The organism is Mucilaginibacter sp., from assembly GCF_041660805.1.
Lineage (GTDB): Bacteria > Bacteroidota > Bacteroidia > Sphingobacteriales > Sphingobacteriaceae > Mucilaginibacter.
Genome location: NZ_JBAZVP010000001.1, coordinates 576,714 through 678,828 on the forward strand (window position 1 = coordinate 576,714; position 102,115 = coordinate 678,828).

The 102,115-nt window shown below is 42.2% G+C and carries 67 protein-coding genes, 1 tRNA gene and 2 riboswitches (1 of these 70 running past the window's edge); of the genes, 46 read left to right on the forward strand and 22 right to left on the reverse strand.

The window, feature by feature from the left end; genetic code table 11:
* On the reverse strand, positions 1 to 9 hold the 5' end (the start) of the coding sequence (locus WC743_RS02610) for an SPFH domain-containing protein (protein ID WP_373010195.1). 849 nt of this gene lie to the left of the window's left edge; the window shows 9 of its 858 coding nt (coding positions 1-9); it begins with the start codon at positions 7 to 9; the stop codon falls past the left edge of the window.
* A 113-nt stretch (positions 10 to 122) separates the two neighbouring features.
* Between WC743_RS02610 and WC743_RS02615 the strand changes: the two genes are divergently transcribed.
* Positions 123 to 2,189, forward strand: coding sequence for an HD family phosphohydrolase (locus WC743_RS02615; RefSeq protein WP_373010197.1), 2,067 nt, complete (start codon positions 123 to 125; stop codon positions 2,187 to 2,189).
* Between the two features lie 83 nt (positions 2,190 to 2,272).
* Positions 2,273 to 2,359, forward strand: a tRNA-Ser gene (locus tag WC743_RS02620).
* A 284-nt stretch (positions 2,360 to 2,643) separates the two neighbouring features.
* Here WC743_RS02620 and WC743_RS02625 read toward each other — a convergent pair.
* Positions 2,644 to 3,525: a helix-turn-helix domain-containing protein gene (locus WC743_RS02625; protein ID WP_373010198.1), complete on the reverse strand. Its 882-nt coding sequence runs from the start codon at positions 3,523 to 3,525 to the stop codon at positions 2,644 to 2,646.
* Positions 3,526 to 3,839: 314 nt separating this feature from the next.
* Here WC743_RS02625 and WC743_RS02630 point away from each other — a divergent pair, with 314 nt between their 5' ends.
* The 6 genes from WC743_RS02630 (at position 3,840) to WC743_RS02655 (ending at position 11,325) form a co-directional block, all read left to right on the forward strand.
* Positions 3,840 to 5,486 (forward strand): alpha-L-fucosidase, encoded by a 1,647-nt coding sequence (locus tag WC743_RS02630; protein WP_373010199.1) that lies wholly within the window; start codon positions 3,840 to 3,842, stop codon positions 5,484 to 5,486.
* Positions 5,487 to 5,582: 96 nt separating this feature from the next.
* On the forward strand, positions 5,583 to 6,851 hold the full coding sequence (gene fucP / locus WC743_RS02635) for an L-fucose:H+ symporter permease (protein ID WP_373010201.1): 1,269 nt from the start codon (positions 5,583 to 5,585) through the stop codon (positions 6,849 to 6,851).
* Positions 6,852 to 6,869: 18 nt separating this feature from the next.
* Entirely contained in the window at positions 6,870 to 7,886 is a 1,017-nt protein-coding gene (locus WC743_RS02640) for an aldo/keto reductase (protein ID WP_373010202.1), read from the forward strand.
* A 14-nt stretch (positions 7,887 to 7,900) separates the two neighbouring features.
* A complete protein-coding gene (locus tag WC743_RS02645; RefSeq protein WP_373010203.1) occupies positions 7,901 to 8,236 on the forward strand; it encodes an L-rhamnose mutarotase in 336 nt (111 codons plus the stop codon).
* Positions 8,237 to 8,349: 113 nt separating this feature from the next.
* On the forward strand, positions 8,350 to 10,365 hold the full coding sequence (locus WC743_RS02650) for an alpha-L-fucosidase (protein WP_373010204.1): 2,016 nt from the start codon (positions 8,350 to 8,352) through the stop codon (positions 10,363 to 10,365).
* 147 nt (positions 10,366 to 10,512) lie between these two features.
* On the forward strand, positions 10,513 to 11,325 hold the full coding sequence (locus tag WC743_RS02655; RefSeq protein ID WP_373010205.1) for a DUF1080 domain-containing protein: 813 nt from the start codon (positions 10,513 to 10,515) through the stop codon (positions 11,323 to 11,325).
* A gap of 82 nt (positions 11,326 to 11,407) precedes the next feature.
* Here WC743_RS02655 and WC743_RS02660 read toward each other — a convergent pair whose 3' ends face one another.
* From WC743_RS02660 to WC743_RS02680, 5 genes are all read right to left on the reverse strand, one after another.
* Positions 11,408 to 13,846: an outer membrane beta-barrel protein gene (locus WC743_RS02660; protein ID WP_373010206.1), complete on the reverse strand. Its 2,439-nt coding sequence runs from the start codon at positions 13,844 to 13,846 to the stop codon at positions 11,408 to 11,410.
* 460 nt (positions 13,847 to 14,306) lie between these two features.
* On the reverse strand, positions 14,307 to 15,170 hold the full coding sequence (locus tag WC743_RS02665; RefSeq protein ID WP_373010208.1) for a DMT family transporter: 864 nt from the start codon (positions 15,168 to 15,170) through the stop codon (positions 14,307 to 14,309).
* 282 nt (positions 15,171 to 15,452) lie between these two features.
* Positions 15,453 to 16,892 carry a SusD/RagB family nutrient-binding outer membrane lipoprotein gene (locus WC743_RS02670; protein WP_373010209.1) on the reverse strand — a complete coding sequence of 480 codons (1,440 nt, stop codon included), beginning with the start codon at positions 16,890 to 16,892 and terminating at the stop codon, positions 15,453 to 15,455.
* A gap of 5 nt (positions 16,893 to 16,897) precedes the next feature.
* A complete protein-coding gene (locus WC743_RS02675) occupies positions 16,898 to 20,086 on the reverse strand; it encodes a SusC/RagA family TonB-linked outer membrane protein (RefSeq protein WP_373010210.1) in 3,189 nt (1,062 codons plus the stop codon).
* Between the two features lie 304 nt (positions 20,087 to 20,390).
* On the reverse strand, positions 20,391 to 20,960 hold the full coding sequence (locus tag WC743_RS02680) for a TlpA disulfide reductase family protein (RefSeq protein WP_373010211.1): 570 nt from the start codon (positions 20,958 to 20,960) through the stop codon (positions 20,391 to 20,393).
* 98 nt (positions 20,961 to 21,058) lie between these two features.
* Positions 21,059 to 21,167: riboswitch (SAM riboswitch) on the reverse strand.
* Between the two features lie 354 nt (positions 21,168 to 21,521).
* Here WC743_RS02680 and WC743_RS02685 point away from each other — a divergent pair.
* Entirely contained in the window at positions 21,522 to 21,758 is a 237-nt protein-coding gene (locus WC743_RS02685) for a hypothetical protein (RefSeq protein ID WP_373010212.1), read from the forward strand.
* 213 nt (positions 21,759 to 21,971) lie between these two features.
* Here WC743_RS02685 and WC743_RS02690 read toward each other — a convergent pair whose 3' ends face one another.
* A complete protein-coding gene (locus WC743_RS02690; RefSeq protein WP_373010213.1) occupies positions 21,972 to 23,003 on the reverse strand; it encodes a LacI family DNA-binding transcriptional regulator in 1,032 nt (343 codons plus the stop codon).
* A gap of 209 nt (positions 23,004 to 23,212) precedes the next feature.
* Between WC743_RS02690 and WC743_RS02695 the strand changes: the two genes are divergently transcribed.
* The 5 genes from WC743_RS02695 to WC743_RS02715 are packed head-to-tail and all read left to right on the forward strand — an operon-like array spanning position 23,213 to position 28,211.
* The gene (locus WC743_RS02695; RefSeq protein ID WP_373010214.1) at positions 23,213 to 23,656 is read left to right on the forward strand and encodes a hypothetical protein; all 444 of its coding nucleotides are present in this window, start codon (positions 23,213 to 23,215) and stop codon (positions 23,654 to 23,656) included.
* A gap of 34 nt (positions 23,657 to 23,690) precedes the next feature.
* Positions 23,691 to 25,193, forward strand: a complete 1,503-nt coding sequence (locus WC743_RS02700) for a tagaturonate reductase (RefSeq protein WP_373010215.1) — start codon at positions 23,691 to 23,693, stop codon at positions 25,191 to 25,193.
* Between the two features lie 38 nt (positions 25,194 to 25,231).
* Positions 25,232 to 26,842 (forward strand): UxaA family hydrolase, encoded by a 1,611-nt coding sequence (locus WC743_RS02705; protein WP_373010277.1) that lies wholly within the window; start codon positions 25,232 to 25,234, stop codon positions 26,840 to 26,842.
* Positions 26,843 to 26,883: 41 nt separating this feature from the next.
* Positions 26,884 to 27,897, forward strand: a complete 1,014-nt coding sequence (locus WC743_RS02710) for a zinc-binding alcohol dehydrogenase family protein (protein WP_373010216.1) — start codon at positions 26,884 to 26,886, stop codon at positions 27,895 to 27,897.
* 5 nt (positions 27,898 to 27,902) lie between these two features.
* Positions 27,903 to 28,211, forward strand: a complete 309-nt coding sequence (locus WC743_RS02715; protein ID WP_373010217.1) for a hypothetical protein — start codon at positions 27,903 to 27,905, stop codon at positions 28,209 to 28,211.
* A gap of 262 nt (positions 28,212 to 28,473) precedes the next feature.
* Here the strand turns inward: WC743_RS02715 and WC743_RS02720 are convergent, their stop codons facing one another.
* Complete coding sequence (locus WC743_RS02720) at positions 28,474 to 30,069, reverse strand: M81 family metallopeptidase (protein WP_373010218.1); 1,596 nt, start codon at positions 30,067 to 30,069, stop codon at positions 28,474 to 28,476.
* A gap of 233 nt (positions 30,070 to 30,302) precedes the next feature.
* On the opposite strand from WC743_RS02720, the gene WC743_RS02725 reads away from it, so the two are divergent.
* From WC743_RS02725 to metE, 27 genes are all read left to right on the forward strand, one after another.
* Complete coding sequence (locus tag WC743_RS02725; RefSeq protein WP_373010219.1) at positions 30,303 to 30,914, forward strand: RNA polymerase sigma factor; 612 nt, start codon at positions 30,303 to 30,305, stop codon at positions 30,912 to 30,914.
* A 62-nt stretch (positions 30,915 to 30,976) separates the two neighbouring features.
* Positions 30,977 to 32,182, forward strand: a complete 1,206-nt coding sequence (locus WC743_RS02730; RefSeq protein WP_373010220.1) for a FecR family protein — start codon at positions 30,977 to 30,979, stop codon at positions 32,180 to 32,182.
* Between the two features lie 210 nt (positions 32,183 to 32,392).
* Complete coding sequence (locus WC743_RS02735) at positions 32,393 to 35,644, forward strand: TonB-dependent receptor (RefSeq protein WP_373010221.1); 3,252 nt, start codon at positions 32,393 to 32,395, stop codon at positions 35,642 to 35,644.
* Positions 35,645 to 35,659: 15 nt separating this feature from the next.
* On the forward strand, positions 35,660 to 37,114 hold the full coding sequence (locus WC743_RS02740) for a RagB/SusD family nutrient uptake outer membrane protein (RefSeq protein WP_373010222.1): 1,455 nt from the start codon (positions 35,660 to 35,662) through the stop codon (positions 37,112 to 37,114).
* Between the two features lie 57 nt (positions 37,115 to 37,171).
* Complete coding sequence (locus WC743_RS02745) at positions 37,172 to 38,848, forward strand: FAD-dependent oxidoreductase (protein ID WP_373010224.1); 1,677 nt, start codon at positions 37,172 to 37,174, stop codon at positions 38,846 to 38,848.
* On the forward strand, positions 38,848 to 40,221 hold the full coding sequence (locus WC743_RS02750; RefSeq protein ID WP_373010226.1) for a glycoside hydrolase family 2 TIM barrel-domain containing protein: 1,374 nt from the start codon (positions 38,848 to 38,850) through the stop codon (positions 40,219 to 40,221). The genes WC743_RS02745 and WC743_RS02750 overlap by 1 nt, the downstream gene beginning before the upstream one ends.
* 323 nt (positions 40,222 to 40,544) lie before the next feature.
* A complete protein-coding gene (locus WC743_RS02755) occupies positions 40,545 to 41,138 on the forward strand; it encodes an RNA polymerase sigma factor (RefSeq protein ID WP_373010227.1) in 594 nt (197 codons plus the stop codon).
* Between the two features lie 99 nt (positions 41,139 to 41,237).
* On the forward strand, positions 41,238 to 42,410 hold the full coding sequence (locus WC743_RS02760) for a FecR family protein (RefSeq protein WP_373010228.1): 1,173 nt from the start codon (positions 41,238 to 41,240) through the stop codon (positions 42,408 to 42,410).
* Between the two features lie 418 nt (positions 42,411 to 42,828).
* A complete protein-coding gene (locus tag WC743_RS02765) occupies positions 42,829 to 46,065 on the forward strand; it encodes a SusC/RagA family TonB-linked outer membrane protein (RefSeq protein WP_373010229.1) in 3,237 nt (1,078 codons plus the stop codon).
* Between the two features lie 12 nt (positions 46,066 to 46,077).
* On the forward strand, positions 46,078 to 47,796 hold the full coding sequence (locus WC743_RS02770; protein ID WP_373010230.1) for a RagB/SusD family nutrient uptake outer membrane protein: 1,719 nt from the start codon (positions 46,078 to 46,080) through the stop codon (positions 47,794 to 47,796).
* A gap of 124 nt (positions 47,797 to 47,920) precedes the next feature.
* A complete protein-coding gene (locus WC743_RS02775; protein WP_373010231.1) occupies positions 47,921 to 48,649 on the forward strand; it encodes a GDSL-type esterase/lipase family protein in 729 nt (242 codons plus the stop codon).
* Between the two features lie 10 nt (positions 48,650 to 48,659).
* Positions 48,660 to 49,898: an MFS transporter gene (locus WC743_RS02780; protein WP_373010232.1), complete on the forward strand. Its 1,239-nt coding sequence runs from the start codon at positions 48,660 to 48,662 to the stop codon at positions 49,896 to 49,898.
* Between the two features lie 25 nt (positions 49,899 to 49,923).
* Complete coding sequence (locus tag WC743_RS02785) at positions 49,924 to 51,963, forward strand: FAD-dependent oxidoreductase (RefSeq protein WP_373010234.1); 2,040 nt, start codon at positions 49,924 to 49,926, stop codon at positions 51,961 to 51,963.
* Positions 51,960 to 54,272 carry a GH92 family glycosyl hydrolase gene (locus tag WC743_RS02790; protein WP_373010235.1) on the forward strand — a complete coding sequence of 771 codons (2,313 nt, stop codon included), beginning with the start codon at positions 51,960 to 51,962 and terminating at the stop codon, positions 54,270 to 54,272. Before WC743_RS02785 ends, WC743_RS02790 begins: the two co-directional genes overlap by 4 nt.
* Before the next feature lie 3 nt (positions 54,273 to 54,275).
* Positions 54,276 to 55,904 (forward strand): FAD-dependent oxidoreductase, encoded by a 1,629-nt coding sequence (locus WC743_RS02795; RefSeq protein WP_373010236.1) that lies wholly within the window; start codon positions 54,276 to 54,278, stop codon positions 55,902 to 55,904.
* A gap of 111 nt (positions 55,905 to 56,015) precedes the next feature.
* Positions 56,016 to 57,731: a hypothetical protein gene (locus tag WC743_RS02800; protein WP_373010237.1), complete on the forward strand. Its 1,716-nt coding sequence runs from the start codon at positions 56,016 to 56,018 to the stop codon at positions 57,729 to 57,731.
* A 331-nt stretch (positions 57,732 to 58,062) separates the two neighbouring features.
* Positions 58,063 to 60,726, forward strand: a complete 2,664-nt coding sequence (locus WC743_RS02805) for a cation-translocating P-type ATPase (RefSeq protein WP_373010238.1) — start codon at positions 58,063 to 58,065, stop codon at positions 60,724 to 60,726.
* Positions 60,727 to 60,887: 161 nt separating this feature from the next.
* On the forward strand, positions 60,888 to 62,333 hold the full coding sequence (locus tag WC743_RS02810) for a TlpA family protein disulfide reductase (protein ID WP_373010239.1): 1,446 nt from the start codon (positions 60,888 to 60,890) through the stop codon (positions 62,331 to 62,333).
* Positions 62,334 to 62,371: 38 nt separating this feature from the next.
* Positions 62,372 to 63,019 carry a hypothetical protein gene (locus tag WC743_RS02815; protein WP_373010240.1) on the forward strand — a complete coding sequence of 216 codons (648 nt, stop codon included), beginning with the start codon at positions 62,372 to 62,374 and terminating at the stop codon, positions 63,017 to 63,019.
* Positions 63,020 to 63,161: 142 nt separating this feature from the next.
* Positions 63,162 to 63,722, forward strand: a complete 561-nt coding sequence (locus tag WC743_RS02820; protein WP_373010241.1) for a carboxymuconolactone decarboxylase family protein — start codon at positions 63,162 to 63,164, stop codon at positions 63,720 to 63,722.
* Positions 63,723 to 63,749: 27 nt separating this feature from the next.
* Complete coding sequence (locus tag WC743_RS02825) at positions 63,750 to 66,515, forward strand: TonB-dependent receptor domain-containing protein (protein ID WP_373010242.1); 2,766 nt, start codon at positions 63,750 to 63,752, stop codon at positions 66,513 to 66,515.
* A gap of 7 nt (positions 66,516 to 66,522) precedes the next feature.
* Positions 66,523 to 67,803 (forward strand): MFS transporter, encoded by a 1,281-nt coding sequence (locus WC743_RS02830; RefSeq protein WP_373010243.1) that lies wholly within the window; start codon positions 66,523 to 66,525, stop codon positions 67,801 to 67,803.
* Positions 67,804 to 67,815: 12 nt separating this feature from the next.
* Positions 67,816 to 68,358: a carboxymuconolactone decarboxylase family protein gene (locus WC743_RS02835; protein WP_373010244.1), complete on the forward strand. Its 543-nt coding sequence runs from the start codon at positions 67,816 to 67,818 to the stop codon at positions 68,356 to 68,358.
* A 5-nt stretch (positions 68,359 to 68,363) separates the two neighbouring features.
* Positions 68,364 to 68,912 (forward strand): carboxymuconolactone decarboxylase family protein, encoded by a 549-nt coding sequence (locus tag WC743_RS02840; protein ID WP_373010245.1) that lies wholly within the window; start codon positions 68,364 to 68,366, stop codon positions 68,910 to 68,912.
* Between the two features lie 570 nt (positions 68,913 to 69,482).
* Positions 69,483 to 70,493 carry an FAD:protein FMN transferase gene (locus WC743_RS02845; protein WP_373010246.1) on the forward strand — a complete coding sequence of 337 codons (1,011 nt, stop codon included), beginning with the start codon at positions 69,483 to 69,485 and terminating at the stop codon, positions 70,491 to 70,493.
* Positions 70,494 to 70,496: 3 nt separating this feature from the next.
* Entirely contained in the window at positions 70,497 to 71,696 is a 1,200-nt protein-coding gene (locus WC743_RS02850; RefSeq protein ID WP_373010247.1) for a Gfo/Idh/MocA family protein, read from the forward strand.
* Between the two features lie 279 nt (positions 71,697 to 71,975).
* A riboswitch (cobalamin riboswitch) is annotated at positions 71,976 to 72,169 on the forward strand.
* A 159-nt stretch (positions 72,170 to 72,328) separates the two neighbouring features.
* Positions 72,329 to 74,626 (forward strand): 5-methyltetrahydropteroyltriglutamate--homocysteine S-methyltransferase, encoded by a 2,298-nt coding sequence (gene metE / locus WC743_RS02855; protein ID WP_373010249.1) that lies wholly within the window; start codon positions 72,329 to 72,331, stop codon positions 74,624 to 74,626.
* A gap of 185 nt (positions 74,627 to 74,811) precedes the next feature.
* Here metE and WC743_RS02860 read toward each other — a convergent pair whose 3' ends face one another.
* From WC743_RS02860 to WC743_RS02915, 12 genes are all read right to left on the reverse strand, one after another.
* Complete coding sequence (locus WC743_RS02860; RefSeq protein ID WP_373010250.1) at positions 74,812 to 75,795, reverse strand: glycoside hydrolase family 43 protein; 984 nt, start codon at positions 75,793 to 75,795, stop codon at positions 74,812 to 74,814.
* 114 nt (positions 75,796 to 75,909) lie between these two features.
* Complete coding sequence (locus WC743_RS02865; protein ID WP_373010251.1) at positions 75,910 to 77,322, reverse strand: glycoside hydrolase family 30 beta sandwich domain-containing protein; 1,413 nt, start codon at positions 77,320 to 77,322, stop codon at positions 75,910 to 75,912.
* Positions 77,323 to 77,393: 71 nt separating this feature from the next.
* Positions 77,394 to 78,869 carry a RagB/SusD family nutrient uptake outer membrane protein gene (locus WC743_RS02870; RefSeq protein ID WP_373010252.1) on the reverse strand — a complete coding sequence of 492 codons (1,476 nt, stop codon included), beginning with the start codon at positions 78,867 to 78,869 and terminating at the stop codon, positions 77,394 to 77,396.
* Positions 78,870 to 78,880: 11 nt separating this feature from the next.
* Complete coding sequence (locus WC743_RS02875) at positions 78,881 to 81,835, reverse strand: SusC/RagA family TonB-linked outer membrane protein (RefSeq protein WP_373010253.1); 2,955 nt, start codon at positions 81,833 to 81,835, stop codon at positions 78,881 to 78,883.
* A gap of 309 nt (positions 81,836 to 82,144) precedes the next feature.
* Positions 82,145 to 84,037, reverse strand: coding sequence for a 7TM diverse intracellular signaling domain-containing protein (locus WC743_RS02880; protein ID WP_373010254.1), 1,893 nt, complete (start codon positions 84,035 to 84,037; stop codon positions 82,145 to 82,147).
* A 191-nt stretch (positions 84,038 to 84,228) separates the two neighbouring features.
* Positions 84,229 to 84,450 (reverse strand): hypothetical protein, encoded by a 222-nt coding sequence (locus WC743_RS02885; protein WP_373010255.1) that lies wholly within the window; start codon positions 84,448 to 84,450, stop codon positions 84,229 to 84,231.
* A 77-nt stretch (positions 84,451 to 84,527) separates the two neighbouring features.
* The gene (locus tag WC743_RS02890; protein WP_373010256.1) at positions 84,528 to 85,607 is read right to left on the reverse strand and encodes a hypothetical protein; all 1,080 of its coding nucleotides are present in this window, start codon (positions 85,605 to 85,607) and stop codon (positions 84,528 to 84,530) included.
* 295 nt (positions 85,608 to 85,902) lie between these two features.
* On the reverse strand, positions 85,903 to 86,115 hold the full coding sequence (locus WC743_RS02895) for a hypothetical protein (protein WP_373010257.1): 213 nt from the start codon (positions 86,113 to 86,115) through the stop codon (positions 85,903 to 85,905).
* Positions 86,116 to 86,134: 19 nt separating this feature from the next.
* A complete protein-coding gene (locus WC743_RS02900; RefSeq protein WP_373010258.1) occupies positions 86,135 to 87,073 on the reverse strand; it encodes a DUF6268 family outer membrane beta-barrel protein in 939 nt (312 codons plus the stop codon).
* A gap of 391 nt (positions 87,074 to 87,464) precedes the next feature.
* Entirely contained in the window at positions 87,465 to 88,193 is a 729-nt protein-coding gene (locus tag WC743_RS02905; RefSeq protein WP_373010259.1) for an MIP/aquaporin family protein, read from the reverse strand.
* 23 nt (positions 88,194 to 88,216) lie between these two features.
* Entirely contained in the window at positions 88,217 to 89,728 is a 1,512-nt protein-coding gene (glpK, locus tag WC743_RS02910; RefSeq protein ID WP_373010260.1) for a glycerol kinase GlpK, read from the reverse strand.
* A 52-nt stretch (positions 89,729 to 89,780) separates the two neighbouring features.
* Positions 89,781 to 91,367 carry a glycerol-3-phosphate dehydrogenase/oxidase gene (locus tag WC743_RS02915; protein WP_373010261.1) on the reverse strand — a complete coding sequence of 529 codons (1,587 nt, stop codon included), beginning with the start codon at positions 91,365 to 91,367 and terminating at the stop codon, positions 89,781 to 89,783.
* 147 nt (positions 91,368 to 91,514) lie between these two features.
* Here WC743_RS02915 and WC743_RS02920 point away from each other — a divergent pair, with 147 nt between their 5' ends.
* Positions 91,515 to 92,279, forward strand: a complete 765-nt coding sequence (locus WC743_RS02920) for a DeoR/GlpR family DNA-binding transcription regulator (protein WP_373010262.1) — start codon at positions 91,515 to 91,517, stop codon at positions 92,277 to 92,279.
* 209 nt (positions 92,280 to 92,488) lie between these two features.
* The gene (locus WC743_RS02925) at positions 92,489 to 94,000 is read left to right on the forward strand and encodes an ATP-binding protein (protein ID WP_373010263.1); all 1,512 of its coding nucleotides are present in this window, start codon (positions 92,489 to 92,491) and stop codon (positions 93,998 to 94,000) included.
* On the opposite strand, the gene WC743_RS02930 is transcribed toward WC743_RS02925, so the two are convergent.
* The gene (locus WC743_RS02930; RefSeq protein ID WP_373010264.1) at positions 93,993 to 95,339 is read right to left on the reverse strand and encodes an FAD-binding protein; all 1,347 of its coding nucleotides are present in this window, start codon (positions 95,337 to 95,339) and stop codon (positions 93,993 to 93,995) included. The genes WC743_RS02925 and WC743_RS02930 overlap by 8 nt on opposite strands.
* A gap of 594 nt (positions 95,340 to 95,933) precedes the next feature.
* On the opposite strand from WC743_RS02930, the gene WC743_RS02935 reads away from it, so the two are divergent.
* The 3 genes from WC743_RS02935 to WC743_RS02945 all read left to right on the forward strand — a co-directional run bounded on the left by WC743_RS02935 (position 95,934) and on the right by WC743_RS02945 (position 101,723).
* Entirely contained in the window at positions 95,934 to 99,221 is a 3,288-nt protein-coding gene (locus WC743_RS02935) for a SusC/RagA family TonB-linked outer membrane protein (protein ID WP_373010266.1), read from the forward strand.
* Between the two features lie 18 nt (positions 99,222 to 99,239).
* Positions 99,240 to 100,778, forward strand: coding sequence for a RagB/SusD family nutrient uptake outer membrane protein (locus tag WC743_RS02940; RefSeq protein WP_373010267.1), 1,539 nt, complete (start codon positions 99,240 to 99,242; stop codon positions 100,776 to 100,778).
* Between the two features lie 78 nt (positions 100,779 to 100,856).
* Positions 100,857 to 101,723: a glycerophosphodiester phosphodiesterase family protein gene (locus tag WC743_RS02945; RefSeq protein WP_373010268.1), complete on the forward strand. Its 867-nt coding sequence runs from the start codon at positions 100,857 to 100,859 to the stop codon at positions 101,721 to 101,723.
* The last annotated feature ends 392 nt before the right edge of the window (positions 101,724 to 102,115 follow it).

Genomic DNA, 102,115 nt, shown 5'->3' on the forward strand with positions numbered 1-102,115 from the left:
AGTGTTCATGGCTTAAATGATTTTAAAATGATATCATAAAGATATCAAATTTGATTTGATAAAAGCAAGAAAAAATACAGATAACCGAAACTTATATTATTTTTACAAGGATATATACATCAATGGCAAAGCTTTCAACATCCAGACAAAAAGCATTATTGCGTAAATACGCGCTTAATGTTAAGTATTTTATGATGCTGATAAGTATAATAGTGATTGTTTATGCCTTACCCAAGCAGGCTAAATTTGGCTATGAGTACGAGAAAGGCCGTATCTGGAACCAAAAAGACCTGATATCACCTTATAACTTTGCTATACTAAAAACCAACCAGGAGATAGAGGCAGACCAAAAGACAGCCTTAGCAGGGGTAACCCCAATTTATCAGCGTAATGATGATGTAAGCACCCAGTTAATAGAAGGTTTTAAGAATGATCTTGAAGTAAGATGGCACACGGCGGGTATTAATGACCGGCTTAAAGCCAGGTACCTACAAACCGGGCAGGACCTTTTAAAATATGTTTACAACATTGGTGTATTAAAACTAAATGATAAGTATCAGCAAAAGGGAACTAATTATCCCATAACCGTGCTTAATAATAATATCGCTTCAGAGAAAAACACCTCCGACCTGTTTACCCGCGAAAAGGCGGTTGCATATTGTGATGAAGCCATAGGCAAAATACAAGGATTAGATAAAGCGTTTTTACTTAATCTTATACAGGACAGGTTACAAACTAATTTAACTTATGATGCCAAACTTACTGCCAGAATGGAGCAGGAAGTTATTGAAAACCTGTCTATTACTCGTGGTATGGTACAAAAGGGAGAGACCATCATAGGGAAAGGATCTGTTATAAATGATGAAGCTTATCAAAAGCTTGCATCATACAAAAAGGCATTTGAAGATAATGCCCGGATAAATGGCAACCACACTCTGGTGTTGCTGGGTCAGTTTTTGCTGGTAGGTATTGCTATCACCTTGTTAATGGTGTTTTTGTATTTATTTAGGCGGGATATTTTTGATGATAACCGGCTGGTAAGTTTAATATTATTGGTAATCACAGCTATGCTGGCAACTTTGTCGCTTGCCTTGAAAATGCAGCTGCCAAATTTGTATTACATCCCTTATTGTATAGTACCTATCATTATCCGCATATTATTTGATACCCGTTTGGCGCTCAACATTCACTTACTGGTAGTATTGATAGCAGGTTTTTTTGTGCCGAATAGCTTTGAATTTGCCTTTTTCGAGATCACGGCGGGTATGGTATCAATTTACAGTATTAAAAATTTGATCCGCAGGGAACAATTCCTGATATCGGCAGTGATCATTACATTTACTTATTTTGTGGCCTTCCTGGGTATCTCATTAATCCGTGAAGGCTCATTAACTACTATAGACTGGACCGATTTTGTGCCTTTTGCAGTAAGCGTTTTATTAACATTGCTGGCTTATCCGCTTATTTACGCGTTTGAAAAAGTATTTGCCATAACATCAGACATCACCCTTATAGAGCTTACCAATACCAACGCGCCTTTACTGCGCGAAATGGCATTTAGCGCACCAGGCACATTTCAGCATTCGTTACAAGTAGCTAACCTGGCCGAAAATGCCATATTTGCTATTGGCGGCAATGCATTGCTGGTTAGGGCAGGAGCTTTATACCATGATATAGGTAAGATGGAGAACCCGCTGTTTTTTATCGAGAATCAAATCTCGGGCTTTAACCCGCATGATAAGCTACCTTATGAAGAAAGTGCACAGATCATTATCCGTCATGTAAGCAAGGGTATTGAAATGGCACGTAAAGCCAATTTGCCAGAGATTGTTATCGACTTTATCCGCACCCACCACGGTAACACCCGGGTTGATTATTTTTACCAGTCGTTTTTGAAAAACTTTCCTGAAAAATTCATAAACGAGAACATTTTTAGGTACCCGGGGCCTATTCCTTTCTCAAAAGAGGGCGGTGTTTTGATGCTTGCCGACTCTGTTGAGGCTGCTTCACGCTCTTTGAAAGAACCGGATGAGGAATCAATAGGGATACTGGTTGACCGTATTGTGAAATACAAGCTTGATCAAAACCAATTGAAAGACAGTGATATAACCTTAAAGGATATAGAAACTATAAAAGAGATTTTTAAGCGAATGCTGATGAGTATTTACCATGTACGGATTGATTATTAAAAATCTGATTTATTTTTTTGTCAGCTTAAGCGAATTACTATATTTGCAATCCCTGAAAAACGGGAAATATAGCAATTAAAACCGGTGAGGTGCCTGAGAGGCCGAAAGGATCAGTTTGCTAAACTGACGTACGGGAAACTGTACCGAGGGTTCGAATCCCTCCCTCACCGCTGATAATCATATCAAACACATTAAAAGCCTGTAAATCATAAGATTACAGGCTTTTTTCGTTTCCGGAGTTGCTCAAAATATGTGCGGATTCGCAAAAACTAAACTGATCAACACGGGTATGACGACGATGGAAATCAATATCAGGCAATTGTTGAATGATGCTGATTTATTATAGATTAGAAAGTCTATCACATAACTAATACGACCTATAATTTAACTACGACCTGTAATTTAACTGGAAAAAGGCGAATTGATAATAGATACTTCTGAAACCGCAAGGGAACTAAAAGCGGACAAAATCAATTTGTTTTCTATAATTACCAGGAGACATGCCAGTAATTTTTTTAAATATTTTAGAAAAATAAAATACATTTTCAAAGCCGGCTTGCACCGCAATTTCCACATAAGTCATCTGAGTGGTAACCATCAGATATTGGGCGCGCTCAATCCTTTTTTCATGGATGTATTTTAAGGGTCTTTCACCTGTATACTGTTGAAACAAGCGTGAAAAATAATCGGCATGCTGGTTCGCTTTTTCCGCCAGGCTAGCCACCGACAGATCCTGGTGCAGGTTCAATTGGATATAGCTGATCGCATTAAGGATTTTAACCGGTATGTGGCTGGCTTCTTTATGTTTGAATATCTCCGGCGTTAAAAAACGAGAGACCAATTGAAAAAGAATGCCATGGGTCTCTGTAAAAGTTGCCATGTTTTGCTGATTATTAAGCTCCTGATACTCTTTATAAAAGATGTTTTTTTCATATATCCTGGGATTGTCAGAACGGTTGATGCCCCTCCCGGGGTTTATTTCCAGTAAGCGGGCAAAATTCAAGATGTCAACTTTTGTTGCTTTTACTTTAAAAACAGACCGGTTATGGGCAAACAAAGAGATACCATTGGATGATTCCTCAAAAAACTGGATAAAATATTGGCTCAGGTGATTTTGGCAGGTAAGGTTGCACAAAGTGAAACTGGGTATCATGTATAGAAATCCCGGCTCGAGGGTCAGCGTTGTTGAAATATCTGAAATTTCACCTTCACCCGCATCAATGTAATAAAGTCTGAAATACGGACTGATCACGTTTTTATAGTTCCATTTCGGGCCAAGATTCACATGATCTACATTCAATAGCGTAAATGTATTTTTTAGTGCTCTTTTAATCATAATGCAGCATGTAAGTATTATAAATTATTGTTTCATCTGCAAGATATTCTACTTGTGCAGTCCAGAAAAGGTTTCGTTCTTCCGGAGTAACAATAATAAATAAAATGTCGGATTTGTATAAAAAAAAGTCTCATTAGGTCAACTATTTAGCAATTATTTCAAAGTAAGTTTGACCTATCAGTTACCTACGGCAATGATAATAATTTGCTGATAACCAATTATGGATTGTGCTTAAAAGAATCTGACTTGTGACTACAGGCTACTACCTGTACAATGGGTCTTACCTAACTAATGTATACATCAAAATCTAATTCATGAAAAGAAGAACACTAATAAAAGGTTTGGCCACTGGATTGTCCTCCTTGTACCTGTCGAAACTTTATGCCGGCAGTCTGTTACACCCATATTCAAACCCGGGTATTGCTTCCGGCCCATTCCAGCCGACGTGGGATTCATTGAGTCAGTATCAGGTTCCGGAATGGTTTCGTGATGCCAAATTTGGTATGTGGGCACATTGGGGGCCACAATGCCAGCCAGAGCGCGGTGATTGGTACGCCCGCGGTATGTATCAGGAAGGCAGTGACCAATATAAATATCATATACAAAAATACGGTCATCCCTCTAAGTTTGGTTTTAAGGATGTGATAAACGAATGGAAAGCAGAGAACTGGAACCCGGAGGAATTGGTTGCCTTATACAAAAAAGCCGGTGCCAAATATTTTATGGCCCTGGCTAATCACCATGATAATTTTGACCTTTACGACAGCAAATACCAAAGCTGGAACTCTACTAAACTTGGCCCGAAAAAAGATCTGATTGGCGGCTGGGCTAAGGCTGCTAAGAAACAAGGCCTGCCTTTTGGCGTAACGGTGCATGCATCGCACCCCTGGACCTGGTATGAGGTCGCCCAGCGCGCGGATAAAACCGGACCTTATGCAGGTATTCCTTATGATGGTAAGCTTACCAAAGCGGATGGAACAGGTAAATGGTGGAATGGCTATGATCCGCAGGAATTATATGCACAAAACCATGCCTTAAGCCAGGATAGCCTTGATGACGGTAGCATGGGCCGCCACTGGGATTGGGGTAATGGTGCCAGTGTACCCAACAAAGCTTATTGTGATAAATTTTTAAACCGCACCTTAGAACTGATAGATAAGTACGGCCCCGAACTGATCTATTTTGACGATACTGCTTTACCCCTTTGGCCGGTAAGCGATGCCGGCTTAAAAATTGCCGCGCATATGTACAATACCAGTATTAAAAAACATGGTAAACTCCAAGCGGCACTGTTTGGTAAAGTACTGGATAAACAACAGCGTAAATGCATGATATGGGATATAGAACGCGGGCAAAGCAACCAGATAGAACCTTTACCGTGGCAAACAGACACCTGTATTGGCGGCTGGCACTATGACCGGCGCATATTTGATAATAAAGGCTACAAAAGTGCCAAAACAATAATACATACCCTGGCTGATATAGTAAGTAAAAATGGTAACCTGTTGTTGAACATCCCGGTACGTGGCGATGGCACCATTGACAGCGAAGAACGCGCCGTAGTTGAAAACATAGGAGCGTGGATGCAGGTTAACAGCGAAGCTATTTACGGCACCCGCCCCTGGAAAGTATTTGGCGAAGGCCCGGCAATAGAATCGGCAGCACCAATTAGTGCGCAGGGCTTTAACGAGGGCAAAGGGAAGCCATTCGGTGCCGAAGATATCCGGTTTACCCTAAAAGGCAAAACTCTTTACGCCATTATGCTGGGTTGGCCGGCAGGGAACGCAGCCCTCATTAAAAAGTTAGCGACAGGTAATGAGGCAGGTAAGGTAAGCAGGGTAAGTTTACTTGGAAACGATAATTTGAGTTTTGAGCAAACCACAGCGGGCCTTAAAGTGAAATTGCCGGAGCAGGCTCCTGGTAAAGACGCATTCGTTTTAAAAATTGAAGGGGCTATTTAATCGTATGAAACTGAAACTTTGTTATGTCCTGATTACTGCAAATGATTAAGCATGGCCCTCTCATCCGTAAAGAAATATAAAATATCATATCCGATCATGACAAAGAATAAAAGTCTTTTCCCATTTATATTGATTACCAGTTTGTTCTTTTTATGGGGTTTTGCACATAACCTTGACCCCATATTAATACCTCACTTAAAAAAATCATTTACGCTTACTACTGTTGAGGCTACGCTGGTTGATTCTGCTGTCTTTATAGCCTATTTTCTGATGGCTTTACCGGCGGGTTTTATTATGAAAAAATACGGCTATAAAACTGGTATTATTACCGGCCTGCTTGTTTTTGCCTGTGGTTCTTTTTTGTTTATACCGGCAGCCAATACCCAGCAGTATGCATTTTTTCTGGTGGCTTTATTTATCATCGCCTGTGGGTTAACCATTTTAGAAACAGCCGCCAATCCGTATGCTTCCTCATTGGGCGACCCCGCAACCTCTATACAAAGGCTTAATTTTGCGCAATCATTTAATGGGCTGGCTACAACCCTGGCGCCCGTAATAGGTGCACGCATTATACTTACCAAAGGTTATACCCCGGCGCAATTAAGCGTAATGACAGAGGAAGGCCGCAAACTGGCGCTTGCCGCCGAAGCCTCTTCCGTGAAAATGCCTTATTTTATACTCGGCAGCGTACTGGTGTTCATCGCCATACTTTTTGCATTTACGCGCCTGCCAAGGATTCAGAACCATGAAGGGCATGCAGCCAGTAAAAATATTTTCCATGCCCTAAAGCACCGCCATTTAGCCTGGGGTGTTGCCGCACAGTTTTTTTATGTAGGCGCGCAGGTTTGTGTATTCAGTTTGTTTATCCTGTATGCAACAAAATCTGCTGGTGTTACGGAAGTAAAGGCCGCCGACTATTTAGGTGTATGCGGCTTTGCATTTTTGATCGGCAGATTTATAGGTACGTTTTTAATGCGCTATTACAGTTCAGCAAGTTTACTGGCAGCTTATGCAGGTATCAATATTTTCCTTTGTATAGTTGCTATTTTAGGTCATGGCATGTTAACCGTTTACACGGTTGTTTGTATATGCTTTTTTATGTCCATCATGTTCCCAACTATTTTTGCGCTGGGTATAAAAGATTTAAAGGCTGATACAGAATTCGGCAGCAGCCTGATCATTATGTCAATTGTCGGCGGAGCCGTTCTGCCGCGGATATTTGGTTACATCAGTGATAGAACAGGTAATATTCAGTATGGCTATGTGGTTCCATTGCTCTGTTTTGCGGTGGTGGCATTTTTTGGATTTAAAGGCCATCGTGTAAAAGTGAAGCCGGAAGGTTTGCCGGTTTCAGCCATCCTTTAAAAAATAATTCATTCTTACATGAAAGAAATTAGTTTACCCAAAGTGATTTTTGGAACCAGTGGTTTAGGAAATTTGTATGTAGCGCTTCCTGATGAGGTTAAGTGCGCTATTGTTGCTGAAAGCGTCAGGTGTTCTCCTAAACCAGCTGTATTTGACTCAGCTGGTAAGTACGGCGCCGGGCTCGCACTGGAATCGCTGGGAAAGTCGTTAACACAATTGAATGTAAACCCTTCAGATGTGCTGATCAGTAATAAACTGGGGTGGCTGCGTACGGCATTAAAAACTCCCGAACCTACTTTTGAACCCGGCGTATGGCGGGACCTGAAATATGATGCCGTTCAGCGTATAAGTTATGAAGGCATCCTGGAATGCTATGAACAGGGGAATGAGTTGCTGGGCGGTTACCGGGCAGAACTGGTATCTGTACATGACCCTGATGAATACCTTACTGCAGCGAAGGATGAGCCGGAACAAACACAACGCTACCGGGATATCCTGGAGGCTTACCGCGCACTGAATGAGTTAAAGCGGGATGGTAAAGTGAAAAGCATCGGTGTAGGTTCAAAGGATTGGCGGATCATAAAAAAAATAGCTCATGATGTAAAGCTGGATTGGGTAATGATAGCCAACAGTATGACGGTTCATAGCCACCCTCATGAATTGGTGGAATTTATGCAGGAGCTTGAAAAACAGGGAACACTGATCATTAATTCCGCTGTTTTTAACGGCGGATTTTTAACCGGGTCGGATTATTATAATTACCGACTTACTGATCCTATAAAAGACAACGGCCTATATCATTGGCGGGAGCTGTTTTATCAGCTGTGTACAGATTATAAAATAAAACCGGCAGATGCATGTGTTGCGTTTGGATTAAACGCACCGGGTGTTAAAAGCATCGCCTTGAATACCACCAACGCAGAGAGAGTATCACAAAATGTTGCTTTGGCCTCTTTAAAAATACCGGATGAGTTTTGGAAACGAATGAAAAAATATGGTTTAATTGACGAATCATATGCCTCCGCCTATTTGTAAAATTTAAATATACTATGAAAAGATACTGTTTGGCCCTTGACCTAAAGGACGACCCGAAACTGATAGCAGAATATGAACATTGGCATAAGGCAGAAAATAGCTGGCCTGAAATACGCAAAAGCATACTGGATGCAGAAATCTGGGATATGCAAATCTACCGTACGGGCAACCGTTTGTTTATGATCATGGAAACAAGTGATCATTATGAGGCAGAAAAAAGAGAACAAATGGATGCGCTCAATTCAAAGGTACAGGAATGGGAACAATTAATGTGGAAATTTCAACGGCCCTTACCCTGGGCAAAAGAAGGGGAGAAGTGGGTAATGATGGAGCAGATTTTTCAGCTTTAAAATTGATAGTATGCAAATAATAGTTTATGAATTTGACTTTTATGAATAGGGATTTTTTTTGGGGAATTGTCTTTTCTTTATGTCCAACCGTGTTTTGCAGTGCTCAAACCACTATGCCTAAACCATTTGGTCCGTTACCAACCAGTAACCAGCTGCGTTGGCAGCAAATGGAATCCTATGCATTTGTACATTTTTCATTAAATACGTATACTGATCAATCCTGGGGATATGGCAATGAAGATGTGAATTTGTTTAATCCAAAAGATCTGAGCTGCCGCCAGTGGGCACGTATCTGCAAAGAATCGGGCATGAAAGGAATTATCATTACCGCAAAGCATCACTGCGGTTTTGCCCTTTGGCCATCAAAATATACCGAGTATTCTGTTAAAAATTCGCCGTGGAAAGATGGCAAAGGGGATGTGGTGAGAGAAATGGCCGATGCCTGTAAAGAATATGGTTTGAAATTGGGTATTTATTTATCGCCCTGGGACAGAAATCATCCGGATTATGGCAGGCCGGAATACATTACCTATTTCAGAAATCAACTCACCGAACTGTTGACCAATTACGGACCCATTTTCGAAGTGTGGTTTGATGGTGCTAACGGAGGGTCGGGTTATTACGGTGGCGCTAATGAAACACGTACCATAGACCGGACGACCTACTACGATTGGAAGAATACTTATGCGCTTATCCACAAACTGCAGCCAAACTGTCTGATATGGAATGACGGTGGCGACAGGGGTGATCTTCGCTGGGTGGGAACCGAGGCCGGTTATGTGGGTGAAACCAATTGGAGCTTACTCAACTCTACTGGCGAAGTGCCCTGGAACATGTTGCATTATGGTTTGGAAAGCGGTAACACATGGGTTGCCGCCGAAGTAAATACATCTATCAGGCCTGAATGGTTTTATCACCCCGGCGAAGACAGTAAGGTAAAAACCTTACCCCAGCTAATGGACACTTACTATAACTCCGTTGGCCGTAATGCTACTTTACTGCTTAACTTTCCTATCATGCCGAATGGTTTGATTAACAAAAGAGATGAAAAAGCAGCCCTTGAATTTGGCAAAGCGGTTAAAGAAGCGTTTGCCGTTGACCTGGCCAAACGGAAAAAAGTAACTGCTTCCAATGTTCGAGGCAACAGTAAGGAATTTAACCCGAACAAAGCGGTTGATAATATTAAAAGTACTTACTGGGCGACAGATGACAATGTAAAAACTGCTTCACTCACCATCGATCTGGGTAAGCCAACTGCATTTAACCGTTTTATGGCACAGGAATATATTGCGTTGGGGCAACGGGTAAGATCATTCACGGTTGAGGCCCTGGTGAACGGTAATTGGAGAGAATTGGCCAAAGCCACCACTATCGGGTATAAACGTATTCTTACTTTTCCTACTGTAAGCGCCACAAAGGTACGCTTGAATATTACCGGTTCGAAAAGCAGTCCTGTTATTTCCAATATCGGTGTTTATAACGCACGGCAGATCTTGACCGCTCCTTCCGTTATCAGGGATCAATCCGGTAAAGTAATTATTGTTCCGGCTGATAAAGAATCTGCAATTTATTACACAATGGACGGAAGTACGCCAACAAGGGGTTCAAAAAAATATACCGGTCCATTTCAAACAGAAGGAAAGTTAAATGTAAAGGCAATTGCCCTTGACGCTTCTACGGGTAAAGGCAGCCCTGAGGTGCACGAGATGTTTGACCTTCCTCGTACTAACTGGAAAATTGAGGTACCCGACGATAAAAAGGCCGCCGCAATCTTAGATGGCGACCCCTCAACAGCATGGCATCAAAGCAGTGATAAAAAAATGCCGGTTGATCTAATGATCGATCTGGGAAAAGAAGAAAGCCTGTCGGGGTTCAGATATTTGCCAGACGCGGGTTTATGGAATCCCGGCATTATTACGACCTATCAATTTTATATTTCACAAGATAAGGTTGAATGGAAATTGGTTGATGAAGGCGAATTCTCCAATATTAAAAATAACCCTTTGATGCAAACCAAAAAATTTGCAACTCAAAAAGCGCGCTATATCAAATTAAGAGCCTTGAAGAATACCGAGGGTAACGATAATACAGGATATGCCGAAGTAAATGTGATTACAAGCCAGCCATGATGTTACCGTTTGGTATTCAGCAGGTGGTTATGAACATCCGAACAGGGGCATTATCCCAAGTCAAGATCTTTTTAATTTAATCGATAGCCGGCTAACAACAAATATTCAATTTATATATAATAAGGCATACACAACACTTTATCAACAATGAAAAAAGCACGCTATTTTTTTACGTTTTCATGTATCCTGATACTTGGCTGTACCGGAGTAAAAAAGCTGGCCGACACCGGCAATGACGATAAAAACTGGAAGAAACTGTTTAACGGAAATGATATTAAGGATTGGTTTGTAAAGATCAATCACCATCTGGTTGGCGAAAACTATGGAAACACGTTTCGGGTGGAAGATGGCATAATCAAGATCAGATATGATCAATACGGAGAGTTCAACGACCAATTTGGCCACCTGTATTACAAAACGCCGTTTTCTTATTATCACCTGCGGTTTGAGTATCGCTTTGTTGGTAAACAGCAAAAGGGCGCACCGGATTACACGCTCCTTAACAGCGGCGTCATGTTTCATTCACAGGACCCCAGAACAATGTTGAAGGACCAGGATTGGCCGATATCGATAGAAATGCAGTTATTAGCCGGTCTTGGTGACGGGAAACCGAGGCCGACGGGTAATATGTGCTCACCCGGCACCGATGTTGTTTATAAAGGGAAGGTCTCACCTGACCATTGTATTAATTCTATTTCAAAAACCTATGACGGTGAGCAGTGGGTAAAGGGGGAACTGATAGTTCAGGGCAACAAATTAATTACGCATATCATCAACGGCGATACCGTGCTGCAATATTCCAGGCCCACCATTGGCGGCGGCGTGGCACACGGCTATGATCCGAAGTACAAACAGGACGGGAAATTGCTAAGCAGCGGCTTTATTGCCTTGCAAAGTGAGGGTCAGCCTGTCGATTTTAGGAATATAGAGATTAAACAACTGCCGGGTGCTGATCGTTAAATAGTAAACAAATCGGCCAGGAAGGGATGACCAACCACGGCCATCCCCAACCAAATTTGAATGAACAAATTCTTTATAAGAGTTAATTTCCTGTAGCAGAGCCCTGAACATCGTCATTACTAATGCTTCTTTTGTTTTTCTTCATAGCCTCTTTTAGTTTACCGAAACGGTAGTTCAGGCTGGTAGTAAATCCCCTGAAGTAGACTATGTTGGTATTTGTCTGCGTAAAATTGGGGCCGAATGAATCCCTGATATTATGCCTGTATTTTGTGAAAGGGTTATTAACTGTAGCAGAAAACGAAAGCTTATCCTTCACGATGTCTTTATTAAGGCTGAATGACGTACTGGCATATGGATTTGAAGTTCCCTGGATAGACAGGTTGGGGCCATTCAAAAATACATTGGTGCTAACGCGCCAGCCCTTTTCGAAATTATAGGCGCTATTTAAAGATGCGCCGTACATGAATCCTTCATTCTTTACCAGCACGCCGTTTACTGTCCCTTGCACCCGTCCGTGCGCTATTCTTCCGTTAAAAGATGAGGTCCATTTTTTAGTGATCGGGTAACTAATATTGGTGTTGAAGGTAAACAGCCGGGCTTTGCCGGTATTATCAAAACTGCTGCGTGTAATATTTGTGGCCGGGTTAAAAACCACAACAGGCATAATAAGGTCGTTAAAATAATTGTAACCAAGCATTATGTTCAGGGTGGCCTTTTTAGATCTGCTGTAGGCTAACTGGATGTTATTTGATACCGCAGGCCTCAGATTTGGATTGCCCGATGACTCGAAATTTGGGTTCGACCGGTCGACAAAGGGATTGAGCTGATAGATACCCGGGCGCTGGATCCGTTGCGAAAATCCGAAATTAACGGCGCTCATGTTCTTAAATTTCTTATTGATGCTGACAGAAGGAATTATATTGAAGAAGTTTTTGTTTAACTGTGATGCGGTTGAAATGAAATCGGCATCAATAATAGTCTCTTCAATTCGTGCGCCTGCCTTAAAGGCCCAGTTTTTTAAGGTGTAGGTATAGCTGTTATATGCGCCGAATACATTTTGATTATTATCAAATTTATTGCTCCGTGCCGCATCTGTTTCAAAATTACCGGTAGCTGAATTATACGACTGATATTGAAAATCGCTGTTATTATCCCTTATAATTGCTTTAATACCCCCTTCTATATTCAATTTCTTTATTGGATGTACGTAATCGATCTGAAAAGTGTGTTCCGAAGATTCCCCTTCGTTTTGCTGGCGATAATCCGGAGTGGTATAGTTCACGCGGTTTGATGCTGTCAAGTCTGCATTTTGCCTGTTGTTGAATGTAAAATACTGGTAGGAGAAAGTGAGCAGCCTCTGCTTGCTGCTTTTAAAACCACGCTGATAATTTAAAGAGGCATTTATTCCCATGCCATTAGCCTCATTGCTGTTAAACAGATCATACTGCTGGATAACACTGCCTCCTCCGTTCAGAATAGAATTCTGCATGTTTGTACCATCCTGGTTATTACCGTTAAGATTAAACTGGCCGGAGATAAGGTTAAGGCTATCTATTTCATAGCTGAGCCCTGTTTCTATATACCCGTTTCTGCCATCAAATTCAAGCGAGTTATTCTGGTTCAGGTTAGTCAGGCTGTTGCCGGTAGTTAGCCGCACGATTGAATTTCTTACTGCAGGCGAGTTTGCAATATTAGCGCCAAAAAATCCCGACACCTCCAACTTGCCCTGCCTGGAAGAAAATGATCCGCCTGCTCTGGGGCCTCCTACGGGAAATACGTGACTTACATTTATTGAACCATTGTACCCGTTACTCACTTTTTTATTGGTTACAATATTAATGATACCGCCTATCCCTTCCGCATCATATTTTGAGGAAGGATTGGTAATAACTTCGATGCTCTGGATAGTTGAGGCAGGCATGCTTTTCAGGATACTTTTAGGATCTCTCTCCATCATGCTGGAAGGCTTCCCGTTGATCAGTATCTTATAACCGCCCTGCCCCCTTAAAAGGAGATTGTCTTCTCCATCTACAGATAACAGGGGAACTTTTCTCATCATCTCCAGCACACTATTGCTTTTACTGTCGGGATCTGCCTTAAGGTCATAAACGAGCTTGTCAATTTCCTGTCTTACAATAGGCTTATCCATTGTAATGGACACCGTTTTAAGCTGAGTGGTCTTTTCGCTGATAGCGATACTTCCCAGGTCTAACGAAGGTTTTGTATTATCTGTAAGATCAACAGGTACCATTTTTGAGTTGTACCCAATACTTACTACGGAGACGAAGTATTTTCCCGGCATCAGCTTCTCAAAGTTGAATGTTCCGTCGGTTTTTGTTACTGCTGTGCGCACAAGCTGCTTCGTTGCATTGCGCAGATTAACTGTCACATAACCGACTGGTTTCTTTGACACCGAGTCAGTTGTAATTCCCTTTACTGAAAACAACACCGGCGCTGTCTGCCCGAAGGCCGGAATGATCGCGATCAGAAAGATTATGATGAGTATAAGTTTTAGTTTCATGACTTTTTTATTTAAAATTTAATTGAAGAAGAAATTTATTGGCCGATCTAGACCTTATTACAAAAGTATGCACTTTTATAATACCATGCAATACATAGTACTATACATGACAATATATTATATAAATTCCTTAATATCAATCAATTAAAATTTATTAAAAGTTTGAGAGAGCTTCGTAAGCTGACCTGATACATTTAGATTATGACAATTTCGACCCGTAATGGGTACAGCAATGGTATCGCCCCCATTGCTGCGCCCTCGCTTGTGGCCGCCTGCTATCAATAGTCAGTTCCGCTTTTGGCCGTTGTGGCTCTCAGCAAGCGGGGTGAAATAATCAAGCAGGGTGGCCTTGGGAGCCTGAAATATCATTGCTGCCCGCCAGTATAATTACAGCCTTTGGTTTTAGCGCTATACGTCCTGCTGAAAACGGAGGAGCAGTTGCGGAGAGATCTGCTTGTTCCTATTTTTTATAGGAAATGACCGTTTGTAAGAGGACAGAGGTCATTACAAACAGTAAACCAATGTAAAACGATAGATTTAATTCTTTACTCTCATTAAAGAAAATGAATGCCAGTATAATCGCATATACAGGTTCAAGATTAAAACTAAGATTTACTGTAAAGGCAGATATCCGCTTCAAAGATTCGGCAAACAAGATGTAAAGTCCAACGGTACAGATGGTAGCCAACAAGATCAGGTAACCAATATCTTTTAAGCTTGGAACGATGGTTTCAACCGGAAAAAAATAGAGGTATGCCGGAAGTAAAATCCCCAGACCGATGGTTCCACCTGTCATTTGATAATAATTGATGACCCGACTGTCATAAATTCTAACCAATCGTTCATTATATAGGGTATAAAGCGCCGCGAAGGCCGACGAAATTACCCCCAGGACAATACCTAATTGATAAGACGAATCGAAATGGAAAATTAAGCCGATACCGAACAATGTCAACGCACTTAACAATAATTCTGACAGGTCAAACCTGCATCGGTTAATCAGCGGCCCAAAGATGGCTGTAAAAAAACTGGTTAAACAATAGCAGACGACACCAACTGAAATATTCGAATACTTAATGCTGGCGTAAAAAAATACCCAGTGTATGGTAATGAACATTCCAATTTTGGCAATATCAAATTTCTCCCTGGATTTAACAGGTGTTGCAATTCGAAACAGTTTTAATACAATTAACAAAACAATGGAGGAGAAAAGTACCCTATACCAAACTAAGAGACCTTCATTGAGGGAAATAAGCTTACCGAATATACCGGTAAAGCCGGCGAGAATTACAGCAAAGTGTAAGACTAAATATGATTTTTTCATAAAGAATTATCTGTCCGCCCTTGAAAACAAGGATTAAAAAATTAATAAATAAACCGCGTTGCAACTATAGTCAGGTGCCGCTGAAGAATTGGCAAAGACACATAGTTAAAGAATGCTACTTATTAAGATATTGGAGGAGGAAGACAACTCTTTCTGTTCATTTTCTATGATTTGTTACAAACCTAACAAAAACCGATATCGATAACAAAGAAATTTTTGCTCATGAAATAGTTAGCTTTAAAAAAAGCAGTCATGGACAAAGTCCATAACTGCTTCTTAGCTTTAATTTGCATCAAACCAAAGTTTGGTAGTCAAAACATCAGCACCCTGACTGGCGACTGCGGCTTTATAACTGCTTCCGTTTAACGATTGCTCTGTGCCGGGATAGATAAATCTAACCGGAATTTTTCCACCAAGCGTACCGGCTACTGCAGGTTGCAGTTGCGGATAATCTAGCCTGCGCCACTCTGTAAATGCTTCCAATCCTTGTCCAAATAAGGCTATCCATTTCTGTTCGCCTATGGATTTTTTATAATTTGAAGCATCGTATTGTACCGATGGAAGCGCTATATAAGTGGCTGCGGCAGCAGCTGTGATACCATATTGTGTTAAAGAAGCTGTTATAGCTTGCTTATACAGATCAGCCGCATTTTCAGTTGTAAACCCACGTGCAGCAGCTTCGGCGCGGTCAAACAGCACTTCAGCGTAACTAATTATTACTGCGGGGGCGCTGGGGGCCAGGAAATACGTGCCTGGCTTGGATGTTTTAGTAAAGCCCAGGTTACTGGCATCACCCACCAGCAAACCATTAGGGATACCAACATATGTAGCTGGCGTAGCATCCTGTGTTTTGCTGGCGTAAACCGGCAGGCGTGGATCACTTAAAGCAAACAGTTTGTCAACAATGGTTTTACTTATACGATAATCATCCCGGGTATCAAATAAATTGCTGATCGGGTTTTGGTTTGGCGAAGCCAGGTAGATCAATTGAGCAGTCTCGTTGTTGGCGCTGATATAGCTTCCGCCTTCGGTTTGTATATCGGCCAGTACCTGTTTCGCTTTCTCGGGCTCACGGTCAGCGATCCGTAAAGCGATCCGTAAGCGCAGGGAATTAGCAAACTTCTTCCAAAGGGTAATATTATTATTGTAGATCACATCACCTGCTATGGCTGTTCCGGCCGGGTTTAAAGCGGCCTGGGCTGTTTTCAGATCATCCAGCAGCGCAAAATAAACGTCCTTTTGCTTGTCATAAGCAGGAGTAAGGTACTCACCTATATTAGCGGCCTGGGTGTAAGGTATGTCGCCGTAATTGTCAGTAAGTAAAGTAAAAACCCATGAACGTAAAACCAGGGCTACACCTTTATAATTTGGATTAGATTGCGCATCTGCCAGTTTAATGATCTGGTTAAGGTTGACAATGCTTTTGGTATAGGCAACACTCCACAATTCCTGGAACGAGGTATTGGTATAAATGTACCTGTCAGGGTCGGTGTATTGGATCTTTGCCCAGTGCTGCACAAAAAGCAGGCTGGCATCCATATTATTTGATGTTCCCCAGTATGTGTCAGCCGTTGTTTTCGTTGCTGCGGTAAGCAGGTAATCAGGCTGTGCATTTTGCGATGCATTAGGGTTTTGGTTGATCTCTTCAAGATCCTTTTTGCAGGAACTGACTGATAATAGCAATGCTCCTGATAACAGTATAGTTATATATTTAAGTTTCATGATCGTTAGAATTTAAGGTTAATGTTAAAACCAATATTACGTACGGTTGGCAGGGTCAGGTCTTCTAACCCTTGGCCGTTACCGGTGTTGAAAGCCGTCTCCGGATCGATATTAGGGACATTTTTATGAATGATCCACAGGTTACGGCCCACTAATGATACCGTGGCCGATTGCAGGCCTATGCCTTTAACCCATTGTGACGGGAAGGTGTAACCAACTTTTACTTCGCGAAGCTTTACATAAGATGCGCTGTAAACAAATGCCTCATCAACGTTGGTAAAGCCTTTATAATAAGACTGGGCAGGTAAAATGGCGGTGTTAGCAGTGCCGTCTGCTTTAACGCCCTTGAAGATCATTCCGTCGTCATATACAGTCTCCCCGGCAGGTGCGGCTGCACCGGCACTTACCTGTACCGCCGGAACGGAGGTATTATTACCCGGATAATAGTAATTTAAACCGCCATTAGCAGCACCACGACCAGGAAGGGTTGAGGCCAGGACACCGGTATAAGTGCCTGTACGGTTGGTGTTGGAGTAGATGGATCCGCCGATGCGCGCATCAACCAGGAAGCTCAGGTTGATCCCTTTATAGCTAAAACTGTTGTTGATGCTTCCCAGCCAGTCGGGTGTGTATTTACCCAGGTACTGTTTGGTAGGGTTGATAACAGGCGTGCCGTTGTTACCAATAACGATCTGACCGGATGCATCACGGGTATAAGCATTGCCGAACAAAGTGCCATAAGGCTGGCCAACCGCGGCCAATACTTGTACGGTACGGTTGGTGCCTAAAATGTAGCTCTGCAGCTGCCCCGCGTCATCAAGCGATACAACCTTACTTTTGTTACGGGAGTAATTTACGGTAACATCCCAGCTAAAATCGTTTGATTTAACAGGTGTTGCACTCAATTGAACTTCCAATCCTTTATTGTTGATACGACCACCGTTGATCAATTTTTGGCTGTAACCTGTTGACTGGCTGACATCCACATTCAGGATCTGGTTAACACTATTGGTGTTATAAACGCTCACATCCAGCCTGATACGGTCTTTCAGGAAGCCGGCTTCAAATCCTGCTTCACCGGAAGTTGTGGTCTCGGGTTTCAGATCAGGGTTTAAACTGATGCTTGCTGCACTCTGTTGTGGATTGGCACCAAATGGCGCAGTGAAGTTGTATGTATTGAGTAGCTGGTAAGGCGTGGTTGCTTTACCTACTTTTGACCAGCCGCCGCGTAGTTTCAGATAACTTAATGCATCGCCTTTCCAGTCCAGTGCTTCTGATAATACTAAGCTTCCGTTTACTGAAGGATAAAAGTAAGACAGGTTAGCTGCAGGTAGTGTAGACGACCAGTCGTTACGCCCGGTTAAGTTTAAGAAGGCATAATTCCTGAAACCGATCTGTGCCGAAGCAAAATAGCTGTATGTTTTTAGCTTGCCGTAATAATTAGAGGATACCAATGGATCGCGTGAGTTGCTTAGCGTATACAAACCCGCAACGGCTAGTTTTGGCGCTATCTGGTCATTTTGCTCGTTCAGTACGGTGCTGATGTTACCTCCCACAAACCCGTCGAATGAAAAATCTTTGTTCAGCTTTTTAGTGTATTGCAGGCGAGCTTCGGTATTGGTTTCGTTAACTGTATAGGCATCTTCTTCATAAGAACCAAAGGGCGTTCCATTGGTGCCGTAGGCAACTTTTATCTTACGCCTGTCATTGTAATAATCGGTACCTGTACGGAAGTTGGCAGATAACCCATCGATAATCTTATAATTTAGTTCCACACTCCCGATGATGCGGTTCTTGTGCTGGGCAACTGTGTTTTCATAGGCAACAAAGTAAGGGTTGCTATAATAGCTGTTGTTCCAGTTAAAAGTATTACCATTGGCATCACGATAATTTTTTAATCGGTTGATATCCACCTGCCTGCCAAACCATGTAAACTGGAGCATGGTACTGGTAGCCCGCCTGCCGTAAGCGCCGGGCAGGTTATCTGCATCGTCTTTAATATAGTTGGCAATTGTAGTGATGGTCAGTTTAGAATTAGGTCGGAAAGTGGAATTTAACAGGATTGAATTTCGCCCCTGTGACGAATTGGGCACTACGCCGGTTTGGTGCAGGTTATTATATGATAACCTGTAGTCGAACTTTTCTCCGCTTCCTGCTAAGGCCACACCATTATTGAACGTTACACCGGTATTGAAAAAATCGCGTACATTATTGGGATGTGCCTCAAAAGGCTCCGACTTTCCGTTAGAGAAAAATTGCGGTATAAGCCTTCCATCCAGCGCAGGTCCCCAGCTTTCATCCACGCCATCGTTTATGCCTCCGCCTTTACCATCTACGTAGCTGAATTTACCGTTAGAGCCTTGTCCAAACTGGTTTTGATAATCAGGAAATACCTTCAGCGTGGCAAATGAGGTATTGGAATTTATGGTGATCCCTAACCCTTTGGCGCCTTTTCCGGTTTTGGTTTTGATCAGAATAACCCCGGCAGCGGCACGGGAGCCATAAAGCGCAGCTGCGTTTGGGCCTTTTAATACAGTGACCGACTCGATATCTTCAGAATTTAAGTCGGATATGGCATTTTGAAAATCCCTGGAGCCATTGGTTCCCTGGAATTGCGAGTTATCTACGATCACCCCGTCCACAACAAACAAAGGCTGATTGTTGCCGGATACGGATGTTTCGCCACGAATAACAATCCGGGACGATCCCATATCGCCCTGGCTCCCCGTTACTTGCACACCGGCTATCTTACCAGATAAGGCATTCACGAGGTTGGTCTCTTTAGCCTCGGAGATGTCTTTTGATTTGAGGCCCTGTACGGCATAGCCGAGCGACTTTTTATCTTTTGATATATTAAGCGCGGTAACCACTACTTCGTTCAGGGAATTTGGCGCTTCCTGCAAAATAATCTGCAGGGTTGCACCGTCATTAGTCACCGGGATCTCCCGTGTTGTAAAACCAATGTAAGAGATCCGCAATATGTCGTTTGCTTTTGCATTAAGGGTGAATTTTCCCTGGATATCGGTTTGGGTGCCGGATGTTGAGCCTTTAATACCTACACTGACGCCGGGGATCGGTTGACCGTCTGATCTGGCGGTTACCACACCGCTTATTTTAACAGACTGGGCATCGGCCTGCTGTATGGTTAAGAATAGCAATATAATTGCCAGTACTGATTTGTAAAATTTAAACATGATTTTTTGGGTAATAATTCAAAAAATGCCGATACAGGTGTATATAGCCATTCGTGTGAGACAAGGATTGTCAAAACAGAAAGAGTTACAAACTGTAAAGAATGAATTGATAAGGTTATCCGGATGTTAGCAGAAAAGCTTATCCGGTAATTACTGTAAGATTAACAGCAACAACACATGGCAGGCATGCAGGCAGACATATAGAAACTGGCAGAAAATAACAAGATGTCGTTTTTGGTTTGCCTTCGATTAGCAGGGGTAGGATTTGTTTTCATATAAATTGATCTGATTTGATGTGTGATAATTAATTAATGGCAGCAATTGGTTTGTTCACGAGCGCATCAATAGCTTTAACCATAGATGAGAATTCCTGTGTGTCATATAAGCGGGTGAGATAAGCTATCCGGCCGTCACGATCGATAACCACGTTGCGGGTTACACCGCTCTTTTTGTGTGCAAATCGTCCAAAGATATCGGCACCGGGGTCAAGCGCTAATGGGTAGGAGATCTTCATGTCTTTATGGAAAGCCGCGACTTTTTGAATGGGTTCATCCCGGTCTACACCGATCAACACTACACCCTTATCTTTGTAGGTCTGCCATATTTCTTTTTCCAGGTGAGGCATTTCTTCGCGGCATACGCTGCACCAGCTGGCAGTAAACTGCAGGATAACGATCTTGCCTCTTAATTCATTTAGAGAAGTTTTGGTTCCGTCAGTAAGTTGTAATTCAAAATCGGCAGGAGCCAGGTCGCCCGTTTTCACAATGTAGCCACGATCTGCGTCAGCAGCAGGAGGTGATTGAACCGTTTGTGCACCGGCAAAAAGCGCTGAAAGTAGTAAGGCGCATGTAAATAGTAAATTTATATTTTTCATAGCAGTGTCGATTAAACGCCCGCATTTAATTAGCAAAAGTGAGAAAGTTGTACTAGATGATCTAATGACTGCCTTTACAGCATAGCAAAATTTTGCGAACATTATCTTCTCTGCATTACTGCAGACAGGAATTAGCACCTTTATACCTATGGCGTACAGGTTGCTAAGACATCATCGGGCCTTTCCCTCAGTCTTTCTTGATAATTAAATAAGAACTATTTCGATGCAAATATATATTAATATCTATTAATTCTATAGTTTTTATATTATTTATTTTCATGTTTGCAATGCACCTAAACCACAGCTATTTCCCTGGCAGCCATCCTTTAGCTATGAGGATATAAATTCCAAATAATTTTACCCAGGTAAGCTTTGAGTCGGAATTAAAGATTCATGGGAGGATATCGGGCCCCGCCGGCTGCCATGTGAAGCTGCGTGCCAGAACCAACATTTGGTGACCTGCCCTTTGAAAAATTATGGCGAGCGCCGATAAGGGTAAAATTTCTTTGCTTAACGAAAACTGAAACTAAGATTGGACTGTTATTCTCTAAAAGAACTGTTATGAAATCAATGGTGGCGGTGATCGGTGTGACTCTTTATTTGATGGTTTTCAGTTTGATATGCGCCGCGGGGGTGGCCATTAAAATGATTCCATATCTGTTTATCATTTCGCCTTTTTTAATGATCGCAATGGTATGGACAATACTAAAGGACGATACCAAAAGTTACCCGGAATTAGGAACTGACAAAGAATGGGGCTATCTGGATAAGCAAAATAATCAGCGGGAGCAAATTTAACAGTGCTATTTTAGCATGATAATCTGGATAGATTATAAAAACGTATTTGCCTGTATACAGGTTTAAAAGATCTTCCAGAGTTGATTTGCATTAACAGGAGCCAGACAGATGAGCACGGAAAGTGTCAGTATCATCAGGAAGAATGCATCGGGGCGCACCAGGTGAATGGAGAGATTAATGGTAAACAGCTCTCCCGATCGTATCCTTTTTATTTTAGTTTAATTTTTGAGATGATAGCCGGGCAATGAGTTCGGTATCAACCATATCTGTTGTATATTCTTCCACGGGCCATTTGCTTTCTATGGTCTTTATAAGCAACTCTGTGGCTCTTTGCCCTATTTGGAAAGCTGGCTGGCGTACAACTGTCAATGGAGGGTCAAACAAGTCAACCACATCAGAGTTGGTGAACCCTGCCAGGGCGATCTCCCCGGGTATTTTTACACCCAATTTTTTTATTATAGATACACAACTGATCGTAAGCCTGTCACTGCCAATAAAAATGGCTTCGGGGCTAGTATCCATAGCTAACAGATCTTTAACAGCCAGTTCAATTTCGTCATAGATCATGCCGCCATGCTGGCAATGTTTGAGATACTCAGGTTTAAACTCAATACCGTGTTTGTCCAGTGCTGCTTTAAAACCATTAAACCTTTCATGGGTTATCAGCAAATTACTTGAACTGGTAAGGTGCGCTATTTTTTTAAAGCCCGAGGCTATCAAAAGTTCAGTAGCATCAAAGGCTCCTTTAAAATTATTGGCAATTACTTTGTGTGTATCAATATCGGCGGCAACCCTGTCAAAAAATACAATAGGGAAGCCTTTTTCATGCAGGTATTTATACTGCGATGTATCAGTTGTTTGCGCAGATAAGGAAACCAGCAGGCCGTCAACATGCCTGGAGAGTAAATGCTGTACGTTAACCGTTTCCCTGTCGAACGATTCGTGGGTTTGCGTGATGATAACGTGATAGCCTAAGTTATAGGCAATGGATTCGATCCCGTTAATGGCCTGTGAAAAATAATCATTCGCCACCTCACAAACCACTACACCAATAGAATGGCTTTTTTGGTCTTTTAGGCTCAGGGCTATTGGGTTTGGCCTGTAATTTACTTTTTCGGCATATTCCTGTACAAGCCTTTTGGTTTCGGCGCCAATTTCATAACTACCTTTTAAAGCCCTTGATACAGTTGATGTGGATACACCCAAAGCCTTAGCTATGTCTTTAATGGTATAAGATTCAAACATAATTGTGGTTCCCCGGATGCTGCAAAGTACGGTTAACAACAAACAGTTTCAAATATCTTTAATTATTTTTGTTGTTATCTAAGCTATTCTAAAGATCAGCAACTATCCTGTTTGGCAGATATTCGCAAGAATCACGCAAACGTTCCCGGAAACGATTGCGCGGTTTTAGTTTGCAATATCTTTTTTTTTGTAACCAATAGCTGGTAATCTTGTTTGGGAATTATGCCGGTCTGGTAAAAACATTTGCCGGGCCATATCATACCAATTATAAACATTATAAGATTTTCTTATTTGAAAAGTATGGCGTTAAAAGCACCAATTGTTATTATTGGCTTATTTGCGGCAGGTTTATTAACCGCATCGGCACAAATGCCCAAATACTCATGGCAGCAGGAGTAGAAAAAGCTGACGGCTTCCGACGGCATCGTAAGCGAGAACGGCAATCGTGGTATCCTTCGGAAAGTTATATTAATAAAAATGATGTAATAGTTGCCACTGCTAAACATGGTAAGGGGGCAGTATTTGCCGTGGGCGATCCCTGGTTTTATAATGAATACGTAGATGGCCGCAAACTGCCGCCCCGGTTTGAAAATTTTAATGCAGCAAATGACCTGGTACGCTGGGTAGTACAACAGATATCATTAAAAAAATAAACGGTGGTTAGTAAATATCCCAACTAATAAGTATATGATTTTATCGAAATATAACCTCAAAAGAATAAACGTCCCTTCGCTTGAATTGCCGGGAGCACACCTGTTTGACCTGCCGAAAAAAGTGCTGCAATTTGGTACCGGAGTACTATTACGCGGGCTTCCGGATTATTATATAGACAAAGCTAATCGTAATGGAATTTTCAACGGACGGATTGTTGTCATTAAATCGACAGATACCGGCACGGTTGATGATTTTGATAAACAGGATAATTTGTACACTATTTATTCAAAAGGCTTTATAAATGGCAAGGAAGTTAGTGAACAGGTAATTTCTTCGGCGATAAGTAGGGTATATTCAGCCGCTAAGGAATGGGATGAGATTTTAGAAGTGGCTAAAAGCCCGGATTTGCAGGTGGTAATATCCAATACAACTGAGGTGGGTATAAAATTGGTAAAAGAGGATGTTCGCAAACGGCCACCTGCATCGTTCCCCGGTAAATTATTAGCTGTTTTGTATGAGCGATATAAAACTTTTAATGGCAGTGCAGATAGCGGGTTGATCATCATTCCAACGGAGCTTATTGTGGATAATGGCAAAAAGCTGGAAGCCATTGTACTGGAACTGGCCCATTTGAATAAGCTGGAACCCGCTTTTATGGATTGGCTGGAAAATAACAACAGTTTCTGTAATTCGCTTGTTGACAGGATTGTACCGGGCCGGCCCGATAAAGCATTGCGCGAAGAACTGGAAGCTGGGGACGGTTATGAGGATAATCTTTCAATAATGGCCGAAACCTATAGTTTATGGGCAATTGAGGGTGATGATAAAATAAAGAAATTGCTATCATTTGCACAGGCAGATAAAGGCATAGTGATAACTCCTGATATTGATCAGTTTAGGGAGTTAAAGCTGCGATTGCTTAATGGTACCCATACACTTTGCTGTGCTTATGCATACATATCGGGCTTTAAAACAGTTAAAGAGGCGTTGGATGACGTGCATTTTACCCGGTTTATAACCCAAATGATGTTTCATGAGATTAAGCCTGCCATTCCATACAAAATAGATGAAACCGTAGCTACGGATTTTGCGAACAAAGTACTCGACAGGTTCCGCAATCCTTATATAAGGCATGAGTGGTTAAGTATTTCGGTACAATACACTACCAAAATAAAAATGCGTGTTATTCCGCTATTGCTTAATTATTATAAAATATGCAATACTGTACCGGTATGTATAGCTCTTGGCTTTGCTGCTTTTATCCGTTTTATGCAGATTAAAGCTGTGGGAAGCGAGCAATACACAGGTACTGTTAACAATGAGGAATACAAGGTCACAGATAGCCAGGCCGGGTACTTCGCCAGTGTTTGGGGAAATCCGGATAGTGATGCGGTCATTAAAAAAATATTAAAAAATAAGGATCTTTGGGACGCCGATCTGGATGCTTTGCCGGGTTTTACGGCAGCAGTTGCAGGGCAGTTTAACCAGATCGACAGAGGAGAGATATATTCCTTTACATCAAAATTAAAACAGTGAAACAAATAGCGATAAAACTTCATACTGCCGATAATGTAATGGTTGCCCTTGTTGATCTGCAGGCGGGCCACGTGGTTGAATATAAGGGCAGCAGTTATACATTAGCTGATGCTATCCCGGCCAAACATAAATTTGCCATTACCGATATTCTTCCACTGGAGGAAATTATTATGTATGGCGTATTGGTGGGCAGGGCACAAAGCCATCTCCCTGTTGGCGGTTTGCTATCTACCGGCAACGTATCACACGCTGCCAGCGGCTTTTTAACAGGCAACAGCCATGCCGATTGGCACAAACCGGATGTAAGCAAATGGCAAAACCAAACTTTTAACGGCTATCATCGCGCAGACGGGAGCGTAGGCACGGCTAACTATTGGCTGGTGATTCCTATGGTGTTTTGCGAAAACCGCAATATTGAAGTATTGCAGGAAGCGTTAGTAAAGCCTTTGGGCTATGGCCGCAAAAAAACATATGAAATAAAAGCGCAGCAATTGATGGAGGTTATCAAAAACGGCGGAAGGATGGAAGAGGTGCTTTATACCGAAATTGATGGCGACACCACTCAAAGCGCAGGCAATAAACTTTTCCCTAATGTGGACGGAATTAAATTCTTATCTCACACAGGCGGCTGTGGAGGAACGCGCCAGGATTCTACAACTTTATGCGGCCTGCTTGCGGGGTATATTACACATCCTAATGTGGCCGGTGCAACGGTGTTAAGCCTCGGCTGCCAAAATGCCGAAGTGAGAACATTACAGGAAGAGATCAATAAACGCTCACCTGCTTTTAACAAACCTTTGTATATATTAGATCAGCAAAAGACAGGTAAAGAGGCCGACTTATTAGAACAGGCCATACGCCAAACATTGGCCGGTTTAATGCAGGCCAATTCATGCACCCGCAAGCCGGCGCCCTTAAACAAGCTGATTATAGGGCTGGAATGCGGTGGATCCGACGGGTTTTCGGGTATTTCGGCCAATCCTGCTATCGGTTATACCTCCGATCTGTTGGTTGCCCTTGGTGGGTCGGTTATCCTGGCGGAGTTTCCTGAGCTTTGCGGTGTTGAGCAAAACCTGGTTGATCGCTGTCTGGACAAAAACAACGCAGAACGCTTTGCCAGTTTGGTAAGCACTTACAGCCAACGGGCAGAAGAAGCGGGTTCTGGTTTTTATATGAACCCATCGCCTGGCAATATAAAAGACGGGCTGATAACCGATGCCATAAAATCGGCGGGAGCTGCAAAAAAAGGCGGTACGTCACCGGTAACGGATGTGCTCGATTATCCTGAAAAAGTTACCCAACCGGGCCTTAACTTATTATGTACACCTGGTAATGATGTAGAATCTACTACAGCCGAAGTCGGCTCGGGCGCTAACGTGGTTTTGTTCACTACAGGTTTAGGTACACCAACCGGTAATCCTATAGCCCCTGTTATTAAAATTGCTACCAACACGGCCCTGTTTAACCGGATGAGCGATATCATCGATATAAATACAGGCACCATAATAGAGGGCAGCGAAACCATTGAGCAGGCAGGTGAAAGAATTCTGGATTACGTTATAAAAGTGGCCGGCGGCGAAATTGAAGTGAGCGCGGTAAGGCATGGTCAGGATGATTTTATCCCCTGGAAAAGAGGGGTGTCCTTATAGTAATATTGCCATTATAAAAGCATCAAACTAAAATAAAAATAATGAAGGTACTTACTTGTATCACTCCCGGTGAGTTAAAATATGGCATTGCCGATCTTCCTGATTTGAAACCCGGCAATGCCTTACTCAGGATAAAGCGCATCGGCATTTGCGGTACTGATCTGCATGCTTTTGAAGGCACTCAGCCGTTCTTTAGCTATCCCCGTATATTAGGTCATGAGATTGCCGCCGAACTGGTTGATCCTGGTGATGCGCAAGGCTTTGAGGCAGGCGAAGCCGTTACATTTATACCCTATTTTAATTGCGGGCATTGTATTGCCTGCCGCTCGGGTAAGCCAAATTGTTGCGTTAATATCCAGGTTTGCGGGGTGCATACTGATGGTGGTATGGCCGAATATCTGCAGGTGCCATCGCATTTGCTGGTACATGGCGAAGGGCTTAGTTTTGATGAACTGGCCCTGGTTGAACCATTAGCTATTGGTGCGCACGGTGTGCGCCGTGCAAACGTACAACCCGGCGAGTTTGTGCTGATTATTGGCGCCGGGCCAATTGGTTTGGGTATTATGGAATTTGCACGCATAGCCGGTGGGAATGTTATAGCCGCAGATGTGAACATGCAACGTTTGGCCTTTTGCAAAAAGAACCTGAAAATTGAATATACAATCAACGTAAAAGACGAAGACACCCTGGAGCGCCTGAAAGAAATTACCAATGGCGATATGCCAACGGTGGTAATTGACGCCACCGGTAACCAAAATGCTATCAACGGCGCATTTCAGTACATGTCCCACGGGGCGAGGTATGTGCTGGTTGGCTTGCAGCGGGGTGATATTGTGGTTAGTCACCCGGAGTTTCATAAACGCGAAGCTACGCTGATGAGTAGCCGCAATGCAACCCGCCATGATTTTGAGCATGTGATCCGGTCAATGAAAAACGGACAGGTTGATCCTAAAACCTACATCACCCACCGGGTGATGTTTGATGAAGTAAAAGACCAGTTTGAAAGCTGGCTTAATCCTGCTAATGGCGTAATTAAAGCCATGGTTACAATATAAACGAGATGAAGAGAGTTATCATATCCGGTTTTATAGCAGGTTTGTTGGTATTTATGGCAACAATAAGCCACGCGCAGCAAAAACGTTTGTTAAGTTTGGATAAGCTTAAAGCCAGTGTAGATTATTTTAACTCGATAGATACCGAAACAGTAAAGAACTTTATACCGAACGAGCAGGCTTACAACTGGTTGGCTAAAAACATCCCGCTGTTTGAATGCCCCGATTCGGCCCTGCAAAAAATATACTACTACCGTTGGTGGATTTTTTGTGGGCCAGTTGGAAGACCTGCTCTGGGCAGAACGAAAATTGGTTAAAACCTTGCGTCATCTTTAGGTTGGAGATCCTGCTACATTTTTCTATATGTTCGACTTTTTTAAAAAGTTGGCAAACGACTTCGTGTAGTTTGTTGAAACAAATGGCTCCATAGTATATAGATTTTAAATTCACGCTTACCAAAGGAAATGGTATCGTCGATTTTAAATTTAAAAATGATGATTTTTAAATAATACTTGGGCTCGAATCCCTCCCCCCCGCCGATATTTATATCAAAACCTGTAAATCATATGAACCCTATCACTATTGAAACTTCCCGGATGCCGGAATGAACCTTGCCGACAGATCAGGATCGGGCATTGATTTATCAAAAGGGAACATTGGCCGAACAATTCGCTTATAAGGCAAATGTTCAATGTCCTGATCTACCCCACCAGGTGTTAAAGCCAGCAACCAATCGGCGCGCATAGCATACAGCTCCGGTTCCAGGTAGCCTATTTTAACAACAACTATATCAGCCTTGCGCGGGTTAAGGCCCAGGCGTGTAAAATCAATTTCTTTATGATAAGGCTTGCGCTTTTTAGTAACGATAATGTGCACACTACCTACTTTAATAACAACCTCAACTTCGGCATCCTTGTCGCCATATACTATTGATTCTACCGTGCCCGAAAGCAAAACCGGCGGCGCATAACGCGCATCCACAGCGGCACCTGCTTTGCCTGTTACGAGTTTGCCTACACCTGCGGCTATAGCTTTTTCTACCAGATCCGGCCCTGGGATAGACGCATATATTAGTGACGGGCCGTTGGCCGATTTCAGCTCAGTGCGTTTAAGTATCTCGGTCAATGTCCAGGTAGCATCCCCGGCACCCCCGGCAGTTGGATTATCGCCTGAGTCGCTGATATAAAAGGGGTGTTTTGGGCTCGTTAATGCTTTATCCAGGCAGTACTTCAGGTTGCCTGTTGGGGCAACAAAAGCAAATTCGTTCCTTTTGTTCCAAAAGTTGCGGGCCAATTGCTCGGCAGTGTTTTTTACCTTTTGCTCATTGTCGCCTGTAACCATTACTACAGCATGGTTACGTGGCTCATCGGCCCAGGCATAGCCTATCCATATGGCAGCATCAATAATACCATCCTGCGCCGCCGCCGGTGCAACCTGTTGGTAAATACTTTTTCCAGGCTCTATGCGGGTACTGGTTTTTTCGCCCGGTAATAGTATAGGAACCGGTATCCATACCTTATAAGCAGGTTTGCCTTTGCCGCTGTTGATCCGATCGATCAAGTTTTTAACAGCACGGGCTTTTGTTTGCATGGCATCCTCATGTGGGGCCATGCGGTAGCAAGTTATCAGATCTGTATTTTGAGCCAGGCGTTTTGAAACATTACCGTGCAAATCCATTGAGGTTGAAATGATGGTTTTATAGCCAACCACTTTTCTTATGCGCTCAATAAAGTCGCCTTCCGGATCGTCCAATCCTACCACACTCATAGCACCATGTATATCGTAATACAAGCCGTCATACGGCAAGTGTTTTTTAAGTGAGTCTAAGGTTTTATTAACCAGTGATTCATACGCCACACGGGTAACAGCACCGCCGGGCAGCGATTTGCCAACTACCGTGGTCACCCAATATGCTTGTTTGCGTAATGTAGAGTCTACTGCTAAGAAAGGATATCTCGAAAACACATCTATGCCGTAAGTAGCGTGGAAGGCAAGCTCATCCGTTAAGGCCGGCGAAAACGTGCTCGATTCGATGCCGAGCCCCGCTATGGCAATTTTCGGAAGCTTCTGATTCTGAGTGTGTTTCTGTAGTATACGATGTTTTGTATCTGACTTAGCAGCAAGCTCCCCCGCAACAAAGACGCTCAAAATCATGACAAGACAAAGTTTTTTCATAGACATTCCGTTTTGATACTGTTAAATATCCCACCCACATTTGTGAAATGGGTTGCAAGTAAGTGGCAATTTATCAAATATATAAAAACAGTCCATTTTATCCCAGCATAGGGTTCTTGACAAGGTTTTCAGCAATTACGAGTTAGGATGCAATTTAAACTTCTTTTGCTGTTTCCGAAGTATTTTGACAGTCAAACAATTATGTTCGTGTTTAATTATTAAATTTGGTAGTAATGAATAAAACAGCAGCATACCAGCTGGAAGCGGAGCCCTTACTGCTTCAGCGGGCCGCCGCGGGCGATCGCAGTGCTTATGCTGTGCTTTACCAGTTCTATTTGCCGAAGCTTTACCATTATTTATATGGTATTATCCGTTCCAAGGAAGATACCGAAGAAATATTGCAGGATATTTTCCTGAAGCTATGGGAAAACAAAGAAGACCTGACGGAGATCAAAACTTTAAATAGCTATTTGTTTAAGATAGCCCGTAACCGGCTGATGAACCTTTACGATCATCAGAAAGTTCGCCGTAAGGCGATGGATTATATCGGACGGGATGGAGAAGCTATAGGTAATAATTCTGAGGACAGCCTGATCTATAGCCAATATGGTGAAATTGTAGAACGTGCATTGAGCCAGCTGCCTCCTAAACGCCGCCAGGTGTTTGAAATGAGCTTGCGACAGGAAATGTCACATGACCAGATCGCAGAGGCCATGCAAATATCCAAATCTATGGTTAAAAAACAGTTAACAGCGGCTAACCGCCATGTTAAGGAATATCTCCATATACATGCAGGCATTTCAGCCACGATCACCATTGCAGCTGGCTTAATAATTTTTCAATAAATATTTCACATCAGGGGTATCCTTTTGTTAACTCTTGCTGTCCTTACTACAAATAGGGACCAATGGACCAATTAGCACTCCGTATATTTTTAGAAAAACTGTCATCAGACAATTATACTAACGAAGAGTATAAAGCCTTTGCAGACTGGGTGGAAAATACCAGCCGCGAAGAATATGAAATGCTGTTGCAGGTATGGGAGGAAGTTATAGAACAAAAAGGAAACTTCGATCCTGTACATTTCAGCCTTATCCAAAACATTGAAGCCGGCCTGGATCACCTGAATCAGGGCAGTGACAACATTAAACCGTTATATCCTGAAAAAGCCGGAACCACAAGCATTTGGAAGAGAATCGCAGTGGCAGCAAGTGTCTTATTTGTATTGGGCATTGGCGGTTATTTCTTTATTCATCATAAACAACCTCAACAGGTTGCAGTTATTCAGCCACTCAAAAATGACATTGCTCCTGGTAAAAATGCCGCAACGCTTACTTTGGCGAATGGTAAGAAAATCATCTTATCTGACGCGATTAAAGGCGAGATCGCTAAACAAGCCGGCGTAAGTGTCTCAAAAACAGCCAACGGTCAGGTAGTTTATACCATTGCCGGGGGCAATACTCCTGCAGATAATCAATTTAATACCCTTTCGACCGCCAGGGGAGAAACCTATAAAGTTAATTTACCTGACGGTACCCAAGTTTGGCTGAATGCCGCATCATCACTTACCTATCCAACCGTCTTTACCAACAAAATCCGAAAGGTTGAATTAAAAGGAGAGGGATACTTTGAGGTTGCTAAGAATAAGGAGAAGCCATTTGTAGTTGACGCTAATGGTGTAGAGATAAAGGTTCTCGGTACTCATTTCAATGTATCGGCCTACTTTGATGATCAGACAATCACAACAACTTTAATCGAAGGCTCAATACAAATGAGACATGATCACAATGTAGTACTAATTAAACCCGGCCAACAAGGGGTTACCGCAATCGACAGGGGTGATATTTCAGTGCAGAGCGCAGATACAGAGCAGGCTATGGCCTGGACAAATGGAGATTTCTCATTCAAAGACGCAAGCATAAAGGATGTTATGAAAATAGCTTCGAGATGGTATGATGTAGATGTAGAATATGTAGGCAACAATATAAAACAAAAAAGGTTAAGGGGCACTGTGTCAAGGTATAAAAACATTACCGAACTCCTTAATAATATATCATTTACATCTGGAATTCACTATAAAATAGAAGGGAGGAAGATAATATTGATAAAATAATTTACTAATAAGAATTATCTAAAGGAATATAACCAGGGACGTTCGAACCGCCCCTGGAAATATACAGCATTTGGGAGCTGCATTTAGGTAATCATGATGATCGCTGTTTACAACCAATTATTAATTAACCTATAGATTCAAATGTATAAAATTTATACTGCAATTGGATGCGGAATGCCTTTCCGTGTCAAACCTAAATTATGGAGACTTATGAAATTGTCTTTTTTTATTTGCCTGATAGGGTGCTTACAGGTAAGTGCATCCTCTCTGGCACAAAAAATCAGCTTAACTAAAAGCAACGCTTCATTGTGGGAAACAGTGAATGAAATTCGTAAACAAAGTGGGTATAGTATCCTTTGCGATCCTGAAATTTTAAGCGAAGCAAAACAGGTTAATGTTAATGTTAAAGACGTTTCTTTGGAAGAAGCACTAAAGCAATGCTTTGTTAATCAACCATTTATTTATACTATAAAACAAAAAACCATCTTAATAACAAGGGCTGCTGATAAAAATAGTGAACAAGTTGACCCTGTGGTTATTACCGGTAAGGTCATAGATAATAAAAATTTACCCATACCAGGGGTAACTGTCAAAATAAAAAACACTCAAGTCGGGGTGATCACCAATAATGCCGGCATCTATAAAATTTCAGTCTCTGATGAAAATGCCGTACTTGTTTTTTCATTTGTGGGATACACGACCCAGGAAATTCCGATTCAAAAAAAGAACAACATTGACGTTGTACTCCAGGAAGAAAGTAGCAAGCTGAACGAGGTAGTAGTAGTAGGATATGGCACTCAAAAGCGTGCAGACCTTACTGGGGCTATTTCATCAGTAGATGTCAAAACACTCGATGGAACACCCCTCAGATCGGTAGATCAAGCTTTGCAGGGCCGTACATCTGGCGTGCAATTCACCCAAAATTCAGGCATGCCCGGGTCTGGATCTGCAATGCGGATACGGGGTGGTAATTCTGTATATGGCAGTAATGAACCGCTCTATGTAATTGATGGCATTCCGGTATTTGCCGATCAGGGAGATAATGGTGCCAGTGGTTTAAACCCGCTTAACTCTATAAACCCTGCTGACATAGCCTCAATAGATGTGTTAAAGGATGCGTCTGCTACGGCTATTTACGGTTCAAGAGGTGGAAATGGAGTGGTTCTAATTACAACAAAAAGAGGTAAAAAAGGAGCAGGAAAAGTGAACTTTGATTCTTTCTACGGCATTCAATCAATACTTAAAAAATACTCCCTTTTAAATGCCGCTGAATTTGAGGCTTTTGCCAATGAAGCCACGGTAAACGAAGGTGGTTTACCTGTTTATGATCTTACACATGTACCATCTACAACCGATTGGCAATCATTAATATTTCGCAAAGCACCCATTCAAAATCACCAAATATCGATATCGGGCGGTGAGGATAAAACACGCTTTTTTTTATCTGCCAATTATTTCGGTCAGGACGGGATAGCTAAATCATCTGATTTTAGACGTTATAGCCTGCGTGCTAATCTTGACCGCGATTTGGGAGATAAATTCAAGATAGGCAATAGTTTAACTATTAGTAATGTAAGAACAAATCAGGTAAGTGCGGGCTCGTTATTTACAATGGCTACATTACAGCCCGATTTGCCTGTTTATCAGCCTGATGGCTCTTATACCAGTTCAAATAAGCAGGGGACTAACTTTGATAACCCCATCGCTTTGTTAAACGAATATCAAAATTACACCAATATATACCGCACACTGGGAAACGTATATGCAAGTGCTGAAATTATAAAAGGACTTACGCTGAAAATGCTCTGGGGAGTTGATGCCATTTTCAACAGAAATGATGTCTACCTGCCGCAATCTGTCTATTCAGGGTCCCAGGTTGGGGGGCAGGCATCTATATCCAGTAATCAAACATTTACATGGTTAAACGAAAATACTGTAAATTATAAACTGAAAATTAAACAACATAGTTTTGACTTACTTGGTGGTTTTACACAGCAAAATTCTGCGTTCCAATCGGTAGATGCCGGCGCTCAATCGTTCTTAAATGATAATTTGGGGACTAATGCATTAAATACAGGAGCATTGGTAACGGCACCAGCTTCCAGTAAAACACAGTGGTCGCTGTTAAGCTTTTTAGGACGGATAAATTACAGTTTTAAAGGTAAATATTTAGTAACATTTACTTCCCGATCTGACGGTTCCTCGAGGTTTGGTAAAAATAACAGGTATGGGTTTTTCCCTTCGGCAGCACTTGCATGGCGCATGGAAGATGAATCTTTTATTAAAAATCTAAATCTTTTTAGTACCCTTAAATTGCGGGTTAGCCACGGAATCACGGGAAACCAGGATGGTATCGGGAATTTCCCGGGTCTTGATCTGCTTGGCACGGCAAATTATACTATCGGCGGCGTAAAAGTAATTGGTTTAACACCATCACAAGTGGGCAATCCTGATCTCAAGTGGGAATCAACAGCACAAACCGACGGAGGTTTAGAATTGGGTTTTTTAAATAACAGGTTGCTCATTAATATAGATGCTTATTACAAAAAAACAAGCGACTTGCTACTATATGTAAAAATCCCGGTTACATCTGGTTTTGGTAATGCATTACAAAACAGGGGGCAAACGGAAAACAAAGGTTTAGAATTTACAGTTACCGCGATCCCGGCTAATAATAAATTAAAATGGGAAACAAGTTTGAATATATCCTTTAACCGAAATAAGGTTTTAGACTTAGCAGGGGTCAGTCGTTTATTTACAGGTACAACAGATAATGCAATATTGGAAGTTGGCAGGCCTTTAGGTTTATATTTCGGTTACAAAACCAATGGCATTTTTCAGAATGCGGCGGAAGTAGCGGCATCTGCTACCCCCACAGCTAAACCCGGTGACATTCGTTATATAGATAATAATAATGATGGGAAAATAAATGACGATGACCGGGTGGTTTTAGGAAGTGCGCAACCTCGTTTTTTTGGTGGTTTTACAAACACTTTGTCCTATAAAAATATTGGATTACTGGTTTTTCTGCAAGGGTCTTATGGCAATCAGCTATATAACAGCAACAAAATTACCTTAGAGAATTTATATGGCCTCCAAAATCAAACCAGGAATGTTTTAAATAGATGGACGCCTACCAACACCAATACAGATATACCACGTGCATCAAGTATTAAACCTAATAACAGGTCGCTGGACCGATATGTTGAAGATGGTTCTTACTTACGGGTAAAAAACGTACAAATTTCGTATAATTTACCCGGTAAACTTTTGGATCATATCTCTAAAGGTATGTCTGCAAAGCTTTACATCAATGCCCAGAACCTGCTTACCATTACAAACTATTCGGGTCTTGATCCGGAAGTTAGCAGATATGGATCCAGCAATATTGCACCAGGGTTTGATTCCGGCCCATATCCAAATTCAAGGACATACACATTTGGCTTTAATGTAGGCTTTTAAACTTATTATCAAATTATGAAAAAATTATCACTTATACTTTCTATAGCAATTATTGTTACCTCCTGTACTAAATTGGACCTTGTACCGGAGGGGGTAAATTCAACGGCAAACTTTTTCAAAACTCCCGCCGATGCTAACGCTGCTGTGAATGCTACCTACGCAAGCCTTACAAATGATTATTTGTATAATCAATTTATAGAGGTTATACAATCACAAGGTACCGATGATTGTGAATGGGGAAACGGGCGCAACACACAAAATGCCGATAAGAATCAGCTAGATAAGTTTACCTATGATTCTGGAACAAATCTCTTCTATCAGTTTTGGAGCACTTCTTATGTGATTATTAATCGTGCAAATACGGCGATTGATAATATATCAAAAATGACCAATCTTTCGCCCGCATTACAAAATCAATACCTTGGTGAAGCACGGTTTGTAAGAGGTTTAATATACTTTAATTTGGTTAGGTTATGGGGCGCAGTACCTTTAAAAACTACTGCTACAACATCACTAACCAATTTAGAGATTGCACGAAGTGCCCCCGGGGATGTTTACAAGCAAATCATTGAAGACTTTCAATACGGGGAAGCAAATCTTCCGCAAACATACAGCGCAAAAGATGTTGGACGAGCTACAAAAGGGGCTGCAATGACTATGCTTGTTAAAGTCTATTTAACACAAAAACAATATGACGCAGCTGTTAGTGAAGCAAGAAAAGTAATGGCTTTGGGTATATATTCATTATGGCCTAATTACTCAGATGTGTTTTTGATAGCTAATAAAAACATCAAAGAGTCGATTTTTGAAATACAATACCAAAGTGGGTCAGGAAATATAGGCAGCAATTACGCGGGTTTTTTTCGGCCATCGTTTGATAAATCTCCTTTTGCTGGTTTTGGAGATAATCCCGTAACTAAAAATCACTTTGATGCCTATCCGGCAAACGACCTTCGTAAAGCGGTTAATGTAAGGCAATATTCATATACCGCAGACCCCAAGGCCCCTACAACCATTAAATTTCCTTATTATGTATCAAAGTACAAAGACCCGACAGCTCTTACTACAACTGGCGGAGCCAATAATTATTACATAACCCGCTACGCTGACCTGCTGTTGATGTTTGCGGAAGCTTTAAATCAGGTTAATTCTGGTAGTGCTGAAGCATATGAAGCTTTTAACCAGGTACATCGCAGGGCATATGGATTACCTATTGGTACAAAATCAATTTATGACCTTGCCCCGGGGCTAACACAGGCACAGTTTCAAAATGCAGTAATTAACGAACGGAGATTAGAGTTTGCATTTGAAGGACAGCGAAGATTTGATTTGTTGCGAACGGAAAAACTAATACCTGCAATAAATGCGCAGGATGCCACCATAAGCGTAAAAGACTATCAGCTTCTTTTTCCAATTCCGTCACTTGAATTAAATACTAACCCATTACTTAAACAAAACCCGGGATATTAACCAGCAGCCCATGTTTTATTGTATGCACAAAAACTGCGCATATAGGGAACCTATTGCTTGAAAAATAAAAAAAATAACACAATGAAAAATATAAATAAGATTTTAGTTAGTGCGTTTATCGTTTTGTTTTGCCATTCATTAGGCTATGCGCAAAATAATAATTATGACGTATGCGTATATGGGGAAACACCTTCTGGTATTACAGCTGCTATACAAGCAGCAAGAATGGGTAAGCAGGTTTTATTGTTGTCTACAGGTAATCATGTTGGCGGGGTAATGACCGCCGGCTTAACGGCCACTGATATAAACAATTATAGGTTGATTGGTGGAATTGCGAGAGAGGCATTTCAAAAGCTATATACCTATTACCAAAATCCGGCGGTGTGGAGAAACCAAACCCGGGATGAGTTTTTTGAGCTTTCAAAGAAAAGAACATTCACTGGTAAAAACGATTCTCTTAAAATGCAGTGGGTTTACGAATCCAATGTGCTTGAAAATATCTTTAAGCTAATGCTTAAAGATGCAAAAGTCACCGTTATCTATAATCAAAAGATTAAACGGAACAGAGGAGTAGTAAAAGAAGGCACTGCAATCAAACGCCTTATCACTACCAGCAACAAGGTTTATTCTGCAAAAGTATTTATAGATGCCACCTACGAGGGGGATCTTATGGCTACCTCTGGAGTTTCTTATATTGTCGGCAGGGAATCCAATACCCAATATGGCGAAACTTTTAATGGGGTAAGACTTGGTAGCGTAGTAGTTAGTGAGACTAATCCGGTAGATCCGTATATAAAACCAGGTGATTCACGGTCAGGAATATTGCCATTTATAGAACCAAGGGTTGCCGGTGCAGATGGCAGTGCGGATAAACGTACGCAAGCCTATTGTTACCGGCTTACGCTTACTGACGATTCAACCAATTTAATACCCATTGAGAAGCCCAAAAATTATAACCCGTTGTGGTTTGAACTTATGGCAAGAATTATCACAGCTAACCCTGAGGTAAATTTAAGTTCCCTTATCACATTTACACCAATGCCAAATAAAAAAACAGATACTAATCATTTAGATTTTGTTGGGGCAAGCTATGATTATCCTGAGGCTGGTTACAAACAACGAAATAAGCTTGATGTTATGCATGCCAATTATGCTATTGGCATGCTATGGTTTTTGGGGAATGATACCAGGGTACCGGAGCGAATAAGAGGTGAGATGAAGCGCTGGGGGTTACCTAAAGATGAATATCGGGACAATCATAACTTTCCAAACCAACTGTATGTGCGGGAAGCCAGGCGGATGGTGAGCGATTTTGTGATGCGCGAGCAAAATTGTACTGGAGCAGAGCCCGCAGAAGAGTCCGTTGGCTTGGGAACATATATGTTAGATTGTCATTTTGTTTCCAGAATGTTAGATTCTGCTGGGAGGGTTCGATTAGAAGGCACTTATTTCAGAAAAAACCAGCCTTACACTATTTCTTATCGGGCGCTCACCCCTAAAAAAACAGAATGTTCAAATCTTTTGGTACCCGTATGCCTTTCTTCATCGCACGTAGCCTACGGTACTATCCGAATGGAGCCGGTTTATATGGTACTTGGTCAATCTGCAGGTGCTGCCGCCGCATTATCGATTGAAACTAAGCAAAGTGTACAAGATGTATCATATCCTGAATTAAAAGAAGAGTTACTTAAAGCAGATCAGATAATTTCTTTAACCAATAAAAAACAACAATAATGAAAATATTAAATGTAATGATTGGAATATTTTTCCTATCAATCGGCTTATTCAGCTGTAAAAAGCCAGATTTTTTTCAAAAAACAGATATTAATGGCTCAAATAAAGTTATGGATAATGATAGTTTGCCGGCCGTTGCATCACAAGTACAAATTGTAGTGGAAAATGGGGTGTTTAAGATTTTGCGAAATGGACAACCATATATCATAAAAGGCGCTGCGATTAACACCAATCTCGGTTTTGATTACTGGACTAATCTTACCTCATACGGTGGTAATTCCATAAGGAATTACAATGTTACTGATTCCACGCAGCGTATACTGGATTCTGCCTATGCCCGCGGGATATCGGTTACCTTGTGCCTTTATGCAGCGCATGAAGAGTTTGGTTTTAATTATAATGATACGGCCGCAGTGCATCAGCAATTAACCAATTTTACTTATTGGGTAAAAAAGTATCGCAACCATCCGGCAGTCCTGATGTGGGCAATAGGTAATGAAGTAAACTCAAAGTATACTAATCTGAAAGTTTGGAATGCCGTAAATGATATAGCACAAATGATTCATCAGGAAGATCCGAATCATCCCGCTACAACTATCGTTGCAGGTTCGGATACTTCAATGTTAAGCCAGATTAAGCTGCGGGCGCCAAATCTGGATTGTTTAGGTATAAATTCATACTCTCCCATAGCCACGGTTTATGGAAAGTTGCAGTCAGTTAATTTCCCCAAACCTTATTTTATTGGAGAATATGGGCCAACCGGCACCTGGGAAACATCTGCTAAGACAAGCTGGGGAGCTCTGCAGGAGTTTAACAGTTCCAGAAAAGCCAACGTCTATCAAATAAGATATTCAAGTATATCATCTAATTTCAACAACGGCTGCTTAGGGTCATATGTGTTTATTTGGGGACATCAAACACATGGGGCTGTAGCTATGTGGTATGGGATATTTTCGAGAGAGAGGCGTCAGTTTGGATCGGTTGAAATGATGCAAAATCTTTGGACAGGAAGTTTTCCGTCAAATCGGGCACCGCAAATTCCTACTAATAATGAGATAATTATAAACGGACAAATAGCGACTGATAATGTAACCCTGGTTGCAGGTCAAAATTACAATGGGAGTATGACAGCAACCGATCCCGATAACGACCCCATAACATTTGAATGGACGGTTGTTAAAGAATCAGCGCAGATTTCCATTAATCCGGCAATTGCCGGCACTTTTCCTGGTGTCGCTAACACTATTGTCCAGGTTACCGGAAATCAGGTCGTAATAAAAGCTCCTGTAGCGGGTAAATACAGGCTTTATGGTTTTGCAAAAGATAACCATAATCATATAGCAAGTGCAGTTGTGCCATTTCAGGTTTTATAAATAATGGGCAATGTTTAGCAAAAGTATTAGTTGGCATATATTTTACGCGCGCAAACGCATTATGATATTTGTATTAAAGAGGCGCATCAGCAGGTGTTGAGCCATCAATTGCAGGCCGGGATTTAGCTAATGAGATGATCCCGGCCAGGCAATTTATTGTTAGCAGTTACGAGGGTGACCTTATGGCTAAATCCCATTAACAAGCATATGATATCATTATAACAAATTATAATCTTAAAATTTATTAGATGAATCGTATGTTTGTTAATGGGATTTATTTGTAAATTCATTCTACTATAAACTAATTATTAAGCCGGGCTCCCTTGCCGATCAAAAGTATTTATAATGAAGCTGAACTCCTTAATGGAATAGCTAAAGATGATGAAAAATCTTTTGCAGAGCTTTTTTATGGCTATCATCAGGGTTTAGGCGAATATATTTTTTTAATCACAGACTCCCGTGAAATGGTTAAAGAAGTTATTCAGAATGTATTTATTAAGGTATGGGAGGTACGGGAAACGCTGCCCGAAATTCAAAATTTTAAATCCTGGCTCTTTATAACAACCCGCAATTATACATTGAATGCCATCCGCGCAAATGTTCGTGAACAGCGCCGTAATAATGAGTTTCATTTACAGATAGTTCAAGATGAAACTGAGCACCTGCCAGGTTATAATTATGACAATCTGAGGCCTATTATTGAACAAGCAGTAGCTAAACTACCACCTCAACAAAAGCGTATTTTTGTACTTAAGCAGCAGGGGCATAAAAATACAGACATTGCCAATGAAATGGGAATTTCCACGCAATCTGTAATCAAGTATCAGCAAATAGCAATTAAGGCTATCTCTCGTTTCGTTAGAGCCAACATAGAATTAACCGCACTAATTGCGATGATCTCCATTATAAAAAAATAAATTTTTTAATATCCACTTTTCCAATCCGCGGTGTCTTTAGGGTATATTGCTTAAAAGTAGCACAGACTGAAATGTGATTGCTGTTTAATTTTACCCAGAATGACAAATAAGAGACTGGATTTTTTGTTTCAACGATTTCTCCGACGCGAAGTGACCGCGGCGGAAAAAAAAGAATTAATGGATCTGGTAGCCGAGGATGGCAACGAGCAACAGTTAAACGCATTGTTTGAAGAATCATGGAACAAATATGACTTTTCGGGAAATTTGTTAACCGCCGAAGAAAGTGACCAGCTTTTAAAGGATATTCATTCTGCCAGGGAACCATCAGTGCGGGTTCCTTTTATAAAAATCTGGTATCGCTATGCTGCTGCCGCATCAATTATCCTTTTCCTCACTGTTGGAGGGTATTTTTTAACACGCAGGGATACAACGGAGCAAACCACAAAACAGTCCGCCGTTAAAGAGGTACAAAGGGGCAATAAAGCAATACTGACACTGGCGAATGGGAAAAAAATAGATCTCAGTAATGCAAAATCAGGTGATTTGATTAAAGAAAACGGTTTGAAAATTTATAAAGACAAACAAGGTAGATTAACGTACGTGGTGCAACCCGGGGATAACAACGCCACACAACCTATAAGTTACAATACTACAGAAACGCCAAAAGGAGGACAATGGCATTTAATATTAGCTGATGGAACCAACGTTTGGTTGAATGCCGCTTCTTCTATACACTATCCCACCCGTTTTACCGGAAAAGAAAGAAATGTGGAACTTTCTGGCGAGGCCTATTTTGAAGTTGCTAAAAATAAAGATATGCCCTTTATTGTAAAAACCAATTCTACTACAATAAGAGTTTTGGGTACACATTTCAACGTTAACGCTTATGAAAATGCAGATACAAGGACAACCCTGCTGGAAGGCGGGATACAAACGTCAAACAGCAGCTCAACTGTACTTTTAAAACCCGGGCAACAAGCAATTACCAAAAGCAGTGCAAGTAAAATTCAACTAATGAATGTAAATGCTACCGAGTCGGTGGCATGGAAGAACGGTTATTTTGTTTTTCGTAATGATAATATTGTAAGTATCATGGACCAATTGATAAGATGGTATGATATTGATGTCAGTTATAAAGGTGACGTTACGCAAAAAAGGTTTGACGGTACCTACTCAAACTCAAAAGATATTTTAGAGCTATTAAATGCACTCGAACAAACCGGTACTATTCATTTTAAGATTGAAGGAAGGAGGGTAACTGTTATGCCGTAACTATTTGCAATAACAATTACCTAAAAACCAGGAGCGATGGTGCGCTCCCGGTTAATGAAGCTTTTAAGCCTATATTAGGTAGTATTAATATCGTTTTTACCCAATTATAATTTAACCTAACATTCAAATGTATAAAATTTTTACTGCAATAAAATGCAGGTGGCTTCCTATTACCCAATTTTACTCCAGAGCCTTTGCTTTCTGTCTTTCTTTAACATTAAGTATACTGATTGTTTCCGGTGTTCACGCACAAGTGGTAGCCCCCAAGATAACTCTAAATGTTACAAATGCATCATTGGAAAATGTAGTTGCAAGCATTCAACAACAAAGCGGGTATGATTTTGTGTACACGGCAAATTTATTAAAAACTGCAAAACCCGTTACATTAACAATCAGTAGCAGCTCAATTAACGATGTTATGGATAAGTGTTTATCGGGGCAACCCTTCGCTTATACTGTTACCCGTAAAACCGTTACTATTCGGGCAAAGGCTGAGCCATCTGCCCCCTCCACAACTGAAAAAAAAGGACCTCCGGTTTCCGGATCGGTTACCGATGAGAAGAATCAGCCATTACCGGGAGTGACTATTAAAGACAAGCAAAGCGGGAAAGCTGGCGTGTCTGATAAAGACGGTCACTATCAACTTTCTGTTGAAAGTGATGCAGTGCTCGTTTTCTCCTTTATAGGGTATGAAAAACTTGAAATGCCGCGCCAGGGCAAAGCGGAGATCAACATTACCATGAAACCGCAAAATTCCGGCCTTAATGAGGTAGTGGTAATTGGTTATGGTACAACAAGGAAATCGGATTTGACGGCATCTGTTTCAACCGTATCTAAAGAAGCTCTTTCGCAACGTACGCTTTTTTCTTTGGCTGATGCTATTAAAGGAAAAGCCGCCGGCGTACAGATCACGCAAAATGATGGTACCCCGGGGTCTGAAAATACTATCCGGATTCGTGGTGCAAGTTCGGTTAGCGCCAGTAGCACACCATTATATGTAATTGATGGTGTTATGCAGGATGATGCCAATAATATTAGCCCTGGCGATATTGAAAATATTGAAATTTTAAAAGATGCCTCCGGTACCGCTATCTACGGGTCACGCGGCGCAAACGGTGTAATATTAATCACAACTAAAAGCGGCAAATCGGGAAAGACGCAGGTTGAATTTTATAATAATACAGGGTATCAAACACCTTCGCATTTATACAATTTAATGAACTCGTCACAATATGTTCACAGGCAATTTTTAGCCAGCTACGTTTATTCTCCGGCAAGCGCTACTAATCCAAATGCTCCGGCATCAACCTTAACCGGGTATAATTACTACCGGGACACGCCCACGGGAACACCGGGTGGTTTTTGGGGTGTGCCTGCCAATTCACCATACAGTACCTGGCAAAATTACAATAGCCCCGATTCCGCCAATACCAATTGGCAGAAAGCGATGTTTCAACGCAGTCTGGTACAGGAATACAGGTTAAGCGTACAAGGAGGAACGAAGGATACCAAGTATGCATTTATGGGTGGATACCTCGACCAGGGTGGTTTAATTGTTTTTAGTAATTATAAACGTTATAACGGCCGCTTTAATTTTCAACAAAATCTGGCAAAAAATGTGGCTGTAACCAGCAACGTTTCGTTTACCAGAAATAATATTGATGGGTTTACCTCAAGTGCCAGCGCGCTCAATGGCGGAATCGTATCGAACCCCATTATTACTGCCATGTTGCAGCAACCCCCAACCAACCCACTCACTTTTACTGATGTTGAAGATAACGCTCAGCAAGCGGGCTATATAACTACCAATCCTTACTCGCTGGCTAAAAATGTAACAAATAATCGTGAAGTAAGTGAACTCATCACCAGAATGGCGTTAGACTGGACAATAAATGATCATTTCAACTTTAGATCGACAGGTACGCTTACTTATACCAATTCCAACACTGATTCTTATTATCCAAAAAATGTTTCTGCGGGATCCAGATTCAATGGAAGAGCTCTATTATCAAGAGGGGTAACCAATAGGTACCTGAATGAGAACCTCCTTTATTACAAAACAGAGATCAATAAAGATCATCGTATTAATGCTTTTGTAGGTGCCACTTTTGAGCAGAGTAAGTATAACCTTATCACTGCAGAAAATCAGAATTATAATATAGAAACATTAGGCGTTTTTGGGTTGTCAAACGGTACTACGCCAATCATTCCCACCTATAATATTACAAAATGGACCATGGCTTCATTTTTAGGCAGGGTGGAATATTCATTAAAAAACAAATACCTTTTTACGGGAACTATGCGTTCAGATGGATCATCCCGGTTTAGCTCCGTAAACAAATGGGGGTATTTTCCATCTGCTGCACTGGCTTGGCGCGCCTCAGAAGAGGATTTCGTAAAATCAATTACCCCGATAACTAACCTTAAGTTTAGGGCAAGTATTGGCCAAAGTGGTAACACAGCTATCCCATCATACCTGACCTTATCAACAATAGCTACGTATTTCTCACCAATTAATGGCAATACCCCATCTTATGGCGTTGTTGTTGACAGGCCCGAAAATCTTTCACTTAAATGGGAAACAACAACCCAAATAGACGCGGGCATGGACCTTGGATTATTTCATGACCGGCTTTCCTTAACTGTCGACTGGTATTTAAAGCGTACTAAAGACCTGCTTATACAGAAAGTGACACCAGGGTACAGTGGCTATAGAAATACATGGACAAATTTAGGATCAATTCAAAATAGTGGATTGGAAGTTGACATTAACAGCCTGATTGTTACCAAGCAGAATTTCTCCTGGAATGTAAGTGCCAATATCGGCTTTAACCGATCAAAAGCCATTCAAATTGGCGATGAATTGAATTTAGCTCCCGGAGTGGTATCAGGCATAGGAACGTCTGCCATTATTCAAAATGGCCAGCCAATCGGCCAATGGTATGGTTACAAAACCAACGGCATTTTTCAATCACAGGCAGAGATCAATGCTTCGGGCTTAACGGAGATCAATGGAATCGCAATTGGTTCGGTAAGGCCCGGCACAAGAAAATTTTTCGATACCAACGGCGATCATAAAATTGATGCAAATGATCGTACGATACTTGGGCAAGGCCAACCAACTTTTACCGGAGGGTTCACTAATTCAGTTACTTATAAAGGGTTTAATCTTAATGTAGTTTTACAATATAGCTATGGAAATAAAATTTACAACGCAAACCGGGTTGCTTTAGAATCAGGCAGAAATGTCAACAATTCAAATGCAGTTATTGCCAATTCCTGGCGGCCTAACCTCTACGATAATACGACAGGTGCACTGGCAGAAGCCGGGAACCCCAATAATAGCTATAGAATGCCCGGAAGCCCGGAAGAGAACTTAATGTTATCAGACTGGATCGAAGATGGATCTTATTTGCGTTTGAGCGATGTAACGCTGGCATATCAGTTTAAATCAAAACTTGTATCCAAAATAGGGTTACGCGGACTAACACTTTTCAGCAGCGGTAAAAATCTTTGGCTTTGGTCAAAATATACCGGCTATGACCCGGAAGTTAATACACGTCAGGGCGGTTTCGGAGACTTAATGCCATCACTCGATTACGCATCCTACCCACGGTCAAGAGTTTATTCATTAGGTATCAGGGCTCAATTTTAATCTTTAAAAGAAATGAGAAATTATAATAAAAGTTTAATAAAAGTTATAATGGCTTGCATCATGCTGGCCTTTAGCATCAGCTCCTGTAAAAAGTTTTTACTTGAAAAGCCTGAAACTCAATACACAACCAATAACTTCTTTGTAGATAAAGCGTCATTAGATGCCGGAGTAGTTGGAGTATATTCATCAGTTAAAGACCTGTTTGGTGTTTACACGAACACGCCTCTTTTTATGACAGAGATAGGAACCGATGAAGCAATGTTCAAAGGAACATCCGGAGTAAGATACAATTTTGACCGATCTACTTTTTCGCCCAGCGAAGGAGCAATTGGCGAATTTTGGATCCGTCATTTCGAAATTGCAACCAGAGCTAACAGCATTATTGCAGCTGCAAATACTGTCGCTAATGTTTCAACCGCAGACCGGGATGCCATTATTGGCGAAGCACGTTTTTTACGGGCATACGTCTATTTTCGACTGGTTCAAACGTATGGTGAGTTGCCAATAACAGATCAGCCGGTTAAAGGCGATTTTGATTATGGCCAGCCACGCCGGTCAATCAAAGAAGTTTATGATTTTATTGTAAGTGACTTAGCTTTTGCAACAAGCGGAGTGCTACCTAAAGCAAAAACCAGCAATGGCCATGCTAATCACTGGGCAGCACAAGCATTATTAGGCAAAGTTTACCTGACAATGGCTTCAGCAAAAGAAACCGCCATGAGCAAAACTGTTGGCAAAGTAGATGGATACAAAACGATCACCGAGAGTGTTAACGATCTGTATTCAAAAGCCTGGACTGTTTTAAAGGATGTAAAAGATAATAGTGGTGCAGCCTTGCTGCCGAATTACGGAGACGTGTTTAAAATTGAGAATAAAAACATCAATAAAGAATCGCTCTGGGAACTACAGTTCAGTACCGTAGTTCCTTATGGCACGCAATGGACAAAAGAATACGGCATGGTAGGTACCGGCACCATCAATGGTAATCCAGCCTATTATACAAATTCTTTGATTGGTCAGGGAAATTTAGTTTATGTTCCTAAATTTTATAAATACTATAAGCCAACTTTGGCAAGTCCTGATTATGACAAGCGACGCGTTTGGAATTTATCAGATTCCCTGGTAAATGTTGTAAACAGTGTTCCAACAAGCCTTACTTATATATGGGGTACTTCTACCCCTGATTCCTATAATACAATTGTATTGGGCCGTTGTGGTGTAACAAAATACCGCTGGGGGCCATCATGGCGTACGGCCTCACAGTACCTGTATTCAAACTGTCCAAATAATGTTATTGTTCTGCGGTTTGCCGATGTGCTGCTCATGTTCGCAGAAGCCGATTATAAAAAGAATGGAACCATCTCTACTGAAGGTTTAGCTGCAATAAACTTAGTAAGGCAACGGGCAAGGGGTTTAAATGCTGCCGGTAGTCCTATACAAGCAGCGGCAACACCGGGTTTTAAAGACTATGCTGCTTCAGATATTACCATTGATGAGATCTTAATGGAGCGGGCCCGCGAACTCTGTTTTGAATTTCAACGATGGTATGATCTTGCGCGTACAGGCAGGTTTGAAGCATTTCTGGAAAAAACCAGGTCTGTTACAGATACCAAAATAGTTAATACAAGTACAAGTTTTAACCCTGCAAAACACTACTTGTTTCCTATCCCGCAGGCAGAGTTAGATCTCTCAACCAACAAGGACAATTTCAAACAAAACCCAAATTACTAAAAATAAAGCATTAAGGTAATTAAAACCAGATCAACAACTACCGGGGCCAATTATTGCCCCGGTAGCTATGATCATGCCCTTTTTTACTTAAAAAGTATGAAACAAGCAGAAACATTATTATAAAATGGATCGTAAAAAATTTCTTTTCAGTACAATGAGCACCATTGCCGGATTCTCTTTTCCTGGCTTATTGCATGCATTTGGCCAACAGGCATTTATAGAGGATGTATCGGTTTTCAACTCAGGTGTATCAGGCAACAACACAAACAACCTGCTTGCAAGGCTGCAAACCGATTGCCTGAGCCATAACCCAACGCTCACCATTCTCATGATTGGTACCAATGATATGAATAATGGCAAACATGTTCCGCTTGAAAAATATCGTCAAAACCTCAATAAACTGGTTGAATCCATTTTGGCATCCGGCAGTAAAGTGCTTTTGTTAACCATTTTGCCCTTTTATGAGCCTTATTTACTAACCCGCCACCCGGCTTCATTTTTTGAACCCGAAGGGCCGTCAGGGCGGCGGGCACAACTAAACCAGGTGATTAAAGCTGTTGCTGAAAAGCATAAAACTTCATTTTTTGATGCCAGTATCCTCTTCGAAAAGGTAGGGAAAATTGGTACCGATAAGGATTCTTTAATCAGGAATGAAATAAACAGTGGGAAAACCGATGGGGTGCATCCAACACCAAACGGATACCGTTTTCTGGCATTGGCCATCAGCCAGTTCATCCAATATAATCAATTGCCTGTCAGCCGTATTGTTTGTTTCGGGGATAGTATTACCCGTGGCGATGGATCTGTGGACCAGGAAAGCTACCCGGCCTATTTAAAAAAGTTATTATCATAAAAAACACTAAATGAAGTATACGTCTGAGAATTCTTCTCTCAAAAAATTGTTTTCTATTCCGGTCATTGTTGCTGCCCTTGGCTATTTTGTTGACATCTATGACCTGCTGCTGTTCAGCATCGTCAGGGTCCCCAGTTTAAAGGCCTTGCATGTCCCGTCTTATCTGTTGTTAGAAAAAGGTATTTACCTGATCAATGTACAAATGGCCGGTATGCTCATTGGCGGTATACTTTGGGGCATCATAGGTGATAAAAAAGGGCGCCTTACAGTGCTGTTCGGTTCCATTCTATTGTATTCTGTAGCCAATATTGCCAATGGCTTTGTTACCACTGTTGATCAGTATGCCATGCTCAGGTTAATAGCCGGGATTGGCCTGGCCGGAGAGCTGGGAGCGGGGATCACTTTAGTAGCCGAGATCCTCCCTAAAGAGATCAGGGGGTATGGCACTTCCATCGTTGCTTCGGTCGGCGTGCTTGGTGCCGTGTTGGCTTACCTGGTCGCAGATACATTTGACTGGCAGGTAGCCTATATTATTGGTGGCGTTTTGGGCCTGGCTTTGCTGGTGCTCCGGTTCAATGTATTTGAATCAGGAATGTTCAGCCATGTAAAAGAAAAAAAGGTATCGAGAGGGAATTTCCTGTCCCTTTTTACTTCCCGTACCAAACTGGTAAAATATGTACGCTGTATCATGATCGGCCTGCCAATCTGGTTCGTTATCGGGATCTTGCTAACATTCTCGCCGGAGTTTGGAAAGGTATTGGGTATTTCAGTTCCTGTTCTGGCCGGCAAAGCGGTTATGTTTGGCTATATAGGCCTTTCCCTAGGTGATCTTAGCAGCGGTATATTAAGCCAGTATTTTAAAAGCCGCAAAAAGGTGGTACTGATCTTTCTCTTGCTCACCAGCCTTTTTATCGCCTTGTTCTTATTACAAAGCTCAAAAAATGCTGCGATATTTTATGGGCTGTGTCTTTTCCTGGGATTTTCTATTGGCTTTTGGGCCCTGTTTGTCACTATTTCAGCCGAGCAATTTGGCACTAATCTACGGGCTACTGTTGCTACTACTGTCCCCAATTTTGTAAGGGGGAGTGTTAACATTTTCACCCCATTGTTTTTGTTAGGAAAAAGTTATTGGGGGGTACTTCCGGCAGCTGGAGCGGTTGGGTGCTTAACAATTGCCGTAGCAATCATAGCACTCTGGGGTATGGAAGAAACATTCGATAAAGATCTGGACTATTTCGAAACAACCTAAAAAATTATAATTAAATAAAAATAACATGATGAAATTTTTTAAATATTACTTGTTTGCGCTATTACTTTTTCCGTTAAGCGGAATAGCGCAAACCACTTATGATATTTGCATCTATGGCGGTACATCCGGTGGCGTAATGGCTGCTTATACTGCAAAAATGATGGGGAAATCAGTATTACTGATTGAACCTGGAAAGCACCTTGGAGGATTGTCATCCGGAGGTTTGGGGTACACCGATATTGGCAACAAATATGCCGTTACCGGATTAGGGCTGGACTTTTATCGCCGCACGGGTAAATATTATGGTCAGTTTGAATCGTGGATCTTTGAACCGCATGTGGCAGAAGATATATTCCTGCAATATATCAATAAGGCAAATGTGCCGGTTTTATATCAGTACCGTATTATTTCGGCCAAAAAAGTGAATAGTGTAATAAAGGAGATCGTCCTTGAAAATTCATTCTCTAAATCAAACCCTGCCAAAACTATCCGGGCGAAAGTTTTCATTGATTGTTCTTACGAGGGTGACCTGATGGCAAAAGCTGGTGTCAGTTATTTTGTTGGAAGAGAAGCCAACAGTGTTTATAATGAAACATATAACGGCGTGCAGGTACAACCCGCAGCAACACCACAACACGGCAACCAGATACCAGATGGTGTGGATCCATATAAAATCCCGGGCGATCCTAAAAGTGGTTTGTTATGGGGGATAAGTGATGCCCCGTTGCCACCAATCGGGACGGGAGATAACCACGTGCAAGCCTATAATTTTCGTATCTGTTTAACTGATGATCCCGCAAACCGGATAACGATCACAAAGCCTCCGGGTTATGATCCATTGCGTTATGAACTGCTTCCCCGTTATATTGCTAAACTAACCGATACCAATGATATTAGAGAGATACTGAAGTTTGATTTGATGCCGAACCATAAAACGGATATCAATAATGGCGGTGGCTTTTCAACTGATATGATTGGTTATAACTGGGATTATCCAAATGCTGATTACAATAAAAGGGCAGCAATACAGAAAACGCACGAACTGTATAATAAGGGGTTGCTATATTTTATTCAACATGATCCACGTATCCCGGCAGCCATGAGAAACTTTTTGTTGAACTGGGGATATCCAAAAGACGAATACCGTGATAATAATTACTGGAGCCCGCAGATGTACATCCGCGAAGCGCGCCGGATGGTTGGCGAATATGTAATGACCCAGGCAAATTGTGAAGGCAAAGAAGTGATAGCTGACGGGATAGGGATGGCTGCCTACGGCATGGACTCTCATAATAATCAACGGTTGGTTATCAATGGTATGGCTAAAAATGAGGGTGATGTTGAAAAAGGCGGATCCGGGCCTTATCCTATTGCTTATAGATCACTTACCCCCAAACGGAGTGAGTGCACTAATTTACTTGTTCCGGTATGCTTATCAGCAAGCCACATCGGTTATGGTTCCATCCGGATGGAACCTGTGTTTATGGTTCTGGGGCAATCCTCAGCTGTTGCGGCTGTACAAGCGGTGAACCATCATGTTTCCGTGCAAAACGTGGATGTAAAAAAGATCCAGCAAATTCTAAAGGCAAATCCGTTGGTAGATGGCAGTCTTCCGGAAATGATAGTAGATAATAAGAACGAACAGCAAGTAAGCCTTACCGGAAAATGGTCATTAGTTAAAGGTGGTTTTTACGGGCCGGATGCATATATAGCTAATCCAACTAAAGATGCAGAACGAAAAGAAGTAAAGTTTAGCCAGGTAATACCCCAAACAGGCACTTACGAAATTTACACTTATGTGCTGCCACGCATTAAAAACCCGTCATCAAAGATTGTATGCGCCATTAATGATGGTCATAGCCAAAAGCAAGTAATTATTGAGCGGGAAAAAGTGATCGTTAATGGTCAAACCTCCGGCGAATGGGTCAGACTGGGTGACTATCAACTGGGCAAGGGTGTTACAGCTTCGGTAAGTATTACCAACGAGCAGGCAGACGGTGTTATAGCTGCAGATGCCGTACTATTTCACCTTGCGCCCTCTAAACATAAAACTTTAAAAAAATGAGAAGAGCAGGTAAATATCTAATCATTTTTTTCTTTGCCATGCAAAACGTAATGGCTCAGCAAAACCATGCGGACTTTGACCCGGTGGAATACGTAAACCCATTGGTGGGCAGCGCTTCCAAACATAGCTTATCAACGGGTAATACTTACCCGGCAATTTCATTGCCATGGGGTATGAACTTTTGGACTCCTCAAACCGGAAAAATGGGTGACGGCTGGGCGTATACCTACGATGCTGACAAAATAGTGGGGTTCAAGCAAACACACCAGCCCTCTCCGTGGATGAATGACTACGGCCAGTTTGCTGTAATGCCTATTACAGGTAAGGCTGTTTTTAAAGAAGATGAGCGTGCAAGTTGGTTCTCGCATAAATCTGAGATAGCCAAGCCTTACTATTACAGCGTTTACGAAGCAGACCATGATATTACAACAGAAATAGCACCTACCGAAAGAGCTGCATACTTCCGGGTAAGATACCCGGCGGGAAAGGAAGCTTCCTTAGTGATTGATGCGTTGGATTCCGGCTCTTATATAAAGGTTATGCCGGGCGCGCGGAAGATCATTGGTTATTCTACCCGTAATAAGGGTGGGGTACCCGCGGGCTTCAAAAACTATTTTGTTATTGTTGCCGATCAGCCAATCCGCTCTTTCAAGATATGGAAAGATAACCGGCTTGAAGATGGCCTGACGGAGGTAACGGCCCGTCATGCGGGAGCTGTCATCACATTTGGTGCTGTCGATACGAAATACGTGCACCTGCGAATTGCATCTTCATTTATCAGTATTGAACAAGCCGAACTCAATTTAAGCCGCGAATTAGGGAATGCCGATTTTGATCAGATTAAACAAAAAGCAAAAGATGCATGGAATAAAGAGCTAAGCAAAATTAAAGTGGAGGGTGGCACAACCGAGCAATTACGGACTTTTTATTCCTGCTTGTACCGATGCTTGCTTTTCCCACAAAAACATTACGAGATAGAACAGAACGGCAAAATTGTTCATTATAGTCCTTATAACGGGAAAGTACTGCCGGGCTACATGTATGCAGGTACAGGATTTTGGGATACTTTCAGGGCTCTTTATCCTTTTCTGAATTTGGTATATCCTGCTATTAATCGGGAAATGCAACAAGCGCTCATTAATGATTATAAAGAAGGCGGCTGGCTTCCGGAGTGGTCAAGTCCGGGTTATCGGAATATCATGATCGGAAATAACTCTGCCTCTGTAGTTGCTGATGCATGGCTAAAAGGAGTGCGTGGTTATGATATTGAGACCCTTTACCAGGCATTGGTGAAAGGCGCGAATCATGCGGGGCCGATGCCCGCCGTGGGGCGCTATGGTGTAGATTATTATAATTCTTTAGGCTACGTTCCGTATGATGCTGGCATTAACCAGAACGCAGCCCGTACGCTTGAATACGCTTATGATGACTTTTGTATATACCAGCTGGCAAAAGCGTTGAACAAGCCAGCGGCTGAAGTTGATCTTTACCGTAAACGGGCAATGAATTACCGGAATGTATTTGATACGCAAACCGGGCTCATGCGGGGGCGTAACAAAGATGGTAGTTTTCAGGCCCCGTTCAATCCTTTCAAATGGGGCGATGCTTTTACAGAAGGCAATAGCTGGCACTATACCTGGAGCGTGTTTCAAGACATTAGCGGGTTAATTAATCTTATGGGCGGGAAAAAAGAGTTTGTTACAAAGCTCGACTCCGTTTTTACTATCCCTCCCGTTTATGATCAAAGCTATTACCGGTCGGTTATTCATGAAATTAGAGAAATGCAGATCATGAATATGGGGCAGTATGCTCACGGCAATCAGCCCATACAGCATATGATTTACTTATACAACTATGCCGGCCAGCCCTGGAAAACGCAAAAATGGGTGCGTGAAGTTGAAAATAGATTTTACCTGGCTACGCCGGATGGTTACTGCGGCGACGAAGACAACGGGCAAACTTCAGCCTGGTATGTTTTCTCCGCGATGGGTTTCTACCCGGTATGTCCTGGTGCGGGCCAGTATGTGCTTGGTGCGCCACTTTTCAAAAAAATATCGATCAGGCTTGACAACGGGAAAACTATTCGGATAAACGCGAATAATAATTCGCCCCGGCACATCTACGTACAATCGTTAAAATTAAACGGTGCAGTTTATCAGCACAACTGGCTAAGCCATGATCTGTTAATGAAAGGTGCAAACCTGGAGTTTAACATGTCGGCCCGGCCCAACTTTTATAGGGGAATTAATCCCAAAGATTTCCCTTACTCTCTTTCTAATGATATTTCTATTAATCATCTTAAAAAATAAAAAATGAAAACAATTATCCGTTCATTGCTAATCTTACTGATAGCACTCTTTATAAATAAAACGTCCTTTGGCTTACCTCAAAAAAACAACGCCTACGATGTTGTTATCTACGGTGGTACGGCGTCTGGCATAATGGCGGCAATCGCAGCGGCAAAAGAAGGCGCTAAAGTTGTTGTACTTGAACCCAAATTACATATCGGGGGTATGGTAACAGGAGGTCTGGCTGCCACTGATATTGGTAGACGATCTGTTATCGGCGGCTATCCGCTGGCGTTTTATAAACGTTTGGGTAAGTATTATAATTACCAATCCATAACCAAAGATTCTATAGGTTGGTTTCCAGAGCCTCATGTTGCAGAATTGGTATTGAACCAAATGATTAAAGAAGCGGGAGTTACCGTGTACTTCCAGAAAAGACTAAAAGAAAAAGGAGGCGTGAAAATAAAAGACGGAAAAATTACCAGTATTGTTATGGAAAATGGTGACGAATTTGCCGGAAAAGTATTTATTGACGCAACTTATGAAGGTGATTTAATGGCTTTCGCCGGCGTATCCTATATTGTCGGCCGTGAAGCGCAAAGCCAGTACAATGAGTATTCGGCAGGGGTCAGGGATGCCTTTGGTTCACAAAGCGCTTATGACGATAATGGAAAGCTACTGCCGGGTGTTCAAACGCAAGCCCCCGGGCCTGTAGGTTCTGGTGATAAAAAAACACAAGCCTATAACTTCCGGCTGTCTTTGACCAATAACCCAAACAATATTACGCCATTCCCAAAACCACAGCATTACGATACCAGGAAATATGTTGAACTTTTAAGAACCACACTAACGTTGATCAATAAAGAAGGTGCTGTACAGGCCGCGGAACATATGTTTCCTGGCATGGGCAAGGTTCCGCATGATAAAGTAGACCTAAATACAGCTGACTATGTTGGCGGCAATTGGGATTATCCCGACGGTTCGTATGCGCGGAGGAAACAAATATGGGCGGATCACGTGGATTATGTTGCAGGATACATGTATTTTTTAGGTCATGATGAAAGACTGCCCACAGAATACCGTAATGTGATCAACAGCTGGGGCCTATCCAAAGATGAATTTACCGATAATCATAACTGGCCATATGAACTTTATGTAAGAGAAGCAAGACGGATGGTTGGGGAACACGTTATCACGCAACAAGATGTAGTATCAGACATGCAAAAACCCGATGCCGTTGGTTTGGGCTCTTATGGTTTGGATGTTCACCCTATGCAAGCGTGGGTTAATGAAAAAGGTTTATTAAAGTATGAAGGAAGACCACAACGGACCGAACCAGAAAGAATGAAACACATCCCTTATCAAATTCCTTACCGGGCTCTAACACCTAAAAAATCAGAAGTGAAGAATCTGCTGGTTCCGGTATGTATGTCAGCAAGCCATGTGGCTTATTCTACACTTCGGATGGAACCCCAATATATGATTCTTGGTCAGGCCGCTGGTACTGCCGCTTACCTTGCTTTTAAACAGCAAAAATCGGTACAAGATATTGATAGCAAAGAATTGGCCGCAATATTACTTGCCCGCGGTGCATATCTCGAATCCAGTATTAAAACCCTGAATGATTTAAAACCAGGTGCGGGTATTGATTAATAAAAGCAGAACTGACTTTCATGGGATAAGCACGCTTATTTCGTGAAAGTCAATTTTCAGCTGAAATATAACTGCAACAATTCATACGCATACAATTTTTATCTATACCCTATGCTTAAGAGAAGCTATTCCAGGATAACGTTTACGTTATTCCTCTTAATTATTTCACTCACCTCATACTTAGTAAATGCACAGGAACCGAAGCCTTTTTGGCCGGAACAAAAAGCACCTACCAGCATAGTTATATGCAAGATCAATAATTTCGATAACCTTGCTGAGATGAATTTAGCACAGTCAATATCGGGTTTGGCGGCTCAAAGCATCAACAGCAATAAAAATAGCGAAGGCGTTTGGATTGAGAACAGAAATATTGCTTATCAATCATATTATGCATCATTAGTTAAACGACTGAAATTAAAAGGAAACGGAAGTTTTGATGTATGGCAATTAGTGGACAGGTTTAAAGAAAAGGGTGTCATTCGTGGCTATATACTTTACGATGTACAGCGGGGAGATAATTCGATTAATCTGGCAACGGTATATTGCAGTATAAAAAATGGCGTATTAATAGATAGGACACAGGAAAATGATGCTATTCATCACGGGTTAATCAAACTTCAGGACCTTTCAAAAGATTCTTTAGACCCAAAATCGTTTAACCTGCTGGCGCCCCAACTATCCCCCAATTTGTTAGTTGTTGCCAATCCTAAATTTTCAAACAACCGGGATTTTGCCATTGCTCATCGCTGCATGATCTACTATGGTGTTGATAGCCTTTTTTTAACTATCCTAAATTGGGTTAAACCCCTTTCTCCGGTAATAGGCTGGAACAAAGGAGATGAATTTAAACAAATAGAACCTTGTACAAGCAGGGCGCTGATCAATGTTCCGGCAGATTGGTGCATGAACCTGGCATTACTTGCCATTACGCCCAAGGAAGCACCTCGTAAAGTCAATTCACTGGATCCCAAATCAATAGATTGGAGTAAAAGCGGAGACTTTAACTCTTTTGTAATGAGCGACGGCGATAACATACAATGGGCATTTAGCAGCTTTTTAGATAGCGGGGATTATTGGAAAAATCAATTTAATTCAGAAATACCAATGTCATTCACTTCTTGTGTCTTCAATCTTAGCGAGGCCGGAAGGGATGTTTATAATCAGTTAGTTCAATCACAAAGTAAACAGGTTAGCATTGTAGAGTATGGCGGCGGGTATTATTATCCCGATCTGTTTGGCCGTATGACCGGCGCCCCTGAACAGCTATTAAGGGAACATGCAAAAAGAATCAATAAGGAATTAAAACGCACCGGCACAAAAGTTTTTGGCTTCATCTGCCGAAACGTATCCTCGCCCGATGCCATTAAGGCATATCAAATATTTGCAGAAGAATTAGATGATATCACAGGAATGATTGCCGCTCAATATTCTCCTTACAATGGTGGTAATGGCGCCATTTATTGGCTTAAAAACAAAAAAGGAATTGAAGTTCCTGTCGTTGCTGCGAAATATCAGCTCTGGGCCAATCAAAACATTGTAAACAGCGGTAATCCGCAGAAATTATCAGAACAAATAAATAAGAACAATGAAAAAGCAGGTGACCAGCTAACATGGACTATTGTACATGCATGGTCTGAATATGCGAGCGATAGTGTTGATATACCTGATAATATGAGAAAAGCAGCAAAAGGGTTCAGGGGCGTGACTCCCGTCAAATGGACAAAAAACCTTCTTCACAATAACACAAAAGTAGTATCCATAGAAGAACTTTTATGGCGACTGAGAATGCAGCACAATAGTATGGATACCCGGCATATTATAGATTAACTTTAGCTAAGTCCTGCCTTTCAGGGACAATCCCTTTTCCTTTTTTATCAAGGAACAGGTACAAGCAGTTGAAAGGTGGTACGATTGTGTTTTACTTGTATCGAATTCACTGCAATTTTAAATCGCTAATAGACCTTTTAGCGATATTAGGCAGAAGGAAACAATTACAGCATTTAGCGGGTTCTATCAAATTATAATAACGAGTACTTACCTTGCAAATGATGTAAGCGAGCTTAATACCGATTCAAAAACTTTTTATACCTGAGTAACTTTCATTGGGCTAAAGGTAGTTTCGGAACGGTGGGTGTCGAAATAATTTATTCCTACAAATATGATGTGGTTTTCTAAATCAATTGATGATGTTCTTAGGGAGCTTGAAGTGGATAGTGCAAAAGGCCTTTCAAAAGAAGAAGTGAATATCAGGACGCAGCGGTTTGGGCCAAACAAACTCCAGGGCAAGAAGAAAAAAAGTATAATAAAATTATTCCTTGCACAATTACAGGATTGGCTTATATACATATTGCTGGCCGCAGTAATTATTACCATTTTTATGGGGGAATATGTTGACGCAGGCATCATCTTAATGGTAGTTATACTCAATGCGGTGTTGGGTGTGATCCAGGAAGTTAAAGCCGGGAACGCCATTGAGGCACTCCAAAAAATTTCTTCTCCTAAAGCCCTGATAAGGCGGGATGGTGCCACTAAAGAAATTGAATCGGAAAACCTCGTACCCGGCGACATCCTCATTTTAGATGCCGGGCGTTTTATAGCTGCTGATATTCGCCTGATAGAATCGGCTAATCTGCAGGTCGAAGAATCTTCACTGACAGGAGAATCGGTACCTTCCGTTAAAGATGCCTCACAGGTACATAACGAAGACATATCGTTGGGTGATCGTGCAAATTCGGCATTCATGTCAACCCTGGTAACTTATGGGCGTGGTGTTGGTGTAGTGGTTGAAACGGGTATGAATACCGAAGTTGGAAAAATTGCTACCATTATAGACAACGAAGCCGAATCAAAAACCCCACTCGAGCTTAGGCTGGACGAATTGGGAAAGACACTGGGCAAAATGGCCATTGGCATTTGCGCGCTGATATTTGTAGTTGCTCTTTTTCAAAAAAGGGATCTGGTTGATATGTTCCTTATTTCGGTATCGCTGGCCGTAGCATCAATACCCGAAGGACTGGCGGCCATCGTAGCTATTGTGCTCTCTATAGGTGTTACCAGCATGTCCAGGCGAAATGCCATTATCAGGCGTTTACCGGCTGTTGAAACGCTGGGATCTGTAAATATCGTATGCTCGGATAAAACCGGAACCCTTACGCAAAACAAAATGACCGTCACCCGCTATTTTAACCTGGGCGGTGAAAATTCAGTAACTACCGGCCAAGAAAATTCAGCAACCGGCGATGCTGAATTATTGGCTAAAGCCATGGTGTTATGTTCTGATGCAACGTATGAAGATGGGAAAGGCACGGGCGACCCAACAGAAATTGCCTTGCTGCAGTTTGCAGATGAACTGGGTATAGACCGAAAACAATTGGCTGTTCATGCCAGGCGCATAGGCGAATTTGCTTTCGACTCTGATCGTAAATTAATGTCGACCCTTAATGAAGAAAAGGGCAAGCTCACGGTTTATACCAAGGGGGCTATTGATAATTTGCTGCAAATAGCTACACATATTTTACATAATGGACAGGCAATACCGCTAACTGATGCCCATAAAGAAGAATATTATAAGGCCACGGAGGTAATGTCTGACAAGGCTTTGCGTACACTGGGAGCTGCCTATAAAACTGTAGATGCCCGTATTGATGCCGCTGAGATGGAAAAGGATCTGATTATCATAGGTCTTGTGGGCATGATAGATCCGCCGCGCGAAGAGGTAAAAGAGGCGGTACAGAAAGCGAAAGGTGCCGGTATAACATCCATCATGATAACCGGCGACCACAAGAATACCGCTTTTGCCATTGCACATGAGCTTGGCATTGCCAGCCATATAGATGAAGCCATAACGAGCCAGGAGATGAATAAGCTTAGTGACGAGGAGTTTGCGGCTACTATTAAAAAGTTCACTGTATTTTCACGGGTATCGCCCGAGGACAAGGTTAGAATAGTACGAGCTTTAAAAACCCAGGGGAACATTGTATCCATGACGGGCGACGGGGTTAACGATGCCCCTTCATTGAATGCAGCCGATATTGGTGTTGCCATGGGCATAACCGGCACCGATGTGGCCAAAGGCGCGGCAGATATGATCTTGACCGATGATAATTTTGCCACCATAGTTGAGGCTATTGAACAAGGCCGCAACATTTATAATAACATTAAAAAATCGGTTATCTTTTTGCTTACCTGTAACCTGGGCGAGGTGGTTACCATGTTTTTTACCCTGCTCATAGGATGGGAAGTTCCGCTTATTGCAACCCAGTTACTGTGGATTAACCTGATCACCGATTCGTTACCCGCTATTGCCCTGGGCATGGACCCGGGTGACCCCGATGTAATGAAAGAAAAGCCCCGTGATCCCAAAGAAAGCTTTTTTGCCGGTGGTGGCATTTTGCGTGCCGGCGGCGGTGGCCTGTTAATTGGCGCGTTAACCATATTTGCCTTTTGGTATGGCTATTATGAACATGGTGCCAGCCCGTTTGACCATTCAGTAAAACCCGCCGTGGTAGAATACGCCCGCACCATGGCGTTCATGGTACTAGTTTCATGCCAGTTGTTTTATTCACTTACAGTTAGGAACAGCAAAAAGTCTATTTTTCAAATTGGTATTTTCTCTAATAAATATTTGATCGCAGCCATCGTATTAGGGCTTTTGTTGCAGTTACTCATTGTTAGTATTAAACCCGTTCAGGAAGCTTTTAAATTGCAAATGCTGGATCTGAATGGCTGGCTTGTAGCTATCCTGCTCGGTTTAGTACCTTTAATTATTAATGAACTGATTAAACTTGTGGTAAGGCTTCGGACAAAAGCATCAGTATCCTAATACCTCACAATAATGTAGATAACTGATCACTTCCTCTCCTGGAATTTATTCCGCAATATTCTATCGCCTCTTCGGGTACCAGGCGTATTAAGGTTCGTTAAATGAACATTATTGCAATGTATGCACAGGTTTTATATTTTTGTTTAACCTACTATGAAAATATGAGAAGAATAATTTCATGCATATTTATGATGTGCTTTTTCACCCATGCTATTGCACAGCAAAAAAAAGCTGAACCCCTTATTATACAGGGCAAGATCACCAACACTACCGAAAAAATACTGAAGATATTCTTTGAGGATGAAAACGGTAAGATGATTATTGATACCATAAAAATTAATGATGCCGGGGAGTTTTATTTAAAAACCTATCATATAAAAAGGCCGCAGCGTACCAGCCTTCAGCAAAATAGCTTGCAAATCAACAGGATTTACGTTGCCCCCGGTTATAACCTAACAATAACAGGCGATGCCACAAATTATGTCAGCCTGCTTAAAACCCGGAAAATAACCGGTATTGGTGCCGAAACAAATCAGTATCTCCAAAAAATAGATTCGATAACGGTAGCCCGTAACGATCGCACTGAATGGTTCGAATTAAAGCTTGACGAATTACTGCCTTATATTAAAAAAACTAAAGCGCTTAATGATTCTGTTTTAAATATAGTATTTAACAAAAAGCCCAAACAGGATAAATATTTCAATACGTTTAAAAAAATGATTGATATAGATAACCAAAGCATGGCTTTTTATATGCTGCTTCAGCATGTTGAATTAGGTAAATACACTTACCAGCAAATGACTGACATAGCAAAACAGAATACGCCTGCCATATTTACTGGTGGCATTTCGCATGACAAGTACCTCACCTCTGATGATTATAAAACCTGGATAGTACCTGTGTATATGGCCTACACTAAAAAGCTCGATGGTCTAAAAGATTCATCGCTGGTAAAACAACCCGATTATATAATCAATACCGTTAATAAGCTTTATACAGGTAAGGTTAAGGATCATTATCTGTATCATTCTGTTACTTCCGGCATTAGTAGGGCCAGTTCTATCGAACAATTAAACATGGCCAAAAAAGAGCTGCAGCCGCGCTTTGATGCCATTAAGAACGAGGCCCTCAAAAAAGATATCACCAACGGTTTTAAGGAAAAAGAAAACCAATTAATGCTTGTACAAACAGGTCAGCCTGCGCCTGCTTTTACCTTGCCCAGCGATAAGGGGAAAATCTACAGTTTAGAAGATTTTAAAGGAAAGGTGGTCTACATCGACCTGTGGGCAAGTTGGTGCGCTCCCTGCCGCGCTGAGATACCCAATTATAAAACACTTTACGAAAAATACAAAGATAACAGCCAGGTAGCTTTTATGGCTATAGCGGTCTTTGATGGTGACCGTGAGTGGCGTAAAGCCCTCGATGTGGAAAAACCCACCTGGCTGCAGCTATACGATAGCAACGGTGTGGTTGCCCGATCCTACGTGGCCAATGCCATCCCCAAATATATTCTGATAGACAAAAATGGGAGGGTGGTAAACTTTAACGCTCCCGGTCCGGGCAGCGTTGAGATAGGCAAACTAATTGATGCTGAAATTGCCAGGTAGGCAGATCGTTTAAATGAGAGGCCTTTCGGCAGCTTATCATGGCTGAATATTCCGCTAAACAAATATTTATTTGGGTTTTGGAAGTTAAACTATTATTCTTTAGGTTTATACCACCCAATTATAATACCCCTTACTTGAAAAAGGTTTTTGCGATAATGATGCTTGCTGTGCTCGTGTTTAACATGGGTGGGTATATGTTATTGTTTCAATATTTTATAAATGAATCTGACCAGTTTGCCAACGAACAAATAAGCAAGGGTTTTTATAAGCCCGAAGAATTGGTAGAGATCAAAATACCTGTACGCATGCCTTATGTGCAAGAGCAGCGCCAATATGAAAACATTTCCGGCCAGATCCAGTTAAGAGGCAACTGCTACAACTATGTGGCCCTTAAAATGACCAGGGATACCATGTATGTGAAGTGTATACCAAATTACGCCAAAACCAAACTGGTAAATGATAATGTTATTACCGCAAAAGAGGTAAGCGACACTCCGCTTTCCAAAAAGAACCAGCTGCCGCTTGTTAAAAAAACAGGCCTCGATAACGATTATAATTACACTGTTACTTTATTTGACCTTTCGGTACCTGCAAAAGCAATCCGTTCACAGCTTGTTTATATAGCTCCAAAAACATTGCATACTTACCTGTCATTGCCGGCCCAACCACCTGAGGCCCGGGTATAATCCAATCTTATAATTCACGGGAATGTATTTTGGCGCGGCTATAAGCCTGTGCCTTAACTTACATGCTTTTTCCATTGCTTATTACCATAGGCGGCAAACTGCTGTAAGCATTCCCACATCCTTTATTATTTTATTGAATTTTATGCCTTACATCACACTTGAAGATCATCTGCCGGGTATTACCGGCCTTTTAGAATATAGCAAAGGTACCGCACAGCCTATCCGCGATCTGACACAATTTTTATTGCGCGGCCCCTCTACACTTACCGAGGCGGAGCGCGAGCTTATTGCCACCGTTGTATCCTATGGTAACGAATGTACTTTTTGTACTACTGCCCATACCGCCGCTGCCGACCTGTTAGCAGGCGAGACCCAAACGGCCGAAAAGGTTAAGCAAAACATTGATACCGCACCCGTTAGCGAAAAAATGAAAGCGCTTTTAACTATAGCCTCATTAACCAGGCAGAGTGGTAAAAGCGTTACAGCAGATGTAGTAGAGCGCGCAAAAGCAGCCGGCGCTACCGATGTAGAGATACACGATACAGTTTTAATTGCCGCCCTGTTTTGCCTGTACAACCGGTATGTGGATGGCCTTGGCACCGCTTTACCTGCCGACCCTGCTTATTACAATGTTTTGGCCGATAGGCTTGTTAACCATGGCTACACCCGCCTGCCGCAGGGGTATGGCCACCTTAAAAAATAACAACCACTTAATTTAAACTCAATCACAGTGAAAAAACTTATACTCATCATTATGTTACTAACATCCTTGCATGTATTTGCCCAGGATATTAAAATATCCGGTACGGTAAAAGATGCCGCCGGTAACCCGGTTAGCAATGCTGCCATTAATGTTAAAGGCAAAAGCGTTGGTACAAGCACAAACTTGGCCGGCTTGTTTACCCTGCATATAAAAAACATCCAATTACCTTTTACCATCGTAATATCCGGATTGGGTTACGAGGAGCAGGGTGTACAGATAACATCTGCCATGCAAACCGTTAGCGTATCATTGCCCGTAAAAACCACCATGCTTAACGAGGTGGTTACATCGGCAACACGTGTAAGTCAAAGCAGCTTGCAATCGCCGGTAAGCGTCGAAAAAATGGGCCAGCGGGCAATAAAAGAAAACCCTTCGTTCACGTTTTACGATGGCCTGCAAAGCCTTAAAGGCATGGAAGCCGTTACCAGCAGTTTAACCTACAAACAAGTGAATACCCGCGGCTTTAACAGTACCGGAAATTCCAGGTTTTTACAACTGGTAGATGGTGTAGATAACCAAACCCCTGGCCTAAACTTTTCGGTGGGTAATCTTTTCGGCGCGTCTGATCTGGATATCGAATCGGCAGAGGTGATCCCCGGCGCGGCATCAGCCCTTTACGGCCCGGTTGCTTTTAACGGTCTGTTATCTATAAAAACCAAAGATCCTTTTAAATACGAGGGGCTTGCCGTGCAGTTAAAAACAGGCATAAACCATCTTGGCGAAACCGGCAGCAGCGCCAAAAGCCTCAGTGACTTTGCCCTGCGTTATGCAAAAGCTTTTAATAACCGTTTTGCGTTTAAACTCAACGCATCATACCTAACCGGTACAGATTGGTATGCGAACAATTATACCGACGTCAGCGCTACCACACCTCTTGCCAGCCGCGGCGTTAATAACCCCAATCGCGATGCTTTAAATATTTACGGCGATGAAGTGTCTCAAAACGTACCCGGCGCGGGCGTTGTATCGCGCACCGGGTACGAAGAAAAAGACCTGATGAATTACAATGTTTACAGCCTGAAATTAAACGGCGCTTTGCATTATAAGATCAGTAACGATATCGAAGCCATTTACCAATATAATTATGGTCGTGGTACAGCCAGCTATACTGGCAGCAGCCGTTTTGATCTGAATAATTTTGTGTTGCAAACACATCGTTTAGAGGTTAAGGGAAGCAATTTCTTTATCCGCAGTTATGTAGTTGGCGAAAACTCGCACGATTCGTACAACACCCGCTCACTGGCGCAATTCATAAACCGCGATTGGGTACAAGACCTTAGCGGAAACACCGTATCGCCTGCAAATGCCGATGCAACCTGGTTCACCCGTTACGGTGCTGCATTTAACGGCAATGTTGGTAGCGTTACTGCCGGCAATCATGCTGCAGCCCGCGCCTTTGCAGATCAGGGCAGGTTTATACCCGGGAGCCCTGCTTTTGCCCAGTCTAAAGATGTATCTATCCATAATTATGGCTTAAGTGGTGCAGGCGTATTTAGTAACAGTAAATTTTACCATACCGATGGACAGTACGATTTTTCGAAAGCCATAAAGGTGTTTGAACTATTGGTTGGCGGCAGTTTCCGTAAATATAAAATGTTCACCAATGGCAGTTTGTTTGATGATAAAACCAACAAAATAAAAATTGATGAATATGGTTCGTTCCTGCAGGCAGGCAAAAAACTGTTTGATGATAACCTTAAATTAACAGCCTCTATCCGTTATGATAAGAACGAGAACTTTAAAGGTAGCTTTACCCCACGTTTTTCGGCTGTTTATACCGTTGCTAAAACACACAATTTTAGGGCATCGTACCAAACCGGTTTCCGTAACCCAACCCCTGTTGACCAATTCATCCACCTTAATGTTGGCCCTATTACCATTTTGGGTGGCGCGCCAAGTAATAGTGTAGGCTTAAACGCTTACGAAAATACTTTTACTTCGGCATCGGTAAATGCATTTGGCGCGGCAGTTGGTGCTGCTATTGGTGGCGGCGCTACCCCACAGCAAGCTGTTTTTCAAAACAAGGACCTGCTTGTAAAATCAAATGTTGCCTATATCAAACCAGAACAGCAAAAGGCATTTGAGATTGGTTATAAAAGCTTAATAAATGATAAGCTTTTGGTTGATGTAAATTATTATTACAGCAAATACACAAACTTTATTTTAAACACAGTTGTGTTAAGGCCAACCGCCCCGGTATTAGGTGCCGATGGCAAAGTTAATCCTGCCGCAGCCGGTGAGGTAGCTAACCGTACGGTTAGCGCGTTCCAGCTTTACACCAATGCATCTGATAAAGTATCTGCACAGGGTGTAAGCCTTGGTTTAACATATTTGTTAGATAGGGGATACATAGCAGGAGGTAATGCAACGCTTTCCTCATTTAACCTGGGCACCGCAAATATTAACAACATTGCCCAATACAACACGCCAAGGTACAGCACCAACGTAACTTTTGGCAACCCCAATATTGGCAGCGGCTATGGCTTTAACCTGGCATGGCATTATCAAACTGCGTTTGATTGGTATGGCACTTTTAATGGTGTAAGGCCGGGCCGTATAAACGCCTATTCGATGGTTGATGCGCAGATCAATAAAAAACTACCACGTGCCAACACTACTATTAAACTGGGCGGTAGTAACATATTTAACAAATACATTTCGCAATCGTATGGCTCGCCCGCAGTAGGTGCTATTTATTACGTAGCCATTGTGTTTGACAGCCCTTTAAAATAACAGAATCATGAGCACAATAACAATTGACCAGCCAATGGATATATCACAGTCAAAAACAAGTACAGCTTACCTTACGGTACTGTTTATAATTTGCTTTGTAAGCAGTGTATTAGGCGGCGCAGTTTCAACATTAATGTCTGTTTATCTCCCTGTAGTTGTTAAAGAATTACAGGGAACGCTAAACCCAAACGAATTAAACAGTGTTAGTGGTTTCATTAATGCCTTATTCATATTTGGGTGGGCCATTGGTGGCTTTACCTGGGGCGTTATAAGCGACAAAATAGGGCGTAAGAAGGCATTGCTTTATGCCATTGGCTGTTATGGCTTTTTTACCATTTTAACCGGCCTGGTACCACAGTGGACAGGCGTTTTAGTATGCCGTTTTATGAGCGGTTTTGGTGTGGGGGGTGAGCTTGTAATTGCTTTTACCCTCATCAGCGAGGTTTGGCCTAAAAAAAGCAAAGCGGTTATTACTGGTATTTTATCCATAGCGTTTCCCGTAGGTATTTTCTCTGCCGGTGCTATTAACTATGTGGTATCATCATGGCGCGAAGGTTTTTTTGTGGGTGCAATACCGGTAACCTTAGCTATATTGGGCGCGTTCATTATCAAAGAATCGGGCGTGTGGCTTAACCACAAACAACAACCACGGGCGGGTACCAACTCCTTATTTTCGCCGGCCAACCGACGCGAGATTGTAGTAGGGTCGTTAATGTTTGGCACTATGTTAATAGGTTTATGGGCCATATTCTCGTGGATGCCTACCTGGATCCAGAGCCTTATTGCAACCGATGCGCCAAAGCAACGTGGTTTAAGTATGATGTTTTTGGGCATGGGCGGGCTTACCGGCGGCTTTTTTTCTGGCTGGCTGGTTAATCTGTTGGGTTTAAGGCGCTCCATGATGCTTTGTTTTACCGTTTGCGCCATTTTATCGTTTGTACTGTTCAAGACAAACACTGTTTTTTCGCCGGTTATTTATATTGAGATAGCCGTTATGGCCTTGTTCTTTGGGGCAAGCCAGGGCGTGTTATCGGCCTATATCCCGCAATTGTTCCACACAGGTATAAGGGCGACAGCAACCGGTTTTTGCTTTAATATTGGCAGGTTATTTACCGCAACGGCAGTATTGTTTATTGGCGTATTGGTAACCACCTTGGGTGGGTACGGCAATGCGATCTTCATTTTTTCGCTCGTGTTTGTGGTGGGGTTAATCGTGATGTTTTTTGTAAAGGATAAAACTGGGACAGCAGCAATAAGCGAAGTGAATATTTTATCAGATAACAACTAAAAAAATAAAAATATGGCACATATAAATGTCCCCGAAGGCGTACCCGGCATACGGTCGCTGGTAATGTTCAGGCCCGAAACAGGCAAACACCTGTACGAACTGGCCGAGGTTTTATTACGTGGCGAATCGCCGCTGTCACAAGCCGACCGCGAGCTGATAGCCGCCTATGTATCATCCCGTAATAACTGTATGTTTTGCATGAACAGTCATGCTGCTGCTGCCCGCTGCCTTTATGGCGAAGATGATACGACGGTTGACGATGTTCTAAAAGATATGCAACAGTCTAATATCAGCCCCAAAATGAAAGCCTTATTAAATATTGCAGGAAAGGTGCAAATATTAGGTAAGGAAGTGAAAATCGAAGATATTGAGGCCGCCCGCGGTGAAGGGGCTACTGATAAGGAACTGCACGACACGGTACTAATAGCGGCATCATTCAGTATGTTTAACCGCTATGTAGATGGGTTAGCCAGCTTAACCCCGACAGACCCCGAGGCATACAAGGAAATGGGAAAACGCATGGTGCAGGGATACGCTTTACCAACAAAACAATAAATAACATGGCACACATCGAACTAAATAACGACTTGCCCGGCATCCGCGGTTTAATGGCCTATCGCCCCGAAACCGAGAAGGTGCTTAACGCCCTTGCTGAAACTTTGCTACGCGATGATGACAACACCCTTACCCGTGGCGAGCGCGAGCTGATAGGGGCATATGTATCCTACCTTAACGATTGTTTTTTTTGCCAGAACGTTCACGGCGCTTTGGCCGGTCACTATCTGGGCTGCGATATCGACCAGATAGACGCTATTAAAAAGGATTTTTACTCAGCTGATCTTTCGCCTAAAATAAAAAACCTGCTGGCTATAGCTGCCAGCGTACAAAAGAGCGGTAAAAATGTAACCACCGGGCAAATAGAAGCTGCCAGGAATGCAGGCGCCACTGATAAAGAGATACATGATGCTGTTTTGATCGCCGCAGCCTTTTGCATGTTTAACCGTTATGTGGACGGCCTGGCAACCTGGGCGCCACAAGACAGGCAATTTTATGTAAACCGCGCGCCGCAACGTGCCCGGGAGGGTTATCAGTCAAGCGTATATAAATAATCATCCACCTATCTGTAAATATCATGGTCACGTATTAATTGTATTTAAATAAAACGTTACGTATTTTAAAACACCCTGTAAATCAGTTTATTTACAGGGTGTTTTTATTTTCAGACATGTGCAGAATATTGTGGATTCGCAAAACTTTAGAGCTACATTCAGTGCGTCTTTTTAAAATTGGAATAACTATTTTTTGTGGATTTCACTTTAATTTTCCAATTTGCTTTCAGTTACCCCTAAACAATGCAAATAGCAGTTCAATTATAAACTTCCATGTATATATATAATAGTTTAGATAATAAGACTACAAATTGAATGAGATACTTTTGAACGAAACCAGAACCTGATCATCAATGCGATGTCACCACAATATGGTCTGACCGGGAAAGCGGCATCAGCCATGCACATGCATGCCAATCTATTACCCCAGATTAAGCAGGCTATCGCCTCATATCATCACTCTGTTTGCCAATAGCATAACCAATGCGGCGGGGCACGCTGGAGGGAAGACCACATTTGATGAGTAAAAGCAGAAGGTTATGTTAAATGGGAAGGTTTAGACATTGAATTATGAAAAAGAATTTATTGCCGGCCAGTTTTTTATTATTGTTTCTATGTGCTTTTGGCCGGCAACAACACTTGCGCCGCTTTGAGTTGAATGGTTATGCACAGGGCACTACTTATACTATTGTGTATTACGGGGCCGATAGCCTGATCAGCTTAAAGCAAACTGACAGCCTGCTACAGCGGTTTGACCAATCGGTATCACTTTACCAGCCTAATTCGCTGATCAGCCGTTTCAACTATTCGGCAAAAGGCATCCGCATAGATGAAACTTTTAGGGTGTTGATCAATCGCGCTCTTCAGATCAGCCGCATGACCGGGGGACTGGTAGATCCAACAGTAAAACCCCTTGTTGATGCATGGGGATTTGGTGTGATGAAGCCCACGCATGATCCGGGTAGGGAAGAGGTGAAAAACTTGCTGCAGAATGTAGGTGCAGATAAGATCAGCCTGAAGAAATATTTTTTGTATAAAAGCAGTCCCGGCGTACAATTGGATCTGAACGGTATTGCCCAGGGCTATTCGGTAGACCTGCTGGCATCGTTATTGGAGCAACATCACATCTACAACTACCTGATTGAACTTGGCGGTGAGTTGCGTGTTAAAGGACATAAGCCCGGTAACGAACCTTTTAAGATAGGCATAGAAGGTATCAGCGATGATGATCTTAACCCTGCACCCATGCGTAGAGTGATTGAGCCAGGCGATGGTGCTATTACCACATCGGGCAATTACCGTAAGCATCATGAAGCGGGCGGTAAACAGATTGCACACCTGATGAACCCGTTAACAGGTTATCCCGTGCAGAACGAGATGATCAGCGTTACGGTTTATGCCAGAGACGCCATCACTGCCGATGGGTATGATAATGGTTTTATGGCTATGGGTTTGAAACGTACGCTGACCTTTTTAAGCAAACAAAAAAAAATGAGTGCTTATATCGTATACCGAAGGGCTGACGGTGTTATTGCAGATACGGCAACTGCTTTTTTTAAAGGATATAAAAAACAAAACTGAAAGATGGAAAGAAGGACGTTCTTAAAAAATACCAGCCTGTTAACCGGCGGGTTGTTTATAGCTAATAATTTAAGTGCCCTGCCACCAGCAGCCGGGCCGGTAAAAATAGCAGTGGTTGGCTGCGGAGATCGCGGCACCGGCATTATCCATCTGCTCAACCAGATGCCCGATCTGTTCCGCGTGACCGCCATATGTGATGTACTCAGTTTCAGGCTTACCGCGGCACAAAAACTAAGCAAAACCGGCGCCTGGAAAGCTTACGATGACTACCGGAAATTATTGGATGATAAAGAAGTAGAAGCAGTAATAGTTGCCGTGCCGCTTAATATGCATTACCCAATAGCAACAGACGTCATCAAGTCAGGCAGGCATTTATACCTGGAAAAAACGATGACCTATAACATCGAGCAAGCGCTTAAATTGGTCAGCCTGATGCACGGGCGCAGTAATCAAGTGCTGCAGGTAGGCCACCAGTACCGGTATTCACCTTTATATTACCGGGTTAAAGAGATGATCAATAAAGGATATCTGGGCAAAGTGACACAGGTTGATTGCCGCTGGGACCGTAATGGCAACTGGCGCCGTTCAGTGCCTGACGCTGCTTTGGAACGGGCCATTAACTGGCGTATGTATAAGGAATATTCAGGTGGGTTGGCGGCCGAGCTGCTTTCTCATCAAATAGATTTTATTAACTGGGCCTTTGATACACATCCGCAGGAGTTTTTTGCGACCGGCGGAATAGACGTTTTTAAAGATGGCCGGGAAACTTATGATAACGTGCAGTTAATGCTGCACTACCCCGACCTGGGCCTGATTGGCAATTTTGGCGCTATGTGCGGTAATGCGCATGACGGGTATCTTTTTAAAATTAAAGGGACCCTGGGCATGGTATCGTTACTAACAGACCAGGGGATGTTTTATCCCGAAAAAAAGCTGCTGAGCGAAAAAGGAACCGTAGATGGTGTAACCGGTGCAACGCGCATTGTATGGAACAAGGAGGGTGGCACACCTATTTTGCCAGAACCTACTAAAGATGGCACATGGTATGCTTTTAACGATTTTTATAAAAAGATACAAAATAAAGAACTACCTGACAGTAATGTGTTTACCGGAGCGCGAACCGCTATTAGCGTGCACCTGGCCAATGAGGCATTATACAACAAAAAGATCAGTAACTGGGATAACAGCTACAAGCTCGATTAAGGATCAAAGGCTCCGGGCAACCAAACAGAGGTTGCCTGGAATCAATTGTCTATCTACTCGGTCTGGCACTGTGCATCCGTTTGAGCTCTATATTGTCCGCTGTATTCTTGTGAAGCCTATCGGGTCAGCTTAATTTATTTATAATACTTAATATAAAACGAGTGCCTCTCGCTACGAAAAATCATATAACGCTACGCTGATTGACCTATCTGGTGGATTGGTATATAGTATTCCTCACCCTTATTCATTACATTTGCCGGGAAATAAGTTCTTTACTTTCCTTCATCAACCGGTATAGGTTTTACTTAATTGTAGATTAATAGGGAACCGTGTGCAAATCACGGACTGTCGCGCAACTGTAAGTAACAATAAAAGGTTTTTGCCAATGATATCCACTGTCCCGATATAGCGGGATGGGAAGGATGGCAAAAATGTTACAAGTCAGGAGACCTGCCATACTGAATTGACAATGCTTTCGCGGTATGAAGCAGGGTCTGGTCTGATGCGTTTGTGTTATAAGCATCTGCTTAACAATTGCCTGCGCGCGCTCCTTTCCATTTTTCTTATCCACAGCATTGCGAAGTTTAGCTTAAGAGCTTTTAACGGAATTATTTATTTAATCATTAAAAGAAATGCTAACACAAAATCTCGGCTATCCGCGTATTGGCAGCCAGCGTGAGCTAAAAAAAGTCTGCGAGAATTACTGGGCAGGCAAAACAGGACTGAAAAATGTCCAAATTGTGGGTAAAACGATCCGCCATGAAAATTGGCTGCTGCAAAAAGAGGCCGGTATCGACCTGATTCCCTCTAATGACTTTTCATTTTATGATCAGGTCCTGGATCATTCCTTTATGTTCGGAGCCATCCCTAAACGTTATCATCACGTTATCCAGCAGGCTGGTAATGAGGAATTAGACCTGTATTTTGCAATGGCCAGGGGCTATCAGAAAAACGGCCTGGATATTACGGCCATGGAAATGACCAAATGGTTTGATACCAACTACCATTATATTGTACCAGAGTTCTACAAGGATCAGACGTTTAAGCTATTCTCCACTAAAGTTATTGATGAATTTTATGATGCCAAACAATTAGGTATCATCACTAAACCAGTATTGATCGGCCCGATATCTTATCTGTTATTAGGGAAAGAAAAAGAAGCCGGGTTCCAAAAACTGGACCTTATCAAAAACCTGCTGCCGGTTTATTTTGAGATCATCAATAAATTGAAAGCTTTGGGCGCGGAATGGATACAATTCGATGAGCCTTTCCTGACGCTCGATCTGTCTGAAAAAGAAAGGCAAACTTATAAAGATACTTATCAGCAGATCCGTAAAGAATTTCCTTTCCTAAAAATCCAAGTCGCTACCTATTTTGAAAGCTTGGATAATAATACCGTGCTGGCTGCTTCTTTGCCGGTGGATGCGCTTCATATTGACCTGGTACGTGCACCGCAACAACTCAATGAGGTAATCAATGCCTTATCCGGAAAAACTATTCTGTCATTAGGTATTGTAGATGGCCGTAATATTTGGAAGAATGATTTTGAAGCATCGCTGGCAGTTATTATGAAAGTGGTTGAAAAACTTGGCGCTGACCGGGTGTGGATAGCGCCGTCGTGTTCGTTGCTACATTCGCCCTGTAACCTTGACAACGAAACAGCAATGACCGTCGAGATCAAACAATGGCTGGCCTTTGCTAAGCAAAAAATAAAGGAAGTAGTGCTGCTGAAAAATATTGCCTTGGACAGCGACAGCAACCAGCGTCAATTGGCCGAAAATATACTAGCGAACACGAACCGCAAAAGTTCCGCACTAATTCATAATCCGGCAGTCAAACAGCGGGTTACGATGATCACCGATAATGACGCGCAGCGTCATTCAGCATTCCCGGCACGTAAAATACAGCAACAGAATTTATTGCATTTGCCTCTGTTTACGACTACCACTATCGGCTCTTTCCCGCAAACTACCGAAGTACGCAGCTGGCGCGCTAAATTCAAAAAAGGTGCTTTAACCGAAGCGGAATATAACCAGCTCATTGAAGACGAAACCGAAAAAGCGGTGAGATGGCAAGAGGAGATTGGCCTGGATGTATTGGTGCATGGTGAGTTTGAACGGAATGATATGGTTGAATACTTCGGCGAGCAGCTGGAGGGCTTTACCTTTACGCAAAACGGCTGGGTGCAAAGTTACGGCAGCCGCTGCGTAAAGCCGCCGGTCATCTATGGCGATGTTTCCCGCCCCGAACCGATGACGGTGAAATGGTCAGCCTATGCACAGTCTTTAACCAAAAAGTGGATGAAAGGGATGCTGACCGGGCCTGTTACCATCCTGCAATGGTCGTTCGTGCGCAATGATCAGCCACGCTCGCAAACTTGTACGCAGATCGCTTTAGCCATCCGCGATGAAGTTGTTGACCTGGAAAAAGCAGGCATCAAGATCATCCAGATCGATGAGCCTGCCATTCGTGAAGGTTTACCGCTACGTAAAGCCGATTGGCAAGCTTACCTGGATTGGGCGGTCAAGGCATTCCGTATTTCGGCCAGTGGCGTGCAGGATGACACGCAGATCCATACACACATGTGCTATTCAGAGTTTAATGATATTATTAAAAGCATTGCTGATATGGATGCCGATGTGATTACCATTGAGACTTCCCGCTCACAAATGGAATTGCTGGATGTGTTTGCTGATTTTAAATATCCAAATGAAATTGGGCCGGGCGTTTATGATATCCACTCGCCGCGAGTACCCAACCGGGAAGAAATGATAGGCCTGCTGAAAAAAGCGGAAGCGGTAATACCCGACAGTCAGCTTTGGGTAAACCCGGATTGCGGTTTAAAGACCCGCGGTTGGGATGAAACCAAAAAAGCTTTGATTGAAATGGTAGCCGCTGCGGCAGCAATGCGTGAAACAGTCAACGTTTAAAATTTAACAACTGCCGGGCAGCCAGAAACTGCCCGGCTTATTAAACAATCATAGCATACCGCGAACTAAACATTATCCCCGCTGTCAGGCACCATTTGAATGTAAGGTCAGTGCAGCGGCCTGGTCTTTAACGAAGAGGAGTGGAACTATATCCGACTGACCTATCCCGGTTGTCTTTGCCGCCACTATTGATATTCGCCTTTTAATTCTAAAAATTCAAGACTGTTTTTATCTATCACCAAAACAGCCGGATTACTCTTGGTAAATGTTGCTTTGATGATAGCCGTTTTTCTACTCCCAACGCGGTTATTGGTATGGTGCGTATGAAAAACATAATATAGCTTACCCGAATTGCTTGTGAAAAAATCGCCATGCCCGGTTCCATTTTGCCCTATAAGCGTCCTGCTCAATATAGGATTTTTCTCGTATTTTTTCCATGGCCCCATAGGCGACCTTGCCGTTGCATATCCTACCGCATAATCAATGTTCCTGAAATCATTTGCCGAATAAAACAGGTAATAAAGATTATTATGTTTCATTACTGTTGGCCCTTCGGCAACCGGCCATTTTACTTTTTCGGTGTTTTCCCAGGGAGCCTCAGCGCTGATACATTCTTTAGTGCTATTTTCTTCTATATCTGACAGGTCGCTTTTTAAACGGGCAACAAATATGCGGTTGCCATCTTGCAGGCGAACATGATACAGATATAAACTACCATCGGTATCCTTAAAAATATAAGGATCTATTTTTTTGCCGTCACCTGAAATGGGCTTCATCACCTTTTGGGTAAAAGGGCCTAACGGACTATCGCTTTCTGCAATAGCAATGTGCTCATCAGCAGTATATGCCATGTAATATTTACCATTATGCTTAAATATCTGCGGAGCCCAAAAACCCTTTGTGCCATAGCTGTCGCCTTTTAAAAGCGCGTGGCCGTTGCGTTTTCCAACCGGGCCACTCCAGTTCTTTAGATCAGCCGACTGATATACCCAAAAACCATCGCGGCTGCCTGTACCGTATAAATAATACATACCATTATCTTTAAAAATGGTAGGGTCTGCCAGGCATATGGTATCTGCCGGTAAGTCATGTCGTTCTGCGTTTGTAGTTATTGCTGAAGATGACAACGCTGATAAAGCGCAGCAAAAAATTATTAATAGTTTTTTCAACTGATTTTATTTTTAAGGTTATTCCAGGTTTCCAAAACGTATTTGTATGTTATTGCCTCCTTCGGTTCGCTGAACCCTAAAAACAAAATTGTTAGCACTTTTTTCATAGGTTCATTACCAAACAAAACTGCCCACGGCACCGGCGCTTAATTTGTAAGCAGCTGCTTTGCCTTTATAGCTAATATTAAATGAGCCGCTATTTTTGCCATTGTTTATCACTATCAATACCTTTTTGCCCTGAGGTGTCTTGAAAGCAACGTTCACAAAATCGCCGCTAATGTTTGATGCAATACGTACCGATCCCTGGGGCACAAATTTTGAAGCATGGCCAATAATATAATAAGCAACATTGCGGGTAATATTATTTTCGACCGTGATGGCGCCTAAACACTCTGTGCAGCCACCGGGCGTATGCGGCGAATAGGTTGAATCTGCAGCCAGGTTCCATTCCAGTACATTGCGCGACCAATTACGTGTAGCACCTATAATCAAGTGATTAATATGCCAGTTTAAATTGCTTGCAAAATCACCCGGGGCACCTACCCACTGTTCGGTAAAGTAAATATTCTTGTCGGGATAAGCATTATGCACTGTTGTAAGTGCCTCTATCTTTCCGCCATATAGGTGAAAAGCAGAACCGTCTACGTATTTCCGCGCTTCCGGGTCTTTTAAAATGTCTATAGGATAATCCGGTCGGTCGGCATTGTGATCATAAGTAATTATCTTGGTTTTTACACCTGCCGCTTTAAATGCAGGCCCCAGGTTATTTTTTATAAACTCTGTCTGCTGCGCCGCCTCCATTACCATGCTTGGGTTATTCTTAGGGTTAAGCGGTTCATTTTGCGGTGTGATAGCGTCTATATTAATATGTTCCGCTTTCATCAACTGGATATATTTTGTTAGGTATTGCGCGTAAACCTGGTAATATTCCGGTTTTAAACTCCCGCCTTTTGATGATTCATTGGTTTTCATCCATGACGGTGCTGTCCAGGGGCTACCTAATATTTTAATGTTAGGATTAATTTTCAGGATCTCTTTTAACAGTGAAATAACATCAGCATCTTTTGCTAAACTAAACTTACTCAGTTTAACGTCTGTTTGGCCTGCCGGCATATCATCATAGGTAAAAACCTCGCTGTTAAGGTCAGACGCACCAATACTGATACGTAGGTAACTTATACCAATACCATTCCCTTTGGTAGAAAAAAGCTCGTTTAACAGGTGTTTCCTGGCCTGTAGCGGCACTTTATTAATAAGCACAGCGCTACCCCCGGTAAGCGTAAAGCCAAAGCCATCTATCTGCTGGTATTTTTGGTTTTCATTTACAGTAATAGTAGGGTAACTGTTATTTAGCTTGCCAAAAGTTAACGGAGCGGCCTGTTTCTGCAATAAGGCAGACTGATCTGGACGGGTGATCCAAACATTTACCTTTGCAGGTTTTATGGGTTGCCCCTTGTTTTCCTGCGCCTTGATAGCTCCGCTGCTAAAAGCGGCTATTAGTAATGTAGTTACAAATATTGATTTCAAAATGAGTGGTTTAGTTGGTAATAAGCTTTAAAATTAAAAAAAGGGCGGGAATATATTCCCGCCCTTTTTAATTAATATCCCGGGTTTTGTGTTAAAGCCGGATTGCGGTTTAATTCTGTCTGCGGAATTGGCAACAACTCCTTCTGAACAGTCATATTATAATTTACTTTTTGGCCGGTAACCAGGTTGGTTTCATTCAAAGCATTCATTACTGTTTCTGCCCTGCCGTAACGAACCAGGTCATCCCATCGCTGGCCCTCTTGTGCCAACTCCAGGCGTCGTTCTTTCTCAATAGCAAGGGCCATAGCAGCTTGCGATGCCGCAGGTGTATTTCCTAAGCCCGCACGTGTACGGATCTTGTTCACTTCGGTAGCGGCCTCACCGGTACGGCCAAGTGCATTTAAAGCCTCGGCTTTTAGTAAAATAATATCAGCTAACCTTAACATATATTGTCTGCTGGTACTGTTACCGTTTACCAGGTTACGTTGTTTGTATGGGAACGGGACAACACCGTTAATAGTTGCAGACCAATATTCATCAACCCAGGGCGCTTGTTCAAAAAGCATGGTTTGATTTTTACGCACCACATCGCCCTCACTGTCAAACGCGTTGGCCAAATCTTTTGATGGGGTTATAAATTTCCTCCAGGTGGTACTTGTAATAGATGGCGGCAATAATAACGATGGCGACCAGTTGCCTATAGTTGTACCATTGAACTGTGCTTCCAGTATCGACTCAGAGTTGTTATAATGGTTGTCGTCGAATAAGTCGCTATATTTTACCAGTGCATAACCGGCAGGGCTGCTTATTACCGCATCGGCATAAGTAAGCACTTTATTATAATCGCGATCGGGTTTTTGAGCGTATACCTTTGCAAGTAATGCGTTGGCCGCGCCCTTGGTTGCACGGGCTTTGTTCACACTTGCATCACCATAACTATCTGGCAATACTCCCGCGGCATCTGTAAGGTCGGTGATGATCTGGGTGTATACATCGGCTACAGAAGCGCGTGGTATATTAATGTCAGCCGGATCGGTAGTAGTTACCGGTACGGTAACCAGCGGCACGCCACCCCAGTTTTTAACCAGTTGAAAATAGTGGTAAGCACGCAAAAATTTGGCCTCGCCAACTATCTCTGCCTTGCGGTCGGCAGCTAAACTTGGGTCGGTAATTAATGGCACACGCTGAATAACAGTATTTGCCTTTAATATTCCATTGTAAAGGTTGCTCCAGTCGCCGTATACCTTACTGTTGGTAGCGGTTAATGTAAGGTTGTCGTACTGAAAGAAATCAGGGTTATCGCCACCTGCATAATGGTTATCAGACCTTACATCACTTGTGTAAATATTATCCCAGATGTAGTAATCTGATCCTACAAAAGTATTGTAAGCACCTGCTAAGGCTGCTTCTGCCTGTGATGCGGTATTGTACGAGTTGTTTACTGTTGCATCGGATATAGGCTGCAGATCAAGCGATTTTTTACAGGATGCTGCACCGACAGCCAGTGAGGCAGCCAGGGCGTATCTAAAAATATATTTTGTTGTCATTTTTTTACGTGTTAAAAAGAAGCGTTTAAACCAAAAATCAAGTTCCTTGTTTGCGGATAGGTTCCGTAATCTATACCAAAACCACCGTTTGTATTTGCAGAATTACCTGATGTAAATGCATTTACTTCCGGGTCAAATCCCGAATATTTGGTAAAGGTGAACAGGTTTTCGCCGGTTGCATAAACCCTGATATTGGCCAGCCTTAATTTTGAAGCAATTGTTTTAGGCAAATTGTAGCTTAGTGTGGCTGTTTTTACCCTCAGGTATGATCCGTTTTCAACAAAGCGGGTTGATATCCTTGAGTTATCGGTATTATTTACAGATGCTTTAGGGATATTGGTGACCTGGCCTGGTGTGGTCCAGCGGCTTAATATCGCGGTAGACTGGTTTTGTGGGCCTGTCATACCTTCAGTTTCGATACGGGTAGCGTTAAATATGTCGTTACCCTGCGAACCTTGCAGGAACAAAGTAAAGCTAAAATCTTTATAGCTGAATGTGTTAGTTAAGCCGTATATAAAATCGGGGTTGGGGTTACCAATAATGGTACGGTCATCTGCAGACGGACTGCTACTCTTTTCACCACTTTTTGTAAGGTATAATGCATTACCGGTTTGCGGATCAACACCCTCATAAATATACCCGTAAAATACACCCATTGGCTGCCCTTCCGTTACTAATGAAGCCTCGCTACGCCCCGAGATAGTGTTTAAGAAATACTGCTGACCATACAGAGCGGTAACTTCATTACGGTTAAATGAAATATTGAAGTCTGTATTCCACTGGAAGTCTTTTTGTACGATGTTTTTCGAGCTCACCAAAAATTCTAAGCCCTTGTTACGCAGCGTACCTATATTTTTCAGTGCAAAATCAAACCCAGTTGATCTTGGTACAGGATAAGTTTGTAACAAGTCTTTTGTATCCTTTATATAAGCATCGGCAGAAAAGGTAAGTCGGTTGTTTAAAATGGTCAAATCAATACCAATATTGGTTTGTTTGGTCTCTTCCCATTTAAGGTTCCTGTTTTCAATTGAAGATGGATAATTACCCGGCTGAATATTACCGCCAATGATGTAATTTGAACCACTGCTTACGCCGCCTAAGTAAGAGTAATAGTTACTATTGCTTATTTGATCGTTACCTACAATACCGTAACCGGCCCTTAATTTCAGGTCATTGATCACAGTAACGTCTTTCAGGAAACTTTCTTCAGATAACCTCCAGCCTGCAGAGAATGACGGGAAATAACCCCAGCGTGTATTAGGCCCGAAAACTGACGAAGCATCTGCACGGAAGTTAGCGGTGAACAGGTATTTACCGGCATAATCATAATTAACACGGCCAATAATCGAGTTGTTAAATTTCTCTGACTTGTTATTGTAAGCCGAACCTATAACTGAACCGGCATTAGTTGTTGGAATAGTGTTACCAGAGAAACCGGTAGTTTGGATGTATGTATTCTCGTAACGATATTTCTGTGCAACAAACCCGCCCAAAATGTTAAAGTTGTTTTTGCCTATTTTTTTTGCATAGGTTAAAGTATTATCAGAGATCCAGTAGTTGGTTAAATTGGTCTCGTTACGTGCAATGCCATTGTTTTGGCGGCCGTAAGAAGTTAAATACGGATCAAGAAAATAATCACTTACCGCATTAATGTAATCAATACCCAGGCTGCTCCTGAACTTTAAATCGGGTGTGAATTTTATTTCTCCGTAAGCGTTACCCAATAAGCGTTGGTTTTTATATGGCCTTGTTGAACCATAAAGGCTGGCCAACGGGTTTTCCCATTGTTGGAAAGGGTTGCTGGCATAGGTGCCATCTGCATTAAATATGCCGATGTTGGGCGGCGTAGTTAATGCACCTAACAAAACACCTCCACCATTAACATTGGTATCATCAGTAATGCTTACATCATTGTAACGGGTATAAGCAACGTTAGTGCCTATGGTTAACCAATTATTTACTTTTTGATCAAGGTTTACCTTGAAGTTGGCACGTGCCATTTCCGAGCTCTCTATTACACCCAGTTGCTTTGCAAAGCCACCCGATATGTAATAGCTGGTACCCTCATTTTTGCCTGATACGGCTAACTGGTAATTTTGTGATGCGCCTGTTCTGAATATCTCATCCTGCCAATCGGTGTTTGCATTATATTTTGTCCAATCGGTGCTGTAACCTAAATCTGTGGCTAATTGGCGATACTGATCGGCGTTTAGCACATCAAGTTTTTTCCTTACAGATGCAACGCCGTAGTAAGCAGACAGTTCAACCTTAGGTTTTGCAGTGGTACCACGTTTGGTAGTGATCAAAACTACACCGTTTGCACCCTGTGCACCATATATAGCTGCAGACGAAGCATCTTTTAGTACAGATATGCTTTCGATATCAGCAGGGTTTAGGGAACGGGTATCTTGAGCAGGTACGCCATCAATAACGTATAACGGGCTGCTTCCCGCGTTAATAGAGTTTGTACCACGTATCTTGATACTTAGTGTTGCCGACGGGCTACCAGATGGTGATACAACCTGTACACCCGCTGTTTTACCTTCAATCAGGTTACCAATTTGGGTATTCGGTCGTTGATCGAGATCCTTTTTACCAATAACCGATACGGCGCCTGTAATATCACCTTTGCGTTGTGTACCATAACCTACAACAACAACCTCGTTCAGGGCTTTGTTGCCTTCGGCAAGTACAATGTTCATTACTGTCTGTCCCGATACCGCTTGCTCCTTAGTAGCGAAACCGATATAAGAAAAGATCAATGTGCTGTTAGGTGCGGTATTGATACTGAAAGCTCCGTTGACATCTGTGGCGACGCCGGCATCACTATCTTTTACCCTAACACTTACGCCTGGAAGGGTCTCGCCCTTCTGGTCTTTTACTGTACCCTTTACGATAATGTTTTGTCCGTAGGCAAAAACACTAGCCAATAAAAACGTACAGAATAAAGTAATTCGTTTTTGCATAACTTTTTGAATATGGTTTATGAAATTTGGTTTTCATTACAGCCCGAAGAGCATGTAATAATTAGACAAATTTGGATGCAATACTTCTTATTAACAAGTTAAATCTGATATAATTAACTGATAAATAACACGTTATAAAAAACGTGATACACATAAGCGCCGTTCTTTGAGACGGAAAGTATGCACTGATAATCAAGGGATAAAGTGATAACCAAAGACTTAAAGCTATAGAATAACGATACGTATAAACACCCTCATTAAGGTTTAAAATTGTTACAATACAATGGCGATATTGGTAGTTTATGCCTGCTATTCGAGCACTAATTTGCTCCAGCCTTCTTTATTTTCCTGCTTTAATTCTTTCTTTTTATCGACCATCAGCTTTTTTATCTTGGTGCTGTATGACCAACAGGTACCCTGCCGGATATTTAATATAGCCGATAGTTTGTGCGAGGATATTTTCCCTTTGCTGGAGTACATCAGGAATAACAGGTAAAAAGCCTTGGTAATAGGGATGCGTGAGTGTTGAAAAATAGTATGGGCAATTACAGATTCATCGTAATCGCATTTTGCGCAGCGCCGGCTGTGGGGCGTGTGCCCGGCAAAGCAATGATCATTACCGCATTTGCGGCAGGTGTAGCCGTAGGCCCATTTCAGGTTGGCTAAATAGGCAAAGCAACTTTCATTATCGGGATATATTTTGCTGAACTCCTCAAAATCCACCTCTTCAGACATAATGCGGGAACGGGTAACCTTAACAACGCTGGTTTGCAGTTCTTCGTTATCCTTTTCTAACAACACATTCATCCTCGAAATTTCTTCGGCCTGTTCTATTAACATCTCGTTATTTTGGGCAAGCGCGAAATTTTGCGCTTCCACAATCGCGCTTTTTTCCTCTAATTCCTTTGTTCGCAGATGCACCAGGTGTTCAAGTTCTTTATTCAGGATATGTTGCAAGTCCCGGCTTTTTTTCATCTCAACTATCATGAGCCTTTGTGCTTTTTCTTTGGTACGCTTAAGCCCGCTCACCTGTGCTGCAATGGCCAGCGAAAGGAAAACCATCTCAGCTATAAAACTGATAGTAAGACTATAATAAGTAATGGCACCGAAATTTAACCAGCCTATATGCAGCATGATCAGGATCTTGTAAACAAAACCGAAACACAAACAGCCATAACCTATCACAAAATAGAGGGCGGGCCGATACCCTTTTCGATATACTACCACACCAGTGCTAAAAGCCAGCAATAACGGTATAAACTCTATAAACTTGTAATTGAATAAACTTTTGTCGAATACAAAGCAGAACAAGAAAAAGGTTATCCTTGCTATTATAGTAGTAACTATAACCTTATCTAAAAGAGGGGCGTTTGTTCGGGTATGTAGCAGCGCACGGGTAAAAAGTAAACAAAACGTACTTATCAGGCACAGGGCTATGGCAAACGCATATTGGTTAAAAGCCGGTATCGAGGGCCAGATGTATTGAAAGGCCAGCCCATCTACACACATCTCATATAAACCTATGCTAAACAAGTAAAGCATATAATACAAGTATTGCTTTAGCTTTACTGCAACAAACATGAGCAGGTTATAAAACCCGAAGATCAGGATCATGCCGTAAAATATCCCAAACGAGAAATATTCATTATTTGCATACTGTACAAACCAGTTCACGGACCGGAGCACAATAATAATATCTGCTGTTTGATGCGACCTGGTCCTGAAGTAGTATACAACATCTCCGTTGAACTGCTTAAGGCCTATTTCAAAGTTTTTATGCTTAATCTCGCGATCTGCGAAAGGTTCGGCGTCACCCAGGTGTTTAACAGTATAACCTTCCTTGCCGTTAGGCAAATACGCGGTTATATGGTCAATTGTCTGATCAAAAAATTCGAGCAGCCATTCTTTACCCGTATCCGATCGATGTTTTATTTTTATTCGGTACCAATAAACCCCATTCAACCGGGTGTTTTGAGGGGTGCTGGTTAAACTGGCGCTGAAGCGCCTATCAAAGGCAGGGCTTTTTACCTGGTTGAAAGAAAAATTACCACCGGGATCTTCTAATCTTTCAATTTCTTTAAAAGTAAAAATGTGTTGGTACTGTTTATCATCAATAGCAACCCTCTGCTGTGCGTGAGTAATACCCGGTGCAAGCAGGTAAATAAAAAACAATACAGAAAAATAACGTAAAACAAAATTCATTTAACAATAGGCGATATAAAACAAACCGTCAAATATCCGTTTTATTGCCTTAAAAAACCATCCTTTTTACTGTCAGCTAACAGCAATCAGCACAGGATTATACAAATAAGGCCCTCGAAAGAGGGCCTATTTAAGATGCTAATGGCAGCATTGTTTCTGTCATTTAATTATTGAAATATTAATAAACTTATTTAAAAGCGCGGTATCTCAGGTCCGTCATAAGGTTTCTCCATCGCATCAGCTATTCTTTGTAAGCGGTGCCTGCAACGATGGTCTTTTGCGTCAGCCATCATCAAATCTAAGTTGCTTTTTACAGCTTGCTGCACATTAGTTTGTGTGGTTGCCCTGTCCAGGCGTAATGTTTCCGGTAATTTGGCATGTTCAAAATATGCGATCAACTCTTCGTCTGTCATCCGGCAAAAATAAAAAGACCATTGACATGCCGGTCATTAATCTTAAAAAATAAATGAAGTTGAAGTATTTCGCCTGTTTATAATTTCCTGGAAATCTTCCTGATGGCTGAATTGCCGTCTGCAAGAAAAATTCCAAATGTGGTTACGGCAATCCCATTGGGGCCTGATAATATAGCCTGGTCGGCTGGCCCGTCCTGGTATCCAGCCTCGTGAAAAGGCATGATGGTCGTTTCTATCCCTTCAGAACTTAAGTGGCTGATCTTGTATTGAAAAACACCCTGCAAAGTTACGTTATTCGTAATCAGGAAGAAGTTTTCTTTACTTGTCGGGTCGAAGTTTTTATCCCTTTTTGCGGGGGCAAAGTCTACAAAGCTTGTTTGTATCCCAAGCTTGGTAACTTTATAAAAAGTAGATACAGTGCCATCGAGTGTTATCTTCCGCAGTGATCTGCCAAAGATATGTGTTGCAGGGTCTGCGTCTAAAACCCAAAGTGTATTGTCTGCGGCATACCGGATATTGGATGCATATACAAAACGGGCGTTTGTTCCTTTGCCGTCAGCAGCCCCTTCAACACCTGTTTTGCCGGCTAAAATACTCGCAACTCCATTTTTGGTTACCTTAACGATCCTCCGGTTACCCTGGTCGGTGATATATAAAGTACTATCCGGGCCTATAGCCACATCTGAGGGTTTGTTTAGCCCTATACTTACCGGTATCGTTGTTACCAACCCGTTTTTATCAATTTTAACTACGCGGTTTTCAGCATATACGGCCACGTAAACTGTTCCTTTTGCTCCGGCTTTTACCCCGATAATATTGCTTGCAGAAGGGAATGTTGGAAGGTCAGAAACCATTGCGGTGTTTGTAATTTTGTATACTTTGCCTGCCACAGCCGATGTTGCGTAAAGGTTATTGTCAGCATCCCTGCAAATTCTGAACAGATTATCCAGTGCCGGATATCCCTGGAAAAATGTGCTTACCTCATACAAACTGCCAATGGATGAGCTACTGAAAGTGCTTGTTAATTGTTTGTTTTCATCAATCAATTTATTATCCTTCTGACAAGCTTGTAAAGCAATCAAGCTAAATAAAAGTGCAGATATAGCCTTTATCCTTACCTGAACTTTCTTTCCTGAAATGGTATATTTAGTATCCATATCACAATTTTTTAAGTAAACAATTGCTTATCTAAAAATGTGCATTTTTTCATTCGAGACCAATCTCAATAAACGATTGTCCTTAAAATGTGCGAGTTGTAAAAACGCCTGTGCTTCTGAAGCATAGGGTAGTGACATCCTTGTCACCTATCTTTAGATATGGTTGAAAAGTACCCAAGTAAAGAATGTTTAAAAGCAGTAGCCGCATAATAACCGTGAAAGTTTGCTATGGTATTAAGCGGCTCTGCTTGCTAACTCAAATAGATTTATAGGAAAACACAAAAGATCCAAGATGTCAGTTCTCAAGCGGCTCGCAGTAATGCCCCATGTTTTTAAGTAAGAGGATAACAGTCTCGACAGAAAAGCATTCACTCTGCACTCTTAAAATGTTGTCGCAATCCTCCAGATCAAAATTGATGCAACCGCCGGGAATATGCTTAGTAAGCATATTGATAATGGATCTTGACTGCGCGATATCTGTAACATCTGTTTTAAATACTTCAATCATGTTGCAGCTTATTTTGTGTTTAAAAATGATAATTGATACCCGTTTGTAACGCGATGCCCGTTTGTTTTAATTCTTTTAGAGGCACCCGTTTATTCAGGTTGTTAAAAGGCACCCAATTAACCTTTTGATCTTTCGAATACAGATCAAGTTGCTGGGTGAAATTATAACCGGCGCTAAGGGTTACCGAAAATTTTCTACTGATACTATAATCATAAAACAGGGTAGTTTTAAATTGCTGAACCTGCAAATAAGCATCATCCATTTTTTTTGATAACCTATATGTACCTCCTCCAATTCCAAAGTCATTATTTATCCCGATAGCACTTTTATTGTTTAACCGGTAAGTGAGTTTTTCTGCAACGGGCAGCGTTCCGGAAAAGTTTAATTTATCAGTAATGTTCCAGTCTATGCCCACAAGAGGTATCAGCACTGTTCCGAAGAACTGTTTGGAGAAAGCAACTCCTAATGAATAGGAAAACCTATCTGATGATCTGATCTTTAACAGTACAGCGGCGGAGTAGATCATATCGTTTGATGATATATTCTTAAAGTCTGAAGACAGCGTAGGAGTAAACGATGCGATTAATGCGTATTTTGTTGAAAAGGATTTTTGTAAAGTTAATGGAACCGATACGGATTGAAAAGTTGAACCACCGAACTGGTTATCAATGCCCGAAAATAGAACTGCGCTATATCCTAATCCAACTAAAAAAAAATCAAGCCGGCCATTATCTAACCTATTATACAGCGGTAGGGTCAATGTACTATTCACCTGGCTTATACTCATTCGCTTATTGTTGATTTTAAATGGAGAATAATTAAAACTACTCTCGAACGAGCCTAATGCCGGAGGAGGAAATGCCTGGGTTTTCTGAGTAGTGTCAGATTGTTGTGCGCTTAATTTAAATGTTAAGGCAATAAAGCAAAATGTAATTAAATACACGGGGTTTGTTTTCATAAGTGTCTTATATTTCATTAGGTAGTATTTTCCTTAAGACACGCCCGCCAGGTTTTACCCTTACCCAGTTTGCTATTTTGTTAAACGGCTTGATTTTTCTATGGATACCAACTATATGTGAGAACTTTTGCCCATGAGCTGCTGGAACGACATTTGTAATGATTAAAAACAATTATTTGCTATGGAAACGAAGTATTACATTGACCTGCACATCAAAACACCGGAGGGTTTTGAAACCAATGCAAAGTGTCCCGTATGCGCTATCCTTGTGGTTATCGCATAAACAATCCAATGCCGCCAATTATTAAGTCAACCAGTGCAATGTTATCAAAGATAAGAAGTGGAAATACTATACGTACATTACTGACCGTGACGCTCTTTTAACAGAGTTCTATGAAATATAGAGGTATAGGGCTGCTGCTACTGAAGCGCCAACTAAGGGAGCGATCACCGGGATCCAGGCATAGTCCCAATCGCTGGTACCTTTTCCTTTTATAGGCAGCAGCATATGTATGAACCGCGGCCCCAGATCGCGGGCCGGGTTAATTGCATAACCGGTGGTACCGCCAAGGCCCAAACCAATTACCCACACCAAAAAGGTTACAGGTATAGCACCTACCGAACCCAGGCCAACCGGTGTTTTGGCAGGTGTGATCTCGGCACCGGTAATATAAAATATAGTAAACAATAGCACAAAAGCGCCTATTACCTCGCTGGCTATGTTTGATATATAATTGCGTACTGCCGGGCCTGTGCAAAATACACTAAGTATGGCAGCCGGATCATTAGTACGTTTAAAATGATCATAATACATTATCCAAACCAAAAACGCACCAATGCAGGCGCCTGTAAACTGGGCTATGATATAAGGCATTACACTTGCCCAGGCAAATTTGCCGGCGATGGCCAATGCAATGGTTACAGCAGGGTTGAGGTGCGCCCCGCTGTACGGGCCTGCTACAACTACGCCAACAAAAACAGCCAGGCCCCAGGCGGTGGTGATCACCATCCAGCCGCTGTTATTGCCCTTGGTATCTTTCAAAACTACGTTGGCTACAACGCCATCGCCTAATAGTATCATTAGCATGGTGCCAATAAGTTCGGCTACAAATGGAGACATGTTTAAATATTTAATCGTGAATGTTAAATTGATACAGGTTGACCATTGTTAGACCAGCATTGGGCTGTGCTTACTGCCCGTTTCCAGCCATCTATTCCTTTTTTTACATCTTCCAGGTCATCCTGAGGTGTAAATATGGCTTCAACTGCCCATAGCTGCTGAATTTCTGCTATATTTTTCCAGTAACCAACAGCAAGGCCGGCCATATAAGCAACCCCAAGTGCGGTGGTTTCAACCACACCGGGCCGTATCACCCTACAGTTTAATACATCCGATTGAAATTGCATCAGCAGGTTATTAGCTGTGGCCCCGCCATCTACACGCAACTCTTTGATCTCCATTCCTGCATCAGCTTCCATCGCTTTAAGCACATCCATGGTTTGGTAGGCAATTGATGCCAGTGCCGCCCTGGAAATATGAGCAGCCGTAGCGCCACGGGTTAGCCCAACTATGGCCCCTCGTGCTTCAGCGTCCCAATATGGCGCCCCCAGGCCTGCAAATGCCGGTACAAAGTAAACGCCGGCGGTATCTTCTACCGATGTAGCCAGTCTTTCAACATCTGCCGATGTTTTTATAATACCCAGGCCGTCGCGTAGCCATTGAACAACAGCCCCGCCTATAAAAATGCTGCCCTCAAAGGCGTAAGTAATTTCGTCATTAATTTTCCAGGCTATGGTGGTTAACAGGTTGTTTTTCGACTGGATAAATTCATGTCCTATATTCATCAGCATAAAACAACCGGTACCATAGGTGTTTTTAACCATGGCTTTATCAATGCACATTTGCCCAAACAATGCCGCATGCTGGTCGCCTGCTATCCCCGCTATAGGGATTTTATGAGCAAATACACTACCTGATGTTTCCCCGTAAATTTCACTCGATTGTTTTACTTCCGGCAACATGCTTTTGGAAATGTTAAATAGCTGAAGTAACTCCTCATCCCATTGTTGATTGCGGATGTTAAACAGCATAGTACGGCTTGCATTGGTTATATCAGTGGCATGCACTTTGCCGTTAGTGAATTTCCAAACCAGCCAGCTGTCCACAGTGCCAAAGGCCAGTTCACCTGCTTCTGCCTGTTCCCGCGCACCATCAACATTATCCAGGATCCATTTTATTTTTGAGCCGGAAAAATAGGCATCAATAACCAGTCCCGTTTTTTCGCGAATAGCATCACTGCGGCCGTTTTGTTTAAGCTCCTCACAAAAGCCGGCAGTTCGCCTGTCTTGCCAAACAATAGCGTTGTGTATAGGCTCACCTGTTTTACGGTTCCATACAATAGTCGTTTCGCGCTGGTTAGTAATACCAATTGCTTTAATATTCGCGCCGCTTAAGCCGGCTTTTACTGTAACTTCAACGGCCACTGCTATCTGGCCCGCCCAAATTTCATTCGGGTCGTGCTCAACCCAGCCGGGTTTTGGGAAATATTGAGTAAATTCCTTTTGTGCCGACGCTATAACCTTACCGGCATGATCAAAAATTATGGCGCGAGAACTGGTAGTTCCCTGGTCAAGGGCTAAAATATATTCCTGCATAATTTGGTTTGGTTAACCTTGGTTTATTTATTGAATATCACGTTAATATTAGTTATTTTAAAGCGGATGTTAATACATAATTTTTTGCCGTTTGATTAAACGCCTTAATCTGTTCTGTCTCCCATACTGCATCTTTTTTAAGTTCGGTCGCCATCAGACGGGCTACTTCGGGGGCCATTTCTATGGCCAATCGGGCATTTAAGAATAGCACACGGGTACGACGGGCCAGTATATCTTCAACGGTGCGGGCCATTTCATTTCTTACCGACCAGATCACTTCGCCTTTGGTATAGCTGTCTTTTGCATTGACGAGGTTTTTCCAGTCGGGATCTTCATCGTATAAAGCCAAAACTTTTTTAATATCGGCACCATAAACAAACAAATGGTTGTTACGGTCAGGATTGGGGCAACTACCATGGATAGGTAACCCGGCAGTTTTGCAGGGCCTTTTTTTTAGCCCGCCTGTTTCAATGGCCTTGTCAATAAGGTCTTCGCCCATTTTACGGTAAGTGGTCCACTTTCCGCCAGTCATGGTGATCAGGCCGGATTCGGACACTATCAGCTTATGACTGCGCGATATTTCTTTTGTTTTTGCCGATCCGTTTTGCGGCGCGGCAAGCGGCCTTAGCCCTGCAAATACACTCAGTACATCCTGGCGGGTTGGTGTTTTGGTGAGGTATTTTCCAGCTGTATGTAAAATAAATTTCACCTCGGCATCTAAGGCTACCGGTTCAAGACTGGGAGAGTCGATAGGGGTATCGGTGGTTCCGACGAGTAGTTTGCCATGCCATGGTACAGCGAACAATACCCGCCCGTCTTCGGTTTTAGGTATCATAAGGGCGTCTTCTGCCGGTAAAAATGAACGGTCGAGTACAAGGTGTACACCCTGGCTGGGCCTAACTATCGGTTTTTTCTCCGGAGCATCCATTTTAAGTATATCATCTACAAATACACCAGTGGCGTTAATAATTACTGTGGCCTTTAATTGATAAATTTCCCCGGTTTCAATGTCACTGGCAATTACTCCGGAAAGATGTTCATTGCTGTTTTTAAGCAAGCCTGTTATCTTAAAATAGTTAAGTAGGGTAGCACCTTGTTCCATAGCGGTTTGTGCCAGGTTAATGGCCAGTCTTGAATCATCAAATTGACCGTCATAGTATACTACACCACCGCGCAGGCCTTTTTCTTTTAAGCCGGGCAGGCGATTTAAAGTTTCTTTTTTTGATAAATGCTTCGCGCGGCCAAAGCTCAGTTTGCCGGCGAGGATATCATAAACTGTTAAACCGATGATATAAAAGAGGCCTCCCCACCAATTATAGTTCGGGATTATAAAACTTTCTTTTTTTACAAGGTGAGGCGCATTTTTTAAAAGTAACCCTCTTTCACGCAATGCCTCACGAACCAGGCCGATATAACCCTGGGCCAGATAGCGCACCCCGCCATGAGCCAACTTGGTTGCCCTGCTGGAAGTTCCTTTTGCAAAATCGGCTTGCTCCAGTAGTAATGTCGAATACCCCCGCGAAGCAGCATCAACAGCGGCACCAAGTCCGGTAGCCCCACCACCTATAATGATCAAGTCCCAGGTTTTGTTGGTGTCGGCTATATTCAGCAGGTTACTTTCTCTTTTAAATAGGTTCAACTTATTTCAAAATGTTTTGATATATTTCAAATATATTAAAAGTGAAATAAAATGAAATTAAAAATAGAATAATTTTTTGTTATTTTATTGGGGATAAGAATAGCATGACATTACCTACAACGAATTTTTCTGTTTAATTTAGTCGCAATGAGTAAAAATACCGACCGGCATAAGTTTATCCTGCAAAAAGTTGAAGTTGATGGATTTGTTAATGTGCAGGACCTGAGTAACGAATTAAGCGTTTCGGGTGTCACAATACGAAAGGACCTGAAACTTTTAGAAGGTAAAAACCTGCTTTTCAGAACTCACGGCGGCGCCAGCAAAACAAACCCTTATACCAATGACCGCCCGGTAGCCGAAAAAGAAAGGCTGAATGCACCCGAAAAGAAAAAGATTGCAGCAGCTGCCGTTCCGTTAATAGGTGCTAACGATTCTATTATTATAGCATCAGGCACCACTATGCTCGCTTTGGCACGAGCTATTCAACCCAATAAACATTTAACAGTAGTTACCGCTGCATTGCCGGTAGCATTAGAACTTTTACAACATCCCGAAATTGACATTATTCAATTGGGCGGGCAGATGCGAAGCACATCATCATCGGTAACAGGCAATTATGCGGAACTCATGCTGGGCGATATGCTATGCGGTGTGTTGTTTTTAGGCGTTGATGGCATCGACCCTGAAATTGGCCTTACAACCACCAATTTGATGGAAGCTCGTCTTAATCAGAAAATGATCAGTGCCGCGCAAACCACTATTGTTTTGGCCGACAGTACTAAATTTGGTAAAATGGGACTGGCAAAGATATGTTCGTTAGACCAGGTACACGAGATCATTACCGATAGCGGCATTAGCCCGGTTATGCTAAAGATGTTACGCGAAAAAGGAGTAAAAGTTACTGTAGTTTAATATTTGGGAAAGGTTAAACTTTAATATCTTTTGATTGTCTTCTTTGATAAAGACAGCCTTTTGAGCACAAACGGGAAAATTATAGGACTGATCTGAAAATACTTCCGGCGAATTAGTTTCATCGGTTTTAAAGTGTATCATTGTATAACCTGTTCTTTTAAGCGTAACAAAAATTATCTTCATTAAACCCGGCTTGTCCGGCAACCCTCATGGATACCAGAAATTTAGCGGATCAATTATTTATTGCCCGTCAGGAAAAAGAAGAATTAGCTGCCGAATTAGAACTCGCTAACACCGAGCTTGATTTTCAGAATCAGGAAAAGGGCAAGCGTGCTGCTGAACTTATCATCGCCAATATTGAGCTCGATTTTCAAAATGAAGAGAAACAGAAGCGCGCAAGTGAATTAATTATTGCCAACAGGGAGCTTGACTTTCAAAATGCAGAGAAGGCAAAACGCGCCGCCGAACTCATCATCGCCAATAAAGAAGTTATATTTCAGAATTCCGAAAAAGAAAAACGGGAAGCAGAGCTGGTTATTGCCTATTCACAATTGGATGCGCAAAACCGTGAGCGGGAAAAACGTGCTGCCGAATTGATACTGGCCAATACCGAGCTGATCTTTCAAAACCAGGAAAAGGAAAAACGCGCCGCCGAACTCATCATCGCCAACAAAGAACTGGTCTTTCAAAATAAGTTAAAGGAAAAACTGGCAGCCGAGCTGATCATCGCTAATAAAGAACTGATTTTCCAAAATCTTGAAAAGGAAAGACGCGCTAATGAACTCATCATCGCCAACAAAGAACTGGTTTACCAGAACCAGGAAAAAGGAAAGCGCGCCGCGGAGCTCATTCTGGCCAATATTGAACTGGACTTCCAGGACGAAGAGAAAGAAAAGCGTGCTGCGGAGCTTATAATTGCGCTTAAAGAACTGGGTTTTCAGGATGAAGAAAAGGGAAAAAGAGCGGCGGAACTGATCATTGCCAATCGGGAATTATTGGTTCAGAAACTGGAAAAAGAAAGGCGAGCGGCAGCAGAAGCAAAGAAGGATGAGTTTTTTAATATGGTAAGTCATGAATTTAAAACACCTTTAACCAATATAAAAGCCATTAACCAACTCCTGGAAAAAACAACCAATAAGACTGATAAAAATTATCCCTTTATAATAAACGCAAATCATAGCGTAAAACGCCTGGAGAAATTAATAGAAAACCTGCTTGATGTTACTAAGATCAATTCAGGGCAAATAGATTTGAATATCGCGGCCTTCTATTTTCCGGACGCGCTGACAAACAGCATTGCAAATATCCAGCTGATCTCCAACCAACATGAGATACGGCTGGAAAACTCAGTTGATATCCTTTATACCGGTGACCAGTTCAGAATTGAACAAGTGCTGATTAATCTGTTGACCAACGCTATTAAATATTCCCCGGATGCGAATCAGGTAGTGGTAAATGCAAAAACAGATGCTAAACACATTATTGTAACTGTACGGGATTTTGGAATAGGCATAGCCAAAAAGGATATCGATCAATTGTTCCAGCGCTTTTACAGGGTCAGTGAAACAGCGATGCTTTTTCAGGGGGTGGGCCTCGGCCTGTTTATCGCCGCCGAAATTATAAAAAAGCATAACGGCGCGTTTAGTATTGAAAGTGAACAAGGTAAAGGAAGTAGTTTTTCCTTTACCTTGCCTTTGTTAAAGGTAGAAAAACCTAAATAATCCCGTAAAGATTCCTGTCTAAAAACGAATTACGGAACTTTCCCTTGGGATCGTATGTGGCAACAACCTTTTTAAAGTCCGCCAGTTTCTCGTACCGGGACGCCAATACTTTTGGCGCAATGGTAAATAACTTACCCCAGTGCGGGCGTACGTTAAACGGTGCCAGTTCTTTTTCGATAATAGGCAACAACTTCATTACTGCGGCGGTTTCTGGTTTCCATGTGAAGTGTATGGTGACCGAGGTTTGGTTATGGCAGGGGCTCATCCATAAATTGTCTGCCGCAATGGTGCGGATCTCGGTAATAAACAAATGCGGTCCTATTTGTTTCCCTAACCGGGATATGGCCGAAATGGCTTCTACTGCATGATGTAATGGCACAAAAAATTCGGATTGTAGTTCTTTGCCTGTGCTGGGTGTAAAGCCCATTTTGAAATGCGGCAAACGCTCATACCAAACGCCGGGAACACCCATCTGGTCGGTACATTTCTCGGCTGATTGTTCTATAACAGGGTGAAGGTTCTTAGTGGCTGCTTTAGCGCCATAAAATTCTGTCTCGGTATGGTCTTTTTCGGTATCTACGCGACTTTTTATCCAAACCTCGCTCACATTTTCATTCTGCCAGTTAGTAAACAGGCTAACGCTGTAGCCCGCAGATACGATCTTTTGAAAATTCTGCTTTACCTGAGCCAGCGGCATATTAATAAATACACGCTGCCTAACCATAAAAGTCGGGATGATATCCAGCGTAACTTTTGTGATCACACCAACGGCGCCTAAACCAACTACTACGGCATTGAGTTTTGCCGCATCTGTAGTTTTAGAGAAATGCAACACCGAACCATCAGCTATCACTACCTCTAAACCGCTAACCGAACTGGCCAGGTTCCCATTTTTTATACCTGAGCCGTGCGTAGCGGTTGTAATAGAACCAGCAACTGAAATATGTGGGAGCGAGGCCAGGTTATGTAAAGCAAAGCCCTGTGTGTGCAGGTAGGGGGCCAGCTCACCATACTTGATGCCTCCTTCTACGGTAACTGTTTTTGCTTTTCTGTCCAGAGAAACTACTTTATTAAGGTCGCGGGTTGATACCAGGTCGTATTTGCTATCGGCAATAGTATTAAAGCAATGCCTTGTGCCCAAAGTTTTGAGTTTAGGGTGCTTTTTAACCAGTTGCTGCACCTCGGTTACTGATTTTGGATATTGCACATTGCCCGTGCTGTAGGTGAGGTTGCCTGCCCAGTTTTTGAGCCTTGGTGCTTGTGCCCATGATTGAAGCGGTGCCAGCAATGGGCCGGTCGCCAAGGTAGTACCCAACCGGATAAAGGTTTTTCTTTTCATAAAAGTTCCAGCTTAAATTGGTTAATGCAATGTAGAGCTAATGTTTTAAAAAAGGAAGGGGAGAAGGGTTTTATAAAACGCTCATGCAATAAAAATGCTATTACCTTGCCCAGTTATGCTGCTACTTAAAATTAAACAGGTTAATCGAAACTGCTCAAAACATCTCCCGAGTAAATGGCTTCTGCAATTATTCTTCAAAAACATGCGATCTGCTTTGCATACTAATTATTCAGCTCATTTGAATTGATGTTGTGCTATGGTTATATAATGCCTGGCCTTTTATTTTATTAATACAAACTTAACCTTTAAGTATCCTTCGCTTAAGATGGCGGGCTTAGTTTTGTTGCCAAGGTTTCAAGGTTGATTGCACATAATTAATATTCCTTCAAGAAAATGTGCTTATCCTTTTTAAAATAATAATACTACTTAACACTTCTAATATTAATGCCTATGTAAAATTAACTTAATAGTCTATATGGCAATAAATTAAAACCGGTGAATGCACTAACATATCACACGATATAAACAATTGTCAAGTAACTCAAAAAGTGGTCGAATACTTTAGTGTCATCTTCTTACAATCATTTTTAAAATATGAATATAAAAATTACTCATGATCTTTTGGCTCGGTTTTATGTAAAACCATTTATAATTTTGCTGATCATGATACAAGCGTTTTCATCTAACGCTACAGCTTTCCATAAAATTCACAATCAGGCAATACAAATATCAGGGACCGTTACTGATGAAAATAACCAACCTTTACCCGGTGTAAATGTTCGCGTTAAAAATACCACACAGGGTACCACTACAGATATTAACGGTAAATACACCATATCTGCAGAGCCGGGTAATATTTTAGTTTACACTTTTATTGGATACATTCCTCAGGAGGTTCCGGTTGCTAATGCCGGCACCATCAATATTAAGTTAAAACCCCAGGCAAACATGCTTAATGAGGTAGTAGCTATTGGTTATCAAACTATGCGCAAAAGTGATATTACAGGTGCTATCTCAAGTGTAAAAGCTTCTGAGCTGAATTTGGCCGCGCCAACACTTGGCCAGGCCCTTGTAGGCAAAGTGGCAGGTGTACAGGTATCGCAAACAAGCGGTGCACCTTATCAAAGCACCAAGATCCGTGTACGAGGTGTGGGTTCGTTTAACGCCAGTTCAGATCCGTTATATGTTATTGACGGCTACCCGGCTAATAACGATGTTTATATCAATCCGGACGATGTAGAGTCTATAGATATTTTGAAAGATGCTGCATCTGCGGCCATTTATGGTTCAAGGGCTTCGGGAGGTGTGGTATTAATTACAACCAAACGTGGCAAAGAAGGTGCCGGTAAGTTTGAATATGATGTACAGTTAGGCAGCGACCAACTGGCCCATAAAGTTAAATTGCTTAATTCTGATGATTTTGCCCAGCTGGTTATAGACGGCCGTAATAACGCATACCACGATCTTTGGGTAAATACCGGCCACGTCTGGAACGATGCCATGTACTCAGACGTTAACGCAACCCGTGTTGCTAATGTGGGTAACGCAGGCAGCGTACAGGTCCCTGCTTACTTGTATGATTTTCCAACGCAAAGCCTTATCCACCAAACGGTAAACACCGATTGGCAGGATGAGCTTTATCAAAATGCTTTCTTTCAAAAGCATACGCTTTCTTTCTCAGGTGGCAGCAACGGAACACGTTACTACCTGAGCGGTGGCTACCAGAACCAAAAAGGTATCATCGTATCATCGGGTCAGGAGCGGTATAACTTTAGAGGCAACGTAGAGTCGGACGTTAATAAAAAACTGCACATAAGCGCTAATATGGCTTACACCTCTAACTTCAACCGCGAGATACAGGAGGGTAGGTTTGACCACGGGCCTATATTAGGCGCGCTGATTTATATGCCATTCTTCCCGGCCTATAATGCCGATGGTTCATTAGCAACCAACAGGGCCGCTGCCGAGTCGGCTGCTTATGGCTACCAAAGTATCGAAAACCCGGTTGCCCTGGCTACCCGTACAAAAATCAGCAGAAAGGGTTACCGTACCAACATTAATGCCGCTGTAAGTTATAAGATCATAGATGACTTAACCTTTAAAGCCAATCTGGGTACAAATACTTACAATGAAAAATACGATTACTATTTGCCTACCAACCTGAGTAATGGTGCTAACCCTCCGGGCTCGCCGCAATCAATCGCAGCAGCTACTGCCACGGCTCAAACCACCAATATAGTTGATCAACTTGCGGAGTTCACCCTTAATTATAACAAGCAATTTGGCAAACACCATATCGACGGACTTGGTGGTTACACCATCCAAAAAAACATGCGCGATGCCATTAGCGTTTCCGCAAAGGGTTTCCAGAACGATAATATCCCCGAGATAACCGGTAAGGGTGCCGATGCTACAAACTTTATATTAAACGGGGGGCCTACAGGTAAATCAAACTTCACTTTGCTATCATACTTTGGCCGTGTTGGTTATAACTATGCAAGCAAGTACTTTTTAACAGGTTCGTTCCGTGCAGATGGATCATCACGTTTTGGGCCACAGAACAAGTATGGTTACTTCCCGTCGGTAGCTGCCGGCTGGACAGTGTCTGAAGAGCCATTCTATCATGACCTGCTTGGCGAGCAATCTACCCTTAAGGTACGTGCAAGCTGGGGTTTAAGCGGTAACTATAATATTGGTAACTACGGGTATCTGCAAACACTGGCAAGCCCTACAGGTGTGGTATTTGGCGCCAACAGCGCTGTGTTATCAGCTACTTATGCTAACGGTATCACCGACGAAAAGCTAAGCTGGGAATCAACCTCGCAATACAACGTTGGTTTAGACGTAGGTTTGTTTAAAGGCCGTTTATCAATAATTGCCAACTACTATTTAAGTAACTCTTACAACCTGCTTTACAACCAGCCAATCTCTGCGATATCCGGCAGTACCACTATTTTAACCAACCTGCGCAACTCCGAGATCAGAAATAAAGGTTTTGACCTGCAATTGGATGGCCGCGCAGTTAATGCAAAAGATTTTACGCTAAACTTAAGCGGAAATATTTCTATCAACCGTAATAAAGTAACTAAACTGAGCGGTAACAATACCATTATCATTAACGGTGCCGAGCGTTCGTACTTAACCAATATTACCCAACAGGGACAGCCGGTAGGTATGTTTTACGGTTTTAAAGTAGCCGGTATAGTAACCGAAGAGAACATAGGCAAAGTAGCTCCATCTTCATCACAATCGAATCCGCTGCATGTGGGCGACCTGTATTTTGAAGATACCGACCATAACGGTATTGTAAACGATGCTGATAAAACCATCATCGGCAACCCGTACCCGGATTTTACCTACGGTTTTGCTGTAAGCGCTACTTACAAAAAAATAGATTTGAGCGCATCATTCAATGGTTCGCAGGGTAATGATGTGTTAGATGGGCAGGATTACTACCTGTACAACATGGAAGGTTCAGGTAACAACTATGCTGATGTTGCTAACCGGTACCGCAATGCCGCCAACCCGGGCGATGGTACTGTTTACCGTGCATCGCGCGCAGGTACGCAAAGTAACAGTACACGTTTATCTACCTTCTATCTGCAGGATGGTTCGTTCCTTCGTTGTAATAACATCACTATGGGTTACACCCTGCCAAAATTAGCAATAAGCAAATTAGGCCTGAGCAACGCGCGTATTTATGCCAGCGTGGTTAACGCCTTTACAATTACTAAATACAAAGGTTACAACCCCGAGGTAGATTATAACTTCAGCAGCGGTGCATCAAACAGCACCCAACCACCAAACCTGGCCCCGGGTATCGATTACGGTGTTTATCCATTGGTGCGTTCATTTAACTTAGGTATCAGGGCAGCCTTTTAATAATTTAACATTAAAGAGATGAAAAAGAAAATAATATTGATTGCAAGTGTTGCGCTTTTAGCTTCAGCAATGCCATCATGCAAAAAAGATTTTTTAGAACAAACAGACCCTAATGCTATTGAATTGGGTACCAGCTTCCGTTCGCCGGATGATGTGCTGGCCGCGGTGAACGGTATATATCAATCATTACGCAGCAGCAATAACATAGGCGAGAACAGCGGTTTGTGGACAGACGAACGCTCTGACGATACCGGCCGGAATGACAACCAGTCTAACGCTGGTGAGCCTTTCCAGTTTGGTGATTTTTCCCTATTGCCAAGTAATACTTACTTAAAAAGCCACTGGGTGTCATTATACAGTACTATATCAAGGGCAAATATTGTTCTGGCAAATATTGACCGTGTAACTTTTGCCGATGCCAACCTGAAACAACAATACACTGCCGAAGCGAAATTTTTACGCGCGGTGATGTATTTTGAACTGGTGAAGACCTGGGGCGATGTCCCGTTGGTAACCAAACAGTTTAAATCTGCAGATGAGGTAAGCGAGAATACCTTCCGCGAAAAACAGGCGCTGGTTTATGCACAAATAGTAACCGACCTGAAAGATGCTTTGGCCAGTAACTTGCCAAACCTGCAAAGCGGGGCTGGTCTTGGTCGTGCGTCAAAAGCTGCTATTAACGCAACCCTGGGCCAGGTTTATTTAACTATGGCTACCACACAGGATCCTGCTGCCCGCACAGCTAATTTAAATGATGCAAAAACCTACCTTACCACAGCGTATGGTATGCGTACCTTTGGGGCATTAACAACCATACCTTATACAGATGTGTTTGATGTTACCAAGAAAGCTACCTGCCCGGAGATTATCTGGCAGATAGTGAACAAACAGGGCGACCCAACCTATAGCTCATCTATTGCCGCTAATAACCAGGCAAAAGGAGAGACGATCAACTCACTTAAACCGGCATCCGGTTCGGGCGGTAATGTTACGCCAGATCTGATCAAGGAATACGAAGCGGGTGACCCGCGTATGGCTTTCTCGGTTAAATTCGCTAATGATCCTATTGTGAAGGATTATTTTATCACCAAATTCAGGGATGCAAGTGCAGGTGCTTCAAACCTGGGCTACGGCGGTAACGATTGGATCCTGATCCGCTTTGCTGATGTAATGCTGATGCTTGCCGAAGTGAATAATTATCTGGGAGACCGTACAGGCGCTATTGCCCTGGTTGACCAGGTACGCGCCCGTGCGGGCTTAGCTTCGTATGCTGCAACTTTGGCTGCAAACCCAACTTATGCCGCTAAATATACCGACCTTCGCCTTGCTATTTTGCATGAGCGCCGGATAGAGCTTGCCTTTGAGCATCACCGCTGGTTTGACTTGCTGCGTACGTTTAGTACCGATGAGTTGGTTGCATATTTCAGGGCTAAAAGCCAGGCTGATTTTGGTATCCCTAAGTTAGCTAACTTTGCAACTAAAGACCGGTACTTCCCAATTCCGTTTGATGAAGTGAAACTGAATCCCGAAAAGATGTACCAGAACCCCGGATATTAATCCGTAATTTATTAAACTTACAATAAGGAGGGATTTTTGTCCCTCCTTTATTATTTACAACCATTTATTAATATTTATATGAAAACTAACATTACCGTTCTGATATGGGTTATTGGTTTTGCAATTTGCGGCCCGGCGCTTGCACAAAATAAGATTTTAGTAACTGCTCACCGAGGCGACTGGCGCAATGCACCTGAAAACTCCTTAAAAGCATTTGAATATGCCACTGCTATGGGTGTGGATATTATTGAGCTGGATTTGAAGAAAACAAAAGATGGCGAAATTATCATTATGCACGATGCAACTATTGACCGTACCACCAATGGTAAAGGCAAGCCGGCAGATTATACCCTGGATGAGATCAGGAAATTTGGATTAAAAAATGGTTTGGGGCGTGTAACCAATAATCACATCCCAACACTAAAAGAAGTAATGATTGCTCTCAAAAATAGCAATGTTAAAATAAACCTGGATAAGAGCTACGATTATTATGTAGAAACTTATGCTATTTTGAAAGAAACCGGCACTATAAAGCAGGCTATTTTTAAAGCCGAGGTTACGTTCGATGAACTAAAACAAAGATATCCGCAGCTTATAGATAGCATAATATACATGCCTGTTGTTAACCTAAATAAGCCCGAAGCAAAAAAGATCATTATTGATTATCTTAAAAACATGAAGCCATACGCCTTTGAATTAAATTTCACAAAAGACACCTCCAGCGTTTTAAGTGATAATAAATTCATTACTCAAACCGGCGCTAAAGTGTGGATAAATTCATTGTGGGCGTCGCTTAACGCCGGCCATGATGATGATACAGCCATTGAAGATGGTAATTTAAAAGACAGTTGGGATTGGATAATTGCACATGGGGCTACCATAATTCAAACAGACAGGCCGGAACAAATGCTTAAATATCTCAGGAAAAAGCAATTGCATAAATAACCACAATAGTTAGCATAAAAGGTGGGCAAATGCCGCATTTTTTCATAATAGTGCTTTAGGGTCTTTGATGTAGTAGGCGAGACATGTGATGTATTTGTCATTAAAAGGTAAGTTTATCAGCAGCAAAACATGGCTTCCCAAACCTATTGCCCGGTCAGAACCACGCATTAGCGGATTAACACATTAAAACAAAGCAGGATAGGGTTTCTTTAATAAAACTACATTTAAGATTATAAAAAACGACCGGTCATTTTTTCATCTTTTAGGCAATTTTAGTGCACAATAACATACAATAACCCGTATCTTTTTACGTATTTAATATAAATTACAGCATATGGAATAAACAGATTTTTACTTTAACGTTTATCTTTTACCCAATGAATTACAAGATC

What these genes read in the sequence shown, in the direction of transcription:
- WC743_RS02640 (WP_373010202.1), top strand. Translation starts at nt 6,870, where the DNA reads ATGAAAGAAATTAGTTTACCCAAAGTGATTTTTGGAACCAGTGGTTTA.
- WC743_RS02920 (WP_373010262.1), top strand. Translation starts at nt 91,515, where the DNA reads ATGAGTAAAAATACCGACCGGCATAAGTTTATCCTGCAAAAAGTTGAA.
- WC743_RS02840 (WP_373010245.1), top strand. Translation starts at nt 68,364, where the DNA reads ATGGCACACATCGAACTAAATAACGACTTGCCCGGCATCCGCGGTTTA.
- WC743_RS02690 (WP_373010213.1), bottom strand. Translation starts at nt 23,003, where the DNA reads ATGTTTGAATCTTATACCATTAAAGACATAGCTAAGGCTTTGGGTGTA.
- WC743_RS02725 (WP_373010219.1), top strand. Translation starts at nt 30,303, where the DNA reads ATGAATAAAACAGCAGCATACCAGCTGGAAGCGGAGCCCTTACTGCTT.
- glpK (WP_373010260.1), bottom strand. Translation starts at nt 89,728, where the DNA reads ATGCAGGAATATATTTTAGCCCTTGACCAGGGAACTACCAGTTCTCGC.
- WC743_RS02815 (WP_373010240.1), top strand. Translation starts at nt 62,372, where the DNA reads ATGGCTGAATATTCCGCTAAACAAATATTTATTTGGGTTTTGGAAGTT.
- WC743_RS02835 (WP_373010244.1), top strand. Translation starts at nt 67,816, where the DNA reads ATGGCACATATAAATGTCCCCGAAGGCGTACCCGGCATACGGTCGCTG.
- WC743_RS02685 (WP_373010212.1), top strand. Translation starts at nt 21,522, where the DNA reads ATGAAATCAATGGTGGCGGTGATCGGTGTGACTCTTTATTTGATGGTT.
- WC743_RS02830 (WP_373010243.1), top strand. Translation starts at nt 66,523, where the DNA reads ATGAGCACAATAACAATTGACCAGCCAATGGATATATCACAGTCAAAA.
- WC743_RS02845 (WP_373010246.1), top strand. Translation starts at nt 69,483, where the DNA reads ATGAAAAAGAATTTATTGCCGGCCAGTTTTTTATTATTGTTTCTATGT.
- WC743_RS02930 (WP_373010264.1), bottom strand. Translation starts at nt 95,339, where the DNA reads ATGAAAAGAAAAACCTTTATCCGGTTGGGTACTACCTTGGCGACCGGC.
- WC743_RS02810 (WP_373010239.1), top strand. Translation starts at nt 60,888, where the DNA reads ATGAGAAGAATAATTTCATGCATATTTATGATGTGCTTTTTCACCCAT.
- WC743_RS02715 (WP_373010217.1), top strand. Translation starts at nt 27,903, where the DNA reads ATGAAGAGAGTTATCATATCCGGTTTTATAGCAGGTTTGTTGGTATTT.
- WC743_RS02700 (WP_373010215.1), top strand. Translation starts at nt 23,691, where the DNA reads ATGATTTTATCGAAATATAACCTCAAAAGAATAAACGTCCCTTCGCTT.
- WC743_RS02820 (WP_373010241.1), top strand. Translation starts at nt 63,162, where the DNA reads ATGCCTTACATCACACTTGAAGATCATCTGCCGGGTATTACCGGCCTT.
- WC743_RS02705 (WP_373010277.1), top strand. Translation starts at nt 25,232, where the DNA reads ATGGTTGCCCTTGTTGATCTGCAGGCGGGCCACGTGGTTGAATATAAG.
- WC743_RS02775 (WP_373010231.1), top strand. Translation starts at nt 47,921, where the DNA reads ATGGATCGTAAAAAATTTCTTTTCAGTACAATGAGCACCATTGCCGGA.
- WC743_RS02615 (WP_373010197.1), top strand. Translation starts at nt 123, where the DNA reads ATGGCAAAGCTTTCAACATCCAGACAAAAAGCATTATTGCGTAAATAC.
- WC743_RS02940 (WP_373010267.1), top strand. Translation starts at nt 99,240, where the DNA reads ATGAAAAAGAAAATAATATTGATTGCAAGTGTTGCGCTTTTAGCTTCA.
- WC743_RS02645 (WP_373010203.1), top strand. Translation starts at nt 7,901, where the DNA reads ATGAAAAGATACTGTTTGGCCCTTGACCTAAAGGACGACCCGAAACTG.
- WC743_RS02925 (WP_373010263.1), top strand. Translation starts at nt 92,489, where the DNA reads ATGGATACCAGAAATTTAGCGGATCAATTATTTATTGCCCGTCAGGAA.
- WC743_RS02780 (WP_373010232.1), top strand. Translation starts at nt 48,660, where the DNA reads ATGAAGTATACGTCTGAGAATTCTTCTCTCAAAAAATTGTTTTCTATT.
- WC743_RS02710 (WP_373010216.1), top strand. Translation starts at nt 26,884, where the DNA reads ATGAAGGTACTTACTTGTATCACTCCCGGTGAGTTAAAATATGGCATT.
- WC743_RS02795 (WP_373010236.1), top strand. Translation starts at nt 54,276, where the DNA reads ATGAAAACAATTATCCGTTCATTGCTAATCTTACTGATAGCACTCTTT.
- WC743_RS02720 (WP_373010218.1), bottom strand. Translation starts at nt 30,069, where the DNA reads ATGAAAAAACTTTGTCTTGTCATGATTTTGAGCGTCTTTGTTGCGGGG.
- fucP (WP_373010201.1), top strand. Translation starts at nt 5,583, where the DNA reads ATGACAAAGAATAAAAGTCTTTTCCCATTTATATTGATTACCAGTTTG.
- WC743_RS02765 (WP_373010229.1), top strand. Translation starts at nt 42,829, where the DNA reads ATGGATAAGTGTTTATCGGGGCAACCCTTCGCTTATACTGTTACCCGT.
- WC743_RS02870 (WP_373010252.1), bottom strand. Translation starts at nt 78,869, where the DNA reads ATGACAACAAAATATATTTTTAGATACGCCCTGGCTGCCTCACTGGCT.
- WC743_RS02890 (WP_373010256.1), bottom strand. Translation starts at nt 85,607, where the DNA reads ATGGATACTAAATATACCATTTCAGGAAAGAAAGTTCAGGTAAGGATA.
- WC743_RS02660 (WP_373010206.1), bottom strand. Translation starts at nt 13,846, where the DNA reads ATGAAACTAAAACTTATACTCATCATAATCTTTCTGATCGCGATCATT.
- WC743_RS02800 (WP_373010237.1), top strand. Translation starts at nt 56,016, where the DNA reads ATGCTTAAGAGAAGCTATTCCAGGATAACGTTTACGTTATTCCTCTTA.
- WC743_RS02895 (WP_373010257.1), bottom strand. Translation starts at nt 86,115, where the DNA reads ATGATTGAAGTATTTAAAACAGATGTTACAGATATCGCGCAGTCAAGA.
- WC743_RS02665 (WP_373010208.1), bottom strand. Translation starts at nt 15,170, where the DNA reads ATGAAAAAATCATATTTAGTCTTACACTTTGCTGTAATTCTCGCCGGC.
- WC743_RS02770 (WP_373010230.1), top strand. Translation starts at nt 46,078, where the DNA reads ATGAGAAATTATAATAAAAGTTTAATAAAAGTTATAATGGCTTGCATC.
- WC743_RS02650 (WP_373010204.1), top strand. Translation starts at nt 8,350, where the DNA reads ATGCCTAAACCATTTGGTCCGTTACCAACCAGTAACCAGCTGCGTTGG.
- WC743_RS02675 (WP_373010210.1), bottom strand. Translation starts at nt 20,086, where the DNA reads ATGTTTAAATTTTACAAATCAGTACTGGCAATTATATTGCTATTCTTA.
- WC743_RS02740 (WP_373010222.1), top strand. Translation starts at nt 35,660, where the DNA reads ATGAAAAAATTATCACTTATACTTTCTATAGCAATTATTGTTACCTCC.
- WC743_RS02885 (WP_373010255.1), bottom strand. Translation starts at nt 84,450, where the DNA reads ATGACAGACGAAGAGTTGATCGCATATTTTGAACATGCCAAATTACCG.
- WC743_RS02945 (WP_373010268.1), top strand. Translation starts at nt 100,857, where the DNA reads ATGAAAACTAACATTACCGTTCTGATATGGGTTATTGGTTTTGCAATT.
- WC743_RS02630 (WP_373010199.1), top strand. Translation starts at nt 3,840, where the DNA reads ATGAAAAGAAGAACACTAATAAAAGGTTTGGCCACTGGATTGTCCTCC.
- WC743_RS02680 (WP_373010211.1), bottom strand. Translation starts at nt 20,960, where the DNA reads ATGAAAAATATAAATTTACTATTTACATGCGCCTTACTACTTTCAGCG.
- WC743_RS02900 (WP_373010258.1), bottom strand. Translation starts at nt 87,073, where the DNA reads ATGAAAACAAACCCCGTGTATTTAATTACATTTTGCTTTATTGCCTTA.
- WC743_RS02875 (WP_373010253.1), bottom strand. Translation starts at nt 81,835, where the DNA reads ATGCAAAAACGAATTACTTTATTCTGTACGTTTTTATTGGCTAGTGTT.
- WC743_RS02785 (WP_373010234.1), top strand. Translation starts at nt 49,924, where the DNA reads ATGATGAAATTTTTTAAATATTACTTGTTTGCGCTATTACTTTTTCCG.
- WC743_RS02735 (WP_373010221.1), top strand. Translation starts at nt 32,393, where the DNA reads ATGAAATTGTCTTTTTTTATTTGCCTGATAGGGTGCTTACAGGTAAGT.
- WC743_RS02880 (WP_373010254.1), bottom strand. Translation starts at nt 84,037, where the DNA reads ATGAATTTTGTTTTACGTTATTTTTCTGTATTGTTTTTTATTTACCTG.
- WC743_RS02790 (WP_373010235.1), top strand. Translation starts at nt 51,960, where the DNA reads ATGAGAAGAGCAGGTAAATATCTAATCATTTTTTTCTTTGCCATGCAA.
- WC743_RS02905 (WP_373010259.1), bottom strand. Translation starts at nt 88,193, where the DNA reads ATGTCTCCATTTGTAGCCGAACTTATTGGCACCATGCTAATGATACTA.
- WC743_RS02670 (WP_373010209.1), bottom strand. Translation starts at nt 16,892, where the DNA reads ATGAAACTTAAATATATAACTATACTGTTATCAGGAGCATTGCTATTA.
- WC743_RS02760 (WP_373010228.1), top strand. Translation starts at nt 41,238, where the DNA reads ATGACAAATAAGAGACTGGATTTTTTGTTTCAACGATTTCTCCGACGC.
- WC743_RS02730 (WP_373010220.1), top strand. Translation starts at nt 30,977, where the DNA reads ATGGACCAATTAGCACTCCGTATATTTTTAGAAAAACTGTCATCAGAC.
- WC743_RS02655 (WP_373010205.1), top strand. Translation starts at nt 10,513, where the DNA reads ATGAAAAAAGCACGCTATTTTTTTACGTTTTCATGTATCCTGATACTT.
- WC743_RS02935 (WP_373010266.1), top strand. Translation starts at nt 95,934, where the DNA reads ATGAATATAAAAATTACTCATGATCTTTTGGCTCGGTTTTATGTAAAA.
- WC743_RS02850 (WP_373010247.1), top strand. Translation starts at nt 70,497, where the DNA reads ATGGAAAGAAGGACGTTCTTAAAAAATACCAGCCTGTTAACCGGCGGG.
- metE (WP_373010249.1), top strand. Translation starts at nt 72,329, where the DNA reads ATGCTAACACAAAATCTCGGCTATCCGCGTATTGGCAGCCAGCGTGAG.
- WC743_RS02750 (WP_373010226.1), top strand. Translation starts at nt 38,848, where the DNA reads ATGAAAATATTAAATGTAATGATTGGAATATTTTTCCTATCAATCGGC.
- WC743_RS02805 (WP_373010238.1), top strand. Translation starts at nt 58,063, where the DNA reads ATGATGTGGTTTTCTAAATCAATTGATGATGTTCTTAGGGAGCTTGAA.
- WC743_RS02625 (WP_373010198.1), bottom strand. Translation starts at nt 3,525, where the DNA reads ATGATTAAAAGAGCACTAAAAAATACATTTACGCTATTGAATGTAGAT.